Raw genomic sequence first — 115,343 nt, 5'->3', positions numbered from 1 at the left:
GAGTGTTAATTTGCTCCGTTAGGACAGCAATTTGAACCTCTGGAGAACCAGTATCAGTCTCATGAGTTCTAAATTGTGCAATGATTTCATTTTTACGCTCTTGTGTTAAAGCCATCCTATTTCACCTCCTATTAATTAAACCCCCAATTACCTAGCAAGCGTCGGTGAGTCGCAATGCCAAGCAATGGTTGTCATAAAGTACATAACATAGAATACTACTTTTCATTTGAAAAAGCAAGTATATTCTTTTCGTTCGCAAAATATTCTTGTGCTATTTTCTTATCTTTTGCAATTTGTTCAACTAACTCATCGATGCCATTGAATTTCTTTTCTTCTCTTATACGCATATGCCACTCTACTGTAACATTTTGATCATATATGTCTTTGTTAAATTCAAATAAGTGCACTTCAATAGATAATTGACGCTCATCTTCTTTAAAAGTTGGTTTATATCCAATATTACATACACCATCGTACCATTCATCGTGAACTTTTAATCTCACTGCATAAACACCTACAGGTGGTAATAGATACTCATCACTTAAACCTATATTAGCTGTGGGAAAACCAATTTGACGTCCACGCTTATCACCGTGTACAACTGTTCCCCCTACTGTATATGCTCTACCTAAAATAGATGGAATTTGTTCCATTTCGCCATTTCGAATTAACTTTCGTAATGCTGTAGAACTTACTTTCTCTTCTTGAAATTCAACTTTTTCAATCACAGTCTGTGTAAACTCCCCTCTTGCATGAAATGGTAAAGTCTCCATCTTTCCTTTTCCTAAACGTCCATATGAATAATCAAACCCTGCTACTACATGCTTTACATTCAAACCAATAATATAATCATCTACAAATTGTTGTGGCAATAAGCCTGCAAACGATTCATCAAATTTAATAACATATAATATATCGATCCCTAAGTTTTCGACTATTTTTTCTTTATCACACATTGGTGTAATATACTCCGCATGCGCTTCCTTTTTTCCTAAAACAACAGATGGGTGCGGATAAAATGTCATAACTGCACTTTTATATCCTCGTTCATCAGCTATTTGTTTCGCAGTTCGAATCACACATTGATGTCCTAAATGAATGCCATCAAAAAATCCTAATGCCATTACAGTAGGTGGTAATTCTAATTTATTTTGTTCATGTGGATGAGTTAAATGAATAAGTTTCACGCTTGAATTCACCTTTTTCTGTAATAATCCTTCCAATAATTCATTATAGCTTTAGTTCTTGATTATTCACAAGTACTTTCATCGGCTTTAGCATACCAGGGTGTTTTGGATGGTGCTCATAAATTGCAAGGCAACGATTATTTGTATCAAACACTGTTATAAATGGCGCCGTTATTTGCAATTCATTTTTTAAGAACATACCATTCTTTATTTTCTCTGCTTGCTTTTCATCTACAACCATTTTCGGAAACTTACTTAATGCTTCATCAATTGAAATGAAGATAGACTCTACTGTTCCATTTTGCACGTTTTCTTCAATTTCTTCAAATGATATGCAATCTTCTAATAAAAACTCACCAGAAGCTGTTCTTACAAGGTGAGACATATGTGATGGGAAACCAAGTTTTTCACCAATCATTACTGCTAACGTTCTTACATATGTCCCTTTACTACACGTTACACGGAAACGGAATGAAATATTTTCTCCCTCAAACACTTCACGGTCATCTAGTAATACAAATTCATGAATTGTAATTGTACGAACTGGACGTTCAACTTCTTGTCCTGCTCTTGCATATTCATATAATTTTTTTCCGTTAACTTTTACAGCTGAAAACATCGGAGGCATTTGTTCAATCGTACCTGTTAATGCAGCAAGAGCCCCTTCTACTTCCTTACGAGTAATAACACGATCTACATTTTTCCTTTCAACAACTTCACCAGAAGCATCTTCAGTTGTCGTTGAAAATCCAAGTGTTACTTCACCTTCATATGTTTTCGTCTCACTTGTTAAAAATTGTGCAATCTTCGTTGCTCGTCCTACACAAATAGGTAATACTCCTGTTACATCTGGATCTAATGTTCCTGTATGACCAATTCGTTTCTCACGCAATATCTTTCTTAATTTAAATACACAATCATGTGATGTCATGCCTTTTGGCTTATGTAATAATACTACACCTTCCATTTATGTTCACCTCATCATAATTCTTTCATATTAATTATCCAAAATTAATTTTGCATTGAAAAAATGGATAGACAAATGTCTATCCATTATTCTTCACGTTTACCGTCTTTATTAATTTGATGTAAAAGTGTATCAATTCGATGACCATATCCGATAGACTCATCAAACTCAAAGGAAATTTCCGGTGTTTTACGAAGACGAATACGCTGGCCAATTTCTGAACGAATGAAACCTTTTGCCTTCGCTAAACCTTTTAATGTACTTTCTTTCTGTTCCTCATCACCTAAAACAGAAATATATACTGTAGCAATTTGTAAATCTCCACTCACTTGTACATCTGTTACTGTAACAAATCCAACACGTGGATCTTTAATTTTACGACTGATGATGTCGCCTAATTCTTTTTTCATTTGCTCGCCTACACGGTTTGCACGTAATTTCATAACTCTTCACCTCATTCAATACCATTCCAATTGTGTTATTGTACGTTCAATTTCAGGAAATGAATCGATGTACTCGAGTACACGATTCATTTCTTTTTCACAAATAACACGATTAGAGGATACAGAAACAATTGCAATTTCTGTACGTTGCCATACATCTTGATGCCCTACTTCTGAAACAGCTACATTATAACGCTGCTTCACACGAGTTAGCACCCGTTGCAAAATTGCTCGTTTCTCTTTTAAAGAATGCACATCGTAAATCATACACTCGAATGAGAGTGAAGCGATAATCATCGCTTCACTTCTTCCATAATGTACGCTTCAATGATGTCCCCTTCTTTAAGATCATTATATCTCTCAATTGTAATACCACACTCATAGTTTTGTGCAACTTCTTTTACGTCATCTTTGAAACGTTTTAACGTATCAAGTTGTCCTTCGAAAATTACTACGCCATCACGGATAATACGCACGCCACTATCACGTGTAATTTTACCGTCAATTACGTAACAACCTGCGATTGTTCCAACTTTTGTTACTTTGAATGTTTGGCGTACTTCCGCTTGACCGATTACTTTTTCTTCGAATTCTGGATCCAGCATACCTTGCATTGCTGATTCGATTTCTTCGATTACTTTATAGATAATACGGTGTAAACGAACATCAACATTCTCTAATTCAGCTGTACGCTTCGCATTCACATCAGGGCGTACGTTAAATCCAATTACAATTGCATTAGATGCAGAAGCTAAAATAACATCAGATTCTGTAATCGCACCTACGCCTGTATGGATAATTTTAACTTTAACACCTTCAACATCAATTTTACGAAGTGACGCTGCCATTGCTTCTACAGAACCTTGTACGTCTGCTTTCACAATTAAGTTAATTTCTTTTACATCGCCTTCTTGGATTTGTTGGAATAAATCTTCAAGGCTTAATTTAGATTTTTCACCACGCTGAGCAAGTAACGCTTCTTGTGCACGTGATTCACCGATTTGACGAGCTTTCTTCTCATCAGCGAATGCCATGAAACGATCTCCCGCTTGTGGTACTTCGTTTAAACCTGTAATTTCAACAGGAGTTGATGGACCAGCAACTTTTACACGACGACCAATATCACTTACCATTGCACGAACACGTCCGAATGAAGTACCAACAACGATTGGATCTCCAACTCGAAGTGTACCGTTTTGAACAAGTAATGTCGCGATAGTTCCTTTACCTTTATCAAGCTGTGCTTCGATTACAGTACCAGTTGCATAGCGGTTTGGATTTGCTTTATATTCTTCTACTTCACTTACAAGAAGAATCATTTCTAATAAGTTGTCAATTCCTTCACCTTGAATTGCAGAAATTGGTACGAAAATTGTATCTCCGCCCCAAGCTTCTGGAACTAATTCATATTCTGTTAATTCTTGCATTACACGATCAGGATTTGCCGCTGGTTTATCCATTTTATTCACAGCTACAATAATTGGTACTCCAGCTGCTTTCGCATGGCTAATTGCTTCAACTGTTTGTGGCATAACACCGTCATCAGCTGCAACAACAAGGATTGTAATATCCGTTACTTGCGCACCACGAGCACGCATCGTTGTAAATGCCGCGTGACCAGGCGTATCTAAGAATGTAATCTTCTTGTCATTTACTTCAACTTGGTATGCACCAATATGCTGAGTAATTCCACCTGCTTCGCCTGCAGTTACTTTTGAATTACGGATAGAGTCAAGTAAAGTTGTTTTACCATGGTCAACATGCCCCATAATTGTAACTACAGCTGGACGCTCTTTTAAGTTCTCTTCATCATCTTGCTCATCGATGAATGTTTCAAATTCAGTTTCACTTACAACTACTTCTTCTTCTACTTCAATACCATAATCTGTAGCAATTAACTCAATTGTATCTTTATCTAAGTCTTGGTTAATTGTTGCCATAATTCCAAGCATAAAGAGCTTCTTAATAATTTCAGATGGCTCTTTGCTTAATTTTTTAGCAAGCTCACCTACTGTAAGACTTCCAGAGAAAGTAACTTTATCTGGTGTTTCTACAGTTTGTGTTTGTTGTCTTCCAGCAAAGTTATCTTGACGTTTGTCTTCATTTCCTTTGCCTTTTTTCTTTTTCTTATTGCTGTTCTTTTTACTACGAACAACTTTTTCTTCTACTTCAAACTCATCTGCAACAGAAGGTTTTTCAGTTTGATACGCATTATCTAATTTATTTACTACTTCATCTTCTAACATTGTCATATGATTCGAAACCTCGATATTCATTTCTTTTAGTTTTGTCATAAGATCTTTACTTGAGATATTATGTTGTTTTGCATATTCATGCACTCGAATTTTACTCATACCTTCACCCCCGGTAATTTGTATCGAGCATGCTACGCAGCTTTTTCGCAAAGCCCTCATCTAACACAGCTACAACGACTCGCTCGTCTCTCCCAATCGCATGCCCTAATTGTTGTCGATTTTCGACCTTTCTCATTGGTACGTTGTAATACGTCGCTTTATCCGTGATGCGTTTTGTAGTATTTGCTGACGCATCTTCAGATAGCAATACAAGTTTTGCTTTGCCACTTCGTACTTCTTTTAAAACAAGTTCTTCACCCGAAATAATTTTCCGAGCCCGGTTTGCTAGTCCTAAAAACGATTTCCAATCGGACACTTATTTCGACTCCTTCTCAACAAGCTCAAGAAGCTCTTCGTATAGAGAACCGTCGATTTTCGCTTTTAGATGATGTTCCAAAACATTTTTCTTTTGGGCTTGAAGAATACTTTCTTTATCTTTTGATAAATAAGCACCTCGTCCTGATTTCTTTCCAGTTAAATCAATGGACACTTCTCCCTCTTTGGAACGAACAATGCGAACGAGCTCTCGTTTTGATTTCATTTCTTGCGTTGCAACACATTTTCGTAACGGAACTTTTCGATTGCTCATACTCATCACCTCTATTCGATTTCGTCTTCAACTGAATCGAATCCGAATGCGATTACGCTATCTTCTTCTGTTACAATACCAAGTTGTTTCGCATCAGACTCACTCTTAATATCAATTTTCCAACCTGTTAATTTAGCTGCAAGACGTGCATTTTGTCCACGCTTACCAATAGCTAATGACAGTTGGTGGTCTGGAACAACAACTGTTGTTGCTTTTTCTTCTTCATCTACAAGCACTTTAACAACTTGTGATGGGCTTAAAGCATTTGCAACATATTCTACTGGATCATTTGACCAGCGAACGATGTCAATCTTTTCGCCTTTTAGTTCGTCTACAATGCGTTGTACACGTTGTCCTTTCGGTCCTACACAAGAACCTACTGGATCAACATCAATGTTCTCTGCATGTACAGAAATTTTAGAGCGATCGCCTGCTTCGCGTGCTACAGAACGAATTTCAACAGTTCCATCATAAATTTCAGGAACTTCCATTTCGAATAAACGTTTTAAAAGACCAGGATGTGTACGTGATACGTAAATTTGTGGTCCTTTCGTTGTTTTTTCTACTTTCGTAATGAATACGCGAATACGATCATGTGGTTTGTACTGTTCGTTTGGCATTTGCTCACTTACAGGTAATAAAGCTTCTACTTTCCCTAAGCTTACATAGATGAAACGAGCATCTTGACGTTGTACGATACCCACCATGATATCTTCTTCACGGTCACTAAACTCAGAGTAAATAACACCACGCTCTGCTTCGCGCACTCGTTGTGTTACAACCTGTTTTGCAGTTTGTGCTGCAATACGACCGAAATCTTTTGGTGTTACTTCAATCTCTAGTACGTCACCATCTTGATAGTTTGGATTAATTTGTCTTGCTTCTTCAACAGAAATTTCAAGACGTGGATCAAACACATTATCAACAACGTCTTTACGTGCTAAAACTTGAATTGTTCCCACTTCTGGGTTAAAGCTCACACGAACGTTTTGTGCTTGGTTAAAATTGCGTTTATAAGCAGAGATTAACGCTGCTTCAATCGCATCAATAATAATATCTTTGCTAATTCCTTTTTCTGACTCTAATACGAGCAAGGCATCTAACAACTCAGTGCTCATGAAGATCCCCCTTCTAACTAAAACGTAACAGCAAGTCGCGCATTTGCAACTTTATCCATTGAAATTTGGATTTCTTTTTTACGTGTTTTAATTGTTAATAATAATGTAATTGTAGTACCATCGTAGGAAAGTAGCTTTCCTTCAAACATTTTTTCACCATCAATCGGCTCATATGTTTTAATTGCCACTTGTTTTCCTACCGCTTGCTGGAAGTCTTTCTCTTTCTTTAATGGGCGTTCCGCTCCAGGAGATGATACATCCAAAAAGTAAAGATGAGGAATTGGATCCTCTTTATCTAAAGCTTCGCTTAAACGTTCACTTACCGCACCGCATTCTTCAATGTCGACTCCCTTTTCAGAATCGATGAATACGCGTAAGAACCAGTCTTGTCCTTCTTGCACATACTCTACATCTACAAGTTCAAGATTTAACTCTTCAACGATTGGCTGCGCAAATGCTTCTACAACTTCTGTGACTTTCTTATCCATAAACAGCCTCCTTCCTGCCGCCATGTACCATTTACAAGAAAAGACCCCGTCCATAAAAACGGTCCATCTTATTCTTTCTCGTTAGCTAACAAAAGCCCCTGCCGTTAAGCAGGGAATATCTGTCTTAGTATTACCAAATTTAAGAAGTAAAACTTGTAACAAAATATGTATATACGACAGAAATTTCTTACCTCTCCACATCAATAAAACGTAGATAGTAACACGAAAGAGTGGGTTTCCCCACTCTTTTTTTTACACAATATACATGACATGGTTATCTCGGTTAATAGTATACCATAGCAAATGTTGATTTGCAAAGAATTTTCCTACCTATTAGAACAGTGATAACTGGTTTTGATCAGGTAGATCGCCTAAGCAACCTTGACTATCTAAATACTCAATAATTGTTTTCGAAACCTTACTGCGCTGCTGTAAATCTTCTTTTGATAAGAAATCTCCATTTTTGCGTGCTTCTACAATACTTAAAGCTGCATTTGTACCAAGTCCAGGCACTGCATTAAATGGAGGAATTAAAGTATCCCCATCAATAATAAATTCTGTTGCATGTGAACGGTATAAATCAACCTTTTGGAATGAGTATCCACGCTCACACATTTCAAGTGTCATTTCTAGTACTGTTAATAAACTTTTCTCTTTCGGCGCTGCATCCAAACCTTTTTGCGCAATTTCATCAATTCTTACACGTATAGATGCTGAACCTTTCGCCATCGCCTCTACATCAAAGTCATCTGCACGAACTGTAAAGTATGCCGCATAGAATAGAAGCGCGAAATGTACTTTAAAGTATGCAATACGTACAGCCATAAGTACGTAAGCAGCCGCATGGGCTTTAGGGAACATGTACTTTATTTTCTTACATGAATCAATATACCAACCTGGTACATTATTACTTTTCATGTCATCTTCCCATTCTTCCGGTACACCTTTACCTTTACGAACTGACTCCATGATTTTGAAGGCTAATGATGGGTCTAAACCTTGATAGATTAAATATACCATGATGTCATCACGACAACCGATAACTTCACTCAGCGTACATGTACCGTTATAAATTAACTCGTTTGCATTACCAAGCCATACGTCTGTACCATGTGATAGTCCAGAGATTTGGACTAACTCAGAGAATGTCGTAGGTTTCGTCTCTTCTAACATCTGCCTTACGAATTTCGTACCAAACTCTGGTATACCAAGTGTACCTGTTTTACAGTTAATTTGTTCTTCCGTTACCCCTAACGATTCCGGGCCTGAGAAAATTTTCATTACTTCCGGATCGTCTGTTGGGATTGTTTTCGGATCAATACCACTTAAATCTTGTAACATACGAATAACAGTAGGATCATCGTGTCCTAGTATATCAAGTTTCAATAAATTATCATGAATGGAGTGAAAATCAAAGTGTGTCGTTCTCCACTCAGCCCCTATTGAATCTGCCGGAAACTGAATTGGTGAGAAATCAAAGATATCCATGTAATCTGGCACAACGATAATACCACCTGGATGCTGTCCGGTTGTACGTTTTACGCCCGTACATCCTGCTACTAAGCGGTCAATCTCTGCATTTCGAATCGTTAAATTATGATCATTTGCATAACCTTTTACATATCCATAAGCCGTTTTTTCCGCAACTGTACCTATTGTACCCGCACGGTATACATAATCTTCACCGAACAGTACTTTCGTATAGTTATGGGCACGTGGTTGGTATTCCCCGGAGAAGTTCAGATCGATATCGGGTACCTTATCTCCTTTAAATCCAAGGAACGTTTCGAACGGAATATCATGTCCATCTTTCACGTATGGAACATTACATGCAGGACATTCTTTATCCGGCAAGTCAAAACCAGAACCTACAGAACCATCATTAAAGAATTCTGATTGCTTACACTTCGGACATACATAGTGTGGTGGTAATGGGTTTACTTCTGTAATTTCCATCATCGTTGCAACGAATGATGAACCTACCGATCCACGCGAACCTACTAAATATCCGTCTACTAACGATTTTTTCACAAGCTTATGTGAAATTAAATAAATTACGGCAAATCCATGCCCAATAATACTTTTTAATTCTTTTTCTAAACGCGCTTCTACAATTTCAGGTAACTCTTCACCATAAATGCTACGCGCCATTTTATAACTCATATCACGCGTCTCATCATCTGCACCTTCAATTTTCGGTGTATATAGATCATCTTTCACTGGATGAACATCACCAATTAATGATGCAATCTTTTGTGTATTCGTTACAACAATTTCTTTCGCTACGTCTTCACCTAAGAATGAAAAACACTCTAACATTTCATCCGTTGTACGGAAATGTACAGGTGGTAATGAATGTCGGTTTAACGGATTGGCTCCGCCCTGCGAACTGACTAAAATCTTGCGATACATTGCATCCTCTGGATCTATATAATGCACGTTTCCTGTAGCAACAACTGGTTTATCTAACGTCTCACCTAGTTTTACTAAGTTAGAAATAATTGTTTTTAATTGTCCCTCATCTCGAACAAGTTCACGCTCTACTAAATGACGTAACACCTCTGGAGGCATTACTTCAATGTAATCATAGAACTGCGCAATTTCTTCTACCTCTTCAGGAGCTTTTTGCATCATCGCCTCAAACACTTCACCTTTATCACAAGCCGTTCCTACTAAAATTCCTTCACGATATTTTTTTAATAGTGACCTTGGTACTCGTGGTACACGGTAAAAGTAATTTAGGTGAGAATAGGAAACAAGTTTATATAAATTTTTCAACCCTACATCTGATGTCGCAAGTAACGTCATATGACTTGGACGTCCACGCTTATACGCATCCCCTTGCCCCATGCTATCATTTAATTGATCGTGATATTCAAATCCCTTTTCAATCACATCTTTTAACATTTTCACAAGTAAGTACCCTGTTGCTTCTGTATCATAAATCGCACGGTGATGTTGCGTTAATTCAATATCAAGCTTTTTACACATCGTATTTAATCGATGGTTTTTCATTTCCGGGAATAAGAATCTTGCAAGTTCTAACGTATCAATAACAGGATTATTCGTTTTTTCTAGTCCAGCCTTTTTAAAACCTACGTTAATAAAGCCCATATCAAAACTTGCGTTATGAGCAACAAGTGTATGGTCGCCCATCCATTCTTCAAACTTTTTAAACACTTCGTCCACTTCTGGTGCATCCGTTAACATATCATCTGTAATACCTGTTAATTCAATAATCGTCGCAGATAATGGTTGATGTGGATTTGCGAAAGATTCAAAGCGGTCAATAATTTCGCCACCTTTTACTTTTACAGCCGCTAACTCGATAACAGTATCATATACAGCTGATAAACCTGTCGTCTCAACGTCGAAAACAACATAAGTTTCCTCTGCAAGTAAACGATGCGCTTCGTTATATGCAATCGGTACACCATCATTAACTAAATTCGCCTCTACACCATATATAACTTTAACCCCAGCCTTTTTACCCGCAGAATATGCCTCTGGGAAAGACTGCGCAACAGCATGGTCTGTAACAGCGATTGCCTCATGTCCCCATTTACCTGCTTGGGCAACAAGTCTAGAAACAGGAGTAACAGCGTCCATTTGGCTCATCGGTGTGTGAAGATGCAGCTCTACACGTTTTTCACCTTCTGGCGCTTTATCTTTACGAGACGGTCCTGTTATTTCATTTATATCATTTGCAATCATTACTAAATCTCGAACGAATGTATCATTTTGAACAGAACCACGCGCTTTCACCCACATTCCTTTTTTCAAGGATTGCAGCATTGGAATATCTTCTTTGTCACGCGAGAACATTTTGATCATAATTGAATCCGTATAGTCTGTTATTTTTAAAGTTAATAACGTACGGCCACTACGTAGCTCTTTCGTTTCTACATGGAAGACATACCCTTGAACTGTTTTTCTTCTTTCTTCATCTTGAATTTCTCGCATCGGTGTAATCTCTTCATCCGGCTTAATAAGATATCCGAGTACAACCGGCCCTTCATGCACAACGCTACTTTCTTCAGCTTGCTTCTTTGCCATTTCTTCCATAGCTTGTATAACACGTTCACGATCTTCTTGCTGCGTTTGCTCACGAAACTTTTGCATTTCTTCTGTATTTTGCTGTATATGTGTGTCTAACTGAAAACGCGGGAATCCAAAAGTTTCGTATTGATCCCCTACTGGTTTCGCAACGTTTTTCTTTAAAGCAGTAGATTCCAGCTCATTATTCACATTTATTAGCAACTTCACTCCATTCACCTGCGGAAGCTGCTTTTTTAAGTAAGCAAACATAGGTGAAAATGTAATTCGTTCCGTACAAAGTGGCCAATACGCCCTCACTTCTTCTTCTGTAAATTGTTTATTCTCTGTTTCTAATGCAAATGTTGTTCTTGCAATATGAGAAAATGATTGCTTAAGCTTTGTTTCTAGCAATTCATATAATTCTGTAGGCAAAATTCGTGGCACTTGTAAATCAAAATGCCAACTTTTATTCGTTTTATCAATAACGAGCCTTTCAATGCCACCACCTTGTAAATATTGATTTATAAGGTCGTCTGGTATTTGCAACTGCTGGAGCAAAATTTGAAATCGCTCTTGTTGTTCATTTGTTAAAGACATAAGCACTCTCCTTCCATTTGCTATTATAAATTGAAACGTACTACAAAGAAAGATTTCTCCCTTCTTCTTTTACAAAATACGTTTACAAAGAAAGAGAAGGTACCTCATTACGAGGTACCTCTTCTTATTTTAAAATATTTGCAATATATGTTTGAAGTTCTTCTACTTTCACTTCTTCAGACTCGCCTGTAGCACGTACTTTCACTTCTACAATACCTTCGTCTGCTTTTTTACCAACTGTCACGCGAACTGGAAGGCCGAATAAATCTGCATCTGCAAATTTAACACCTGCACGTTCTGCACGATCATCTAGTAATACTTCGTACCCTTGCTCTTGTAATGAGTTGTAGATGTTTTCACCCATTTCACGTTGCGCATCAGATTTCATATTTACTGGAATTACATGCACATGGAACGGTGCAACAGCTTTTGGCCAAACTAAACCGTTCTCATCATTAAACTGCTCTGCGATTGCTGCCACTGTACGAGATACACCGATACCGTAACAACCCATAATAAGTGGTTGTGTTTTTCCGTTTTCATCTAGGAATGTTGCGTTCATTGCTTCACTATAACGAGTTCCTAATTTGAATACATGGCCAACTTCAATTCCGCGTGCGAAAAGAATTGTTCCATTTCCATCTGGAGACTGGTCTCCTTCTTGAATAAAGCGTAAATCTGTATATTGACTTACTTTAAAGTCACGTTCTGGATTTACATTTACATAATGGAACCCTTCTTCGTTCGCTCCTGAACATCCGTTAACAATTGATGCTACAGCATGGTCTGCGATAATTTCGATATCACCTGTTACACCAATCGGTCCTAAAGAACCAACTTCACAGTTTAATAACTCTTTCACTTCTTCATGAGAAGCAAGCTCAACAACTGAAGCGCCGTATACATTTTTCACTTTTACATCGTTTACTTCATGATCACCACGAACAAGTACAACTACTAATTTCTCATCTACTTTAAATACCATAGACTTAATGCACTTGTCAGCTTCAATGTTTAAGAATGCAGATACTTCTTCAATTGCTTTTTGATCTGGTGTTGCTACTTTTTCAAGTGCCTTTTCTGCTTCATCACTCTTCGTATACGTAGCTACCACAGGAGCCATTTCGATGTTTGCTGCATAATTAGATGTATCAGAGTATGCAATTGTATCTTCACCAACTTCAGATAATACCATAAATTCATGCGTATCTTTTCCGCCCATTGCTCCAGAGTCAGCAATAACTGCACGGAAATTCAAGCCACAACGAGCAAAAATGTTAGAGTATGCTTTGTATAAGCGATCGTATACTTCATCTAAACTCTCTTGTGTAGCATGGAAAGAGTATGCATCTTTCATTAGAAACTCTCTTCCACGTAATAAACCGAAACGAGGTCTTTGTTCATCACGGAATTTCGTTTGAATTTGGTACAATGTTAACGGTAATTTTTTATATGATTTCACTTCATCACGTACAAGATCCGTAATTACTTCTTCATGTGTCGCTCCTAATGCGAATTCACGAGCGTTACGATCTTTCATACGCATTAATTCAGATCCGTAAGAATACCAACGGCCTGATTCTTGCCATAATTCTGCAGCTTGCATCGCTGGCATTAATAATTCTACAGCTCCTGCGCGCTCCATTTCTTCTCGAACGATACGTTCTACTTTGTGTAGTACTTTTAATCCAAATGGTAGAAAACTATAAATACCAGAAGCATTTTGACGCATAAAACCTGCACGAAGTAATAACTGATGACTCTTAATCTCCGCATCAGCTGGAACTTCACGTAATGTAGGACTGAATACCATACTTTGTTTCATTTATTCGCACCTCTTCATTTTACTCTTACACGCAGTAAAACCCCTCACCTCGAGTTAGGTGAGGGATTTTATTCTACGAGCTCTATTTCATTATAAGTTTCACTTTATTTTACAAGAAAAACTTACGAATGTCATTCCAAGTTACAACTAACATAAGTAACATTAATAATGCAAAACCAATAAAGTGAACCATTCCTTCTTTTTGGCGGTCAATTGGTTTCCCTCGTAACGCTTCAATTAAGAAGAAGAACAAACGTCCACCGTCTAAAGCAGGGACTGGTAGTAAATTAAATAAACCAAGGTTAATACTTAAAACTGCTGCTAAACTTAATACACGCGTAAATCCATAATCTACGACTTGATCTGTTAGATTATAAATTCCTACTGGACCTGACAACTCATTAATAGAGAATTGACCAGTTACTAATTTCACAAGTGAATCAAAAATTAGTTTTGTCCATTGGTATGTTTGTTCAAATCCTGATTTAATAGAACCCATTACTGTTTTCTCTACTGGAGAGTAAACACCAATTCTACCTACTTCGTCTTTTCCTTCTTTATCGAGTGTTGGCGTTACTTTTACATTAAACTGTTCATTATCACGCTTTACTTGTAACGTAATTTCTTTATTTGGGTTTCCACGTACAATGGTAACAACATCTTTCCATGTACTTGTGTTTTTCCCATCGATTGCTTGAATTGTATCATTTTCTTTTAATCCGGCTTGCTCGGCGGCACTATTCTCCATTACTTTTCCGACCATTGGCTTGTCAACAGGAACACCTTGTACAAATCCAAGAATCACAAAAATAACAAATGCTAAAATGAAGTTCATTGCAGGACCTGCAAAGATTGTTAAGGCACGTTGACCCAATTTCTTGGAGCCGAATTGCCTATTATACGGAGCAATTTGTATTTCTTCACCAGCAGTAATAATACGAGCCTTTTCATTCACTCGGAATGTTTGAAGCTCTTCCTCGTACTCTTCATAGCCCGAAATTGTTAAATTATGCTCTAAATCAGCTTGTTCGACTTCAATGACACGAACATTTGGATACTTTTCATATCCATCAAAAACTAATTTCGCAACTTCGTCTTTTTCATTTAATACAAGGCCAACCTTTTTTCCAGGCTTTAACTCAACTGTGTCTGCATCCTCGCCAGCCATTCTTACATAGCCACCAAGGGGCAGTAATCGAATCGTATACACCGTTTCATTCTTTTCAAATGAGAATATTTTCGGACCAAAACCAATCGCAAACTCACGGCATAAAATACCTGCTCTTTTTGCGAAATATAGATGCCCTAGCTCATGGAAAAATACGAGTGCACCGAAAATTAATATAAAGGCAATCGCTGTATTCAATTCCATACCACCTTTGCTAAATTTGTTCCATCACAAACCGTCTTGTGGTTGCATCAATTTCCAGAATTTCCTCTAAGCTCGGACGTGCAATGACATTGTGATGGTTCATTGCTTTTTCAATGAGGTCTTCCACTGTTAAGAAACCAATTCTCTTTTGTAAAAACGCTTCAACAGCTACTTCATTCGCTGCATTCATTACAGCTGGCATACTTCCACCTGTTTTTCCAGCTTCATACGCAAAACGCAAACAACGGAAACGTTCTTGGTTCATTTTCTCAAAATGCAATGTTCCCATTTCCCATAAATTTAACTGCTTTGTGTCTGAAAGAGGTAATCGATCAGGATATGTAAGTGCGTATTGAATTGGTACTCGCATATCAGGTGAACCAAGCTGTGCCATCACACTACGATCTTCAAATTCAACCATAGAATGAATAATACTTTCTTTATGTAAAACAACATCGATTTGCTCATAAGGGATACCAAAAAGCCAATGTGCTTCAATTACTTCTAGCCCCTTATTCATCATTGTAGCAGAATCAATTGTAATTTTCGAACCCATTGACCAGTTTGGATGTCGAAGCGCATCTTCTACGGTCACATGATGCAATTCATCTCTCGTTTTATCACGGAAACTTCCACCAGAAGCCGTAATAATTAGTCGAGAAATTCTTTTTTCATTTTCACCATTCAAGCATTGAAAAATAGCTGAATGTTCACTGTCTACTGGAAGTAACGAAACATTATGTTTTCGTGCTGCTTCCATTACAAGATGCCCTGCGGTTACTAACGTTTCTTTGTTTGCAATTCCGATTGTTTTTTTCGCCTCAATTGCACGAAGTGTTGGTAACAACCCTACGCTACCTACAACAGCATTTACTACAATCTCTGCATCTGGATGTAATGCTACTTCTAAAAGCCCTTCACTACCATATACAATTTTTGTATTACCAGAGACAGCTTGTAATTTTAAAACATCTTCCTCTCTTTGCACAGAGACAATTTGCGGAGAAAATTCTTGAATTACCTTTACTGCGTAGTCAATATTTTTCCCTACAGAAAAAGCAACGAGACGGAATTGGTCTGGGTGCGAGCGTAATACATCTAAAGTTTGTGTACCAATTGATCCGCTTGCACCTAATAAACTAATGTTTTTCATGACTCCAACCCCTCGTTCATTTATTAATTGTATTGTAATAAGAAGTAGAGAATTGGTAAAACAAATAACCAACTATCTGTTCGATCTAATATACCACCATGTCCAGGTAAAATTGTACCTGAATCTTTTACGCCATAATGACGTTTAAATGCAGATTGTACTAAATCACCAATTTGTCCAAAAATAGAAATGATAATTGTCAACACAATTAAAATCCCTACATTAGCCTCAACTGGGAAGAACATATTGTAAACAAGTGCCACAACAATCCCACAAACGATGCCGCCTAATGAACCTTCAATCGTTTTATTCGGACTAATTTCTGGCCATAATTTTCTTTTTCCTAATGCTTTCCCTACGAAATATGCGCCTGAATCGGTAGCCCATATAACAAATAATGCGCAAAACACATATTTAATTCCTAAAATTCTCGTTTCATTCAAATATAAGAATCCCATTGCAACATATGTTGTTGCCATTAGTAAAAAGGAAGCATGGTCAAAAGTAAATGTATTCTTAGAAAGGACTGTATATGATAAAAGTAATAAAACAATCACAAATGTGATTTCTAATTTACCTAATCCAATCCAAGTAAACAGTTCTGATGCACTGCTTGGAATTAAAATAACCCATAATAATACTGCAGCTAAAACTGTTGGTATTGAAATAAGCGTAAGCTTATTCATACGAATTAATTCATATAAACCTATAGAAGCAAGTGCATACACTAAAACCGTAAAAGGCACGCCACCGTAAATTACGATGGGAATGAATAGCGCGGCAGCAACCACTCCAGTAATAATTCTCTGTTTCACTACCAAACCCTCTCTTTCTACACGCCTCCGAATCTGCGCCCTCTATGTTGAAAGTCTGTAATCGCATTTAGCAAATGTTCCTCGGTAAAATCTGGCCAATACACATCTGTAAACCAAAACTCCGAATATGCAATTTGCCATAACATGAAATTACTAATACGTAGCTCTCCGCTCGTACGAATTAACAACTCTGGATCAGGTAAAGAACTCGTCATTAAGTAGGAAGAAAGCATTTCTTCACTTACATCTTCAACACGAATTTTTCCTTCCTCACTATCTTTCACCATATGTTGCACAGCAGAAACGATCTCATCTCGACTTCCATAGTTTAACGCGAAATTAAGAATTAATCCCGTATTCTCTTTCGTATCTTCCATGGCCTTTTCCATCGCTCTGCGTGTATGCGTAGGAAGACGATCTTGTTGTCCTATCACTCGGACTTGTACGTTCTCTTCAATCAATTCTGGTAAAAATGTACCTAGAAATTCTTCTGGAAGCCTCATTAAATAGTCAACTTCCTTTTTCGGTCTTTTCCAGTTCTCAGTTGAAAAAGCATAAAGAGTTAACACTTTCACATTAAGTTTGCTTGCAAATTTTGTGATTTTCTTTACAACTTGCATGCCTTCATGATGTCCCGCAATACGAGGCATCGCTCTCCTCTTTGCCCATCTTCCATTACCATCCATAATGATGGCAATATGTTCTGGGATGTATCCTTTTTTCACTTTTTCAACGAGATGATCAAACGATGCGACCTTTTTACTTTTAAAAAAAGGAAAGTTTTTAAACATCATTCATACCCTCCAGCAAGCAGACGTATGCCTAAAAGTGTAAAAAGACCCCCTTAAGAAGAGGGTCATATTTGCGAAGGTATCGCTATTACACTTCCATGATTTCTTTTTCTTTGTTTTTTGCGATTTCGTCAACTTTTGCAATATATTTATCTGTTTCTTTTTGGATATCTTCAGTATATCCTCTTAAATCATCTTCTGTAATATCGCCAGCTTTTTCAAGCTTCTTAAGATCATCGTTACTGTCACGACGTACGTTACGAACAGCAACTTTTGCTTCTTCAGCATATTTTTTCACAACTTTTACAAGATCGCGACGACGCTCTTCTGTTAATGCAGGGAATGCAATACGAATTACAGTTCCATCATTAGAAGGATTTAAGCCTAAATCTGCTTTTAAGATTGCTTTTTCAATATCACCGATAGAAGTTTTATCATAAGGTTGAATTACAAGTAAACGTGCTTCTGGAACTGTAATGTTCGCTAATTGCACAACAGGTGTTGGTGCACCATAGTAATCAACTTGTACCTTATCTAATACAGACGAGCTTGCACGACCTGCGCGAACTGTTGCCAATTCACGAGAGTAAGCAGCAACTGCTTTTTCCATTTTTTCATTTGAAGACTTCAATACTTGTTGTCCCATATTTATTTCCCCCTTACAACTGTTCCGATATTTTCGCCTAAAACGGCACGTTTAATGTTACCTTTTTCCATAACCGAGAATACAATTAATGGAATATCATTGTCCATACATAAAGAAGAAGCTGTTGAATCCATTACACCTAAACCTTCTTTTAATACATCTAAGTAAGTAAGTGTTTCGTATTTCGTAGCTGTTGGGTCAAGAGATGGATCTGCATTATATACGCCATCTACATTGTTTTTCGCCATTAAGATAACGTCTGCTTCGATTTCCGCTGCACGTAGTGCTGCCGTTGTATCTGTAGAGAAATATGGGTTACCTGTACCTGCTGCAAAGATCACAACACGTTTTTTCTCTAGATGACGAATTGCTTTACGACGAATGTAAGGCTCTGCTACTTGACGCATTTCGATTGAAGTTTGAACACGAGTTTGAATTCCAATGTTCTCTAGGCTATCTTGAAGAGCTAATGAGTTCATAACTGTTGCTAACATACCCATGTAATCTGCTCCAGCACGATCCATTCCCATTTCACTTCCGATTTTTCCACGCCAAATGTTTCCGCCACCAACAACAACAGCAACCTCTACATCAAGTTCTGCAATTTCTTTCACTTGTTCCGCAACTGATTTAATAACAGACGGGTTAATTCCAAATCCTTGTTCGCCAGCTAACGCTTCTCCGCTTAGCTTTAATACGACACGATTATATTTCGGTTTACTCATAATGAACCTCCAATTGCTTACATCTTTATTTTAAAAAAGGGAACACAATGTGTTCCCTAATCTTTATTAGTTGCTACCTTTTACTTGGTTCATTACTTCTTCAGCAAAGTTGTCTTCGCGTTTTTCGATACCTTCACCAACAGCGTAGCGAACGAATCCTTTTAATGTTCCGCCTTTAGACTCAACGAACTGGCGAACTTTCATATCAGGGTTTTTAACGAATGCTTGGTCAAGTAAGCAAATTTCTTCGAAGAATTTGCCTAGACGGCCTTCAACCATTTTTGCAACGATTTTTTCAGGCTTGCCTTCGTTTAAAGCTTGTTGTGTCAATACTTGACGCTCATGCTCAACTTCTTCAGCTGTTACAGCATCGCGGTCGATGTATTTAGGGTTAACTGCTGCGATGTGCATTGCTACATCTTTAGCAGCAGCTTCGTCAGTAGAACCTTCAAGAACTGTTAATACACCAATACGTCCACCCATGTGTAGGTAAGCGCCGAATGCATCAGCATCAGTTTTTGATACGATTTCGAAACGACGAAGTGTAAGTTTTTCACCAATTTTAGCGATTGCTTCGTTGATGTGCTCTTCTACTGTTTTGCCGCCTTCGATTGTTTGAGCCATAGCTTCTTCAATGTTAGCTGGTTTGTTAGTTAATAAGTGTGCAGCTAATTCTTTAATTAATGCTTGGAAACCTTCGTTTTTCGCAACGAAATCAGTTTCAGAGTTTAATTCTAAGATTAAACCTTCGTTACCGTTTGTTTCGATGAAAGTTAAGCCTTCAGCAGCGATGCGGTCTGCTTTTTTAGCAGCTTTTGCAATACCTTTTTCACGTAAGAAGTCAATTGCTTTCTCCATGTCGCCATTAGTCTCAGTTAAAGCTTTTTTGCAGTCCATCATACCTGCGCCTGTTTTTTCACGAAGTTCTTTTACCATTTGTGCAGTGATTGCCATATTTTTCATCCTCCTAAAATATGTATTTATACCTTTTATAAAGGTGTTTATACCTTAAAAAAGGTGATAAAAGGCCGAACCCCTTATCACCTTTCCAAATTTGTTACGCAGTAACAGTTTCTTCACCTTGTTTTGCTTCAAGGATCGCGTCTGCCATTTTAGATGTAAGAAGTTTTACAGCACGAATTGCATCATCGTTTGCTGGGATAACGTGATCGATTTCGTCTGGATCACAGTTTGTATCAACGATACCGATGATTGGAATGTGTAATTTGCGTGCTTCAGCAACTGCAATACGCTCTTTACGAGGGTCTACTATGAATAATGCACTTGGAAGACCTTTCATATCTTTAATACCGCCTAAGAATTTCTCAAGACGCTCTAACTCTTTTTTAAGTTGAACAACTTCTTTCTTAGGAAGTACTTCGAAAGTACCATCTTCTTGCATTCTTTCGATGTCTTTAAGACGCTTGATACGCTTTTGGATTGTTTGGAAGTTTGTTAAAGTTCCACCTAACCAACGTTGGTTAACGAAGTACATACCAGCACGAGTTGCTTCTTCTTTAATAGCTTCTTGTGCTTGTTTTTTAGTACCTACGAATAAAATGTCTCCACCTTCAGCAGCGATGTCGCGCATCGTTCTGTAAGCTTCCTCAACTTTTTTCACAGTTTTTTGTAAGTCGATGATGTAGATACCGTTACGCTCTGTGAAAATGTAACGCTTCATTTTTGGGTTCCAACGACGAGTTTGATGTCCGAAATGAACACCAGCTTCAAGCAATTGCTTCATAGAAATTACTGACATAATATAGTTCCTCCTAAATGGTTTTTGATATCCTCCGTTTACTTCATCTCTAAGCGAAACTACAAACGTAGCACCAACACTTAAATCAGCAAACGTGTGTACTTTGTACTGACACCACTGCTTACTATATCATACTGAAATATTACAATCAAGTCGAAAATGCGAACAATGTAAAACTTTCTTTGTTCACACTCGAATTCTAGTATTACCAACCTGCATTTCTTTTAAGCAAAAAAGTGAAATTCAACTCATAGCTTTTCCAAAGAACACGATTATGACGCTTTTTACAGACACCATTAATCTTTTACACACAAAAAACTCTCCTCAAAAAACGAGGAGAGTTTTATAAATTAGTTTGTTTTTAATTTAGCAAGTTCCTGTAGAAACTTGTCGTTTAGCACTTTAATGTATGTTCCTTTCATACCTAAAGAGCGAGACTCAATAACACCAGCACTTTCTAATTTACGTAGTGCATTTACGATTACAGAGCGAGTAATTCCTACGCGATCAGCAATTTTACTTGCAACAAGTAAACCTTCTGTTCCATTTAATTCTTCGAAGATATGCTCGATTGCTTCTAACTCACTGTAAGATAATGAGCTAATCGCCATTTGAACAACAGCTTTACTACGTGCTTCCTCTTCGATTTCTTCTGCTTTTTCACGTAAGATTTCCATACCTACTACAGTTGAACTGTATTCAGCAAGGATTAAATCATCGTCTAAGAACTCTTGACCAAGACGAGCTAACACTAATGTGCCTAGACGCTCACCACCACCAACGATTGGTACGATTGTAGTTAAACCTTGACCGAATAATTCTCTATTTTCTACTGGGAATGCTGTGTAAGCACTGTTTACATCTAAGTTTGAAGACGTTTCTGTAATGTTGAATAAGCTTTGCGTGTACTCTTCCGGGAATTGACGCTCTGCAAGCATTTGTTTCATACGCTCATTCTCAATTTGTTGGTGAATTGCATAACCTAGTAATTTACCACGACGACTTACTACGAATACGTTCGCTTCAATTACTTCACACATTGTGTCAGACATTTCTCTAAAGTTTACAGGCTTTCCTGCTGCGCTCTGTAATAACGCATTTAATTTTCTTGTTTTTGCTAATAATTCCATTTCAAAAGTTCCTCCTACATGTTACTTACATATTTTTTCATCACTTGGAAACTAGGGCGAGTCACCTGATGACACTATTACAAAATAAACTGGCTCACATCTTTATTTTTAGCAATCGTTGCTAATTTCTCCTCAACGTATTGAGGTGTTATCGTTATTTTCTCTAACGTAATTTCAGATGCTTCAAACGATAAATCTTCAAGGAGTTTCTCCATAATCGTATGAAGTCTTCTTGCTCCAATATTATCTGTATCCTGATTAACTTGATAAGCAATCTCAGCAATCTTACGAATAGCTTCGTCTGAAAATTCAATTTCTATACCTTCAGTCGCTAATAAAGCCATATATTGTTTAATTAACGCATTGTCAGGCTCGATTAATATTTTAACAAAATCATCTGTCGATAATTTTGTTAATTCTACTCGAATCGGAAATCTCCCTTGCAGTTCCGGAATTAAATCCGACGGTTTAGACATATGAAACGCTCCAGCTGCAACGAATAAAATATAATCCGTTTTTACTGATCCGTATTTTGTCGCAACATTCGATCCTTCTACAATTGGTAAAATGTCACGTTGCACACCTTCACGTGATACATCTACGCTATTCGACTGCTTACCAGCAATTTTGTCAATTTCATCGATAAAAATAATCCCGAGCTGTTCAGCACGATAAACAGCCTCTTGTGTAACTTCATCCATATCAATTAAGCGCTGTGCTTCCTCATTTGTCAAGAGTTTTCTTGCTTCTTTCACAGAAAGTTTACGTTTTTTTGTTTTTTTCGGCATAAAACTTCCTAATGCATCCTGGAAATTCATTCCCATTTGTTCCATACCAGTTCCTTGTAACATATCGAACATGGAAGACTGTTGCTCAGTCACTTCAATCGATACAATTTCATCTTCAAGAAGTCCTGCAGCAAGCTTTCTTTCCACATCTTGACGTTTCTTTTCGATTTCACCATCTTCCTGTGCATCAGATGTTTGATTCGAATTTTGAGCACCGCCAAATAGCATTTCTAATGGGTTTTTAAATCCAGATTGTTTCTCCGGACTCGGCACTAAAATTTCAACAAGACGTTGGTTCGCTTGTTCTTCTGCTTTGTCTTGTACTTTAATTACCATTTCTTCTTTCACGATACGAACTGACGTTTCCACAAGGTCACGTACCATCGATTCTACATCTCTACCTACATATCCAACTTCTGTAAATTTGGTAGCTTCAACCTTAATAAAAGGTGCTCCAACGAGTTTCGCCATTCGTCGTGCTACCTCTGTTTTACCAACACCTGTCGGTCCAATCATTAAAATATTTTTAGGCGCAATTTCATCACGTAGATTTTCAGCTAATTTACTTCGACGATATCGATTTCTTAAAGCTACAGCAACCGCTTTCTTCGCATCTTTTTGACCGATAATGTATTGATCTAATTTTTCCACAATTTGACGCGGAGTAAAATGTAAATGCATATAAAATGCCTCCCTTACGATTCTACAATTCTTCCACAATTATATTGTGGTTTGTATAAACACAAATATCGCCAGCAATGTCTAAACTCGCTTTCGCAATTTGCTTCGCTGTTAAATGTTCACTTGCATATTGCTTTAAAGCACGACCTGCAGAAAGCGCATAATTCCCACCAGATCCAATCGCTAAAATCCCATCATCTGGTTCAATCACTTCTCCTGTACCTGAAACAAGAAGCATAGTTGTTTTATCCATGACAATGAGCATCGCTTCTAGCTGACGTAACATTTTGTCGCCACGCCATTGTTTTGCCATCTCAACTGCAGCACGCTGCAAGTTCCCATTGTACTCTTCTAATTTCCCTTCAAACATTTCAAAAAGAGTAAATGCGTCAGCAACGGAACCTGCAAAGCCAGCTAAAACTTTCCCTTGGAAAAGTTTACGGACTTTACGAGCTGTATGTTTCATTACAACTGCATTTCCCATTGTCACCTGACCATCTCCAGCCATTGCACATTCTCCATTATGATGAACTGCAAATATCGTTGTAGCGTGGAAATTTCCCATAGAAAAAACTCCTTTATATGTTTTTATAGCTTTAAAAGCAATTTATGCCCGCGGGTGATGCTTCATGTAGACCGAACGCAATCTTTCTTTAGAGACATGCGTATAAATTTGTGTCGTCGACAAATTCTCATGACCGAGTAGCTCCTGTACAGTACGTAAATCTGCCCCTTCATCTAACATATGTGTAGCAAATGTATGCCTTAACATATGGGGACTTATCCGCATTGTCAGTGAAGCCTTCTTAATGAGTTCGTTTAATACATAGCGTACCCCTCGACTTGTTAGCGGCGTGCCTTTCGCATTTAAAAATACCATATGAGAGTGTTCTTCAGTTTTGTGAGCCAACTGTTTTCTCCCGTTCTCTATATAAGTAATTAAAGCATCTTGCGCATAGCTTCCGAACGGAATATACCTTTGTTTTTTTCCTTTTCCCATTACTAAAATTGTTCCCACCGCGAAGTCAATATCGGTAAGTTGTAAATTGACACATTCACTCACACGGATTCCAGTCGCATACATCAACTCTAATAAAGCTTGATTCCTTTGACCTAGCGGTGTTTCCGTATCAGCAACTTCAAATAATTCCTCTAATTCTTCAGCATATAAAAACTTTGGGATTGACAATTCTTTTTTGGGGAGTGACGCAAGTGCAAACGGATTATCTTTCCGATAACCTTCACGCATCAAAAAACGATATAAACTTCGTAAGCTTGATACTTTTCTTGCGACAGATTTACGGGCTAACTTTTCATCGTGCAACGTCGTTAAGTACAAACGAACATCCGCGTATGTAACATCTAAAAAAGAGGATATGCCTTCTCGCTCCATAAATTGCACAAAATGTTCTAAATCATTTTGATAACTTGCAATTGTATATTTTGAATAATTTCTTTCAATTTGTAAATATCCAACGAATAATTGTAACAATTTCTTCACATTCACACAATTCACCTCAATAAAGGCTACTAAATCGTATCACAACTTAGTAGCCTTTGCAAGAAATTTAACTAAATATTTACAAAATTTTGAATTGTTTCTAAAGCGCGTGTTGCATATGCTTCATTTCGTTCTGCTTTCCTCTTAATTTTCTTCTCTAACGGTGCAAACAAACCGAAGTTTGCATTCATTGGCTGGAAGTTTTTCGCGTTTGTCGCAGTAATATAATTCGCCATACTTCCCATTGCAGTTACAGGCGGTAATACAACCGGCTCTTCACCTTTCACAAGTCGAGCAGCGTTAATACCCGCTAGTAATCCTGATGCCGCCGATTCAACATATCCCTCTACTCCAGTCATTTGGCCAGCGAAGAATAAATCATCACGTTGTTTATATTGATATGTTGGACGAAGCAAGTTAGGTGAATTAATAAACGTATTACGATGCATTACACCATAACGTACAATCTCTGCATTTTCCAGTCCTGGAATCAACTGTAACACTTCTTTTTGTGGTCCCCACTTTAAATGCGTTTGGAAACCTACGATATTGTATAACGTTCCTGCTGCATCATCTTGACGTAACTGAACAACAGCATATGGCGTTTTTCCTGTTTTCGGATCTTCTAATCCAACAGGTTTCATCGGTCCAAATACTAGCGTCTGTCTTCCTCTACTTGCCATAACTTCTACCGGCATACAACCTTCAAAGAAAATTTCTTTTTCAAATTCTTTTAAAGGTACTGTTTCAGCAGCAATTAATGCCTCGTAAAAACGGTCAAATTCCTCTTCCGTCATTGGGCAGTTTAAATATGCAGCTTCCCCTTTATCGTAACGAGACTTTAAATATACTTTATTCATATCAATGCTATCTTTCTCAACAATCGGTGCTGCAGCATCATAGAAATAAAAATAATCTTCACCTGTTAATTCTTTTAATTGTGCAGCAAGATCAGGAGACGTAAGTGGACCTGTCGCGATAACAGTAGGCCCTTCTGGAATTTCAGTAATTTCTTCATTCATCACAGTTACGTTCGGATGTTTTTTCACATACTCTGTTACCTTTGCCGCAAATTCATGACGATCTACAGCTAAAGCTCCTCCTGCTGGTACAGAGCACTCATCAGCTGCACGAATAATAACAGAGTCCATTAAACGCATTTCTTCTTTAATAACACCAACAGCGTTTGTTAATGTGTTTGCGCGAAGCGAGTTACTGCATACTAACTCTGCAAATTTATCTGTGTGATGAGCTGGCGTTTGCCTTACTGGTCTCATTTCATATAATTTCACTTGGACACCACGTTTTGCAATTTGGTAAGCTGCTTCACTTCCTGCAAGACCTGCGCCAATGACGTTTACTACTTGTGTTGTCATATTTATCACCTTTCCTTTTCTTCCCGAAAAAAATGTGAGCAGTTACGCTCACATTTGTTGTTCTTCTTCATAATCACACGAAATACATTGTACTTGCACGCCTTTTTTCAACTTCTTCTCTACAAGCATACCTTCGCACTTCGGACATTTACGACCAATTGGTTTATCCCAAGATACAAAGTCACACTCTGGATACGTACCGCATCCATAGAAAAGACGTTTCTTTTTATTACTACGGCGTTCAATAATTTGACCTTTATCACACTTCGGACAAGTAACACCGATTTCTTTCACAATCGGTTTTGTATTACGACAATCTGGGAAATTCGAACAAGCCATAAATTTCCCGTATTTACCCATTTTAAAGACCATTGGGTGATCACACAATTCACAGTCTTCCCCAGCTGGTTCATCTTTAATTTCCACTTCACGCATTTCTTTTTCCGCTTTTTCTAAACGCGGTTCAAAGCCTACGTAGAAATCATCAACAATTTTTACCCAATTCGCATTTCCTTCTTCTACTTCATCAAGACTTTGCTCCATGTTAGCAGTAAATTCAATGTTAATAATTTCTGGGAAAAACTCTAAAATAAGTTCAATTACTATTTCACCAAGTTCAGTTGGAACGAAGCGTTTATTATCCAAACCTACGTATCCACGTTTTTGAATCGTTTCAAGTGTCGGTACGTAAGTCGACGGTCTTCCAATTCCAAGCTCTTCAAGTGTTCTTACTAGACGAGCCTCTGTATAGCGCGGCGGAGGTTGTGTAAAGTGTTGCTTCGGTTCTAAATCCTTCGAAAATACCGTTTCCCCTACTTCTAAAGGTGGCAACATTTTATCCTTTTCTTCAGCCCCGTCATCTTTCGACTCTACATACACTTTCATAAATCCTGGAAACTTTACAACCGATCCACTTGCACGGAACTGAACATTGTTATTAATGAGTCTAGCTGTCACAGTATCCATTATAGCAGACGCCATTTGACTTGCAACAAATCGCTCCCAAATCAGTTTATACAACCGAAGTTGATCACGACTTAAGAAACTCTTTAGTTCCTCTGGCCTTCTCATTACCGAAGTAGGACGAATTGCCTCATGCGCATCTTGCGCGTTCGACTTTTTCGTTTCTTTCTTCTTTTCTGTCCCTATGTATTCCGCACCAAACGCCTCAGTAATGTAAGTACGCGCCTCTGTTTGAGCTGTTTCTGAGATACGTGTTGAGTCAGTTCTCATATACGTAATAAGACCTACAGTCCCTTGCTTTCCAAGATCTATCCCTTCATACAATTGCTGCGCGAGCATCATTGTTTTCTTTGCTCGCATGTTTAACTTACGAGCTGCCTCTTGTTGCAAGGAAGATGTTGTAAACGGTAATGCAGGATTACGTTTTCGCTCTTTTCGCGTTACATTTTCAACTGAAAACGCATTATCTTTCATCTGTTCAATTATTTCATTCACTTGCGTTTCATTCGTTAATTGAACTTTTTCACCATCTACACCGTAAAAACTTGCTTCAAATGTGTCTTTCCCTTTCACAAATTCTGTCTTAATTGTCCAGAATTCTTCAGGCTCAAAGATTTGAATTTCTTTTTCACGTTCGATAATTAAACGAACTGCTACAGATTGTACGCGTCCTGCACTTAATCCTTTTTTTACTTTCTTCCATAATAAAGGACTAATATTGTAACCAACAAGACGATCTAGTATACGCCTTGCTTGCTGTGCATCTACTAAATCCATATTAATCGCACGAGGATGTTTAAATGATTCTTTTATTGCATCTTTTGTAATCTCATTAAACACAACTCGGCAATCTGATTCAACGTCCACATTTAACGTATTGGCTAAATGCCAAGCAATCGCTTCCCCTTCGCGGTCTGGATCGGCCGCGAGATAGACTTTCTTTGCTTTTTTGGCCGCTGATTTTAAATCTTTTAAGACGGGACCTTTACCACGAATGGTAATATACTTCGGGGTGAAGTTGTTCTTTACTTCTATCCCCATTTGGCTTTTAGGTAAATCGCGAACGTGTCCCATAGACGCGACAACTTTGTATTTTTTCCCTAAATATTTCTCAATGGTCTTCGCCTTAGAAGGCGACTCCACGATTACGAGGTAATCTGACATGCTAGTGCCTCCTTAAGAGGTGGATTCAAGTCTTCATCAATCTTATTGATTTCTCTTGTTTTTGTCAATCAAGAATGAATATACCATACAGTGCCTATCTACCATTTGTCAATAATTGTTTAATAAAAACATAAAAATATAAAGTTAATTTAAAACTTCTTCCAAGATATCTTCTGCATTTCTTACTAGTTTTGCTCCTTGTTGAATCAGATGATTCGTTCCTGATGCACTATCTATAAATATAGGTCCAGGAAGTGCAAATACCTCTCTATTTTGCTCTAAAGCAAGGTCCGCAGTAATAAGTGTTCCACTTCTTGATTTCGCTTCTACAACTAAAACACCCTTACTTATACCACTAATAATCCGGTTCCTTTTTGGAAAATACCATTTTTTCGGTGCATAGTGCGGCGGATACTCTGTTAATAACAATATATATTCATTCCACGTTTCATATAAATGTCTATTCTCTTTTGGATACATATACGATAATCCATGTCCTAGTATTGCAATAGTCGGGCAATGCCGTCTTACTGTAATTTCATGAGACATTGTATCTATCCCTCTTGCAAACCCACTGACAATAAGCCATTCCCTTTCTAATAATGGGTGTAAAATAAATTTTAAACTCTCATGTCCATATAAAGTCGGTTCTCTCGTTCCAATAACCGCCAATTTATTCGATTTATTGAGAAAATACTTCTCTCCTTTTCCATATAATACAAATGGGGGATCTTGTATTTCACGTAATAATTGTGGATAATCTTCATCCCATATAGTCATATAAAAAATTCGATTTTTCTCTAAATAAGATATATATTGCGAGAGATTTGAACTTTGAAGAAAATTTACTAATTCTGAAGATTTTTTCGAGGATATTCCAGTGTAGTATTCCATTTGTTTCGTATTAAAAGTGTATATTCCCTTCAATTCAGGATCGACATATAGTAGTCTTTCCATCGCCTTCCAATGATCTGCTAAAAAATAATGAAGATGTAATAATCGTTCTCTTTTCATCTTAATTCTCCTTACCCATAATTTTTATTATGTAAACAAGAATTGCGTAAAAAGACACCTTCAAGCAAGAAGGTGTCTTTCAACAGATTAGTAGTTTTTACAAGTCTCAAATAGCCCTTTTTCTTTTAAGACAGAGATTAGCGTTTCGCCCATAACCGCTGGAGTTTCCGCTACTTTAATACCACAAGCTTCCATCGTTTTAATCTTTTCTGCAGCAGTTCCTTTACCACCAGAAATGATTGCACCAGCATGGCCCATACGTTTGCCAGCAGGCGCTGTTTGGCCACCAATGAAGCCTACAACAGGTTTTGTCATATTAGCTTTCACCCATTCAGCCGCCTCTTCTTCCGCTGTACCACCAATTTCACCAATCATAATTACAGCATGTGTTTCTTCATCTTCATTAAATGCTTTTAACGCATCTATAAAGTCCGTACCGTTAACTGGGTCCCCGCCGATACCTACAGCAGTAGATTGGCCAATACCTTCTTGTGTTAACTGATGTACAGCCTCATACGTTAATGTACCAGAGCGAGATACGATACCTACATGGCCTTTTTTATGAATGTACCCTGGCATAATACCAATTTTACATTCATCAGGCGTAATAACACCAGGACAGTTTGGTCCAAGTAAACGTGTATGTTTACCTGCCATATATCTCTTTACATTTACCATATCTAATACAGGAATACCTTCAGTAATACATACTACTAAATCGATTTCTGCATCAACTGCTTCCATAATTGCATCAGCCGCAAAAGCGGGTGGAACGTATACAACTGAAGCGTTTGCGCCTGTTGCTTTCACTGCATCTTCTACAGTATCAAATACTGGTACACCTTCAATATCAGTGCCACCTTTACCTGGCGTTACACCACCGACAATTTTCGTACCGTATTCAATCATTTGTTTTGTGTGGAATAAACCTTGAGAACCTGTAATACCTTGAACAATAACTTTTGTATCTTTATTAACTAATACGCTCATTTTTCTCCCCCGCTTTCTATTAGCCCACTAGTGAAACAATTTTTTGTGCACCGTCTGCCATAGATTCTGCTGCAACAATATTTAAGCCAGACTCATTTAAAATTTTCTTACCTAACTCTACGTTTGTACCTTCAAGACGTACAACTAAAGGCAATTCAAGACCTACTTGTTTCGTCGCTTCAATAACACCTTCTGCGATAACATCACACTTCATAATGCCACCAAAAATGTTAACGAAGATACCTTTTACATTTTTGTCAGAAAGGATAATTTTGAATGCTTCTGTAACTTTTTCAGCTGTTGCACCGCCACCAACATCTAAGAAGTTAGCTGGATCGCCATGGTAATGTTTAATGATATCCATTGTAGCCATCGCTAAACCTGCACCATTAACCATACAACCGATATTTCCATCTAAAGGAATGTAGTTTAGGTCATATTTAGAAGCTTCAATTTCTTTTGAATCTTCTTCATCAAGATCACGAAGTTCTAAAATGTCTTTATTGCGATATAAAGCATTAGAATCAAAGTTTAATTTCGCATCTAATGCCATAACTTTACCGTCACCTGTTGTAACAAGTGGATTGATCTCCGCGATAGAGCAATCTTTTTCGATAAACGCACGGTATAAGCCCATCATAAACTTCACAGCCTGTCCTACAAGCTCTTTTGGAATATTGATGTTAAACGCGATTCGGCGCGCTTGGAAGCCTTGTAAGCCTACTGCTGGATCAATATATTCTTTAAAGATCTTTTCAGGTGTTTGCTCTGCTACTTCTTCAATTTCTGTTCCACCTTCTTCAGATGCCATTAAAACAACTTGAGAAGTTGCACGATCTAAAACTAGACCAACATAATATTCTTTTTTAATATCGCAACCTTCTTCGATAAGTAAGCGTTTTACTTCCTTACCTTCAGGACCTGTTTGATGTGTCACAAGTGTAGTTCCTAAAATGCTCTCTGCATATGTACGAACTTCATCTAAATTTTTTGCAACTTTTACTCCGCCAGCTTTGCCGCGTCCACCAGCGTGAATTTGTGCTTTTACTACACATACATCCGTTCCTAATTCTTTCGCTGCTTCTACAGCTTCTTCTACTGTAAATGCAACCTTCCCGTTCGGAACGCTAACCCCATAGCTTTTAAGGACTGCCTTACCTTGGTACTCATGGATATTCATGGTCCCATCCTCCCCTGTTTTCCTGTTTTACTCGAAAAGTTTTTAAATGTTTAAAAAACATTACATTGCCATTGTATAAGATGATTGGCACGCTGTCTACAATAAAGTGTCAGAAAACTGAAATCGCTTTATTCTTTTTTAAAAATAATAATGTTCATATACCAAAATAAAAAAATAAGCTGCATATTCGCAGCTTATTTGTGAATCGTATCTTTAATTGGTGCAAACGATTTGCGATGTTCTTCTAATACTCCATGCGCTTCAATCGCTTCTAAATGTTGTTTTGTGCCATATCCCATATGTTGTTCAAATCCATATGCAGGATACTTTTCTCCAAGCTCTTTCATCATACGATCTCTCGTTACTTTCGCAATAATGGATGCAGCTGAAATAGAAATACTTTTCGCATCACCTTTAATAATGGATGTTTGCGGAATTGGTGTAGGAAGTTTCATCGCATCAATTAATAAATGTTCTGGTGCACAAGATAAATTCGCAACAGCATCTAACATCGCTTGTTTCGTCGCTTGATAAATATTTATCTCATCAATAACTTGTGGTGATACAATTCCAACTCCAATTGCAATTGCTTGTGCTTTAATTTCATCATAAAAACGCTCTCGCTTCGCCTCACTCAGCTTTTTCGAGTCATTTAACCCTGGAATATAAAAATCTTCCGGAAGGACAACAGCTGCCGTCACGACAGGCCCAGCTAGCGGCCCACGCCCTACTTCATCTATACCTGCAATAAATGTGAGCCCTTTTTCACGTAATGCAATCTCATACTTGGACATTTCGAAAAACTTTTCTTTTTCTTTCTGCGCTAACTCTTTTTGTTTATGCCACTTCAAAATGAGCTTTTGTACCCCTTTTCGCTCATCTTTCATTAATATTTGAAAGCGGTCGTCCTCTTCACTCATAATTTTTTGCAGTAAATGTTCCGCTTCTTGAATAGTCACTTTTTGCATTCACGCACACTCCTTTTGTATACAAAAAAGAAAAGACGTACAAACGCACGTCTTATACTTCTTCTACTTTTTCAACACCTTCTACTTGCTCCGCAAACTCTTCTGGTGTTTCAAACGTCATTTTCCCAAGTTTCCCACCACGAAGCTCACGAAGTATAAGCTCAGATGTTTTATCATAATCAATCATTCCGCCGCCCATTAAACAGCCTCTATTTTTTCCAATTGCATCGAATAACTCCACAATATCTTCTGGAATTTCATTTAAATTATATCGATCTTTCAAACGTTCTGGATAATGTTTTTCCATAAAACGTAAAGCGTAAACAGCAACATCTTGTAAATTTAAAATTGAATCTTTAATTGCGCCTGTTGTCGCTAAACGAAGACCCACTAATTGATCTTCAAATTTAGGCCATAAAATACCCGGTGTATCTAACAGTTCCATTTCCTTCCCAACTTTAATCCATTGTTGAGCTGTTGTTACACCAGGACGATCTCCTGTTTTAGCAATATTTTTCTTCGCCAACTTATTAATTAACGTAGATTTACCAACATTCGGTATACCTACAATTAATGCACGAATTGCTCTCGGTCTAATACCTTTTGCAACCATTTTATCAAATTTTTCTTTCACCAACACTTTACAAGCCGCTGCAATTTCCTTCATACCTTGTCCAGCTTGTGCGTTAATTGAAATTGCCATTTGGCCTTTTTCTTTAAAATATGCAATCCACTGCTTTGTTAAACGATCATCTGCCATATCCGCTTTATTTAAAACAACAAGCCTCGGCTTATGTGTAATAATCTCATCGATCATTGGATTTCGAGAAGATAAAGGTAATCGAGCATCTACAAGCTCAATTACAACATCAATTAACTTTAATTTTTCTGTTACTTGGCGTCTAGCCTTTGCCATATGTCCCGGGAACCATTGAATTACCATGTTGCCACCTTCTTTTTCTTTTATTTCACAATACGAGCATCTTTTAACGGCCAATATAGTATATTTGCTTTTCCAATCACTTGGTCCATTGCAATTGTACCAATCGAACGGCTATCTTTACTAAAACGACGATTATCGCCTAAAACAAATAATTGACCTTCTGGAACAGTTTTCTTCCCTGTCATTTCTTCAAGAGTAAAATCATATGTAAGCGGTCCGTCAGCAATTTGTTTTTTTTGCTTGTCTAAATACGGCTCCTCATAAGCCTTTCCGTTAACATATAGTTTATCATTACGATACTCTATTTCATCGCCTGGCAGGCCGATAATGCGCTTAATATAATCTTTATCTTCCGTTGCTCGGAATACGATAATATCAAATCGTTTCGGATCTCCTATGTGATAACCAATTTTATTGACAATCATTCGATCGCGATCATGTAAAGTAGACGCCATCGATACTCCATCTACGAGAATTGGAGCAAAGAAAAACTGTCTAATAACACCCGCTAATACAACAGCAATCAAAATTGCTTTGATCCATTCCCAAAGTGAACTCTTTTCTTTTTTCATGCATTTCCCCTCCACGATTATGTAAGCTGCTCGTATTATATCAAAATTTTATATAGATTGGAAAAAGGGAGCTTGTGTATTTACAAGCTCCCATACATGTCTTATCGAATTTCTTTAATACGTGCTTTTTTACCGCGAAGGTTACGTAAGTAGTATAACTTAGCACGACGTACTTTACCACGACGAAGTACTTCAAGTTTCGCGATTCTTGGCGTGTGAACTGGGAATGTACGCTCAACACCTACACCGTAAGAAATCTTACGAACTGTGAATGTTTCACTGATTCCGCCACCACGACGTTTAATTACAACACCTTCGAAAAGCTGAATTCTTTCACGAGTTCCCTCAACTACTTTTACGTGTACACGTAAAGTGTCTCCAGGACGGAATGAAGGAAGGTCAGTTTTTAATTGGCCTTGAGTAATTTCTGCGATTAATTGTTGCATATTAAATTCTCTCCTTTAAACAGATGCTCTTATAAAGTCTTAATAAATTACAGCGGAACATCGTTAATATGGCCACTGATTTCAGTAGCACAAGTGTTATAATAGCATATTGCTAGGACTGTTGCAATAGAAAATATATCAAGCCCTTACTTGTCTTCTTTAATTTGTTCTAGCCATTTCGCTTCTTGCTTAGATAATTTTCGTTCTTCCAGTAAATCCGGTCTACGCGTGTACGTACGACGTAGTGATTCTTTGTGTCGCCATTCATCAATATTTTTATGATTTCCTGACATTAGTACATCCGGTACCTTCATACCACGAAAATCAGCTGGACGTGTATAATGAGGATGTTCTAATAAACCTGTACTAAACGAATCCTCGACTTGTGAAGCATGATTTCCTAGCACTCCCGGGAGGAGACGCACGACACTATCCGTAATAACCATAGAGGCTAACTCTCCGCCGGTTAATACGTAGTCACCGATAGAAATTTCATCCGTTACGAGATGCTCACGAATTCGTTCATCGTACCCTTCATAATGACCACACACAAAAATAACATGCTCTTCTTCAGCAAGTTCTTCTGCCTTCTTCTGCGTAAAACGCTCTCCTTGTGGACACATTAGGACAACTCTCGGTTTACGGTCTGTTTCCTTCGTTAACTCTTCCACTGCATCAAAGATAGGCTGGGGGGTTAATACCATCCCAGCGCCACCACCATACGGATAATCATCTACGCTATTATGCTTACTCGTTGTATAATCGCGGAAATTGACAACACGAAGCTCTACCGCTTCTTTTTCTTGCGCTTTCTTTAAAATTGAAGATCCAAACACACCCGTAAACATATCTGGAAACAATGTTAAAATGTCAATTTTCATTATAATAGCCCTTCCATTACATGAATGGTTACTAATTTATTCTCAATGTTAACTTGAAGTACAACATCATCAATATAAGGAATTAATAGATCTTGACCTTTTGGACGTTTAATTACCCAAACATCATTTGCACCAGGAGATAAAATTTCTTTTATTGTTCCTAACGCTTCTCCTTCTTCCGTTACAACACTGCAACCAATAATTTCATGGTAGTAGTATTCGCCTTCAGCTAGTTCACCTAACTGCTCTTCTGGTACTTTTATTAAAGAACCTTTAAACTTCTCTGCTTCATCTACATTGTTGTATCCTTCAAATGTTAATAGATCAAATGTCTTATGTTGACGATGAGAAGTTACTTTCACTGGAAGGTAGTCTGTACTTTTCTCATTACTTATGTATAACGTGTTTCCTACTTTATATCGCTCTTCTGGAAAATCAGTACGAGAAATAACACGTATTTCTCCTCTTACGCCATGAGTATTTACAATTTTCCCTACGTTAAACCATTTTGTCATAAATAGTATGTCACCCCTGGTTTCTATATAAATTAAGCATCTCCATTTCACATATGGAACATGCAACTTCTCTTTAAATGTTAAAAAAGGGAGAGGAAATAACTCCTCGCCCTTTTTACGTTTATTGAATTTCCAGTGTTACTTTTTCATCATTATGATGTCCCACTGAATACAAGAGCATTCGAATTGCTTTCGCAACTTTCCCTTGCTTTCCAATGACTTTTCCAACATCCTCAGGATGTACAGTTAATCGATACTTTATCTCTCCGTTGTAAAGTTCCTGTGTAACTTTTACATCTTCAGGATGATCGACAAGAGGCTTGACAATCGTCTCGACTAACTTCTTCATAGTCATTGCCTCAATTACTTACCTTGTTTAGATAAGTGGAATTTCTCCATGATACCTTGGTTAGAGAATAAGTTACGAACTGTATCAGATGGTTTAGCACCATTTCCTAACCATTTTAATGCTGCTTCTTCGTTGATCTTAACTTCAGCTGGTTGAGCAACCGGATTGTAAGTACCGATTTCCTCAATGAAACGTCCGTCACGAGGAGAACGAGAATCTGCAACAACTACACGATAGAAAGGAGTTTTTTTAGCTCCCATACGTTTTAAACGAATTTTAACTGCCATTTATAAAGCACCTCCGAATTTATTTCACACAGATAATTATATTAGCAAAAAGACTATTGCTTTGTAAAGTATTTTTTCTTAACAGAGCCATCTTTTTTCCTTACATGAATGGAAACTTCAATCCACCTAGTCCTTTTTTCTTACCTTTTTGCATTCCCGTCATCGTTTTCATCATCTTTTTCATATCATCAAATTGCTTGATTAAACGATTGATTTCTTGTACCGTTGTACCGCTACCTTTGGCAATGCGCTTTTTGCGACTAGCATTGATTATTTCCGGTTGTTCTCGCTCTAATTTAGTCATAGAACGAATAATTGCCTCAATATGCCCAATTTGTTTTTCATCAACTTGCGCATTTTTCAGCCCTTTAATTTTATTTGCACCAGGAAGCATTCCTAACAATTCATCAAGCGGTCCAAGTTGACGCACTTGTCCAAGTTGTTCTAGGAAATCGTCAAGCGTAAACGAAAGCGTACGCATTTTTTGCTCAAGTTCTTTTGCTTTCTCTTCATCAACTGTAGCTTGCGCTTTTTCAATTAATGTTAAGACGTCTCCCATCCCTAAAATACGGGATGCCATACGCTCTGGATGGAACGCTTCAATCGCATCTAGTTTTTCACCCATACCAGCAAATTTAATCGGTGTATTTGTTACCGCCTTAATAGATAATGCCGCACCACCGCGCGTATCACCATCTAATTTCGTTAATACAACACCTGTTAAACCTAACTGTTCATGGAAACTTTGTGCAACATTTACCGCGTCTTGTCCCGTCATCGCATCGACAACAAGGAAAATTTCATCCGGTTTCGCAACTTCTTTCACTTTCGCTAATTCATCCATTAGTTCTTCATCAATATGCAGGCGACCTGCTGTATCAATTAAAACATAATCGTGATGATCTTCTTTTGCTTTTGCAATCGCTTGTTTCGCAATTTCAACAGGACTTACTTGATCTCCTAAAGAGAATACAGGCATGTCCAATTGCTTCCCTAATGTTTCAAGCTGTTTAATCGCTGCTGGACGGTAAATATCCGCTGCAACAAGCATTGGTTTACGATTATGCTTTTTACGAAGCAAATTCGCAAGCTTACCTGTCGTCGTTGTTTTACCCGCACCTTGCAGACCAACCATCATTATAACAGTCGGTGGCCTATTAGCAACAGCAATTTTGCTTTGCTCTCCGCCCATAAGTTCTGTAAGTTCTTCCTGTACGACTTTAATTACTTGTTGTCCAGGTGTCAAACTTGTCATTACATCTTGTCCGACAGCACGTTCAGACACACGCTTTACAAAATCTTTTACTACTTTAAAGTTAACGTCCGCTTCTAAAAGAGCTAGACGAACTTCTCTCATCATTTCTTTCACATCGGCTTCAGAAACTTTTCCTTTGCCGCGGATTTTTTGCATTGTCTGTTGAAGTCGGTCGGCTAATCCTTCAAATGCCATATTGCCGCCCTCCTAATCTAATTTTTCGATAGCTTCAACAACTTGTTTCATTTCTTCATTCACATGCTCTTCTTCGCTGATTAGCTGTTTTAGCTTTGCAACAAGTCGCTGTCGCTCTTGAAACTTTTGAAGTAATACTAATTTATCTTCATATTCTTCAAGCATCGCTTCAGTCCGTTTAATGTTATCATACACGGCTTGGCGACTTACATCAAATTCTTCCGCAATTTCACCAAGAGATAAATCATCTAGATAATAAAGCGACATATAACTTCTTTGTTTTTGCGTTAACAACGATTGATAAAAATCAAATAAATAGTTCATTCTCGTTGTTTTCTCGAGCATGTTGGATCATCCTTTGTTAAGTGATTTCCCTTTACATGAATTAGTTTACATGGAGTACAAAAGAGTGTCAAGTTTTTTTCTTAACATCACATATTTTTATAGAAAAAGAAGCGGAAAATACCGCTTCTTTCACTTACACTTCTTCTGTTTCTACTAAGTTCGCAAATAAACCATACACATATTGTTCTGGATCAAACTGCTGCAAGTCATCCATTTGCTCTCCTAATCCAACGAATTTCACCGGTACATCCATTTCGTTACGAATCGCTAATACAATACCACCTTTAGCAGTTCCATCTAACTTCGTTAAAACAATACCAGTAACATTCGTTGCTTCACGGAATGTCTTCGCTTGACTTAAACCGTTTTGTCCTGTTGTTGCATCAATAACAAGTAATACTTCGTGAGGAGCCCCCGGTACTTCACGCTCAATTACACGCTTCACTTTCTCTAACTCTTTCATTAAGTTTACTTTATTTTGTAAGCGTCCTGCTGTGTCACATAGTAATACGTCTACTTTACGTGCTTTCGCGGCTTGTACAGCGTCATACATAACCGCCGCTGGATCAGATCCTGACCCTTGTTTAATCACTTCTACACCAACGCGATCGCCCCATACTTCTAATTGTTCAATCGCTCCTGCGCGGAATGTATCTCCTGCCGCCAATAGGACAGACTTACCTTCTGATTTGAATTTATGTGCTAGTTTACCAATCGTCGTCGTTTTCCCTACGCCGTTAACACCGACAAATAAAACAACTGTTAATTGATCCTCTTGCATATTAATTTCGTTACTAAACTCACTGTCGCCTTTGTAAATTCCTACTAACTTTTCTGAAATAACAGCTTGTACTTCTTTTGGATCTTGGATGTTACGACGTTGCACTTCTTCTTTCAATTGATCAATTAATTCCATTACCGTCGAAACTCCGACATCTGCACCAATTAAAATTTCTTCTAATTCCTCAAAGAAATCTTCATCTACTTTACGATAACGATAAACTAAATCATTTACTTTATCTGCAAACGAATTTCTCGTTTTTTCTAATCCATGTTTAAATTTCTCTGTTACCGTATCTGTTTGTTTTGAAATTTTTTCTTTTAATTTTTTAAAAAAACTCATACTGTCCCATCCTTCCTAATTACTTGCAACTAGTTCTTCTCCATCATCCAAACGAACCGAAACAAGTTTAGATACCCCTGACTCTTGCATTGTTACACCGTACAATACGTCAGACTCTTCCATTGTACCTTTTCTATGTGTAATAACAATAAACTGTGTCTCATCACTAAATCTCTTTAAATACTGCGCAAAACGGGCAACATTCGCCTCATCAAGAGCCGCCTCTACCTCATCTAATACACAGAATGGGACTGGGCGCACTTTTAAAATACCGAATAACAGCGCAATTGCTGTTAAAGCACGCTCCCCACCAGAAAGTAAACCTAAGTTTTGCAGTTTCTTCCCTGGCGGTTGCGCTACAATATCAATACCAGTATTTAATAAGTCCTCTGGATTCGTCATGACTAAATCCGCTCTACCGCCTCCAAATAATTCAGAGAATACCGATTGAAACTCCATTCGAATTCCTTCAAACGTAGTAGAAAAACGTTTTTTCATTTCTTCATCCATTTCGGTAATAAGTTGGTGCAATGTCGCTTTCGCTTCTTCTAGGTCATCTTTTTGCTCTAGTAAGAATGTATGACGCTCTGCTACACGCTCATACTCTTCAATTGCCCCTAAGTTCACTGTGCCTAGCTCTTCGATGGATAATTTAATTAGTTTCACCTTTTTACGTGCATCCTCTGCAGGCATCATCATTGTATACTTCAGTTTTGCTGCTTCAAATGAAATCGTATATGTTTCACGTAAATGTTGTAATCTATTTTCTAACTCTACATCAAGTCGGTTTATTTTTACTTCTTGATTTTTCAGCATCTCAAGAATGTATTTATGTTTACCTGTTGTTTCTTTCAGATTACGTTCTAAATGTTCTACTCTCTCTTGTAACGATACGCGTTGTTCACGACGAGAGCGAATTAACTCTGAAGTTTGATTACGATCATATGCTTTCTTCTCAATCATATTCGTAATCTGTTCTTCACCACTTGAATTAGATGTCATTTCTTGTTTTAAGAATGCTAAATCCTCTTTCGTTTTGACAAGCGTTGCATCCGTTTCTTCTTTTTCCTTCGTCAATCGTTCAACTTTTTCTTTTTGATTAGATAAGCGTTGTTGCTTTTCAGCCGCCAACACTTTTAACTCAGTCATTTCTTTTTGCACTTTTTCCTTCGAAGAATGCTGCTCACTTTTTTGTTTTGTTAAAGCGACAATTTTGCTATCTAATTCCGTAATCTCCGCTTGAAGCGTTGCTAAAATCTTTTCTAGCTCTTCTTTACGTCCTTGTATTTTCACTTGATCTTGTAAGAATCCTTCAATCTCTAAATCGTAAATAGATAAACGATCATTAATACGATGTTCTTCTAATTCTAAGCGACTAATTTCTTCTCTTAATTTCTGTTCATCTACACGCTCTGCTTCTACACTTTGCCTTAGTTCCCGTATTTTCACTTCTTTTTCTTGAATCTCTTGCTTTACTGCTTTAACAAAGTTTTCTAACTTTGTCGTTTTTTCTTCCATATCAGTTAACTTGTTCGTCCACTCTTCTAGCTCACGTTGACGTCCTAATAAAGAAGATTTCGCCTGTTTTACCGCTCCACCAGTCATAGAACCACCAGGGTTCACTACATCACCTTCGATTGTTACAATGCGATAACGGTATTGCAATTGTTTCGCCAACTCATTCGCCCCACGTAAATCTTTCGCAACAATAACAGTACCTAATAAATTTGAAACTACATTTTCATATTTATTGTTATATTGCACAAGTTCTGCCGCCACACCTACAAACGATGGGTGTTGATTTACAATACGTAATTGTTCAAATGATAACGATCTACTTTTAATAACAGCTTGTGGTAAAAACGTTGCTCGTCCATGTTTATTTTGTTTTAAAAACGTAATTGCATTACGAGCATGTTCTTCTTCTTGTACGACAATATGCTGCATCGCTGCACCTAGAGCAATTTCCATTGCAATTTCATATTCTTTCGGTACCGTTAGCAGTTCTGCAACAGCACCCTCGATACCTTGCAACCTATCTTCTCTAGCTTTTAATACTTCACGTACCCCTTGATAGAAACCAGAGTAATCCTCTTGCATCTCTTCTAGCATTTCTTTTCGAGAACGTGCCTGTTGTACAAATTGATACGCTTGATACAGTTTTGTTTCATTTTCACTATACTGCGTCTTGCATTTCCCAAGTGCCGCTTCTGTCTTTTGTATATTCGAAAGGATACCAGCTACTTTTTCTTTTACTTGTTCATAACTTTCCACAAGTTTCGTCTTTTTCGCTGTAATTTCCATGCGTATTTCTACATATTTCGCATTTTCTTCATCGAGGCGTTCATTTTTTGAGTTTTGTTGTTTAGATTGTTCTTCAATCATAGATAACTCATTACGATGACTAGCTTGTTGATTTAAAAGTTCAATATAGTCACCTTTTAAATTCTCAATTTGTTCCTCTAAATTGTCAGCAAAAGTTGCAAGCAGTAGCTCATTATCATGCAATTTCGTCTCCAACTCTTTTACTTGATTTACAAATTGCATCAACACTTCTGTACTGGATTCAATTTCACCATCATAACTTGTAGCTTTCTCTGTTAATTCAACAATTAACTGTTCGAGTTGTGCACAATGCGTCGTTGCATTTTGTTTTCTCTCTTTTAATAACTCACGCTGTCCTTCTAACTTTTCTAGCTCTTTACTAGAAAGAAGCAGCACTTCTTGTAAGGAATCTACAGACTCATCTACTGCTTGTAATTGTCCTCGTAATTCCTCAAGCTCTTCTTCACCTTTTTGTAAATGCGTTGACATTTTAGCTTCTTCGTTTTTATTATGCCCAAACTGATTTCGAAGCGCTTCCCATTTCTCATGTAATTCTTCAATTTCATGTACAATAAGCGCCGCTTCTACTTTCTCTAATTCTTCTTTTTTCTCGAGATAATCTTTCGCAATAGAAGCTTGTCTTTCTAAAGGTTCTACTTGACTACTTAATTCGTGAATGATATCTTGTACACGATTTAAGTTTTCTTGTGTGTCTGCTAATTTCACTTCAGCTTTCTTTTTACGAAGTTTGTATTTCAGCACTCCCGCAGCTTCTTCAAATACACCACGACGTTCTTCTGATTTACTACTTAAAATCTCTTCAACTTTCCCCTGGCTAATAATCGAAAAAGCTTCTCTTCCCATACCAGAGTCCATAAATAAATCGATAATATCTTTCAATCTACATGATTGTTTATTAATATAAAAATCACTATCACCAGAACGAGATACACGACGCGTTACACACACCTCATTATATTCAATCGGTAAACGTTGATCTTCATTATTTAAAGTTATTGTTACTTCAGCAACATTAACTGCTCTTCTCGTATCACTGCCTGCAAAAATAATATCCTCCATCTTTGCACCACGTAATGATTTTGCAGATTGTTCACCAAGTACCCAGCGAATCGCATCAGTAATATTACTTTTCCCACTTCCATTAGGTCCTACTACGGAAGTTACACCTGGGACAAAATCAACAGATACACGCTCAGCAAAAGACTTAAACCCTGCTATTTCTAATCTTTTTAAAAACACGAAAGGCCTTCCTCCTATTCTCCGTTGTTATAACTGTTGTCTATACAAAAACAAGCTATTATACGGATTTCCCTTCCCTTTATTCACAAACAAAAAGAAAGTTTCATTCTATGCATAAGGAATCCCCCTCATTCAAAGGGGGATTCCTTATAGTTGTTCTTTTAATTTTTTCAATGCTTCTGCAGCAGCTTGTTGCTCTGCTTCTTTTTTCGACTTGCCACTACCAAGACCTAAAGCCACGTTATTTAACGTAACACGTGACACAAATTCTCGATTGTGGGCCGGTCCTTTTTCCTGCAAAATTTGATACTCAATATTGCCACTACCATCACGCTGAATCAACTCTTGTAATTGACTCTTATAATCCATCACATGAGAAAAAGCACCTTCATTAATTTTAGGGTATACAATTTCTTTTAAGAAGCCCCATACTGTTTCTAACCCTTGATCAAGATAAAGGGCACCAATAAACGCTTCAAAGACATCCGCTAATAAAGCTGGTCGTTCACGTCCACCTGTCATTTCCTCACCTTTTCCTAATAAAACAAGGCTACCAAATGACAACTCGTTTGCAAAACGAACAAGAGATGGTTCACATACAATAGCTGCACGTAGTTTCGTTAACTCTCCTTCGCTCATTGTCGGATATTTTTGAAACAGATACTGTGACACAGTAAGTTCCAATACTGCATCTCCAAGGAATTCGAGACGCTCATTGTCTTCATGCGGTTTTTTTCGATGCTCATTCACATACGATGAATGCGTAAATGCTTGAATCAATAATTTTTCATCTGAAAACGTAATACCTATCTCTTCTTGAAATACTTTAAACGCTTCACGATATTTTGTTTCGTATTTTTTTTCTCTATGTTTTCGGTACGGCATAAGTCCCTCCAGATATAAGCCGAGAAGCCCCGCTAAAAAAACGGGACTTCACTTAAGCATTATAGATGACTCTCTATGTAAGTCACAGCATCGCCAACAGTAGCAATCTTTTCAGCATCTTCATCAGAAATTTCCATTTCGAATTCATCTTCCAATTGCATTACAAGTTCTACTACATCTAGGGAGTCTGCGCCTAAATCTTCTTTAAAGCTCGCAGCTGGTACTACTTCAGTTTCTTCTACACCTAAACGATCAACGATGATTTTTGTTACACGCTCTAAAACATCTGCCATTCCATTCACCTCCCCTCAAATATTATATTAAATATTGGCCAAAAAAACTAGTTGAAATCAATTCTTTTATTACATTACCATTCCGCCATCAACATTTAACGTTTGCCCTGTAATATATTTGCTTTGATCAGAAGCAAAAAACGTTACAGTATTTGCGATATCTTGCGCTTCACCAAACTGAGCTGCAGGAATTAACTTTAACATTTCGGCTTTTATATTTTCATCTAATATATCCGTCATATCAGTCGCAATAAAACCTGGAGCAATTGCATTTACAGTAATATTACGGCTCGCTAATTCTTTTGCTGATGTTTTTGTTAATCCAATTACACCCGCTTTAGCAGCAACATAGTTTGCTTGTCCTGGATTACCTGTCACTCCAACAACAGAAGCGATATTAATAATACGTCCATGACGCTGGCGCATCATGTATCGAGATACTGCCTTCGTACATAAGAATACACCTTTTAGGTTTGTATTAATAACTGTATCCCATTCTTCTTCTTTCATACGCATTAATAAATTATCTTTTGTTACACCTGCATTATTTACAAGAATATCAACTTGTCCAAATGTATCTACAGTTTGTTTCACCATATTTGTAACGTCTTCAGCATTTGCAACATCTGCTCTTACTGCAATTGCATCCGAACCTAATTTCTTTATTTCATCAACTACTTCATTCGCCTTTTGCTCATTACCAGCATAATTTACTACAACATTTGCCCCTTGTTTCGCTAAATCAATCGCAATCGCACGACCAATTCCACGTGAAGCGCCAGTTACTAATGCTACTTTCCCTTTTAACATCAGTTTTCTCCTCTCAAATTTGAAATGGTATCTTTTAATGTCTCTTCATCGTATATCGCATATGCTTTCACTGATGAATCAATTGACTTCATAAGCCCAGCAAGTACTTTCCCAGGTCCAATCTCAATAAATGTATCTACCCCTTGATTCACCATGTTTTCAATGGACGGGTACCATAAGACAGGCGAATAGAGCTGTTCAATTAGCTTTTCTTGAATAAGTGCACCACTTGTAATAACGTCTGCTGTTACATTTGCGATAACAGGAATATTCGTATCTTGAATTGTAATTTCTTTTAAGACACTTTGGAACTTCTCCGCTGCTGGCTTCATAAGCGAAGAGTGGAACGGTCCACTTACCTTAAGCGGAATTGCTCTCTTTGCACCATTTTCTTTCGCTCTTTGAGAAGCAATCTCAACTCCTTGCTTTGTTCCAGAAATCACAATTTGCTTCGTACTATTCATATTAGCGATTTGCACTGCATATCCTTCACTTGTTACTTCTTCTGTAACTTGTTTCAGCATATGTGGATCAGCACCTAAAATAGCCGCCATTGCACCTTCTCCACCAGGAACAGCTTCTTCCATATATTCCCCACGTTTTCTTACAGCATATACAGCGTCTTCAAAAGTTATTGCACCCGCTGCTACAAGAGCGCTATATTCACCTAAACTATGCCCTGCAACAAAGTCTGGTGTAATATAATACTCTTTCAAAGCTGTCAAAATAGCAAAACTCGTTGTTAATAAGGCCGGCTGCGCATTTGTCGTTAACGTAAGCTTTTCCTGCGGCCCTTCAAAAATCACTTCTGAAAGTGAATCTTGCAACACCTCATCTGCTTTCGCAAACACATTTGCAACCTCTTTATTATTCTCCGCTAACTGTTTACCCATTCCAACTGCCTGTGAACCTTGGCCCGGAAAAAGAAATGCTAGTTTTCCCATTTCAAATCCTCCTCTTATTGGAGTGGCTCTTTCTCCATTACGCTTGAAATAGTAGGAATAACTTCTTTCGCTACCATTTCTCTCGTTTGACGAATCGCACTAAATATTGATTGGTCATTGGAAGAACCGTGAGCCTTAATGACTGGAGCTTTCAATCCAAATAATGCCGCTCCTCCATACTCCGAATAATCCATTTTATCTTTTAATACCATAAGTTTTGGCTTTAATACCGCTGCTGCTAATTTGCTCGTAAACGAACTCATTAACTGCTCTTTTAACATAGAAAATAACGCAAGTGCTGTTCCTTCTAATGATTTTAGCGCTACATTCCCTGTAAAACCATCACATACAACAACATCTGCTACACCTTGCAATAAATCTCTTGATTCAACGTTCCCAACGAAATTAATTGGGGCATCCTTAAGCATTGCAAAGACTTGTTTTGAAAGCTCGTTCCCTTTGCCATCCTCTGTTCCAACGTTCAAAAGTCCAACGCGAGGATTTTTAATTCCTCTTACTTTCTCAGCGTATACAGATCCCATTACTGCATATTGATATAAATGAATTGGTTTTGCATCAACGTTCGCTCCAACATCTAACATAACAAAACCTTCTCCATCAACCGTCGGCATTGTAGGGGATAAAGCTGGTCGCTCAATTCCTTCCATACGACCTACAACGAACAATCCAGCCGCCATTAAAGCTCCTGTACTACCAGCTGATATACAAGCATCCGCTACGCCGTCTTTCACTTGCTGCGCTGCTAGTACCATTGAGGCTTGTTTTTTTCGACGAACGGCTCTTACTGGTTCATCTGTCGATTCTATTTTTTCATCTGTATGAAGTATAGTAATTCGTTCTTCACTCGTTAAGTATTGACGAATTTCCTCTTCTTTCCCTACTAACGTAATATGTAAATCAGAATATTCCTTAATAGCTTTCATTGCTCCTAATACGACAGCCTTTGGAGCATGATCGCCGCCCATTGCATCTATTGCGATTTTCATAAGTTGTTACCTTCCTCACTATAATTACTAGATCGATACATTTCAAAAGTGCCTGTAAAAACAAGTTCTTCTCCAACAAAGCTACGCACTTTGACAACGGTCCGTCCTTTATCATTCTCTACATCTTCAACGCGCGCTTTTGCAACAACACGCTCTCCTAATTTTACAGGACGAATGTATCGAATGGTAGACTTTGCAGTTAAAGCTAATTCTTCATCAATAACCGCAACAGCTAGTGAGTTTGCTTGTGCAAACAAATGATGCCCACGGGCAATCTGATTTCTTTTAAATACGTGTTCTACCTTCACTTCAAAGATAGAAATCGCATGTCTATCTAATTCTATATCGATAATTTCTCCGACAACCTCTTCTAACGGTAAAGATTTCACATCTTCTTCATGTTGCTTTGTAGCTACATGTTTAATTCTTTCTCTTAATTCAGGAATAGATAATTCCATACGGTCAAGACGTACGGTTTGTATACTCACTTGAAATTTTTCTGCTAAATCTTCATCCGTAATAAAAGGATTCGTTTCTATTGTTTGTTGTAATAATTGTTGTCTTTCTTTTTTACTTCTTCTTTTTTTCATACCGCACCATCCATTTTTATGACTAGGTACTAACAGTAGTATATAATCATTAAAAGTAGAATGCAACAAAAACTTTCGTTGCCTCCCTTTAATCGAGCTTCTCTCCTTGGAACACACCTGTCCCGTCAAGATAAGTACGCAGCGAAGCATACTGATCATTATGCCAAAACGCTTCTGATTCTACTAGTAACGCCGCATCTTGTCTAGCTGTTTCTAACGCTCGATAATCATGTACCATATCAGCAACCTTGAATTCTGGTAAACCACTTTGCTTACTTCCAAAGAAATCTCCAGGACCTCTTAACTCTAAATCTTTTTCTGACAATACAAATCCATCATTCGTTTCGGTCATAATACGCATTCGCTCTTTTCCCGTTTCCGATTTTGGATCCGCGATTAATAAACAATATGATTGTTCACTACCACGCCCAACACGTCCCCTGAGCTGATGGAGCTGCGATAAACCGAAACGCTCTGCATCATAAATAACCATTACAGTCGCATTCGGTACGTTCACACCTACTTCAACAACTGTTGTCGACACAAGAATTTGCACTTTATTTTCACTAAATTGTCCCATTATCTCTTCTTTTTCTTGAGATGAGAGTCTGCCATGCATTAATCCGACTTGACATTTCCCTTGATAATGATGAGTCAGCATACTATGTAAGTCAATCGCATTTTGTACATCAAGTTTCTCAGATTCTTCAATAAGGGGACAAATAACATATGCTTGTCTTCCTTTTTTTATCTCCTTCTCCACAAAACCGAGAACTCGATCTAACATATCATGTTTTGCCCAGTATGTTTCAATTACCTTTCTACCAGCTGGCATCTCATCGATTATAGAAACATCCATCTCTCCAAATGCAGTAATTGCTAACGTACGCGGAATTGGCGTCGCCGTCATAAATAAAACATCCGGACTTTCACCTTTCTCCCTTAAAACTCGTCGCTGCGCTACACCAAATCGATGTTGTTCATCAGTAATAACGAGACCTAACCTATGAAAGATAACTTCATCTTGAATTAAAGCATGTGTTCCAACAAGGATATCTATTTCTCCTTGTTCTAATTTTGCCAAAATCTCTCGACGCCTTACACCTTTAACAGAACTGGTTAACAATTCAACATTCATACCAAAGTGCGAGAACGTCTCTGCAAGCGATTGATAATGTTGCTCTGCTAAAATTTCTGTAGGAACCATTAAAGCACCTTGATAATGTGCTAACTTCGCTGCATAAAGGCCAATCGCTGCAACGACTGTTTTCCCAGAACCTACATCACCTTGCAACAGACGATTCATCCGATAAGGAGATGTCATATCTTTCATAATTTCATCTACTACCCGACGCTGTGCACCAGTTAATGGAAACGGAAGTGCATCAATAAACTCTTGCAATTCTGCTGAAGGAATTTCTTTTTTCGTCCCTTTCGAATTTTCCCTCTCCATTTTCCGTAATGTTTGCATTTTTAGCTGAAATAAGAAAAACTCCTCATATACAAAACGGCGACGTGCTTGTTTTAAATCTTCCTGTCCTGCTGGAAAATGCAACGACCGAAGCGCTTCATAACGCGGCAATAATTTATATCGACTTAGCAATCCATCAGGTAACACTTCAACTATAGATTCTCCATACTCCTTGAACGCTTGGGCAATAAAACGGCGCATCTGTTTTACTGTAAGTTTCCCTTTCACTGAGTATACAGGCTCTACTTCTTGTTGACGTACAACTGGTCCAAAATGAAGCTCTGATACCGCAATCGTTTGACGGTGCTGATCCCATTTACCAGTAATCGTTACTGTTTCATTTAAATTTAACTTCTGCTTATAGTACGGCCTATTAAAGCATACAGCTGTAATTAAATAACGACCGACGAGGACACGAACCGTAAGACGCGACTTCTTCTTCCCATAATATTGCAGTAAAGGAGCACTATGAACCTTTCCCTCAACTGTTACACGTTCATCGTGCTTTACTTCAGCAAGATCTTTCATCGCATAATCTTCATAACGGTACGGAAAATGTTCTAATAGATGAGAAACTGTATAAATCCCCATCTCGTGTAGTAATTCAGATGTTTCTCCTCCGATTCCCTTTACATCCGTAACAGGAACTTGTACAACTTCATTCAAGATTCTCACGCTCCGTCACATTATTTTCTTTGATTCATTCATACTATTGACATCTGTAATCGCTCTCTTTCACCCTATATATTCTATCATAGGCATTCTTAGAGAAACTACTCAAATCCCTCATAAACAATACGAAAGAAAAGAGCCTCACTATTAGCAGCAAGGCTCTTTTTTATCTTCAATATGCTAGCCTTTTGAATAAAAACTAGTAATAAACTTCATATTACTACTTCTTATCCATTAGCAAGTAAGTAATCCATTTATTTTCAAAACGAATTTTTTCTTATTCTACAGAGAAGATGAACGAATACACCGGTTGGTTTCCAGCATGTACTTCTACTTCTGCATCTTCAAAATTCTCTTCTACAAATGCAACTAACTCAGCTACTTCTTCGTCGGTTGCATCTTCACCTTGTAGAATCGTTACAATTTCAGAATCTTCATCAATAAGTGCTTCTAGTAATTGCTTTGCAGCTCCTACTTTTGCAGCATTTGTTGATACAATTTTTCCATCTGCAATACACATGAAATCATCTTTTTGAATCGCTACACCATCAATTTCCGTATCACGTACAGCATACGTAATTTGACCGGTTTTCACATGAGATAAAGCTTCTTTCATGTTTTCTTCGTTCTCTTCTAACGTTCCAACTGGATTAAATGCTAACATTGCAGCCATACCTTGAGGAACTGTTTTTGAACGAATTACAATCACTTCTTGATCCACAACTGACGCTGCTTGTTCTGCTGCCATCACGATATTTCCGTTGTTCGGTAAAATAATGATTTTTTCAGCATTCGCTTCTTCAATCGCCTTCACAATATCCTCCGTACTTGGATTCATCGTTTGGCCACCTTCGATAACTTTCGTCGCGCCAATGCTCTCAAATAAAGTTTTGATACCAGATCCCATAGCAACAGTTACGATACCGTACGGTTGTTTCTCTTTAGACTGGCTAGTTGGCTCAGGCATCATAGTAGGCTCATCTAATAAAGCAGTATGCTGTTCACGCATATTTTCTACTTTAATCTTAATTAAACTACCATAGCGTTGTCCATAATTCATAGGATCTCCAGGATGTTCCGCATGAATATGAACCTTAACAACCTCATCATCTGATACAACAAGTAGTGAATCTCCGTACACACTAATATCTTCACGGAATTTTTGTTCAGAGAAATTATGTTCTTTCATTTTTTCAGGCTCTAATTTCACCATGAATTCCGTACAATATCCATACTTAATATCTTCTGTACTCAATTGGCTTTGTACACTACGGTGATGTTCTGCGCGTACCATGTCATTCATAGATGGTTGGGCAGACACATTAGAAGAAATCGTTTCTCCTTTTAAGTCAGCTAAAAATCCTTCGTATACAACAACAAGACCTTTACCACCGCTATCTACAACGCCAACTTGTTTTAATACAGGTAATAAATCCGGCGTACGATTTAACGATGCATTCGCTTCTTTCACAACGTCTTCCATAAACAAAACAAAGTCGCGCTGTTTTTTCGCAACTGTCACTGCATATTTACCCGTTTCTCTTGCAACCGTTAAAATCGTTCCTTCAATCGGTTTCATAACCGCTTTGTAAGCCGCTTCTACCCCAGCATCTAAAGCTGCAGCAAAATCAACTGTTGTTAATTCTTCTTTTTGTTCAATGGATTTAGAGAAACCACGGAACAACTGAGATAAAATAACTCCAGAGTTACCACGTGCTCCCATTAATAATCCTTTGGCTAAACTTACGCCGACTTTACCAGCATGCTGTGAAGGATTTGCTTTCACTTCACGTGCGCCTGAAGTCATTGATAAGTTCATGTTTGTACCGGTATCGCCATCTGGAACCGGAAATACGTTTAATGCATCAACAAGCTGAACATTATTTGTTAAATTATTCGCTCCTTGCATGATCATTTGTGATAAACGTTTCCCATCAATTTTTTGAATTGACACAGATTTTCCTCCTTAATGCACATTACAAGTTTATTACTTTAACTCCTTGTACGTAGATGTTTACAGAATCTACTGCTAGTCCTACAGTTTGATCTAATGTATATTTCACTTTCGTCTGCACGTTATGTGCTACTTCTGAAATTTTCGTACCATAGCTCACAATAATATACATATCAATATGTACTTCATCTTCATCTTTACGAACAATAACACCTCTAGTGAAGTTTTCTTTTCGTAAAATGTCTGTTAAACCATCTTTTAACTGATTTTTTGATGCCATACCTACGATACCGTAGCAATCTACTGCGGCACCTCCAGCAATTGTTGCAATTACATCTGTACTAATATCAATTTGACCATACTTCGTTTTAATTTCAATTGACATCTCGTTTCCCCCTTCATAAATGGTGAAAGTGAGCTAGACTACTTTAGTTACTATCATATAATCTTTTTAAAGAAAATTCCATCGTTCTTTCTTTTCACTCTCATATTTTATGTTTTAAATCACATTTTTTATGATGAGCAAAATAGTCCATTGTTATTATACAACATGTACCACTATAATATGTCAAGCAATTTTTCTTGATTTCAACTTTTCATCATCGACATATGGTGTCAAGTAATTTTTCTTGATTTCTTTTTTCTACGGTGTTGCATTCTCTTTTTAGTTGTGTTAAATTATAGTAGTGTTTTTAGCATCGCAAAAAAGACTAACATTGAAAAATTACGTATGGTAAGGTATCAAGGGAGGGAAATATAAATGGCTCGTGTTTGTGCTATCACTGGAAGAAAAGCTCGTTCTGGTAACTCTCGTTCTCACGCAATGAACGCTACAAAACGTAAATGGGGCGCTAACCTTCAAAAAGTTCGCGTACGCATCGACGGAAAAGTTCAACGTGTTTACGTTTCTGCTAGAGCATTAAAATCTGGCAAAATCGAACGTGTTTAATAATAAAAAAAAGAGCCGCTAGGCTCTTTTTTTACTATGACAATGGAAAAAGCACCGGTAATAGGTGCTTTTTTTAATCTTTTTTGAAGGTATTTAACATGGCACGAACAATTCCACCAAGAAATTTAGGTAACTTAATTGTATAAAATCTCATGGTTTCCCTCCTAATCCCCATTACTCCACTTGTTCACTATATGATGTAAGGAGCAAAATTGTTTCTTTAATCAGTGCTTCTTATCACCATTAATATGCCAGAAGTAAATGAAAAAGTACCTTTTTCCTCAACGAGTTCATTACTAATACAAAGTGTTGATCCCCATTCTATTGTTTTATTAGTTAGAGGATACTTAAAACCAAGTAATGTAATCCCTTCTACTATTTCAGTAACCGGCACAAAAGATACATAAGGGAAATTTTTATTTTCTTCAATTATATGTGTACCCACTTTTTTCACGCTTATTTCATTTTTATTGTCTACAATACACATTTCTATCCCTACTTCTAACCCTCTTAAAAGCATCTGTATATTTGCTAAACCGTGATCCAGCCTTCCACCGGTGGCACCAAAAATACGAATCAATGTCGGATTTTGTTCTAACGCCCAGTTAATCGCAATTTCTAAATCTGTTTGATCTTTTTCACGAGGAACAATATGTAAGTCATTTGTTTGCTGGCCCATCCATACTAATTCCTCTTCAGTAACTGAATCGTAATCTCCAAATGCAACAGCTGGAGTAATCCCTCCTTTTAATAGACGATATACTCCTCTATCAACTGCCGCCCACACTACTTTCTCATTTTCATATCGAGAAAAATCTGCACAATATTCCGCAGGTCCACCCGCTAAAATATGAATAATCATGTTTCCTTCCCCTTCTATTGTAAAAAGGCAATCTGCCATTCGGTAGATTGCCTTTTTACATATTTTTTCTCTATCCTTTATAAATAGTGAAAACTTACTACACTAGCAGTTTCACTAGGATAAAGACTCGTTCATTCATTATCCACGAATGACACGAATTGCTTCACCACGGTCTTTTTGATTGTATACTGCTGATCCAGCTACAAGTACATTTGCTCCTGCTTCAACACAAAGTCGTGCTGTTTCAGTGTTTACACCACCATCAACTTCAATTTCTACTTCTAGATTGCGCTCTTTAACCATTTCTGCCACTTGTTTAATTTTCGGTAATACAGAATGGATAAATTTCTGTCCACCAAATCCAGGGTTTACTGTCATAAGCAATACCATATCGATATCTTCTAATACATGCTCAATCGTCGAAACTGGCGTATGCGGATTTAATACAACTCCCGCTTTAATGCCATGAGACTTAATTAGCTGAATTGTACGATGCAAATGAGGGCACGCCTCTACATGAACAGTAATAATATCTGCTCCCGCTTTTGCGAAAGTCGGGATATAGTTATCAGGATTTTCAATCATTAAATGTACATCTAATGGTAAAGATGTAATTGGACGGATAGCTTCTACAATTAATGGTCCAATCGTAATATTTGGTACGAAATGTCCATCCATTACATCGACGTGAATGTAATCCGCTCCACCTTTTTCTACATCTTTAATCTCTTCCCCTAATTTTGAAAAATCTGCTGATAAGATCGATGGTGCAATTTTAATCATAACTAATACCTCGGCTTTCTCTCTCTAATTTCTTCTACGAATTGTTTGTAATTTTTATAACGATATTCTGTAATCTTCCCTTCTTCAACTGCTGTCTTCACAGCACATTTCGGTTCAGAAAGATGTGTACACCCTCTAAATTTACAGTATTGGCTCGCTTCTTTCAACTCTGGAAAACAATATGTAAGATCTTCTACCTCTATATCTATGAAATCCAGTGAACTAAAACCAGGTGTATCTGCAACTAGTCCGCTTCCAACCGCAATTAATTCCACGTGTCTTGTCGTATGTTTCCCACGTCCTAAATGCGAGGAAATATCATTCGTTTTCAGTTCTAACTCTGGACGTAAAACGTTAAGCATAGAAGATTTCCCAACACCAGATTGCCCTGCAACGACAGAAATACACCCTTCTAAGAATGGTTTTAAAATATCAATACTTTCCGATGTATTTATAGAAGTAAATAATACATCATATCCCATCTCACGATAGTCATTTGCATAAGATTCAACAGTCTCTCTCATTTTTTCATCCACTAAATCCATCTTACTAATGCAAATAATCGGCTTAATGTTATGATATTCAATCAGCACTAAAAATCGATCTAATAGTCCCGGATTAAAATCTGGTTCTACTGCAGAGAAAACGAGAATCGCTTGATCAACATTAGCAATAGGAGGCCTAACAAGTTCATTTTTCCGATCAAATACTTCAAGCACATATCCTTCAGTTGGATTATCTGCTTGAAAGACAACTTGGTCTCCTACCAATGGCGTAATTTTATTTTTTCTGAACACACCACGCCCACGGCATTGTGTAATCCCTTCTTCATGCTGCACATAATAAAATCCACTTAGAGCTTTTACAATTTTTCCTTCTGGCATATAATTCTCCTTTATTTTGTATAAAGTGAAGCTGTCATTAATATTAAATGGTTTAAAATTCTTTAAATACTTATTTCAAAACCCGTCATATATACAAGTTAATATATTTAATCTACCATCAAATTTAAAATATTATTTATAACAGTATCACTTTTATAGCTTTTTGAATCATATATTTTTGCCTGTTATACAGTCCACTATATGTAGACAGCATAACAGGCAAGAGTAATACATTCCATCCCCTCTAGAAAGAAAATGGAAGTCATTATTATTGAGTTGGGTATGGTACTTCTTTGTCGATAATTGTTACACCATCTCGTACAATTTTATAGTGTCCTTTTGTACCTTCTTGAATTACAAATTCTAAAGAAATAGTTGCCGACTCTGAAATTGTTCTAGTTTCAATTGGTCTATCCATTTTTTGTTGCATATCTTCTTTATAAATTTCTATTGTTTGCGGTTTTTTCTCACCAATTATAGAAGACTCATACGGAATAGAAATATTATCCACTTTCACTGTTTTCGTTACTTTCGGCTTAGGCCCCTCTGAGATGATAATCGTCACTTTATCTCCTTCTTTTAACGGCGTTCCTGGTTTTGGAGATTGCGAAATTACAAGTCCTTTATCAACAGTATCGGAATACTCTCGTTTTATATCTGGAGTTAGTTTTCTCTCATTCAAATAACCATTTACGCTATTTTCAGTCCATCCTGAAAAATCACCTGGTCTAATTTGATAAGGACCTTTACTTACCCAAATTTTCAGTTCTTGTTCCGCCTCTACTACCATTTGATCAGGCGTCGGAATTTGCTCTACGATTTCACCTTTTGGCCTATCATTTTCAATATAATTTATTGTAACTTGCTTATATTTTTCTTCTAATTCATTCCTTATACTCTCAAAATCTTTTCCTGTGAGATCACTCATCTTACTTTTCTTTTTTCCACCTGATTGATAGATAGTAATTTTAGAGTTTTCTTTCACGACTCTACCTGCCACAGGGTCTGTTTTTATCACATCACCAGTTTCAACATCATCTGTATATACAATATTAGGTTCCGTAACCTCAAAACCCTTTTCAACTAATGTATTTACTGCTGTCGTATACTTCATACCAGCCACATCAGGGACTTTTACATCTTTTGGAATAAAGAATCCCGGAATAACAGTAAGCGCTAACGTTATTCCAATTGCTAAAAGTAAAAATGTCGTAATTAAAACTTTAATCCATTTATTACTTCGTTTTTTCTTCTTATATAATTCCGTTTCTTCTTTTCTTTTCTGTTCATCCACTTTACTTCCTTTTAAAACAATTGTTTCATCAGTTACATTTTCGAATAATTGTTCTTGTTGAATAATCGGAATCGCTTTTGTCGCTTCCATATCTTCCGGTATGTAAAATGGCTGCTCATTTATCCTCTCTGGATATAGCGCAGTTTCAATATCTCGTTTCATCGCATTGGCAGATTGATATCGGTGAAACGGATCTTTCGCAGTTGCCTTTAATATAATATTTTCAACACTTTGCGGAATATTTTCATTCCATCTCTTTGGAGACGGAATTTCACTTTGTAAATGTTTTAAAGCTATAGCAACAGCAGATTCGCCAGAAAACGGTTGTCTTCCTGTTAACAACTCAAACATAACGATTCCTAGGGAATAAATATCTGATTGTTTATTTGCTATCCCGCCGCGTGCTTGTTCTGGTGATAAGTAATGTACCGAACCGAGTACCGAATTTGTATGTGTAATTGTTGTTGCACTTGTAGCTGTCGCAATTCCAAAATCTGTTACTTTTATTACTCCATCAGCTCGAATTAAAATATTGTGCGGTTTAATATCACGGTGCACAATTTCAAAATGATGGGCATGTGCCATGGCGGATGTTAACTGCTCCATAATATCAAGAGCTTCTCCTATAGGTAACATCCCTCGCTCAATTATGTATTGCTTCAATGTTTGTCCTGGTACATACTCCATTACAAGATAATATATACCATCTTCTTCTCCGACATCATACATATTCACAATATTTGGATGCGACAACGTTGTAACAGACTGCGCTTCTCGATGGAAACGTTTAATAAACTCTTCATTATTTGAATAGTCGAGTCTTAATATTTTTACCGCTACATCTCGGCCAAGTATATCATCATGAGCTAAATACACATTGGCCATTCCACCACCACCAATCATTTTCAGCAGCTTATAACGGTCATTTAAGCGTTTTCCAATCAGCACGTTGCACTTCACCTACTTTCGTTTGTCGAACCCGCATAATCAATAAGAACAAGGGTGATATTATCTTCCCCGCCACGATCATTCGCCAATTGAATGAGACGTTGTCCCTTAGTTTCAAGCTGTTCATTTAACTGTAAAATTTGTTGCATATCAGCAATAGAAACTTTGTTAGATAACCCATCCGAGCAAAGAAGTAACTGATCATCTTCCTCAAGCACCAATGTTTTAACATCTAATCCGACTTTTTCTTCTGTTCCTAATGCCCTTAACAAAACATTCTTTTTCGGGTGATATTCTGCGTCTTCTTTTGAAATTTCACCATGTCTTACAAGTTCATTTACAAGTGAGTGATCTTCCGTTACAAGCGAGATTTCTCCCTCTGATACCATATAACAACGACTATCTCCTATATGACCTATTGTCACAAAGTTTGGCGTACAAATCGCTATTATAAGTGTTGTTCCCATACCATTACATTCTACATGTTGCTTAGAGTACTCATATATACGCTCATTAATAATCCCAACACTCGTATGTAACCACTCTTCTACTTTTTTTGGTTCATTCATATTATGCGTTTGCTTCCAATAATCATGAAATAATTGAATGGTCATCGAGCTAGCTACATCACCAGCTCGATGACCTCCCATTCCATCTGCTACTACCGCTAAAATATTTCCATCTAAATTGTGAAAAACTCCCGCACTATCTTCATTATGTTGACGAACTTTTCCTTTATCTGATAGAAACACGGCTTTCATCTCGTCACCTCGTCTCTTCTTTACGCTCCTTCGCACGTAACTGACCGCAGGCTGCATCAATATCATGACCTTGTTCACGGCGAATTGTTACATTCACTCCACGATCTTTTAACGTTTTTTCAAATAAGAAAATTTGTTCACGTGGCGTACGTACATAATCACGTTCAGGTACGTAGTTTACCGGAATTAAGTTTACATGACATTTTACACCTTTTAAAAGCGCAGCAAGTTCTTCAGCTTGCTCAACTTGGTCATTTTCTCCTCCAAATAAGCCATATTCAAACGTAATACGACGCCCTGTTCTATTTACATAGTATTTAACAGCTTCCATTAAGTCTGGTAGCTTATAAGCACGGTTAATCGGCATTAATTTTGAACGTAACTCTGTATTTGCAGAATGCAATGAAATCGCAAAATTAATTTGCATATCTTCTTCAGCGAACTTATAAATTTTTGGAACAATTCCACTTGTTGAAACTGTCATATGTCTTGCGCCAATATGAATTCCTTTTTCATGGTTTACAATGCGTAAGAATGACATTAAGTTATCGTAATTATCAAACGGCTCTCCAATTCCCATAACAACAAGCGAACTTACACGTTCTTCTGTTTCATCAAGTGCACGTTGCACTTCTACTACTTGCGCTACAATCTCTCCAGCCTCTAAGTTTCGTTTTAACCCACCAAGTGTAGATGCACAGAACGTACAACCAATACGGCATCCAACCTGTGTTGTTACACAAATAGAATTTCCATATTCGTGTCGCATTAACACTGTTTCAATAGAATAACCATCATATAATTGGAATAAAAATTTAATTGTTCCATCAGAAGATGTTTGTTTTACTAATGTATTTAAAGTAGTAATATCAAAGGAATTCGACAATTTATCGCGTAATCCTTTAGAAAGATTCGACATGTCGTCATAATTTTTTACACGTTTTTTATATAGCCAATCAAAGATTTGTCCTGCACGGAATTTAGGTTCTCCTTGTTCCTTTAACCAATCTTGCATTTCATGAAGTTGTAAAGAATAAATTGATGGTTTCTTCGTTTCTAGATTTTTCTTTTGTTTTCTCACAGTCGTTTCCACGATGCTACACCTTCTTCCTTAAACAAGCAATATAAAAGCCATCTGTTGCAAAATAATGCGGTAAAATTCGCACTTGACCTTCATCAATATACGGATTTAACTTTTCTGGCATGCGATCTTTTATCGTAGTATCCCATTCAAATTCAGGATGCTCTTGTAAAAATTGCTTTATTACTTGTTCATTTTCTATTTTTTCTATTGTGCACGTACTATAAACAAGGCGACCACCTTGTTTTAATAACGGTGCTATTTTTTCTAGTATTGCAAGTTGAATCGTCGATAATCTTTCACTATCGCCTTTATTTTTACCTAACTTAATATCAGGTTTACGTCTAATCACACCAAATCCAGAACATGGTGCATCTACTAATATTTTATCAAATGTTTCATTCGCAAAGTGTTCTTGCACTTTTCTAGCATCTAGTGCTTTTGTTTCGACATTTTCTAGACCAAGTCTCTCCGCTTGTTGTTTAATTAAACGTACTTTGTGTGCATGTAAATCAAGAGACATAACTTGACCTGTTCCTTTTAATCGCTCTGCAATGTGCGTTGTCTTTCCGCCCGGAGCAGCACAACTATCAAGAACTTCATCTCCCTCATTCGGTTCTAAAGCGCGTGCTACAAGCATAGAACTTTCATCTTGAATAGAAAGAAAACCTTTTTTGAACGCATCTGTATGCGCTACATTCCCTCTTTCAATTTGAATTGCATCCTCTGATAAATCGCCGCGCTTCGCTTCTATACCTTCACCAGCCAACAACTCTATTGCTTCTTCTACTGTTATTTTATCAACATTTACACGCGCTGTTGGTACCGGGGGTAACATGTTCACTTCACACATTTTCTCTGCTGTCTCTAAACCATATTCAGAAGCCCAGTCTTGCACAAGCCACATTGGATGACTTGTTGCAATTGCCAAACGTTCTATTGGATCCTTGATTTCATCTACAGAAGGTACCCCTTCTCTCTGAATCGAACGTAATACCCCGTTTACCATACCAGCAATCCCTTTATGCCCGCGACGCTTTGCAATTTCAACTGCTTCATGAATAGCCGCTCTTTCTGGCACTCGGTCTAAATAAATCATTTGATATAAAGATAAGCGAAGTAATACTCTTACCCACGCCTCAACCTTCTTTTTTAAAAAAGGCTGTAAATAATAATCTAATGTGTCACGACGTTGAATCGTTCCATATACAATTTCAGTTAACAAACCAATATCTTTTCTATCAATTGCATTTTTTTCAATTAGATTATTTAAAAGTAAGTTACTGTATGCACCACTTTTTTCTACTTGAATTAAGCCATCAAGAGCTAACTCACGAACATTTTGTCTCATGCATTTTCTCCTAACTTCGTTCCAATTTCAGGTTTTGTGCCACGTAAAAATTGCGAACAACTCATACGTTTTTTACCAGAAGGTTGCAATTCAGTGATTTTAACACCTGTCTCATTCCCTGTTGCAACAACAAATCCATCTTCTTCAAGAGCTACTATTGTACCTGGTTCAGCTTTCTCTGTAATAGAGACCTTCTCTCCCCACCATACTTTAATAACTTGTCCTGCCAAAGTCGTATAAGCGACTGGCCATGGATTCAATCCGCGAATGTGATTGTATACTTCTTCACCTGTTTTTGTCCAATCAATTTTCTCTTGCTCACGTTTTATATTATATGCAAACGTTACTTCTTCTTCGTTTTGTTTAATTGGTTCTAACTTACCTTGAATTAATAAAGGTACTGTTTTAGATAGAAGGTGTGCCCCTGCTTCACTTAACTTATCGAATAAAGAGCCTGTCGATTCACGCTCTTCAATCTCGACTTCTACTTGTGTTAAGATATCACCAGCATCCAATTTCTCTACCATATACATAATTGTAATACCCGTTTTTTCTTTACCTTCCATAATTGCATAATGGATTGGTGCACCACCACGAAGTTCAGGTAGTAAAGACGCGTGGACGTTAATACATCCATACTTCGGTGCTTCTAAAATTTCATTTGGTACAATCTGACCGAAAGCAGCTGTTACAATTAAATCAGGCTCTAATGCCAAGACTTGTTCATATTCGTCTTTTTCACGAATTCTTAACGGTTGTAACACCGGAATACCATGTTTTTCTGCTTCAACTTTAACAGGCGTAGGTGTTAATACTTTTTTTCTACCTACCGGACGATCAGGCTGCGTCACAACACCTATTACATCATAGCCATCTTCGATAAGACGACGAAGCACCGGCACTGAAAAGTCCGGTGTTCCCATAAATACTACTTTTATCATTCAAAAACCGCTCCTTTTAATACCTATTCTAATTCGTTTTCCTCATAATATCTTGTCACTTTCGATGTAAATAACACACCGTGTAAATGATCGATTTCATGTTGAATTGCACGTGCTAAAAATCCTTCTGCTTCTAGTAAAAATACTTTACCTCGGCGATTTTGAGCACGTACTTTAATATAATCCGCACGTTCCACTTCACCATAAAGTCCCGGGAAGCTTAGACAGCCTTCGGGACCTACTTGTTCACCACGTTTTTCTAGTATCGATGGATTGATTAACTCGATTTTCCCCGTATCATCACCGATATCAACTACCGCAACTTGCAAGCTTACACCTACTTGAGGCGCAGCTAAACCGACTCCGTCCGCAATTAACATTGTTTCATGCATATCTTTCAACAATTTCACTAACTTTTTATCAAAGTTAATTACTCTTTCGCATGGTGTTTCTAACACTTCATTTGGATGCTTTACTATTTCTAAAACTGCCATATTTCCCTCCGCTACATTAACATTGTTGGATTAAAATCAATTGAGATTTGTAGCTCTTTTTGCATTTCTGCTTGATAATGTTCATTTACCATTTTGAGCACGTTCTTTAAGTTTGGTTCCCGTTTGTATTTTATCATGCATTGATAACGATATCTATCTTTTATCCTTGGAATTGCTGAAGCAACCGGTCCTAACACCATCGTTTGTTCTGTGCAGTGCGCCCGTAAATGACCGACAATTTTTTCCGTCACTTGCACCGCCTTTAATAATTCCGGATGAGATACTGTTACAAGTACAACATAGTAATAAGGTGGATATTGTCTTGTTCGTCTCATTTGCATTTCTTGGTCAAAAAACACATCATATTGTTGGTTCTTTGCTAACTCTATACTATAATGTTCTGGCGTATACGTTTGAATTATAACTTCCCCTGGCAATTCATGTCTGCCTGCTCGTCCACTTACTTGCGTCAATAACTGATACGTCTTTTCACTCGCTCGAAAATCAGGCAAGTGAAGCATCGTATCTGCAGTTAAAACCCCGACAAGCGTTACTTTAGGAAAATCTAATCCTTTCGCAATCATTTGTGTTCCAAGTAGTATATCCGCTTTTTCTTCCCCGAACGCCTTTAATAATTTTTCATGCATTCCTTTGCGACTTGTCGTATCTACATCCATTCGAATGACTCGTGCCTCTGGAAATAGTTTTGTAATTTCTTCTTCTACCTTTTGTGTACCTGTACCAAAGAAACGAATATATGTACTTTGACAAGCAGGACACTCAGTCGGCATATTCTCTTCGTGACTGCAGTAATGACATTTTAAACGATGGTTCATTTTATGATATGTCAGCGAGATATCACAATGCGGACATTGTACAACATACCCACAATCACGGCACATAACAAATGTAGAATGACCTCTTCTATTTAAAAAGAGCACCATCTGTTCTTTCTTTTCTAATCGATCTGCTATTTTTTCATGCAATGCCTTCGAAAACATGGAACGATTCCCGTCACGAAGTTCCTCACGCATATCAACAATCTCTACTGTTGGTAACGCTTGTTTATTCATACGTTTTTCCATCGTTAGTAATTCATACACACCTTTTTTCGCTCTTGCAAACGATTCAAGTGTCGGTGTTGCACTACCAAGAACGATAGGACATTTATGATATTGCCCCCTCCAGACAGCTACATCCCTTGCATGATACCTCGGATTATCTTCTTGCTTATAGCTCGATTCATGCTCCTCATCAATAATAATAATCCCTAAATTTTCAAAAGGAGCAAATACAGCTGAACGTGCACCAACTACAACTTTCACTTCTTTTCTTAAAATCTTACGCCATTCATCATATTTTTCTCCAACAGACAGCGCACTATGAAGAACCGCAACTTGCGAGCCAAATCTGCCTTTAAAACGATCTACCATTTGAGGCGTTAGTGCAATTTCAGGAACAAGTACAATAGCTTCTTTCCCTTTCGCGAGCACCGCTGCTATAGATTGTAAATATACTTCTGTTTTTCCGCTTCCTGTAACACCATATAGTAAAAATGGATTGTAAGTTTCATTTGTAATTGATGATAAAATCGGTGCAATAACTTGCTTTTGTTCCTCCGTAAGTGGGAATGGTTTCGTTTGTTCAAAATCATCATCGTCATACGGATTTCGGTACACTTCCACATACTTTTCTGAAATTAGCCCCTTTTTAACAAGTGCTTTAATCGGAGCGTCTGTTATTTGCAACTCTTCTGTTATCACTTTCAACGGCACACTTTTATAATTTTCCACAAAATAATAGAGTACATCTTGTTGTTTTTTACTTTTCAGTTCAAATGCTGCTAACTCCAATTTATCTTCTGACAACTCCGGTTGAACGACTCTTTGTTTCTTCTTTTGCACTTTATCTTTTACCTGATAAACAACTTCAATCGTGCCATTTTTAATTTCTTGTTGAATCGTGCGGTATAGATGCGGCTGCGTCTCAATAGCTTCCCAATCTATCGCTTCTTTGTCCTGAAATAAAAACAGTAGTTCAGGTGCTACTACTTCTTGTTTACGAAGTTGTAGACGCTTTTTATACGTAGCTTTTATCGCCGTTGGAAGCATGACTTGAAAGGCTGAAATCATATAACATAACGTTTCGCTTGTAAGCCAATATCCAAGCTTTAATAATTCCTCGTTTAAAACTGGTGTTACATCTAATATTTCATGGATTGTCTTTAGCTTCTTACTTTCTACTTCAGCCGAATCTTTGATCCCAATAATAAAGCCTTGCAATTTCCTTGGGCCAAATGGAACTACTACACGCATGCCTGTCTGGACAATATCTTCCCACTTTTTAGGGATAATATAATCAAATGGTCGATCTGTCTGACGTGCAGGTACATCAACAATTACACTTGCAAATTTCATAGACGATCATCTTCTAACATCATTTCAATTTGCTTTAATATTTCACGAGCAACCTCTTTCTTCGTTAAAAGTGGTAACTCGATGACTTCTCCATCTTTTCTATACATTGTTACAATGTTTGTATCTGTACCAAATCCAGCTCCTTGTGCCTTTACATCGTTCGCAACAATCATATTCGCATTTTTCTCACGTAATTTTTTTGTTGCGTATTCTTCTACCTTTGTCGTTTCAGCCGCAAAACCGATAAGTAACTGTTGATCCTTCATCTCACCTAACGTTTTTAAAATATCTACTGTTCTCTCGAGTTCGATTACAGCATCTCCATTTTTCTTTTTCATTTTATTATCATGAACATATTTCGGGCGATAATCTGCAACTGCTGCTGTTTTAATGACAACATCTACGTTTTGATACTGTTGCAGAACTACTTCTAACATATCTTGTGCAGATTCCACTTGTACCGTATTTACATGTAATGGTGGGTTTAATGCTGTCGGTCCCGAAACAAGTATGACATCAGCACCTAAGTTCGCTGCCACTTCCGCAATTGCATATCCCATTTTCCCAGAAGAAAAATTGGTCATAAAACGCACTGGATCAATCTTTTCACGAGTTGGGCCAGCAGTTATTAATATTTTTTTTCCTTGCAACGGTTTTTGTTCGGAAAAAGCCTCTTCTAACCGTGCAATAATTGCTTCCGGTTCTTCTAGTCTTCCCTTCGCAACATAACCACACGCTAAAAAACCTTCTCCAGGCTCAATAAATGTATATCCTAACGTTTTCAACGTCATCATATTTTTTTGTACAATTTTGTTTTCATACATATGCACATTCATAGCAGGTGCAATCCACACTGGGGCTGTAGTAGCTAACAAAGTAGTTGTAATCATATCGTCTGCAATACCACCAGCTAACTTCCCAATACAATTGGCAGTAGCAGGTGCAACAAGTACTACATCTGCCCAATCTGCTAAATCGATATGTGCAATAACAGCCGAGTCTTTCTCATCGAATGTATCTGTATATACATCATGGCGAGAAAGTGCTTGAAATGTAAGAGGCGTAACAAACTTCATTGCCGACCCACTCATCATTACTTTTACAATAGCACCAGCTTGTGTCAATTTACTAGTTAACGCAGCCGCTTTAAAGACCGCAATGCCTCCTGTTACACATAGAAGTATCTTTTTCCCTTTTAGCATATGGCTCGTCCTCTTTCTTTTTCAAACTTATAATACTGAAACAGAATTCCCAGCTCATCAGTACCAATATTTCTTCCCTATCGTAAAAAAATAACAACCTACTTGTAAATAGGTTGTTACCGTTACATAGAAAATTATAAAGTCTATGTTTTAATTTGTCGAAAAGAATGTCTTAATCGATGATTTTGCCTTCGCTTGGTACATATTTTAATACTTCTGCATCGATTTCTTCTAATGATTTACCTACACATTTATGAGAAACAGGTTGCTCGATAACACAGTTATCAGCAAGTTGCATTTCACGCGCACGTTTTGCAGCTACTGTTACAAGTGTATATTTAGAATCGATTTTTGTTAATAATGAATCAATTGATGGATTTAACATAATTATAGACCCTCCGTCATTTCTTTATAATATTTTGCTACTCTTTCGCGGCGGCAATGTTCACCAACCACAATTGCTTTAATTCTTTCACAAGCTAATTCAACTTGATCGTTTTCTACAACATAGTCGTAAGCGTCCATCATTTCGATTTCTTCTTTCGCTACCGTTAAACGATTTTCAATAACATCTTCAGTTTCTGTACCACGGCCGACAATACGGTTCTTTAGTTCAGATAAACTTGGAGGTGCTAAGAAAATAAATACACCTTCTGGGAAAGCTTTCTTAACTTGAATTGCTCCTTGCACTTCAATTTCTAAGAATACATCTTTTCCTTCTTGTAATGTTTTTTCAACATAGTCAATCGGTGTTCCGTAATAATTACCTACAAACTCAGCCCACTCAAGTAATTTTTCATTACGAATCATTTCCTCAAATTCTTCTCTCTCTTTAAAGAAATAATCCACACCATCTACTTCACCTTCACGTGGCTTACGTGTCGTTACTGAAATGGAGTACTGAAAACGTGTATCCTCATGACTAAACAGCTCTTTTCGAACCGTTCCTTTACCAACCCCAGAAGGTCCTGAAAGAACGATGAGCAATCCTCTTCTACTTCTCATAAATATGTAAAACCTACCCTTCCTCACTTAAATCTTCTTTATTATTCAAACGATGTGCAATCGTCTCTGGCTGAATTGGACTTAATACCACATGCCCATCATCCATAACAATAACCGCCCTTGTTTTTCTCCCATACGTAGCATCAAGCAAAGCATTATGTTCGCGTGCTTCCTGTACTGTTCGTTTAATAGGAGCTGACTCCGGACTTACAATAGCAATAATTCGATGAGCAGATACAATATTTCCGTATCCAATATTTAAAAACCGCATGGCCATAGTTTGCGCCTCCTAGTAAGTCTATCCGATTTCTCCACCACGTATAACTTTATATATTTTTTGAAAGCTACTCAATATTTTGTACTTGTTCACGAATTTTTTCAAGGTTATTTTTCATTTCTACAACATATTTTGAAATTGTTAAGTCATTTGCCTTAGAACCAATCGTATTAATTTCTCTATGCATCTCTTGCACGATGAAATCCATTTTCCTTCCAACAGGCTCTTCAATCTGCAGTGTTTCACGAAATTGCTCTAAATGACTTTGCAAACGAACTAACTCTTCGTGAATATCACAACGCTCTGCAAAGATTGCGACTTCTGTTAACAATCTTTGTTCATCTAGATCTTGATTATGTAATTCTTTTAAGCGATTTTCTAATCGTTCACGATATTTTTGTGTAACAATCGGTACATGCGGAATAATTGCATTTACACAATTGTGAATCTCTTGTAAACGATACGCTATATCTTTATGTAATCGTTCTCCTTCGCCATCTCTCATCGTTTTTAACATATGAGCAGCTTGGCGAACAGCCTCATATAAACCGTTCTCAAATTGTTCATTTACATTTTCTACTTCTTCAATCGCTGTTACTTCTGGCATTTCCATTAATTGCTGAAGTGTAATAGAATCTTGTAATTGAAATTTTCCTTTTATATCTTCCATAATCGATTGGTACTGCTCAAGAAGCGACCAATTCACACTTAATTTTCTTTCAACAAGCCCTTCACCCGTTATACTAATAGACACTTCAATGCGTCCACGCCGAACTTGTTCTGCAATTATTTTACGAATTTTTTCTTCAAATATCATCATTTGCTTCGGAAGTCGAATACTCATCTCTAGGAAACGGTGGTTCACCGATTTCATTTCTACTGTAATTTGAAAAGTATCATTTTCTACTTTCGATCTTCCAAATCCTGTCATACTACAAATCATTTTTATCACATCCAAGCCATGAAATAACTCAATGAAAAAGGTAATAGAGACAAGGCTCTACTACCTTCTGTAAATTATATCACATTTTCATATCATTGACTATTTCAAGTTTAATCCCTTCTTATATAATACTGGCTTTTCCTTCTTCCCCTTTTTCCCTGTTAATAAAGAACCTACTAACAAGAAGGTCGGAATTGATGACAAACCTCCAATTAACAACCAATCTCTCGCTTGTATTGGCATTGTACTAAAGATCGGTTGTAGCGGTGGGTAATATATAACCACTAACATTAACAGTAAAGAAATAATAACCGCTCCTACTAAATACACGTTCCCAAACGGATTACGGTGGAAGATAGAATGTTCACTCCGGCAATCAAATACATGAATAAGTTGTGCAAGTACCAACGTCGCAAACGCCACAGTTTGTGCATATTTCAGTTCATTTGGATGTTGATTATATGCAATAATAAACGCCACTAACGTCACTGCTCCAATTAGAAAGCCACGGCTTATAATTTTCCAGGCAAGCCCTCTAGCAAATACCCCTTCTTTCGGATGACGCGGCGTTCTCTTCATAACGTCTCCTTCCGCCTTATCCAATCCTAATGCCATCGCCGGTAATCCGTCAGTCACTAAGTTCACCCATAAAATTTGAATGGGAACCATCGGCAGCGGTAATGCAAGTAACATTGCAAATAACATGACTAAAATTTCTCCTACGTTCGATGCTAATAAATAACGAATAAACTTACGTATATTCTCGTATATATTTCTACCTTCTTTAATTGCTGATTTAATCGTAGCAAAATTATCATCTAGCAAAACAAGAGAAGAAGCTTCTTTCGCAACATCTGTCCCTGTAATTCCCATCGCTATCCCAATATCCGCTGTTTTTATAGCCGGAGCATCGTTTACTCCATCACCTGTCATCGCTACTATATGCCCTTTATTTTGCAACGCCTTAACAATCTTCAATTTATGTTCAGGTGATACTCGAGCAAATACATACGTATCTTCTACAACACTTTCTAGTTCCTCTACATCCATATTCGCGAGTTCTACTCCTTCAACAACACGTCCACCAGGTGGTAAAACCCCTAATTGTTCCGCAATTGCCATTGCTGTCACTTTATGATCTCCTGTAATCATCACTGTTCGAATACCAGCTTCTCTGCACTCTTTTACAGCCTGTTCTACCTCTGGTCTTGGCGGATCAATCATTCCCTGTATCCCGACCAACATAAAATCTTTTTCAACGTCTCTTTCATGTTCAATAGAATCTGTTACTTTTAATGGCTTAAATGCAACTGCAATTGTTCGGAGCGCTTGACTACCTAAACTATGAATAGCCGCCTGTACTTCTTTTCTATACAACTCACTTAACGGTTGTTGCTTATCCCCCCATAAAATCGTTTGACTCATTTGCAGGAGGACATCTGGTGCTCCCTTCGTAACAAGAAACTTTTTCCCCTCTCTATCTCGCACAATAACACTCATCATTTTTCGAGTTGAATCGAATGGAAATTCACGAATAATTTCAAATTTCCCTTTCAGTGCCTCACGTGTTATCCCCGCTTTCATTGCTGCAGCTACAAGTGCTCCCTCAGTTGGATCTCCATCTAATACATACGCCTTTTTCTTTTGAATAATATTTGCGTTATTACAAAGTGAACCAAATGTTAGTAGTTGATACAGTGCTTTTGTTTTAGCTGGATCGCATTCTTTTTCACCTTTCAAAAAAGAGCCATTAGGTTCATATCCTTGACCCGTAACTTTCCATAATTCCCCACCTGACCACATATGTGTTACCATCATTTTGTTTTGCGTCATTGTTCCTGTTTTATCAGAGCATATAACAGAAGCGCATCCTAACGTTTCTACCGCTGGTAACTTCCTTACAATTGCTCTCTTTTTAATCATACGCTGTACACCAAGCGATAAAGCTACTGTAACAATTGCTGGTAATCCTTCAGGAATAGCAGCAACAGCTAGCGACACGCCTGCTAAAAACATATGATACACTTCATTCCCTTGATACACACCGGCTAATACGACAAGCGCTGTCAAAATAAGAGCCACAATAATTAATATTTTCCCGAGTTGCTCTAATCTTCTTTGCAGTGGTGTTTCCATTTGCTCTGCATTTTGTAACATATTTGCAATTTGGCCCATCGCTGTATTCATACCAGTTGCTACAACGACCCCTGTTCCAGCTCCTCGTGTAATCATCGTACCCATAAAAGCCATATTTTTTTGATCACCAATTGAAACATCTTGCCCCTGCAGAGCTTCTACCTTCTTCTGCACCGGTACTGACTCTCCTGTCAAAGCTGATTCTTCGATATATAAACTTGATGCCTCAACAAGACGTACATCCGCCCCAATACGATCACCACTAGAAAATTTAATGATATCACCTAAAACAAGTGCTTTAGACGGTGCTTTTACCCAATTTCCATTCCGCATTACAGTAACTTGCGGGGCGGCTAGCTCTTTTAAAGCTTCCAGTGACTTTTCAGCCTTTCTTTCTTGAAAAAAGCCAAGAATACCATTGATAATAACAATCGCAACAATCGCAATAGAATCAATGTATTCACCTAAAAAAGCTGAAACTATTGTTGCACCAAATAAAACAAGTACCATAAAATCTTTAAACTGCGCCAAAAATACCATCAGTGCAGAAGGCCTTTTGGCTTCATCTAATTCATTTGTACCAAATTTTTTTATTCGCCCTTCTGCTTCCTTCTCTGTAAGCCCAACCTTCACATTCGTATTCGTTCTTTCTTCCACTTCGTGTGCGCGCATTCCATACCAGTTCATCCCGCTATCGACCTCCTGATTCCAGACATACTCTATTGAAAGCTTATTCAGCCTCGTCCAAAAAAATGCTATAATTAACTTTTAGTTAGAAAGGAGTGTTCATTTATGGCATTCGATGGATTATTTACAAGAGCAATTACACATGAAATTGCAAATTCTCTTTACACAGGAAGAATTTCCAAAATATATCAACCTTCAAAATACGAGATTTTATTACATATTCGAGCAAACGGAAAAAATCAAAAACTAATTCTTTCCGCTCATCCGACATATGCACGTTTACACTTAACAAATCAAAATTACGATTCACCTGCACTTCCGCCAATGTTTTGTATGCTTCTTCGTAAGCATTTAGAAGGTGGGTTCATTGAAAAAATTGAACAAATTGATTTAGAGCGCATTATTCAAATTACCGTTCGTAGCAGAAATGAAATTGGTGACGAATCGCTAAAAACATTAGTAATTGAAATAATGGGACGACATAGTAACATCATTTTAGTAGACACAAAAACAAACAATATTTTAGATAGCTTAAAACACGTTTCTTTAGCGGTAAACAGACATCGAACTGTATATGCTGGAGCGGAGTACATTGCACCACCAGCACAACATAAAATTAACCCACTCCAGATTGAAACAAATGATGAATTTATTAGACCGCTAGACTTTCTATCTGGAAATATGGATAAACAGCTTGTCGGCACCTTCACGGGAATTTCGCCGTTATTCGCAAAAGAAGTAGTGAAAAAAGCAGGTATGGTAAATGAAAAAGCATTAGCGGACGCATTTTTCTCCATACAAAAACCATTACTAACTCATACATATTCACCAACAATGACTACTTCAAATGGGAAAGAATTCTTTTATCTTTTCCCTCTTGCACACTTGCAAGGAGAAGACAAGACATTCTCATCTGTTAGTGAATTGCTAGACCGTTTCTTTTTCGGAAAAGCAGAGCGCGACCGTGTAAAACAACAAGCTTATGATTTAGAGCGCTTTATGCAAAACGAAAAAAATAAAAATGAGAAGAAACTCATTAAACTAGAAAAAACATTACAAGATGCCGGAAAAGCAGATAAATATCAACTATTCGGAGAACTACTTACAGCCAATATGTACGCTTTGAAAAAAGGTGATAAAGATATTGAAGTCGTTAACTATTACGACGAAAATGGCGGAACTGTAAAAATTACATTAGATCCTTTAAAAACACCATCTGACAATGCGCAACGCTATTTCCAAAAGTACCAAAAAGCGAAAAATTCAGTTGTTGTTGTAGAAGAACAAATCGAAAAAACAAATGAAGAAATTATTTATTTTGATAGCTTACTTCAACAAATGGAAGCTGCTTCTTCAAAAGATATTGAAGAAATTCGCGAGGAATTAGCTGAAGAAGGTTATATGCGCAATCGTAAAGCAAAAAATGCTAAGAAGAAACCAACTAAACCGGTATTAGACAAATATTTAGCTAGTGACGGAACAGAAATTTTCGTCGGTAAAAACAACAAGCAAAATGATTATTTAACAACGAAGTTTGCCCGTCGTGATGAAATTTGGTTACATACGAAAGATATCCCTGGGTCTCATGTTGTCATTCGTTCTCTTGAACCTACCGAAGAAACCGTGTTAGAAGCTGCTAAAATCGCTGCCTATTTCAGTAAAGCAAAAGATTCTAGTTCTGTTCCTGTAGATTTCACCAAAATACGCCATGTCAAAAAACCGAGTGGTGCAAAACTTGGTTTTGTTACGTACGACAATCAGCAAACCGTATATGTAACACCTGATGCTGATACTGTAATGAAATTAAAAGCGTAAATAAAAAATGCGTTGCTTATAAGCAACGCATTTTTTACATTCGTTCACACTAGTTCATATACCCATTCACTAATTCATAACATCTTTCTTTTGTCATCTTGTATTTTTCATCTGCTGCTTCAATATATTTCATCGTTCCATTATTTTCATCCATAGCAATTGCTTTAACCTTACTTTCCTTTTCTTTAACCCATGCAACTTGTTTCTTTTTCAACGACTGAAACGCATCAGCTGACATCGTATTTTTTAATGTGCTGTAAATTTCATTTAGTTTATTATCCCACAGTTGATAATTTCCTTCTATTTCATTTACTATGTCATTTGTTGACATAACATTTGTATGTTTTTCTTGGTTTTCTAGAGCTGCTAACTCATTTAAAACCTTAGTTTTCCCCACCGCTGACGAAGTTTCTTTTTTTGAACTAGTAGACGTACTAGAATCATTCCCCTTAACTGTTTCTTGCTCTTGAACAAAATCTTTTTTCGTTACCTTTTCTTGCTCTTCATCATCTACATTGTGAGTAATAACCGAGTTTTTTGCGTCGACAGCAACTACTCCGTTACTTTCTTTAAAAATATATTTTTTATTTCCACTATTCTCTTCTCTAACGAAAGAGACATTCTTGAAACCTTGTACTCTAAGAAGTTCTTTAGCTTCTTCTTTAGTTAACTTTAAATCTACTGACGTATTTGATGACCATCTATCCATTAACCATTTTCCATCGGTATACACTAAGACAAATTCCCACATCTCCGCTTCATTACCCATATCATTTGCAAGAGTAAGCGTCTCAATCTTTAAGACATCATTTTTCTGTGAATAAGTTGTCCTCACGTCCGGCTCAATATGAATCGGAAATGGTAACATATCTGTTTCCCTTGATCTATTAAATGTATCAAGCAATCCTGGAAGCTCCTTCTCCACAAACTTATCTGAAACTAGCCCCTCAACGCCTTTTTTAGCTGTAGCTAAATCTCCAGGATTATTTCGGCTCCATCCATTTTCTTTTTCCATCTCACTAAATGCATTTGCTATTGCATCTACACTCTTTCTTACAATCTTTTTCGCTTCTTTTTCTTTCACTTCTGGCGCTTCATCAAGCTGTTCAATCGTTTCATTTACTTGAACTTTGTTTTCACCTTTTTCACAACCTGTTACAACTAGCATACTAGCAGCCAAGCAAAATGATATTACTTTACTTAATTTCTTCATGTACTCACAATCCTTATTCCTTCATATTCGTTACGTTTCCCTATTTCCGAGAGAAATCCAACAATTACCTATTATATCAATAACAGTTGTTTATTTATATATTAAATTTTATATCAGAACGAAACAAAGGACATACTTTCAAAATATATACTAAAAACCTCTTATCCTTTTCTTCCATATTGTCAAAAAAATTGACAGCGCTCTTTCGAATTTGTATAAAATTTTTGACACCTTGTAAAGAAACTGAAATTGTGATCGATATTTTTCTCATTCTCCCACTGATAATTGAAATAATCTGTATTTCACGAGCAGCCCACCACCCATAAATAGCGGGATAAAGTGAAACTTTAATCAGTGGGGGTTTTCTTCATCCCCCACCTAACTCCTTTGCTTTCGCTGAATTTTGAGGTGTGGGTCTTACTGCCCATTAAAGCGGGATAAATTCCCTACCTAAAAGATATGCAATTTCTGTTATCTTTTCTCTAACAATATTTTTTGGCACGCTATTTGCTTTATTCAATACTGTGAATAGGGGGAATTAACATGACTTTAAAAATTAATAAAATCCAAAATCAACTACAAAATTATGAAATTGACGGATTGCTTATTACAAAAAAAGAAAATCGCCAATATGCAACAGGCTTTACAGGTAGTGCTGGCGTCGTCTTAATCTCTGCGGATAAAGCTGTTTTTATAACTGATTTTCGCTATGTAGATCAAGCAAAATCACAAATAAAAGATGCTGAAATTATTATGCATAAAGGAAATTTAGAAAAAGAAATTGCAAATCAAGTATCAAAATTAAACATTCAAAAACTCGGAATTGAAGAGAACAACATGACATTGCAACAATATAAAAACTTACAAAAATACGTACATGTAGAAATGGTTCAAGTGTGCGAAATCATCGAAAATATTCGTATTATTAAAGACATGCCTGAAATAGAAACAATGAAAATCGCAGCTAATATTGCTGACGAAGCATTTCACCACATCCTTACGTTTCTAAAACCAGGAATAAGTGAAAATGATGTACGAGATGAGTTAGAATTTTTCATGAGAAAAAAAGGAGCTACATCCTCTTCATTCCAAATCATTGTAGCTTCTGGCGTTCGTTCTTCACTTCCTCATGGAGTTGCATCAAATAAAATAATCGAACGAGGCGACGTTGTTACATTAGATTTCGGTGCACTTTACGATGGATATTGTTCCGATATAACTCGTACTGTAGCAATCGGAGAACCATCCGAAGAATTCAAAAAGATATACAATGTTGTACGAGAAGCGTTAAAACGTGGGACTGAAGCAATTAAGCCTGGAGAAACTGCGAAAAGTATCGATGATATAACGAGAGATTACATTACAGAACATGGATACGGTCAATATTTTGGACACTCTACTGGTCATGGTCTTGGATTAGAAATACATGAACCTCTTCGTCTATCCCAAGAAAGTAAGGCTACTTTAGAAGAAGGTATGGTTGTTACCGTTGAACCTGGTATTTACATACCAAACTGGGGCGGTTGTAGAATTGAAGATGATATTGTCATCACAAAAGACGGATATGAAGTTATTACAAAATCAAATCGGGAACTAATTGTTATCCCTTGTTGAAATCATAGAAAAAAATGCCACCGAATAAGGTGGCATTTTCTTTTATTCATTAGCGAATAGCTTTTCATTTACTTTTTTAGCGACTACCGCTACCAACATTAAAATGCATATTAAATATATCGATTTCGCAATAAATAACCAGCCTTGAAACATTACAATTCCATCTATTATCTCATTTCCTTTCAATAACAAAAATGGAATCGTGCTTATTACAATGACAAACTCGATGCTGAAAACAATTTTCTTTTTTCGGCTATATGCCTTCCATTCTTTCCAGCGATACATAGGTGCAAAAATCAATACTCCTATACATATGCCCTGAAACAACTGATAATAGTAAACAAACGAGCACACCATAATAACCTATTTTCTCTCTCATTCGTACTCCCCCATTCTACTTCTCCTTTAATATGTAACTTACTACGCTTATAACAATTCTTAGAAAAACAACAACGACAATTACAAGATAAAGACCTTTTGCAGAAGACATCCATTCTTGAAAAATAGACATTTTCTCCATTTGCTTCTGCCCTTCTATTAAAATAAACCCTACGAAAAATGAGCAAATAACAATGATACCTATCATCATTCCGATACTTTTCTTACTATATTGTTTCATATCTTCCCAGTTATATAAAAGTATAAATACAAACCCGAAAACAGGTATAATACTGATCCATTCATTACTTGTAAACAGATTCAAAATGATTAATAGACTACAAGAAAGGATGAATCCCCAAAACCCAATTTTTTTGCGCATAAACCCTCCTTAAATTCCATTTTTAGGATTAATTGTATTGTAACATCCATTTCTACTTCTTACCATTACAGTACATGAAATTTCACTTTTTTCTTTTTCCTATACTCACATACTTTTACTGCTTTCATACAATAAACTACACGAATGCCTAAAGGATGTGAATGTTATGGGAGTTGAATTAACGCTGTTGCATGCTCTCTATATTCTTTGTTTACTCACTATTATTACTTTTTTTATTCTCCGGAAAGATACGACGATTATTTGTATCGTTTTTATCTTTTTATTAGCATTAACCGCTACAAGTTCTATCCCTCTTGCCGTTAGCGGTATTTTTCAAAGTTTCATTTACGCTATTACTGAACTATTACCAACTATATTAATCATCTCCATTATCGTATCAATGAGCAATCTACTCGTTCATACTGGCATAAATGATACGATGATTTCACCATTTACAAAGATGATTCGTACCCCTACCCTCGCCTACTGGATTATCGGCCTTTTAATGATGACAATTTCTTTCTTCTTTTGGCCTTCTCCAGCTGTCGCTTTAATGGGAGCTATTTTATTACCCGTCGCTGTACGCGTCGGCCTTCCACCAATTGGAGTTGCCATTGCTATGAACTTGTTCGGACACGGCATCGCCTTATCTGGTGACTTCGTTATTCAAGGTGCACCGAAATTAACAGCGGATGCTGCTGGTTTTCCTGTTTCCAGCGTTGTTTCTGCCAGTGTTCCCCTCGTTATCGTTATGGGTATTGTGACAACTTCCGTCGCATTTTTCTTCTTACGAAAAGAATTCCATACAGGCTTATCTATACAAGAATCTATCCCATCAACTGAGTCTTCTAAAACGCTCACTTCATTATCTCCTCGGACAAAAAAATGGCTCGCTATTTGTATTCCGATCGTATATGCCATCGATATCCTTTGCATGATTCAATTTAAACTACAAGGAAGCGACGCAACTGCACTTATCGGCGGGACGACTGTTATTATGATTATCATTATTTCCCTCATCGCTTACAAAGGAAATGGACTGAATAAAACGACCGATTATTTTATAGAAGGGCTCCAATTTGGATTTAAAATTTTCGGCCCAGTTATTCCAATTGCTGCACTCTTTTATTTAGGAGATAGCGGTTTTGTAAAAATTATCGGAGACTATTTACCGAAAGGTTCACATGGAATCATTAACGACTTAGGGATCGCCTTATCTCAAACTGTTCCTTTAAACCAATATGTATCGGCGGGAACATTAACTATCGTTGGTGTCATAACAGGCTTAGATGGGTCTGGTTTTTCCGGTATATCACTTGCTGGTTCAATTGCCAATCTTTTCGGAACAGCACTTGGGCATGGAACAGCTACATTAACAGCACTCGGGCAAATTGCTGCAATCTGGACCGGAGGCGGGACTTTAATTCCTTGGGCGCTTATTCCTGCCGCTGCCATTTGTAAAGTGGATCCATTTGAACTTGCAAGACGAAATTTTTTACCGGTTGTGATTGGCTTAATTGTCACCACAATCGTTGCGATGTTTATCCTATAACATAAGCAAGTGTTCTCTTGCTTATGTTTTTTTATTGTAAAATTCATCATGAATTACTGGCTTTCAAAAGGAGTTATGTATATGTTAGCGAAATTATATTAAGAGAGTATTTATTCCAAAACGTTTACGAGAAACAGATTACTTCCATTAGAAAAGGGGACATAACTATGAATGAATTGATTTTCGTCTTATTAATTTGTCCATTACTTATCTTTATCGTTTCTGTTATTGGAACGCGCAAGACGAAAACGTATTACGTAATGCCGATTGTAACGTTTGCTAGTTTTTTAATAATAGGTGTTATCGCCTTTACTCCAAAATTTTTCTTTTGGGTTGGCATGTATAGCATTTTCTCATTTATTGTTTCTTATATGACGCTATTGTTTGTAAGAGGATATGAAGTTGCGGAAAATGCTAAATAGTTGTTAGCAAGGAGACAGGAATATGGTTTTCTTTGATATTGATGGAACTTTACTTGATTATGAGGCCGCTGAAAGAAATGGTATTATAGATTTTTTTCAAATATATAATACTATTTTTTCAGGCAATGAATTAGAGGCAATGAATTAGAGGCAACGAAAGTCTGGCATGAATTATCAGAAGAATATTTCAACAAATTTTTATCCAAAGAATTATCTTTTCAAGAACAACAAAGTATGCGAATGTATCATTTATTTAAAGCATATGGAGTAAACTTATCTCCCGAGGAATCTCAGCATAAATTCAATCAATATATAGAACTATATAAGAACAACTGGACCGCGTTTGAAGATGTAAACTATACATTACAGACCTTGCAGGAAAAAGGGCACTCATTAGGTATCATTAGTAATGGTGAATATGAGCAACAAGTCGAAAAGTTAACTACTCTAAACATTCTACAATATTTCAAATACATATTTACTTCTAGTGAAATTGGGATATCGAAACCAGACCCTAAAATTTTTCAAAGAACTGTATTACAATCAAATCTTGAAATGAAAGATTGCTATTATATTGGCGATCGATTAGAAACAGATGCAATTAGTAGTACAGCAGCTGGAATGCATGGGATATGGTTAAATCGGGATAACTTGCAACTCAAGTTTGATGTTCCTACTATCTGTTCTTTACATGAAGTTTTAACAATAATATAAAAAGACGACCGCGTTCCCCCGCGGTCGTCTTTTTTCGTGTTACGCTGTGATCCAAGCTTCATTAGCTGGATTTTTACGCCACTCTTGTAATTTTTTCGTTTCAGCTTGTCCGATCATACCTTTTTCTGCTGCAACTTCAGTTAATGCACTGTAATCACTTAAAGAATATGATGCTACGTTTGCTACTTCTAGTTTCTCTTTTCCTGACTCAAGCTCGTATGTGAAGATTGATACGATTCCTAATACTTCACAGCCAGCTTCGCGAAGTGCTTCTACACATGTAATTGCACTACCGCCAGTTGAAATTAAGTCTTCTACTACTACTACTTTTTGACCTTTTTCAGCTTTTCCTTCGATTTGGTTCCCTTTACCGTGAACTTTTGCTTTACTACGCACGTAGCACATTGGTAAATCCATACGATCGCTTACCCATGCAGCGTGCGCAATACCAGCAGTTGCTGTTCCTGCAATAACTTCTACAGTTGGGAAGTGCTCTTTAATTAACTCTTCTAATCCAGCTGCAATCGCTTGACGTACTTTTGGATAAGATAAAGTTAAACGATTATCACAATAAATTGGTGATTTCATACCTGAAGACCAAGTGAATGGATCATTCGGTTGTAAAAATACTGCTCCAATTTCTAATAAATGCGATGCGATTTCTTTTTTCATACTGTTACACCTTCCCACTGTTGTTTTACTGTTTTATACGCTTCAAGCGGATTTCCCGCTTTTGTAATACTACGTCCAACTACGATGTAGCTTGAGCCAAGTTCCCTCGCACGTTTCGGTGTTGCTACGCGCACCTGGTCATTTACATCATCGCTTGCAAGACGAATCCCCGGTGTTACTGTTACAAATTCATTTCCGCATACTTCACGTAATTTCGGAACTTCAAGTGTTGAACAAACAACACCATCAAGTCCACTTTCTTTCGTTAGTTTTGCATAATGAGCAACCGCTTCTTCTAACGTTTTCTCAATGCCAATCTCTTTTTTCATCATAGCTTCCGAAGTGCTTGTTAGTTGTGTAACTGCAATACAAATCGGTCTCTCTTTTCCTTCTTGCTTACCTTCCTCTAATCCCTCAATCGCAGCTTTCATCATACTGCTTCCCCCAGCAGCATGAACATTTACCATATCAACATCTAGACTAGCTAGGCTACGCATAGCGCTTTTTACTGTATTCGGAATATCATGAAGTTTTAAATCTAGGAAGATCTTATGCCCTTTTTCTTTTAAGTACGTAATAATCGCAGGGCCTTCTTTGTAAAATAACTCCATACCCACTTTGACAAATAACTCTTCCCCTTCAAAGTGGTGTAAGAATTGTTCTACATCTTGTTTCCCTGGAAAATCTAGTGCAACGATTAACGACTGTGACATGTTTGTTTCCAGCCCCTTCCTTGACATTCCGAAATATGATCAAATCCTAATTCATCTAGTAATGCTGGTAATTCTTCAATAATTGTCGGACATACGAACGGATCGATAAAGTTCGCTGTTCCAACTGCAACCGCGCTTGCGCCAGCATAGAAGAATTCAATTACATCTTCCGCAGTTTCAATACCACCCATTCCGATAATCGGAATGTTAACCGCTTGACTTACTTCATGTACCATACGAATTGCTACTGGCTTAATCGCAGGACCTGATAATCCGCCTGTACGGTTTGCTAAAATTGGTTTAGCTGTTTTTAAATCTAGACGCATACCAAGCAATGTATTAATCATCGTTAAACCGTCCGCACCCGCATTTTCAATTGCTTTTGCAATCTCCACAATGTTTGCCACGTTCGGTGACAATTTCACATATACCGGTACTTCAGAAACCTCTTTTACTCGCTTCGTTAAATCAGCAGCAATTTCAGGATTCGTACCAAAAGCGATACCACCCGTTTTTACGTTTGGACAAGAAATATTTAATTCTAGCGCATGAACATTAGGTGCCTTTGAAATTTCTTTCGCAACTGCTACATAATCCTCAGCTTGTGAGCCAGCAACATTCGCAATAATCGGAAGATCAAATTGCTCGAGAAAAGGTAATTCAGAATTCATTACCTTTTCTAATCCAGGATTTTGAAGCCCGATTGCATTTAGCATTCCGCCTGGTGTTTCCGCAACACGAGGCGTTGGGTTTCCGTAACGAGGCTGTTCTGTTGTCGCTTTAATCATAATTGATCCAAGTACACTTAAATCATAGAACTGTGCATACTCACGACCAAATCCGAAGCAACCAGATGCTGGGATGATTGGATTTTTTAATGATAACCCTGGTAATTCAACTTGCAATCTGTTCATAGTACAACCTCCCCGATTGGAAATACTGGTCCGTCGCTACACACCTTCTTGTAAGAATGTCCACTCGGATCTGCTTGTAAATGGCATACACATGCAAAACATGCTCCAATGCCACAGCCCATACGCTCTTCTAATGAAATGTAGGCTTTTCTCTCTTTATAGCGTCCTTCTAATGCACGAAGCATCGCTAAAGGTCCACATGAGTATAGAATGTCAAAGTCGATTCCATAGCTATCAATTACATCTGTTACAAAGCCTTCTGTACCATGCGTACCATCAACTGTTGCAACATACGTATCACCAAGCTCTGCGAATTTCTCTTCATAGAAGACAACATCTTTCGTTTGGAAACCTAAGATGTGAATAACGCGTACTCCCTTTGCTACAAGACGCTGTGACAATTCATATAGTGGTGGTACACCAATTCCCCCTCCAACTAATAGAGCCGTTTGTCCAGCTTCCGCTTCTTCTACAGGAAAACCATGTCCAAGTGGTCCTAACACATCTACAAGTTCGCCTTGTTTTCTTTTCGCTAATGTTTTTGTTCCTTGTCCTTCCGCACGATATAGCATTGTAAATTCGTTCTTGTCTTGATCGACATTACAAATACTAATTGGGCGGCGCAGAAGGGGCGTAATGCCCTCTGCTACCTTAATGTGTACAAACTGCCCTGGATCGTTCATTTGCTGCACTAGATCCCCTTGAAGCACTAATTCGTAAATGTTTTTTGCGATTTCTTTTTGGTTAACGACGATCATATTTTGCTTTTGCATCATGCATGTACCACCTCGTGACGCTTCGTTTGCGTAATTTCTTTCATTGAATGAGCTGAGAATGTCATAGATTCTAGTACTCGTAAGATTGCTCTCGTTGTATCAAGTGATGTTAAGCAAGCCACACCATTTTCTACTGATTCACGGCGAATGCGGAAACCATCACGCGCTGGTTGTTTGCCTTTTGTTAATGTATTGATTACAAACTGTGCTTTTCCTTGACGGATAATATCAAGTAAGTTGTATTCTTCAGAATCAATTTTATTTACAACTTGCACTGGAATGTTTTGCTCTGCTAACGATTGTGCTGTTCCAGCTGTTGCTAATAAGTTATAGCCGATTTCGTGGAAACGTTTTGCAATTTCCATTGCTTCTTCTTTATCTTTATCCGCTACAGTGATGATTACTGATCCGTGCGTTGGGATGTTAATTCCTGAAGCAACTAACCCTTTGTATAATGCTTTTTCAAGTGTTAAGTCTTTACCCATTACTTCCCCTGTTGATTTCATTTCAGGTCCTAATGTTGTATCAACTGAACGTAGCTTCGCAAATGAGAATACCGGTGCTTTTACATACACTTCTTTCTCTTCTGGGTGATAACCAGTTCCATATCCTTGTTCTACAAGATCTTGACCTAAAATAACTTTCGTTGCAACATTCGCCATCGGTACGCCTGTAATTTTACTTAAGAATGGTACTGTACGACTCGCACGTGGATTTACTTCAATTACATACACTTCATCTTTGAATACTACAAACTGAATGTTTAGTAATCCAACAATGTTTAAACCTTTTCCAAGTGCAATTGTATGTTCAATAATTTGTTCTTTCAGTTTTGCAGATAAGCTTTGCGGTGGATATACTCCGATTGAGTCACCAGAGTGAACTCCAGCGCGTTCAATATGTTCCATAATACCTGGAATGAATACATTCTCACCGTCTGAAATTGCATCTACTTCAATTTCTTTACCAACCATGTAACGATCGATTAATACTGGGTGATCTGCGTGAACTTTAACCGCATTTTTCATGTAGTGCAGCAGTTCTTCTTGACGATATACGATTTCCATCGCGCGTCCACCTAGTACGTAAGATGGTCTTACTAATACTGGGTAACCAATTTTGTCAGCGATTGCTACCGCTTGCTCTACAGTCGTTGCTGTTTTACCAACTGGTTGCGGAATACCAAGTTGTGTTAGAGCTGCTTCAAACTTATCACGATCTTCTGCACGGTCTAAATCTTCAAGTGATGTTCCTAAGATTTTCACACCGTGAGCCTCTAATTTAGCAGCTAAGTTAATTGCCGTTTGTCCACCGAATTGGACGATAACACCTTCTGGTTTTTCTAAATCGATAATGTGCATTACATCTTCGATTGTTAATGGTTCAAAGTATAATTTGTCAGAAATACTGAAGTCTGTTGAAACTGTTTCTGGATTGTTATTAACAATGATTGCCTCATATCCCGCTTCTTTAATTGCCCATACAGAGTGAACTGTTGCATAGTCAAACTCAACACCTTGACCGATACGGATTGGACCAGATCCTAGAACTACTACACTCTTACGATCTGTTCTAACTGATTCATTCTCGTCACCATATGTGCTGTAGTAGTATGGTGTTGCAGATTCAAACTCTGCCGCACAAGTATCTACCATTTTATAAACAGGAGTTATGTTGCTTTCTTTACGCATATCGTAAATTTCACGCTCTGTTTTGTTCCAAGCATTGGCGATGTAATGGTCACTGAAGCCCATTTCCTTCGCTGATTGTAATACTTCCATATTTCCTACATTTGCTTTTACTTCGCGTTCCATGTTTACGATATTTTCAACTTTTTGTAAGAAGAAGAAGTCCATTTCACACCAATTGTTGATTTCTTCTTTCGTTACACCTTGACGAATTGCTTCTGCTACAATAAACAGTCGCTCATCATCAGCTTTTATAATGCGTTTTTTCATTGTCTCTTTATCAAGCTCTTTTAAATGCTCTAACTCTAAGTGATAAACACCAAGTTCTAAAGAACGAATCGCTTTTAATAATGATTGCTCTAAGTTACGTCCGATTGACATAACTTCACCAGTTGCCTTCATTTGTGTACCCAGTGTTCTGTTTGCTGATTCAAACTTATCAAATGGCCAGCGTGGAATTTTTGACACAACATAGTCTAATGCTGGTTCGAAACAAGCATATGTTTTTTGTGTTACTGGATTTATAATTTCATCTAATGTTAAACCGACTGCAATTTTTGCCGCTAGCTTCGCAATTGGATATCCAGTTGCTTTAGATGCTAGTGCAGATGAACGACTTACACGCGGGTTTACTTCGATTACATAATATTGGAAGCTATGTGGATCAAGTGCAAGCTGAACGTTACATCCACCTTCAATTCCTAATGCACGAATAATTCGTAATGAAGTGTTTCGTAACATTTGATATTCACGGTCACTTAATGTTTGGCTCGGTGCTACAACGATAGAATCACCTGTGTGAACCCCAACTGGATCGATATTTTCCATGTTACATACTACAATCGCGTTATCATTTGAATCACGCATTACTTCATATTCAATTTCCTTACAACCAGCAATGCTCTTTTCTAATAAACATTGTGTTACCGGACTATGTTTTAATCCACCTGATACGATTTCAATTAGTTCTTCTTCATTACTACAGATTCCGCCACCTGTTCCCCCCATTGTAAATGCTGGACGAACAATAACTGGATATCCAATTTCTTTTACAAATTCATGTGCTTCTTCTAGCGTATGAATAATGGTACTAGATGGAATTGGTTCATTTAATTCCTGCATTAAGGTACGGAATAAATCACGATCCTCCGCTTGCTCGATTGCTGATAATTTTGTTCCTAAAATTTCAACTCCGCACTCTTCAAGTATGCCTGATTTCGCAAGTTCAACAGCCATATTCAGGCCTGTTTGACCACCTAATGTTGGTAAGATTGCATCTGGACGTTCTTTACGAATGATACGGCTTACGAATTCTAGTGTTAATGGTTCTATATATACTTTATCTGCCGTTGCAGTATCTGTCATAATTGTTGCTGGGTTAGAGTTAACAAGGATTACTTTGTAACCTTCTTCTCTAAGAGATTGACAAGCTTGTGTACCAGAGTAGTCAAACTCTGCTGCTTGCCCAATTACAATTGGTCCTGATCCGATTACTAAAATTGTGTTAATGTCTAGGCGTTTTGGCATAACTCTTCCCCTTCTTTCTTGAAGTTTTCAATCATTGCTAAGAAATCTTCGAACAAATCGTTTGCATCTTCTGGTCCTGCAGAAGCTTCTGGATGGTATTGTACTGTAAATGCTGGGAACTTCGTATGACGAAGACCTTCTACTGTTCCATCATTTAAAGCAACATGTGTAATTTCAAGTTCTGTATTTTTAACTGATTCATCTTCTACTGCGTAACCATGATTTTGAGATGTAATTGCTACTTTTCCAGTTGCAAGATGTTTTACCGGATGGTTTAAACCACGGTGACCGAATTTTAACTTACTTGTATTCGCACCAGATGCTAGAGCGAATAGTTGATGTCCTAAGCAAATTCCGAATAAAGGAACTTTACCGATAATGTCTTTTAACATTTCAATTGCTTCTGGTACATCTTTTGGATCTCCAGGTCCGTTACTTAACATAATTCCATCTGGGCTAAGACGTAAAATTTCTTCTGCTGTTGTATTGTAAGGTACTACAATTACATCACAGTCACGTTTATTTAATTCTCGTAAAATACCATGTTTCATTCCGAAGTCTACAAGTACAACTCGGTGTCCACGGCCTGGGCTTGGGTATGGATCTTTCGTTGATACGCGTTTCACGTGATCTGTAAAGACTGTCGCTTTTAATTGGCTCACGATGTATTCCACATCTGCATCCATGTTACATAGACGTCCACGTAATGTACCGTATTGACGAATTTTTCTCGTTAATTTTCTTGTATCAATTCCTGCTAACCCTGGGATATTTCTTTCTTTTAAGTAATCATTTAACGAAATTTCATTACGGAAGTTTGATGGATGATCACAAATTTCGTTTACGATTAAACCATTTACAGATGGGTGAATTGATTCAAAATCGTCACGGTTGATGCCGTAGTTTCCGATTAATGGGTACGTGAATGTTACGATTTGACCGCAATATGATGGATCAGATAATGTTTCTTGATATCCAGTCATTCCTGTTGTAAATACAACCTCACCTGACTTTTCGATTTCTCCTCCGAAACCTTTTCCAATTAATACTGTTCCATCTTCTAAGATAAGTTGTCTTTTCATACTAATGCACTCTCCTTTTGCCATGCGATCTTACCACCAACGATTGTCATTACCGGCCATCCTTGGCATTTCCAACCTGCGAATGGTGTATTTTTTCCTTTTGATAAGAATGTTGTTGGGTCAATCTCTTCTTCTTGTTCTAAATCAATGATTGTAATATCAGCTGTTCTACCTTCTTTCAGGCGACCTGCTTCTAAGCCGAATGTATCAGCTGGTTTTTCTGTTAAGAATTGAATTAACTGCTCTAATGTAATAATTCCTTTTTTCACAAGGTTTGTGTATAGAAGTGGGAATGCTGTTTCAAAACCAGTAATTCCAAATGGTGCTCTTTCAATTCCTTGCGCTTTCTCTTCCGCTGTATGCGGTGCATGATCAGTTGCGATCATATCAATTGTTCCATCTAATAAACCTTCAATTAGTGCTGCGTGATCTTCTTTTCCACGAAGCGGCGGGTTCATTTTAAAGTTAGGATCAGCTGATGGGATATCATCTTCACATAACACTAAGTGATGAGGTGTTACTTCTGCTGTTACTTTAATTCCAGCGCGTTTCGCATCTCGAATTACGCGTACAGAACCTTTCGTACTTACGTGACATACGTGATAGTGACAATCTGCCGCTTCAGCAAGCAGTATATCCCTTGCAATATGTACAGATTCACATACTGATGGGATACCGTTTAATCCGTGTTTCTCAGAAAACTTCCCTTCATGTACACAACCTTTATTAATAAGAGTATTCTCTTCACAATGCGCAACTACTGCCATATTTAATTTCGCTGCACGCTTCATAGCAGCTAACATCATGCTAGCATCTTGTACGCCTACACCGTCATCAGTGAAAGCAAATGCTCCAAGTTCTTTTAATGTTTCGAAATCTGTCATTTCAGAACCAGCTTGGCGTACTGTAATTGCTCCGTATGGTAGTACGTTGACATGCGCTTTTTCTTTAATACGATTTTGCAAGTCTTCCATATGTTCTCTGCAATCTGGTACTGGGCGTGTATTTGGCATTGCACAAATTGTAGTGAATCCACCTTTTGCCGCTGCTAGTGTACCTGTTTCAATTGTTTCTTTATGTTCACCACCTGGTTCACGAAGGTGTACGTGTACATCTACTAATCCAGGTGCGATTAACTTTCCGTTCACATCGATTACTTCAGCATTATCTGCCGTAATATTTTCTGCTACCTTAGCGATTTTACCGTCTTGTACGAGAAGATCTGTTGCTACGATTTTTCCTTCTTCATTCATATAACGACCATTTTTAAACAAGTAATTCATGTTTCATTCCTCCTAATACATTTGGTAAGGCGCGTTTTAGTACAGCCATTCTTACGTAAACTCCATTTTCCATTTGTTTAAATATGCGTGAACGCTCACACTCAACAAGTTCACTTGCAATTTCAACATCACGGTTTACAGGAGCTGGATGCATAATAATGCTTCCTTCTTTCATACGCTTTTCTCTTTCCACTGTTAATCCGTGTTTCTCATGATACTCTTTCATAATGTCTGTTTCATAATGATCATGACGCTCATGTTGTACACGAAGTAACATCATTACATCCACTTCTGGAACAAGTTCATCTAATGGTTTGTATGTTCCAAACGTGCTGTCTTCATCTTTCCACTCTTCTGGACTTGCAAAGTAAATTGTTGCACCCAGTTTCGTTAATGCTTCTGCATTAGAACGTGCTACTCGGCTATGACGAATATCTCCTACTATCGCAATCTTTAATCCTTCAAATCTTCCAAACTCTTGTTTAATTGTAAGAAGATCGAGTAGGCACTGCGTTGGATGGTTTCCACATCCATCTCCAGCGTTTAAGATTGGGATATTTACCTGTTCTTTTAGTTCATCGAAGTAGCGATCTTGCTCATGGCGGACGATCACCGCTTTTGTTCCGATTGATTCCAGTGTTCTTATCGTATCGTATAAAGTTTCTCCTTTTTGTACGCTTGATGCATCCGCTGAAAAGTTTAAAACTTCAAGTCCTAATCTCTTCTCAGCAACTTCAAAGCTAAATCTCGTTCTCGTACTATTCTCAAAGAACAAGTTCGCAACAAAAGTTTGCTCTGTCGTTTTGCTCTCTTTTCCATTCGCGAAATCTTCTGCGTCTTTTAGGATTTCTGAAATTTCTACTTCCGATAATTCACTCATCGTTAACAAATGGCTCATCGTCATCCCTCATCTTTCTGATTTTTATGTTACCACTTTTGTATTTTTATAACAACTTTTGCATAAAAATACCCTAGTCATTTGAGGCTAGGGTGCAAGGAAGAAGCCACCCTTTCCGGTCTCACAGGACTGAATTAAAAGGTTATTATTATGAAGCAATCTGCTTAGATTGTTTTATTTGTTTCGTTTCTGGTAGTAGTAGATTTAATAGTACACCCACAATTGCTGCTAGTGCCATTCCTTCTACTTGGAACGATTCTCCTACGTGGAGTACCGCTCCACCAATACCGATTACTAGTATTACTGATGCAATCATTAAGTTTCGTTTGTCACTTAGGTCTGTTTTATCATCTACCATCATGCGTAATCCGCTTGATGCAATTACACCGAATAGTAAGATTGATACACCACCCATAACTGGTGTTGGGATCGAATGAATCAGTGCAGAAATCTTACCGATAAATCCGAACATGATTGCAAACACTGCTGAGCCGATGAATAAGTATACACTGTATGCTCTCGTAATTGCTAACACACCGATGTTTTCACCATACGTTGTATTCGGTGGTCCACCTATTAGTGATGCAATCAATGTTGCTATTCCATCACCGAAGATTGAGCGATGTAAACCTGGTTTTTCAATTAAATCTCTTTTAATAACATTTCCTAGTACAATTTGATGTCCGATATGTTCTGAAATTGTTACTAATGCTACTGGTACCATCAAGAGTACAATCTTCCACGAAAACTCCGGAGTATATGTTACAAATGGTACTGTGAAATCTGGTACAACAAACCATTTTGCCTCAGCTACCGGCTTTAAGTTTACTAGCCCTTGGAAGTAAGCAAAGATATATCCGCCGATAATGCCCAGTAACACTGGTATGATACTGAAAAACCCTCTTCCGAATATAGAGCAGATAATTGTAATTGCTAATGTTACTAATGCTACTGAAAAGTGTGTAAAGCTATATTTGCCATCCGCACCGTTCATCGCCATGTTAACTGCTGTATGTGCTAAAGCTAGACCGATTACCATTACGACTGGACCAACTACGATTGGCGGAAGTAATTTCATAATCCACTCTGATCCTGACTTCTTAATTCCGAGTGAGATTAAGATGTACACAAGTCCTGCAAACAAACCACCAAGCATTGCTGCTCCAGGTCCACCTGCTGTTTTCGCTGTTATAATCGGTGCGATAAAGGCGAATGATGATCCTAGATAGGCAGGTACTTGACCTTTCGTTATAAGAAGAAACGCTAGCGTTCCTAATCCACTTGATATTAATGCTACTGACGGATTCAATCCTGTTAAAAACGGAACAAGCACTGTTGATCCAAACATCGCGAACAAATGTTGTATACTTAAAAATAACCATTTTCCCGGTTTCGGTACTTCATTAACGTCTAACACTGGCTTTTGTTCCATTGTTACATCCTCCTTCAGTTTAAATCTTTGCAATAAAAAAACTCTTTGTGCCTGTGCACAAAGAGTCCTACACTTTCGTATGCCAAATTTGACATATGAAAGCCAAGACCCTTTGGCAGCCTCACAGGACTACATTTAAAAGGGCTTTACTTATCGTATATGCTTACTCGATCTTGTTGATCTGTCTCTTGCAAATCAACTTCGATACGCTCTTCACTTGATGTTGGAATGTTCTTTCCTACATAATCAGCGCGAATTGGTAGTTCACGATGACCTCTATCAACAAGAACCGCCAGTTGGATTTGTGATGGTCTACCTAAATCCATAAGAGCATCCATTGCTGCTCGAACTGTTCTTCCTGTATATAATACATCATCCACAAGGATAACTTTTTTCTTCGTAATATCTACAGGGATATCAGAACCTTTTACAAGTGGTTCTTCATTTTTCGATTGTAGTGTTAGATCATCACGATATAACGTAATATCTAGCTCTCCAACTTCCATTTCTTTTCCTTCAATTTGACCAATTCGTTCTGCCAAACGTTGTGCAATAAAAATTCCACGAGTTTTAATTCCGACAAGAACACAATTATCGACACCTTTATTTCGTTCCACGATTTCATGACTAATTCGTGTTAAAGCGCGGCGAATCATTTGGTCATCTAAAACGACAGCTTTCTCTTGCATGCTCTACACCTCCAAGCTTTTTTCTTGCGTGAGAGTAATGGTATAAAAAAAGTCCTCTCAGCGTGTGCGAGAGGACTTTTGAAAAAAGGGTACAGCATACCCTATATATTTCAAACCGTTACCTTCTCAACCTCACGGGGCTGTGTTAAAGGATCATTATTTAACTGTTGTCAGTATCTCAGTTTTCTTATGATTTGTCAATACTATTTCCGTAAAATATTTAATGCGTCTTCAAACACTTCTGGAATCGGTGCCTCAAACTGAATATATTCACCAGTACGAGGATGGTCAAACCCTAAAATACCTGCGTGAAGTGCTTGTCCATTCATGTCTAATGTTTTCTTCGGACCATACTTCGGATCTCCTGCAAGTGGATAGCCAATATATTTCATATGAACACGAATTTGGTGCGTACGTCCCGTTTCTAAGCGACATTCTACAAGTGTAAAATCTTTAAAGCGTTCTAACACCTGGAAGTGTGTAACAGCATTCTTACCATTTTCATCAACTGTCATGCTTTGACGTTCTTTCTTATCGCGACCAATTGGCGCATCGATCGTTCCTTTATCATGCGGAATCACACCGTGTACAATCGCTTTGTAACGTCTTGTTACTGTTTTTGCTACAAGTTGATTTACAAGTGACTCATGCGCCACATCATTTTTAGCAACCATTAATAGTCCAGATGTATCTTTATCAATACGATGCACAATACCAGGACGCATTACACCGTTAATACCTGACAGGTCTGTACAATGGTGCATAAGTCCGTTTACAAGCGTACCGCTTGTATGCCCTGGAGCTGGATGTACAACCATACCACGTGGCTTATTTACAACGAGTACATCTGCATCTTCATAATAAATTTCTAAGCCCATATCTTCTGCTTGGATATCTAACTCTTCTGGATCAGGAATCGTTACTGTAATTTCATCGTTTTCTTTAACTTTATAATTCACTTTTACCGATTTTCCATTAACTGTAACGACATCATCTTTAATCCATTGTTGTACTTGTGAACGTGACCATTCACTGTTTATTTCTGCAACGAATTTATCAATTCGCTCACTTTTTTGTTCTTCTGCAACTGTTACTTGTACTACTTCACTCATTCAATTACTCCTTCGTTTTCTTGCCTTCTAATAATGTTTGAATAATAATTAATACAACACCAATACATAATGCTGAATCAGCTATATTGAATACTGGATAGTTGTACGAGAAAATATACACGTGAATGAAATCCACTACTTCTTGTCTAAATACACGATCAATGAAATTACCAATTGCTCCGCCTAATATTAGACCTAATGAAATCCCTAGAAGTTTGTCTGTTTTCGCATATTTTTGCATATAAATTACGATAAATACTACAAAAACGACTGTAATAATGTAGAAAAACCACATTTTATTTTCTAAAATCCCCCAGGCAGCTCCTCTATTTCGATGTGATGTTATGTATAATACATTATCGATAATCGGAATGCTCGTACCCAATTCCATGTTCTTTACAATTAGCCATTTCGATATTTGATCGATGGCAATGACAAATAACGCTATTACATAATATATCATTTTCATTTCCCCCACAAAGACAGTGTACCTCAAAATTTTAGCATAGCTGCAACCTTTTCACAATGAACCTTTATAGAAGAATAAAATAAATTAAAAAAAGGTAATATAATATCGTTGTGCGCATTCATACATTTACTTTTTCATAGAAAAATTCATGAATGGTACGGGCAGTCGGCATCGTCTTCATTTGTTTTACCGAAATGGCTCTCCCCGTTTCTTCACAAATACCATACATATCTATTTCCATTTTAAATAATGCACGTTCTACATCTTTTAAGTCCTCTTTTATATCATGTAATAGGAGTTTTTTCTTTATCTCTTCCTTAATTTCATATCCAAGCTCTTCGCTAAACTCTGTATCATATTTGTGCATGACCTCTTTAGCTAGCCTCTCTTGTAACTCTTTTCGCATCAATTGCAATTCTTCTTTGATTTCCATATACATTTCATTCACGTGTACATTCCTCCCAGCTGCAATGTACGATTAGTGTGTCCGAAATTTCTATGCTTACCTCACACACATTTTTCCTTCATAGGAAAGAGAGTGAAAGTTATTTTAATATATCATCAACAAAAAAACTGACTGTACTTACGCACAGTCAGTTTTTTTATTATTTTACATAGTTTTCTTTAACAACTGTTGCACAACGCTCACATAACGTATCATGTTCAGCGTCTTTACCAATTGTTTCTGAAACTACCCAACAACGTTCACATGTTTCACCAGTTGCTTGAGCAACAACAACCGCTGTATGCTCATACTTCGGCGCATCTGCTGGCGCTTCTTCCATCATACCACCAAGTTTATACTCAGAAACGATGAATAATTGCTTTAAGTCTTCGCTAATAGACTCTAACATAGTTTTCATTTCTACAGTCGGATATAGCGTAATACTTGCATTTAATGACTTACCGATTACTTTCTCATTACGAGCTACTTCTAACGCTTTTAATACGTCATCACGCAGCGTCATAAATGCATCCCATTTTGTTTTTAATGCTTCCGCACCATCTAATTGTACAGCTTCTGGCATATTAGTTAATTGTACACTTTCTTCTGTTACACCCGGAATGTATGGCCATACTTCATCAGCTGTATGCGGTAAGATTGGTGTTACAAGTTTCGTCAATGCAACAAGAACATCATATAATACAGTTTGAATTGCACGACGATCTTCATGGTTTGCACCTTCAATGTATAAAATGTCTTTTGCAAAGTCTAAGTAGAATGAACTTAAATCAATTGTACAGAAGTTATGAATTGCATGATACACAGCAGCGAAGTCGTATGTTTCATATGCTTCTTTTACTTTTGTAATTAAGTCATTTAATTTCACTAACATGTAACGATCTACTTCACGAAGTTCAGCTACAGCTACTGTATTTTCACTTGGCTTAAAGTCATCTAAGTTTCCTAATAAGAAACGGAATGTGTTACGGATTTTACGATACACTTCTGCTACTTGTTTTAAAATATCATCTGAAATACGTACATCAGATTGATAGTCAACAGAAGATACCCATAAGCGTAAAATATCTCCACCTAATTGATCCATAATTTTCTTCGGTACGACGATGTTTCCAATCGACTTACTCATTTTACGACCTTCACCATCTAATACGAAACCATGGCTTAGTACGCCTTTATATGGAGCTTTACCTGTTACAGCAACTGCTGTTGATAATGAAGAGTTAAACCAACCACGATACTGGTCAGATCCTTCTAAATATAAATCAGCTGGACGTTGTAAGTCTTCGCGCTCTTCTAATACTGCTTGGTGAGAAGAACCTGAATCGAACCATACATCCATGATGTCTGTTTCTTTACGGAATTCACCATTTGGGCTACCTGTATGTGTAAATCCTTCTGGTAATAGATCTTTCGCTTCACGCTCAAACCATACGTTAGAACCGTGCTCACGGAATAAATCTGCTACATGGTTAATTGTTTCATCTGTAATAATTGGATCACCATTCTCTGCATAGAATACAGGGATTGGCACACCCCATGCACGCTGACGAGAAATACACCAGTCACCACGGTCACGAACCATATTATGAAGACGAGTTTCTCCCCATGCTGGTACCCATTTTGTTTCCGCAACAGCTTCTAATAATTCTTTACGGAACGCTTCAATAGATGCAAACCACTGTGCTGTCGCACGGAAAATAATTGGTTTTTTCGTTCTCCAATCATGTGGGTATGAATGCGTAATGAATGTTAGCTTCAGTAACGCGCCTACTTCTTCTAATTTTTCTGTAATTGGCTTGTTAGCTTTATCATAGAATAAGCCTTCAAATCCAGGTGCTTCATTTGTTAATACACCTTTATCATCAACTGGGCAAAGTACTTCTAATCCATACTTTTTACCAACAACGAAGTCATCTTCCCCGTGTCCTGGTGCTGTATGAACACAACCTGTACCTGCATCTGTTGTTACGTGATCTCCTAGCATAACTAATGAATCACGATCGTAGAATGGATGTTTTGCAACTGTATACTCAAGTTCGCTACCTTTTACCGTTTTCACAACTTCAGCATTTTCCCACTCTAACGTTTTTGCAACTGTCTCAAATAGTTCAGAAGCAATAATATATTTTTCAGCATTTACTTTTACAATAGCGTATTCAAGTTCTGGGTGAACAGAAATACCTAAGTTTGCAGGTAACGTCCAAGGTGTTGTTGTCCAGATAATGAATTTCTCATCACCTTCTAATACGTTCTTTCCGTCTTTTACAGGGAATGCTACGTAAATAGATGCTGATTTTTTATCTTGGTATTCAATTTCAGCTTCTGCTAAAGCTGATTCACTCGTTGGAGACCAGTAAACTGGTTTCTGCCCTTTATAGATATAACCTTTTTTCGCCATATCACCGAACACTTTAATTTGTTGCGCTTCATAAGCCGGCTCTAAAGTAATATATGGGTTATCCCAATCTGCACGTACACCTAAACGCTTAAATTGTTCACGTTGACGTTCTACTTGTTCATATGCATACTCTGCACATAACTTACGGAACTCAGCAACTGTCATTTCTTTACGCTTTACACCTTTATTTGTTAAAGCTTGCTCAATTGGTAAACCGTGTGTATCCCAACCCGGTACATATGGTGCGCAGTAACCAGTCATTGATTTATAACGAACAATAAAGTCTTTTAACACTTTATTTAATGCATGTCCCATATGAATGTCACCATTCGCATATGGAGGTCCATCATGCAGTACAAATAAAGGACGACCTTTCGTATGTTCTTGTACCTTTTCATAAATATTCATTTCAGCCCACTGTTCTTGCATTGCAGGCTCACGTTTTGGTAAATTCCCACGCATTGGGAACTCTGTTTTTGGCATTAGTAATGTATTTTTGTACTCCATGCTCAATTCCTCCTTACATGTATAAAAGAAACACTTAAAAAACGGAATAAAAAAGAGACCTTCTCATCCCAAAAAGGGACGAGAAAGTCTCCCGCGGTACCACCCTAGTAGATCCTATACGTATGTATACAATCCTCTTTATATTCTTAACGCGAATATACGCCTACGCTTACTCTATTTGTTCAGCGCGGAACTCCAGGGTGATATTCCCATTATCTCCTTATCCTGAGCTTACACCATCCTCAGTTCGCTATATAAGGTATGAAAAAGGTACTTATCCCTATCTTCGTTTTTCTTAATAAATATGTTGTTTAAAATTATATGTAATAATGAGAAAAACGTCAAGCTTACACTGTTTCTTCTTTTTTCAACAGTTCATCTACTTCGTCTTCTAACTCAATTAGTTTATCCCAATCATCGTTGTTTAACATTTCAAGCTGTGTTTCTAATAACATACGGAAACGAGTGCGGAATACTTTCGCTTGTTTCTTTAGCTCTTCAATATCAAAGGCAACTTTTCTTGATTTTACTAACGCTTCGTTAATAATACGGTCTGCATTCTTTTCAGCTTCACGTACGATTAATTTTGCTTCTTTTTGCGCATTACGTTTTACTTCTTCCGCTGCTTCTTGTGCAACGATGATAGATTTGTTTAACGTATCTTCAATATTAGAGAAATGATCTAACTTCCCTTCTAATTGCGCAACTTTTTCTTCTAGAGCTTTTTTCTCACGAATGACTAATTCATAATCTTTGATAATTTGATCAAGAAACTCATTTACTTGATCTTCATCATAGCCACGGAATCCGCGACCAAATTCTTTGTTATGAATATCTAATGGTGTTAACGGCACAACGCCACCTCCAAGTAGTTATCTAAATTTCCTATTTCAATTATATCTTTTCTTCGACAAAATAGGAGGATTTCCTTCTAAAAAACCAATCATTTTAGTATACCATACAAAATTCTCCATTTGTCGCGCTTTGTTCTACCTTCTACAGAAAACAATTTACTTCGTCCATATCCTCTCACTGAAAAAACATCTCCTGGATAACATTCATAAGAAGTTTGCTCCACTGTTTTCCAATTAACTTTTACTAAACCATTTTTTATGAAAGGTTGTACTTTTTGTCTGGATATATGTAACATTTCAGCTAACATAACATCTAAACGAAGTGAAGAAACCGTTCCAGATTTCTCTCCCCACGTTTCTTGCATCTGTAGAATTTTTTCTCCTTGCACTGGTGATAAGGAGACTTTCACTTTCCCTATAGATTGTAAGTTCATCTCAATATAAGATACAACTTCTTTCGCGACTACAATTTGGGCACGATCTTCTTGAAGCAAAATATCACCACATTTTTCTCTCGTTAGACCAAGAGACATAAATGTACCTAATATTTGCCTATGTTCTAGCGTATAAAACTTGGAAGGATAGTCAATTTCCAATACTTCTACTTGAAATTCCTCTTCATTCACTACTAGATAGTCCGGATAAATGAGTGCTCTCTTACGCTCTGCATGAGGCGTTGCACCATCAAACTGTACAGCAACATCCCCTTGTCCTATTACCATAGTGACAATTTGTTGTTGTCTTGGATCAAGGAAGTCTGTTAACTTCACTTGATGGTACTCCGCTGCTCGCTTCCACTCTAACACCTTATCCACAAAGACCTCTTCATCGGGTCTGAAATGTTCATAGATGCTCATGTATTTAACCTCTTACTATAAGAAATAGTTGAATATACTTATTAAACCATTCGTAGCAAGCTTTAACGTGAAAATCGCAACGAGTGGAGAGATATCAATCATACCAAGCGGCGGAATAAATCTGCGAAATGGTTCTAAATACGGTTCACAAATACGCGCAAGAATTTCTCCAAAAGTTGATTCCTTTGCACCAGGGAACCATGATAGAAGAATGTAAATAATAAGTGCCCACGAGTAGATCTCGATAGCAGTAATTAAAACGTTTAAAACTGTTACCATGGCGTATTACCACCTCTTTATATTTGTGTCTTCTTCTTCACCGAATAACTCTGAAATTGCACCAACAATATCTACATTTTCAGGGGTACACATAAATGTTTTCGGTCCTATTTTTTGAATGTCCCCGCCTATAGCGTATACAGTACCACTTAAAAAGTCAACGATACGTACAGCTTGATCAGTAGACATTCGTTGTAAATTAATCACAACAGCTCGTCTACCTTTTAAATGGTCCGAAATCCCTTGTGCTTCCGAATATGTGCGTGGTTCTAATAAAACAACTTTTGAAGATTGCTTTGCCGTTTCAATGCTCACAACATTTTGTTTCGGTTGCGCTTTTGGAAACGCAACATCTTGTTGTTCTGGCGGATCTTGCTGCTTCTTCATGTCTGTTTGCTCCTTTTCATAACTATATTGAGCTGCTTCTTTTTCTTCCGGTGTATCAAAAAAGAAGTATTTTACTTTTGACCAACTCATAATAAGATTCTCCTTCCTTTTACGCTTTTCCTACTAAAATCGTCCCCAAACGAATATATGTAGCACCTTCTTCAATTGCAATCGTGTAATCATTAGACATTCCCATTGATAATTCTTTACATGGCGCATGTAATAATTCTAGCTCCTGCACCTCTGTTTGTAGCATACACAACTCCTTAAAACAGCGTCTGATTTCTTCCTCTTCTTCTGTAAACGGAGCCATTGTCATTAGTCCCACCACTTCAATCTTATCCAATTCTTGCAAACTTTGAATAAAAGAAACGGTTTCTTCTATTGCCAATCCTTGCTTTGATTCTTCAGATGATGTTTTCACTTGAATAAAACATTTCACTTTCTTATCAGCACGTTTTTGAATTTCTTTTGCAAGTGAAAGACGATCTAACGAATGTAAATAATCAATTTCATTAATGATTTCTTTTACTTTTCTCGTTTGTAATGATCCAATAAAATGCCAATTCACTTTTGAACCGAAATGTTCGTACTTCTGTAAGAAACTTTCATTTCTATTTTCACCTAAATCGATAATTCCAGCTTCAATTACTTCGTTTGTTTTTTCAATTCCTACCGTTTTTGTAACCGCAACGAGTTTAATATCTTGCAACGAACGTCCCGCTCGTACGCAAGATTGTTTAATTGCTTCATTTACAGTTGTTAAATTTTTTTGTACTGTCACTTGCTTTCTTCCTCCTTAAAACCTATGAAACTCAACATTCTTCCTGTCTTACCTTGATCACGACGATGAGAGAAAAATAGTTGTTCTTCACAGCTTGTACAAAGAGATGACATTACAATATTCTCTTCTTTTATGCCTGATTGTACACATAATATACGATTAATTTCTTTTAAATTAATTGCGTACTGCCCATCAGAAATTTTTTTATAAGGGACAGAGCCGTTTACTACTTGCTCTGCTGCTGTTAACACTCGATCATCAACAACGTAACAACAAGATCCAATTGCTGGTCCAATTGCAACATGAATTTCATCACTTGAAATCCCTTCTGCATTCCATTTTTGAATCATTTCCTTTGCAATCTCTTTTACAGTCCCTTTCCATCCAGCATGCGCAAGTCCTATCATACCATGTGATGGTGCATAAAAATAGAGTGGAACACAATCCGCGTAACATGATGTTAGAAGAACATCATTATTAGTCGTATAAATGCCATCTGTTTTTGAAATGCCGTCTTCATATGAATAGACGCCACTTCCTTTTTCCTGTTGTCCTACTTTTTCAACATGATGATCATGAACTTGTTCAGAGCAAATCCAGTTTTCTAATGGTTTTTGTAACTTATTTGCTAAAATGCGTCTGTTTTCATGAACGTTCTCCACGATATCATTCACATGTAATCCTAAATTCATCGCATGAAAGGAGCCCGTACTTACCCCACCATCTTTTGTCGTAAATCCAGCAGTAATGTTTCCAAGTTCTTTCCACGCTTGTAAATACAGTATACCGTCCACATATTTAAATGGTTGTCTCATAAAGTGACTCCTTTTAATTAAAATAACATAAAAAAGCATGGTACTTCCTGTCTATTTTACCATACTTTTATTTTTTCATAATGCCAACAGAAAAAAAAGAGGAATTTGTAATATTCTTTATGAAATTGTCGGTGTTTGTATTGATTCTGTTACAGAATTAACAGGATTTACTCTAACAAGTATGACATCTTCCCCAATTTTCATAATTTCCTCCCAAGGAATTACAATTTCTACATCCTTCCCAAAGATCCCTAACATACGTGCCTGTTTGGAAATAATAATAGACCCGATCTTCCCTGTGTTCATATCAATTTCAATATCTCCAATATTCCCAAGCCTTTTTCCATCTGAAACATTTATTATCTCTTTCATCTGCAACTCCGAAATTCTTATCATTTTCATCCTCTCCCTTATATATGACGAATTGAAAAAACACTGTTTCTCAAATTAACAGGAAGCACCCTCTACTAATCCCATATTATTTTCATTATATGAACACAGCTTCCCTACTATGAGCGAAGACAAACTATATTACATATAAAAAGGTTTCACCATAAATGGTGAAACCTTATCCTTGAATCGTCTTATTCATTTGTTTAATAGCTGATTTCTCTAAACGTGACACTTGTGCTTGAGAAATCCCAATTTCTTCTGCAACTTCCATTTGTGTCTTTCCTTGAAAGAAACGTTTTCGAATAATCATTTTCTCACGATCATTTAAACGCTTCATCCCTTCTTTTAGTGCTAACTCTTCAACCCACTGCTCGTCCTTTTGTTTTTCATCACTTAACTGATCCATAACAAAGATAGGATCTCCCCCATCGTTATAAATCGGTTCAAATAATGAAACTGGATCTTGAATCGCATCTAATGCAAAAACAATTTCTTCATGAGTCACTTCAAGCACTTTTGCAATATCCATTGCTGTTGGTTCTTTTGAATTTTCTGCAATCAATTTCTCTCTTACTTGTAACGCTTTATACGCAATATCTCGTAATGATCGAGATACGCGAATCGGATTATTATCACGCAAATATCTGCGTATTTCCCCAATAATCATCGGCACAGCATACGTTGAAAATTTTACATTTTGGCCTAAATCAAAGTTATCAATGGATTTCATAAGTCCGATGCAACCAACTTGAAATAAATCGTCAACATATTCTCCTCTGTTATTAAATCTTTGGATGACGCTCAGTACAAGACGTAAGTTTCCATTCACTAATTTCTCTCTTGCGCTTATCTCTCCACTTTGCATTTCACGAAATAATTTACGCATTTCATCATTTTTTAGTACGGGAAGTTTAGCTGTATCAACACCGCAAATTTCTACTTTGTTTCTCGTCAAAGTGTTCCCTCCTATCGGGAGTTGCTGTACAGTGTAAAGTATTTCCTTTGAAGGGGATTTTATGCATGCGGTTTTCTCTTCATTTTTCATTTTCGTTGTCTCTTCTCATACAACGAAAGAGAATAAGACCAGCCTAGATAACGGCTGGTCTTATTCTTTACACCATTTTATTAAATTCTTTTCGTAATCTTTTTATGATTCTTTTTTCTAAACGCGAAATGTATGACTGTGAAATCCCAAGCATATCCGCCACATCTTTTTGCGTCTTTTCCTCTTCTCCAGCAAGCCCAAACCGAAGTTCCATAATTTGTTTTTCACGATCATTTAATTGATGCAATGCTTTCATTAGAAGATGACGATCTACAGTAGCTTCTAAATCTTTTGTAATAATATCATCATCTGTACCTAATACATCTGATAACAAAAGTTCATTCCCATCCCAATCGATGTTAAGCGGTTCGTCAAAAGAAACTTCTGAACGATTTTTATTATTCCGACGCAAATGCATTAAAATTTCATTTTCTATACAACGTGAGGCATATGTCGCTAATTTTATTTTCTTTTCCGGATTAAATGTATTCACTGCTTTAATAAGGCCGATTGTTCCTATACTAATCAAATCTTCAATATTTATCCCTGTATTTTCAAACTTTCTTGCTATATATACAACTAACCGTAAGTTGCGTTCAATCAGTAACGATCTTGCTGCCTGATCTCCTTTTGGCAATTTATTCAAAAGAACTTCCTCTTCTTCTTTCGTTAACGGTGGTGGCAACGCTTCACTTCCACCGATATAATAAATTTCATCGGTCTTAATTCCTAATTTCAACAATACTTTATACCAAAGGTATACTAAATAAAATTTTAATTTCATCATATTATCCCGCCTCCCATTATTAAGCAATTACCATTTTTTGCGAAATTAACATTTTCGGATGCACAATACATTGATACTCTCCATTGGTTGACAACTGTTGTGTATTTAATCCAATCAATACTTTGCTGACTACAATAGAACTACCTTCATGATAAATTTGCACACTGTCTGGCTTAATTGCCCATAAAAATTGATTCTCTACTCCTACTGCTCTGAAAGGAATTAAGCGTAATTTTGTCGCCCAGCCAGAATCATTTTCTGGTATTTGAGGAATCTCTGTTTTGGAATAAATTTGTTCTGTTAACCAAGCTGGCAAGCAATGCTCTAATGATGAAATATGCATAATCATAACGGGTGTTTTTGTTAACGGGTCGTAAAGTTGGTTCCCACTATCAATTAAACCTGCGAGTTCTAGTTCCTCTTCAGCTAATTGAATTTTCAATTTCACAATTTGGTCATAGTGTATTTTTGTAACCTCTACGCTTTCAATACGCTTTTTAGAAAAATAATAAATTACTGGAAAACCAAAAACAACAAACAGCCAGCTAATTGGATCACCGTAAGAAATTGATTGAGATTGAACCAATCCATTTACCATTTCATTCGTTTGCAAAAAGAAATGAGTCCCAATTAACCCTCCGCCAACCATAAAGGTTACAAAGTAAAAAGTAAAAACAGTTTGTGCATAGTTTCTAAACGTTGTAAACCCAAATGCTGTATACACAATAAGTAACGAGTACAGTAGTTTCATAATTGGATGTGTCATCATAGAAGCAAAAGGAGTAAAGGCAAAAATAACAATGCTTGAACCTATAAATGCCCCTAACACAAGCCTCCATCTTTTGATCTTCTTTTTTAACACGGTTGCTGTTAATAAAAGTAAAAGAAAATCAATGCAGGCGTTTAACAACCAAACAACGTCGGCGTAAACAACCAAACAATTCACCTCTTTTTTTAAGTTGAGACTAGTATAATGCATATCCAATAGGAAAGTGTGTCAATTTGCGGAGGTGTTTTTTTGTTATTTTGTGCTTTCTAGACAAAATCTGTCGGTAAAAAATAAAAGTATATGTTTCATAGAATACTATATCTTTTTACTTATATATTAAGTGAAACTTTAATCACCCCACACCAATCAGGCTGCCCAGCAAATAGCGGGCTAAATCGAAATATATAAAATAAAAAAAGACCTGCTTAGCAGATCTTTTCCCTGTATAAAACAAAAAAGGAGCATAAAAGCTCCTTTTCTTTTATCGTCTACGACGGTTACGTAAGAATGCTGGAATATCGATGTCATCTGAATCTGTATGACGCTCATGCACAACCGGCTCTTCACGTTTCATTTCACGCTTAACTTCACGTTGTTTTGAAGGTTGAGCTACTTGCTGTTGCTGTTGTTGCGTGTGATTCGCAGTCGGACGGATAATTGGTTTTGGTGGCTGCGTCGAAGCACTATCATCAAAACCAGTTGCAATTACAGTTACAACGATATCATCTTTTAATCCTTCATTAATAACAGAACCGAAGATCATATTTACTTCTGGATCTGAAGCTGAAGCTACAATGTCTGCCGCTTCTTGTACTTCATATAAGCTTAAGTTAGCTCCACCCGTAATGTTCATGATAACACCTTGAGCTCCATCAATAGATGTTTCTAATAATGGACTAGAAATCGCTTTTTTCGCAGCTTCAGCAGCACGATTTTCTCCATTACCAGAACCAATACCCATTAAAGCAGAACCTCTATTAGACATAATTGTCTTTACGTCTGCGAAGTCTAAGTTAATTAAACCTGGTGTTGCAATTAAATCAGAAATACCTTGAACACCTTGACGTAATACGTTATCTGCTTCACGGAATGCTTCTAACATCGGCGTATTTTTATCAACAATCTCTAATAAGCGATCGTTTGGAATTACAATAAGTGTATCTACATTTTCTTTAAATGCCGCAATACCAGATGCTGCTTGCGTTGCACGTTTACGTCCTTCAAATGTAAATGGACGTGTCACAACACCAACTGTTAATGCCCCTAATTCTTTTGCAACTTGAGCAACAACTGGAGCTGCACCAGTTCCAGTTCCGCCGCCCATACCAGCAGTTACGAAGACCATATCCGCACCACGAAGTGCTTCTTGGATCTGTTCTTTACTTTCTTCTGCAGCTTTTTTCCCTACTTCAGGGTTTGCACCTGCACCAAGTCCACGTGTTAATTTTCCACCAATTTGCATTTTTGTTTCAGCTTTTGATAGATTTAATGCTTGTGCATCAGTATTCACAGCGATAAAGTCTACACCTTGTACACCGTGTTCAATCATACGGTTTACAGCATTGTTTCCGCCACCGCCGACACCGATAACTTTTATATTCGCTAATTGATCTTGAGTAGTATCAAACTCTAACATGTCGAAATCCCCCTAGAACCTCATTTTTCGTGTCCAATTTTAATCCCATAAATAACGGAATACACGTTTTACTTTTGACATCATACGTTCATCATTTTGATTATTATTGTTTTGATTACGAGTTTTTTGTTTCGCAGGTTGCTGTTGTACCGGCGTTGGTGCTGGTGCTGGTACTGGTTCAAAATGTTCTTGCTTTTCCTGCACATTTTTTCCACGTAATTTAGCTTTTTGATAAGAATGTTTAATTAATCCTACTCCACTTGTATATTGGGGCTCACGCACACCAATATAATCAGGAGTCGCTATACGAACATTTTCATGTAAAATATCATATGCAAGATCAAGAACACCCGGCATAGAAGCAATTCCACCAGTTAGTACATAGCCAGAAGCTACTTGCTTTACTCCTAACTTACGCACTTCATCTTGAACAAACATTAAAATTTCCTCTACACGAGCCTCTATTATATCCGATAATTCCAACTGAGAATATTGTTCTGTTTGATCGCTTCCCATAATAGGAACCGTAAACATCTCTTCTTCAGATGCTGTATCATAAAAAGCATGTCCATATTTCAACTTTATTTGATCTGCATTGTCTGTTGAAGTTTTCAACCCAATCGCAATATCCTTCGTTATATGGTCTCCACCTAACGGTAATACGCTCGTCGCTTGTAACTCTCCATCTTTAAAAATAGATAAAGTTGTAGATCCTCCCCCCATATCAACAAGGGCTACTCCTCTATTTTTTTCATCTGAAGATATAGCAACTGTTGCAGCCGCTAAAGGTTGAAGACAAATATCAACTATTTCAAGACCTGCTTTTTCTACACAACGAAGTAGGTTATGTAGTAAAGTTCTCGAGCCTGTTATAAGTGTACCTTCCATTTCTAATCTTACACCGATCATCCCGCGTGGATCGTTAATCTCGTCAAGACCGTCTACGATGAACTGTCGAGGTACCACATCAATAAACTCACGCTCTGGAGCAATTGACACAACTTGTGCTGCATCTAGAACGCGTAAGACATCTTCATTCCCGATTTCACGATCTTCATTTGAAACAGCGACTACTCCGTGACAAGGAAGTAGCTGTACCTGGTTTGCATTGACACCTACTACAACTTGCTCAATGTGGATTCCCACCATGCGCTCAGCTTGTTCAATTGCTTTTTTAATTGATCGAACAGTCTCGTCTATATCAACTATCGATCCCTTCTTTAAACCATTTGATTTTACATTTCCAACACCAATAATGTTTAAGCTGTCATTAACCATTTCACCAATGATGACTTTAACATTGGATGTACCGATGTCAAGACTAACATATATTTCATTGCTGTTCATTCTTTGGCACCTCCTTCTTTATTTATACCATACAACTCAATATATGGAACAACAATCGCAACTTTACTATTTATAAGAAAAATATTCAACGTCTTTATACGTTTCCCTTTTTTAACCCTATATTTTTCTTATTTTTATTTAACATTCATTTAAGAATATCGCAGTAAACTGTGAATAACTGCTTATCTTGAAATAATTCTATTTCAAGTGTAAAGATTACCGCCAAGTATAAGTCTACACTAAGATGTACTCATAGAAAAGTGAAACTTGTACCAATCCTAGTATGAATCTAAGAATTTTTACATCTTTTTCATCAAATGAACCATTCTTGTAAATTCAGATGCATTCAATAGAACGTTCGTTTCGTTTTTTCTACAGGAACGTAGTAAAAACTATCGTTCTATTCTTTTTTTTCTTCCGCTCCTAATTCTTTCGTATATGCCCCTACTTCTAAATCAATTAATACCTTTTTACCCGGCTCAATTGTTTTTAAGATAAGCGGATAAGCTTCCATACGCTTTGCGAAATTTTGAATCGTAGTGCTCACTTCGTACCCTTCGTTCATATATAAAGTAAGATGATCTTCATTCGCATTCGTCGGTGAATAACGAATTTCAGAAATAGACCTTAAAATAGTTGGTGTTAATTTTTCAAGCTCAGCAATTAACTCCTTCATTTTTTCCTCTTTAAAAGGTTCAAAAATTGGTGCTGCAACAGGAAGTTTTCCGTTCGGAAGTACATCAAGTGTTTTCCCGTTCTCTAGTAACGGTTGTAATTTCCCATCTTTGTTTATATAACCAATCGTTAAATATTCTTCAATATGAACATCAATTTTATTTGGAAAACGTTTTTTTACATTTACTGCTTTAATTTCTTTTCGTTTCGTTAGGTTTTCTTCTGCTTTATGTGCTGTCACTCGGAAATAACTTGTATCATACGTCACACCTGATTCCTTCATCACTTGTTCATCTGTCATATAATGATTTCCAAACACACTTATCTTTTTGATATTGCTTAGCGGAGACCGAAAATAAATTAAAAAGAGCACTAATAAAAATAAAATTGATATGTATAAAATCAACCGATGATTAACATTTTTCTTGTTTTTCTTCTGTTGATTTTTTAACTTTGGTACACGATCCTGTAGTTTAATCACTTTACTATTTTTCATGTACGATCCCCCTACGTAACATAAAAAACGGCATGTTCCTCATGCCGTTCTTATCTTCTTATTATAACATAAATGATAATGAGCGGAACGAATAACCGTTATCTTCCAATGATTTCTACTTCTGTATGCATTTCTACGCCAAATTTATCCTCGATTGTTTGTTTTATTAATGCAATTAAAGATAAGACATCTTGCGCACTGGCCCCCCCAGTGTTAATAATAAAATTCCCATGCATTTCAGAAATTTGAGCTCCGCCTATTTGATAACCACGAAGCCCCGCCTTTTCTATTAAGTCTCCTGCAAAGTATGGGATTGGATTCCGAAATATGCTTCCTGCACAAGGATGATTCCACGGCTGTGTTTCACGACGGTAGTCTTTATTCTTTTGCATGACGCTTACGATTCCCTCACGCTCCCCTACCTGCAATTGAAACTCAGCTTCCAAAACAATACCAGGACGTTTCGTTTGCAATACAGAAGTACGATAGGAAAACTCCATTTCTTCATGTGTTAACCAATCAATTGTTCCGTTTTCAAACAAAATAAGAGCTTTTGATAATATGTTTGATATATCCGATTTATGTGCTCCTGCATTCATATACACTGCACCACCAACACTTCCTGGAATACCACTGGCAAATTCCAGGCCAGATAACCCTTGGCGACTAAGTAAAGTTGATAATTTAATAAGGGGATACCCACCACCAACTCTTACTCTATGTTTTTCGACTTCTAAGTGGTCTAATCCTTCTCCTAAACGAATAACGACACCTTCTATACCTAGATCAGATACAAGAAGGTTCGAACCTCGACCAATTACAGTCCACTTTGTTTTATATTTTTTTACTAACTGCAACGTTTTTTCAATACTGACAACATGCTTTGGCACAATTAAAATATCAGCTGGTCCACCTATTTTCATAGTGGTATAACGCGCTAACGCTTCATTCACTAACACGCGACCAACATTTGCTTCTATAAGCTCATTTACTAATTGCTCCATAAACAATCTCCCCCATACTAAGTATCCTTATTACAGTAGTATGCAGGGCGTTCACCTAACGTTATTTTTTTACAAGCTTATTCATTACTTCATACAGCTTATTTGCTGCATCTGGAATACCTAATTGCCCCGCAGCCAGCTTCATATTTTGTAATGTTTGTGCATCCAATAAAATCTCATCAATATCACGAATAAGCGTTTCTGCTGTTAAATCTTTTTCAAGCAACATTTTTGCTGCTCCTTTATCGACAACGGAACGTGCATTCTTTTCCTGATGGTTATTTGTTACGTAAGGACTCGGTATTAACACACTTGGCTTACCTAACGCGGTTAATTCTGCAAGTGTTGTTGCCCCCGCTCTTGAAACAACAAGATCTACACCTGTAAGTACCTCTGGCATATTATGAATGAAAGGTTTAATAATAACATTATTCGGATTCCCTTTTTGCTTCACTGCTTCCATCACTTTGTCATAATGAACTTCACCTGTTACATACAATATTTCGTAACTTTTATTTCCAAACTGTTCAATTGCCTCTACGAAAGCATCGTTAATCGGTCTAGCCCCACGACTTCCACCAAAAATAAGTACCGATTTTTTAGGAAGAGATAAACCTACTGAACGTTTTCCTTTCATTCCATTCTGATCCATTACTTCTGATGCTCTTGGATTTCCTGTCATCACTACTTTTGACTGTGGAAAATGTTCTGCAGCCGCTTCAAAACAAACCGCAACTTTATCAACATAGCGGCTTAAAAATTTATTCGTTACACCAGGTACACTATTTTGTTCATGTACAATGGTTGGAATACCTAATTTTGCTGCAGCATATACAACTGGTCCACATACATATCCACCCGTTCCAATCACAATATCTGGATTAAAACGACGAATATATCGTTTACTATCTTGTACACCCTTTAGGAAACGCATCACCGTTTTCACGTTATCTAACGATATTTTACGCTTAAATCCACTTATAACAATAGATTGAAACGGTATGCCTGCTTTTGGAACGATCGTGCTCTCTAATCCACTCTCCGTACCAATATATAAAAACCTTGCTTCCGGATTTAATTTTTTTATTTCTCTTATTAGAGCAAGAGCCGGATAAATATGACCTCCAGTGCCCCCACCACTTACTAATACACGCACTACTAACTCCTCCGCTTCTCTTTTCTTATTTCAGTCGTATTTATTTCTATATACATCATGTTTCTTCGCGCACATACGAAAAACCCTGTCTTATAAAACAGGGTTTAGTAGCGAGAATGGCGACTTATATTTAATAATACACCTACTGCCATTAACATTAATGTCAAACTTGATCCACCATAACTTAAAAACGGCAAAGTAATACCTGTTACAGGCATCAATCCTGTTACAACACCAACATTAATCATTACTTGAATCGCAATCATCGCCACAATACCTACTGCTAAAAACGTACCATATAAATCTGGCGCTCCTAAAGCTATACGAATCCCACGCCATAATAATAGACTAAATAATAATAACACAAATGAACCACCAATAAAACCTAATTCCTCCGATAAGATCGCAAATATAAAGTCTGTTTGCGGTTCAGGTAAATAAAGAAACTTTTGTCTACTTTGTCCAAGTCCAAGCCCGAATAATCCACCAGGTCCAATTGCGAGTAACGATTGAATAATTTGAAATCCACTTCCAAGCGGATCTGACCACGGATCTAAATATGATGTAATACGTTTCATTCGATACGGTGCTGATGCAATTAGCCCTACAAATCCTGCTACACCAAGCAAACCAAACATTGCAAAGTGAAAGACCCTTGCCCCCGAGATAAATATCATAATAATACATGTCCCAACCATTACGGTTCCTGTGCCAAGATCTGGCTGTAACATAATCATCCCAAAAGCAAGAAATACAAAACTAAGAGCTGGTAGTAAACCACGTTTAAAAGAGGTAATTAATTTTTGTCGTTCCGCTAAAAATTTTGCTAAGAAAATAATCATCGCAAACTTCATAAATTCTGACGGTTGAATGGAAAATGCCCCGATTCCAATCCAACTTCGCGCCCCTCCTCGAACAAGTCCTACCCCAGGAATAAGAACAAGAATAAGAAGAATGAAGCAAACTAGCAAAATTACTTTTGAATACGTACGCCACACCCAATAATCAATTTTCATAATTAAAAACATAGCCACTACACCAATACTTGCAAATAGCAATTGCCTTTTTGCAAAAAAGAATGAGTCCCCCATTTTATAAGAGGCCCAAACCGCACTCGCACTATACACCATAACCATTCCGATTGTTAACAACGCAAGTGTAACGATGATGAGAATAAAATCAGGCGTTTTCTTCATTACCCATAAACACCACCTCTTTAGGCAGAAACTTTTGCCCTATGTAACAAAACATCAGTAGGTGTTAGCCTACTGATGTTTTGATTTACTTTATATAAGTTTATGCACAGCTTGTATAAAAATGTCTCCTCTTTCTTCAAATGTTTTAAATTGATCCCAGCTTGCACATGCTGGAGAAAGAAGAATTACATCGCCATCTGTAGAATGAGCATAAGCTTTCACTACCGCTTCATCTAAAGTATCGACACTTTCAATTGTATCTAATCCCGCTTTTTCTGCAGCTCTTACTAGTTTTGGAGCTGTTTGTCCAAATGTTACAATTGCTTTTACATTTTTGAAATATGGAATTAAATCATCGAATTCATTTCCACGATCAAGCCCACCTGCTAATAACACAATCGGTTGTGTAAACGCAGATAAAGCTTTCTCAGTCGCTAACATATTCGTTGCTTTTGAGTCATTATAAACCTTACGATTGTTAATAGTTGTTACATATTCTAAACGATGTTTTACACCTGTAAAACGTTTTAATACCACCGTAATCGCTTCATTAGAAACACCCAATAATTTTGCGATACTCATCGCTGCTAAAATATTTTCTAAATTATGTTGACCAGGTAAAACGATATCGCCTACTTCAACAACTTTTTCACCTTTAAAACAAAGAGCATTCTCTTTTATACACGCACCATCTTCAATTTCTTTCTTTGTCGAGAATAGTACTTTTTGCCCTTTACTATAAGCAGATAAAGCCATCACATCTGCATCATCTGCATTTATTACACTATAATCATTTTCTGTTTGGTTTTTAAAAATATTTGCTTTTGCTAAACCATATTCCTTCTTCGTCCCGTGATAATCTAAGTGGGCCTCAAATAAATTTAAAAACGCAGCAATTTTAGGTTGGAACAATTCTACTCCCATCAGTTGGAACGATGAAAGCTCTGTAACTACAACTTCATTTTCTTTTGCACCCTGTGCTACTTCACACGCTACAGTTCCTATGTTCCCTGCAATTATAGGATGCTTTTGTCCTTCTTTTAGCATTTCAAATGCAAGCATTGTCGTCGTCGTTTTACCGTTAGACCCCGTAATCCCAACAAATGGCGCTTCTGAAATACGATATGCTAATTCAACTTCCGTAACAATTGGGATTTGCTTTTCTTTCGCAGCAACTAATATTGGATTAGAATACGGGATTCCTGGATTTTTTACTACAAGAGAAATATTTCTCTCTAACAATTCTAAAGGATGACCACCGCATACAACGTCCATTCCTTTTGCTTGTAATTCTGCAGCAAGTACATTATCTGCTAAAGGCTTTCCGTCATTTACAATAACATTTGCCCCTAATTTTTGTAACAACGTAGCTGCTGCATAACCACTTTTTGCAATGCCTAATACAAGAATATTTTTATTTTGAAATTCAGTTACAGTTTTCAATTACATCCACACCCCGATATAAATTCCTAACACAGCTAATAAAAATCCTACAGACCAAAATGTCACAACAACACGCCACTCTGACCAACCACATAATTCATAATGATGGTGTAATGGACTCATTTTAAAGACACGTTTTCCTGTTGTTTTAAAAGAAATGACCTGAATAATAACAGATAAAGTTTCCATTACGAATACTCCACCAATGATTACAAGTAGTAATTCTTGTTTTAATAAAATCGCTACAGCTGCAATGGCTCCACCTAAAGCTAAGGAACCTGTATCTCCCATAAACACTTTGGCTGGATTTGCATTGAATACTAAAAATCCAAGTACAGCTCCTACAACTGCCATACAGAATATCGCTACTCCAAATTGCTCTTGCGCTACTGCAATAATACTAAAAGCTCCAAATGCAATAGCAGCTGTTCCTGATAATAAACCATCTAAACCGTCAGTTAAGTTAACTGCATTTGATCCACCAATAAGCATAAATAATACAAGTACAAAATACGCCCAACCTAGTTCAAACTTAACATCTGTTCCCGGAATCATGATGTATGTGTGGAGCGCTTGCCCTTTTCCAATTAAAAAGAACGCAATAGCAATAACAAGCTGACCTACTAATTTTTGTTTTGATGTTAAACCAAGATTTCTCTTCTTAACTACCTTTATGTAGTCATCTAAAAATCCAATTAATCCGTAGCCAAATGTCACTAATAATAATAACGAAACCTCTGCACCTAAATGATTAAACTTAATCGCCATAATAAGTGAAGTTACCATCATAGATACATATATGACAATACCACCCATTGTAGGTGTCCCTGATTTTTTTTGATGTGACTTTGGTCCCTCATCACGAATACTCTGTCCGAACTTTAATTTCCTTAAAAATGGAATAAACAATGGCGAAAGGGCAACAGAAATTAAGAATGCTACCCCAGCCGTTACTAATAAACCTTGCTCAAGCACATGTAGTCCTCCTCTCACGTTGTTACTCTTCGTTGTTTAAACGCTCTGTAATTGCTTCTTTAGCGACTTCACGATCGTCAAAATGATGAACGTCTTTACCAATAATTTGATACGTTTCATGACCCTTACCAGCAATAATGATGATATCTTCAGCTTTCGCGTTAGCAATTGCATGGTATATCGCTTCTTTTCTATCAATAATTACTTCATAATTATTCCCATTTGCACCCTGCACCATATCATCTAAAATAGCCCCTGGCTCTTCACTTCTTGGATTATCTGAAGTGTAAATTGCATGAGTTGCATATTTTGTTGCAACACTTGCCATGATTGGTCTCTTTGTTCGATCTCTATCTCCACCACAACCGACGATGCAATATACATCGCCTTTTGCAAACTGTTTTGCTGTTTTTAATACATTCTCTAAGCTATCTGGTGTATGTGCATAATCAACAATAACTGTATAATTTTGTCCACCATCAACTACTTCAAAACGTCCTGGAACTCCAGCTAGTTGCTTTATTACATCAATAACCGTTTCTAAACTTACACCAGAAACAAGTCCTGCCGCTGTTGCCGCTAGTACGTTATATACATTAAATTTCCCAATCAATTTCATCGTAACATTTACACTTTCATACGGTGTTACAAGCGTAAATGTAGTTCCAGCACTCGTCATAACGATATCTTTGGCCATAATATCACTTGTTGTATCAATTCCATACGTTACAACAGTTGCCGCAGTACTTCTCATATATTCCGCAGTTACAGCATCATCGTTATTCAGTACCGCGTACTTTTCACGACCATGGTTATAACTATTGCCAAGTTGTGCAAATAGCAACCCTTTTGCATGTTTATATTCTTCCATCGTTTTATGATAGTCTAAATGATCTTGTGTTAAATTTGTAAACACTGCTACATCGTAATCACATCCGTGTACACGACCAAGATCTAAAGCATGTGACGAAACTTCCATTACTGTACTATCTACACCGTGCTCAACCATTTTTAAAAATGTCTGTTGAAGTGTTAGTGCATCTGGTGTTGTATTTTTCACCTCAAATGTTTCATCACCGATTTTCATATTAATCGTTCCAATTAGCCCCGTTTTATGACCATGTGCGCGCATAATCTCATCCATAATATGCGATGTTGTTGTCTTTCCATTTGTACCTGTAATTCCGATTAAATGTAACTTGTGTGTTGGTTGACCATAAAAATAATCAGCTAAAACCGCTAACGAACGAAAAGTGTTTTTCACAAGTACAACTGGAACGTCAACATCAATTGGTCTTTCCGCAACAATAGCAGCCGCTCCTTGTGCCGCTGCTTGCTTAGCAAAATCATGGCTATCAACCGTATATCCTTTCATACATACAAATAAGCTTCCCTCTTTCACTTTACGTGAATCAGCTTCTATAGATGTGATTTCTGGATTTTCTTTTGGAACAACTGGAAAATCATGCAAACATGATAAAAGTGTATGCAACTTCATTTCACTAAACCCTCTCTACATTGTGTATTTATCTCTTTTTTAATAAGCAACACGTTACCTCCTAAATATGTAAAATAGGAGGTAAGTGCTACTGTGTCTAATAAATAGACTTATTTATAATTGGGGCTCTTACAGCCTCAAATTAAGTAACTCTTCTATAAAGAACTCACTTCCACCAATTGTACCATAAAACGTACTAGGTTACCTTTAATTCCCGAAGTAAATTCTAATTTTTGAGCCTTCTTTCACTTTAGCTCCTGCTTCTGGGGATTGTTTAATTACTTTCTCTCCGTCTCCACTTATATCAAGCTTCAAATCGACGAGTTGTGTCTGTAAGTCTTTCTTTTTCATACCAATTAAATTCGGAACTTCCACAGTTGGTGTATCGCCCCATTTATATTCTCTCTCAACTTGTTCTTTTCTCGGTTTCACTCCCATAACAGGAAGTGCATCCCGAAGAATATTCCCAACAATTGGAGCTGCTACTACTCCACCAAATTGCGTTACACCTTTCGGATTATCAACAGCAACATAGACAACAATTTCCGGATCATCCGCTGGAGCAAAACCGATAAAAGATACTATATAATTATTCTCTAAATATTTACCATCTTTCACCTTTTGAGCCGTACCTGTTTTTCCACCTACACGATACCCATCAATGAAAGCACCTTTACCAGATCCCTTTGCTACAACATTCTCTAATGCATACCGAACTTTTTCTGAAGTTTCCTTGGAAATAACTTTTCTTTTTTCCACAGGTGTCTTTTTACTTACAACTTGATTATTTTTCGGATCAATAAATTCCTTAGCTATATACGGTTGATACAATGTCCCACCATTTACAGCCGCTGCTACTGCTGCTACTTGTTGAATTGGTGTTACAGAAACTCCTTGACCAAATGAAGTAGTTGCTTGCTCGACTGGACCGACTTTATCTAAATTAAATAAAATCCCACTACCTTCACCTTGCAAATCAATTCCGGTTTTCTGTCCAAAGCCAAAATTACGAATGTATTTAAACAATCGGTCTTTACCAAGACGATCACCAAGTTCAATAAATCCTGGGTTACATGAGTTTTGAACTACTTCTAAAAACGTTTGGCTACCATGGCCTCCCGCTTTCCAGCATTTCAATCTAGCTCCACCCACTTCAGCTGCTCCATCATCATAAAACGTATCTTTCTCTAAGTCTACTAAATTTTCATTCAAGGCTGCTGCTAACGTAATGATCTTAAATGTTGAACCAGGCTCATACGTACTCCATACTGGTAAATTTCTATTATACACTTCTGGAGAAACACTTTGAAAATCTGCTGGATCAAAACTCGGCCGACTCGACATACCTAAAATTTCACCATTTTTCGGATTCATTGCAATCGCAATCATACCATCTGGATTATATGTCGACTCTGCAATATTCATTTCTCTTTCCATAATTCTATTAATACGTGCATCAATTGTTAAACCTA

At 37.3% G+C, this 115,343-nt stretch carries 108 protein-coding genes, 2 pseudogenes and 1 other annotated feature (2 of these 111 only partly in view); of the genes and pseudogenes, 6 read left to right on the top strand and 104 right to left on the bottom strand.

Annotated elements, in window-relative coordinates; genetic code table 11:
• The 50 genes from rpsO to DT250_RS12520 all read right to left on the bottom strand — a co-directional run.
• Window positions 1-115, bottom strand: the 5' portion of a protein-coding gene (rpsO, locus tag DT250_RS12765) for a 30S ribosomal protein S15 (protein WP_001229392.1). It extends 155 nt beyond the left edge of the window; the window shows 115 of its 270 coding nt (coding positions 1-115); its start codon is at window positions 113-115; its stop codon lies beyond the left edge, outside the window.
• 100 nt (window positions 116-215) lie between these two features.
• Window positions 216-1,187 carry a bifunctional riboflavin kinase/FAD synthetase gene (ribF, locus tag DT250_RS12760; RefSeq protein ID WP_088123292.1) on the bottom strand — a complete coding sequence of 324 codons (972 nt, stop codon included), beginning with the start codon at window positions 1,185-1,187 and terminating at the stop codon, window positions 216-218.
• A 43-nt stretch (window positions 1,188-1,230) separates the two neighbouring features.
• The gene (gene truB / locus DT250_RS12755) at window positions 1,231-2,154 is read right to left on the bottom strand and encodes a tRNA pseudouridine(55) synthase TruB (RefSeq protein WP_046957399.1); all 924 of its coding nucleotides are present in this window, start codon (window positions 2,152-2,154) and stop codon (window positions 1,231-1,233) included.
• 86 nt (window positions 2,155-2,240) lie between these two features.
• A complete protein-coding gene (gene rbfA, locus DT250_RS12750; protein ID WP_000776445.1) occupies window positions 2,241-2,597 on the bottom strand; it encodes a 30S ribosome-binding factor RbfA in 357 nt (118 codons plus the stop codon).
• Between the two features lie 15 nt (window positions 2,598-2,612).
• Complete coding sequence (locus DT250_RS12745; RefSeq protein ID WP_000582364.1) at window positions 2,613-2,894, bottom strand: DUF503 domain-containing protein; 282 nt, start codon at window positions 2,892-2,894, stop codon at window positions 2,613-2,615.
• Window positions 2,891-4,951: a translation initiation factor IF-2 gene (gene infB / locus DT250_RS12740; protein WP_000036353.1), complete on the bottom strand. Its 2,061-nt coding sequence runs from the start codon at window positions 4,949-4,951 to the stop codon at window positions 2,891-2,893. The genes DT250_RS12745 and infB overlap by 4 nt, the downstream gene beginning before the upstream one ends.
• 4 nt (window positions 4,952-4,955) lie before the next feature.
• Window positions 4,956-5,267, bottom strand: coding sequence for a YlxQ family RNA-binding protein (locus tag DT250_RS12735; RefSeq protein WP_001286521.1), 312 nt, complete (start codon window positions 5,265-5,267; stop codon window positions 4,956-4,958).
• A complete protein-coding gene (gene rnpM, locus DT250_RS12730) occupies window positions 5,268-5,540 on the bottom strand; it encodes an RNase P modulator RnpM (RefSeq protein ID WP_000071127.1) in 273 nt (90 codons plus the stop codon).
• Between the two features lie 11 nt (window positions 5,541-5,551).
• Window positions 5,552-6,658 (bottom strand): transcription termination factor NusA, encoded by a 1,107-nt coding sequence (gene nusA / locus DT250_RS12725; RefSeq protein WP_000102596.1) that lies wholly within the window; start codon window positions 6,656-6,658, stop codon window positions 5,552-5,554.
• Between the two features lie 17 nt (window positions 6,659-6,675).
• Window positions 6,676-7,146 (bottom strand): ribosome maturation factor RimP, encoded by a 471-nt coding sequence (gene rimP, locus DT250_RS12720; RefSeq protein ID WP_000359099.1) that lies wholly within the window; start codon window positions 7,144-7,146, stop codon window positions 6,676-6,678.
• Window positions 7,147-7,479: 333 nt separating this feature from the next.
• On the bottom strand, window positions 7,480-11,781 hold the full coding sequence (locus tag DT250_RS12715; protein ID WP_048545990.1) for a PolC-type DNA polymerase III: 4,302 nt from the start codon (window positions 11,779-11,781) through the stop codon (window positions 7,480-7,482).
• A gap of 124 nt (window positions 11,782-11,905) precedes the next feature.
• Entirely contained in the window at window positions 11,906-13,606 is a 1,701-nt protein-coding gene (locus tag DT250_RS12710) for a proline--tRNA ligase (RefSeq protein WP_046956487.1), read from the bottom strand.
• A 109-nt stretch (window positions 13,607-13,715) separates the two neighbouring features.
• Window positions 13,716-14,972 (bottom strand): RIP metalloprotease RseP, encoded by a 1,257-nt coding sequence (gene rseP / locus DT250_RS12705; RefSeq protein WP_060488431.1) that lies wholly within the window; start codon window positions 14,970-14,972, stop codon window positions 13,716-13,718.
• Window positions 14,973-14,988: 16 nt separating this feature from the next.
• Window positions 14,989-16,131: a 1-deoxy-D-xylulose-5-phosphate reductoisomerase gene (gene dxr / locus DT250_RS12700; RefSeq protein ID WP_000790363.1), complete on the bottom strand. Its 1,143-nt coding sequence runs from the start codon at window positions 16,129-16,131 to the stop codon at window positions 14,989-14,991.
• Between the two features lie 23 nt (window positions 16,132-16,154).
• Window positions 16,155-16,946, bottom strand: a complete 792-nt coding sequence (cdsA, locus tag DT250_RS12695) for a phosphatidate cytidylyltransferase (protein ID WP_048545995.1) — start codon at window positions 16,944-16,946, stop codon at window positions 16,155-16,157.
• Between the two features lie 17 nt (window positions 16,947-16,963).
• Entirely contained in the window at window positions 16,964-17,740 is a 777-nt protein-coding gene (gene uppS, locus DT250_RS12690; protein WP_000971311.1) for an isoprenyl transferase, read from the bottom strand.
• 85 nt (window positions 17,741-17,825) lie between these two features.
• Window positions 17,826-18,383, bottom strand: a complete 558-nt coding sequence (gene frr, locus DT250_RS12685) for a ribosome recycling factor (RefSeq protein WP_000531506.1) — start codon at window positions 18,381-18,383, stop codon at window positions 17,826-17,828.
• A gap of 2 nt (window positions 18,384-18,385) precedes the next feature.
• On the bottom strand, window positions 18,386-19,108 hold the full coding sequence (pyrH, locus tag DT250_RS12680) for a UMP kinase (RefSeq protein WP_000042666.1): 723 nt from the start codon (window positions 19,106-19,108) through the stop codon (window positions 18,386-18,388).
• A 66-nt stretch (window positions 19,109-19,174) separates the two neighbouring features.
• Window positions 19,175-20,062, bottom strand: a complete 888-nt coding sequence (gene tsf, locus DT250_RS12675; protein ID WP_048545999.1) for a translation elongation factor Ts — start codon at window positions 20,060-20,062, stop codon at window positions 19,175-19,177.
• Window positions 20,063-20,165: 103 nt separating this feature from the next.
• Window positions 20,166-20,867: a 30S ribosomal protein S2 gene (gene rpsB / locus DT250_RS12670; RefSeq protein ID WP_048546000.1), complete on the bottom strand. Its 702-nt coding sequence runs from the start codon at window positions 20,865-20,867 to the stop codon at window positions 20,166-20,168.
• Between the two features lie 350 nt (window positions 20,868-21,217).
• Window positions 21,218-21,997, bottom strand: coding sequence for a GTP-sensing pleiotropic transcriptional regulator CodY (codY, locus tag DT250_RS12665; protein ID WP_000421290.1), 780 nt, complete (start codon window positions 21,995-21,997; stop codon window positions 21,218-21,220).
• Window positions 21,998-22,074: 77 nt separating this feature from the next.
• Window positions 22,075-23,466 carry an ATP-dependent protease ATPase subunit HslU gene (hslU, locus tag DT250_RS12660; protein WP_060488429.1) on the bottom strand — a complete coding sequence of 464 codons (1,392 nt, stop codon included), beginning with the start codon at window positions 23,464-23,466 and terminating at the stop codon, window positions 22,075-22,077.
• Window positions 23,467-23,488: 22 nt separating this feature from the next.
• Window positions 23,489-24,031, bottom strand: a complete 543-nt coding sequence (hslV, locus tag DT250_RS12655) for an ATP-dependent protease proteolytic subunit HslV (protein WP_000526271.1) — start codon at window positions 24,029-24,031, stop codon at window positions 23,489-23,491.
• Window positions 24,032-24,073: 42 nt separating this feature from the next.
• Entirely contained in the window at window positions 24,074-24,973 is a 900-nt protein-coding gene (gene xerC, locus DT250_RS12650) for a tyrosine recombinase XerC (RefSeq protein ID WP_001101235.1), read from the bottom strand.
• A 65-nt stretch (window positions 24,974-25,038) separates the two neighbouring features.
• The gene (gene trmFO / locus DT250_RS12645) at window positions 25,039-26,343 is read right to left on the bottom strand and encodes an FADH(2)-oxidizing methylenetetrahydrofolate--tRNA-(uracil(54)-C(5))-methyltransferase TrmFO (protein WP_060488428.1); all 1,305 of its coding nucleotides are present in this window, start codon (window positions 26,341-26,343) and stop codon (window positions 25,039-25,041) included.
• A gap of 48 nt (window positions 26,344-26,391) precedes the next feature.
• Window positions 26,392-28,470: a type I DNA topoisomerase gene (gene topA, locus DT250_RS12640; protein ID WP_001286953.1), complete on the bottom strand. Its 2,079-nt coding sequence runs from the start codon at window positions 28,468-28,470 to the stop codon at window positions 26,392-26,394.
• A 144-nt stretch (window positions 28,471-28,614) separates the two neighbouring features.
• The gene (gene dprA / locus DT250_RS12635; protein ID WP_088064286.1) at window positions 28,615-29,484 is read right to left on the bottom strand and encodes a DNA-processing protein DprA; all 870 of its coding nucleotides are present in this window, start codon (window positions 29,482-29,484) and stop codon (window positions 28,615-28,617) included.
• An 87-nt stretch (window positions 29,485-29,571) separates the two neighbouring features.
• Window positions 29,572-30,474: a succinate--CoA ligase subunit alpha gene (sucD, locus tag DT250_RS12630; RefSeq protein WP_000115178.1), complete on the bottom strand. Its 903-nt coding sequence runs from the start codon at window positions 30,472-30,474 to the stop codon at window positions 29,572-29,574.
• A 19-nt stretch (window positions 30,475-30,493) separates the two neighbouring features.
• Window positions 30,494-31,654, bottom strand: coding sequence for an ADP-forming succinate--CoA ligase subunit beta (sucC, locus tag DT250_RS12625; RefSeq protein ID WP_001020778.1), 1,161 nt, complete (start codon window positions 31,652-31,654; stop codon window positions 30,494-30,496).
• 194 nt (window positions 31,655-31,848) lie between these two features.
• Window positions 31,849-32,622, bottom strand: coding sequence for a ribonuclease HII (locus tag DT250_RS12620; RefSeq protein WP_088064287.1), 774 nt, complete (start codon window positions 32,620-32,622; stop codon window positions 31,849-31,851).
• A gap of 52 nt (window positions 32,623-32,674) precedes the next feature.
• A complete protein-coding gene (gene ylqF / locus DT250_RS12615; protein WP_048546006.1) occupies window positions 32,675-33,565 on the bottom strand; it encodes a ribosome biogenesis GTPase YlqF in 891 nt (296 codons plus the stop codon).
• Window positions 33,566-33,585: 20 nt separating this feature from the next.
• The gene (lepB, locus tag DT250_RS12610; RefSeq protein WP_087981660.1) at window positions 33,586-34,137 is read right to left on the bottom strand and encodes a signal peptidase I; all 552 of its coding nucleotides are present in this window, start codon (window positions 34,135-34,137) and stop codon (window positions 33,586-33,588) included.
• Window positions 34,138-34,238: 101 nt separating this feature from the next.
• Window positions 34,239-34,583, bottom strand: coding sequence for a 50S ribosomal protein L19 (gene rplS, locus DT250_RS12605; RefSeq protein WP_001186518.1), 345 nt, complete (start codon window positions 34,581-34,583; stop codon window positions 34,239-34,241).
• Between the two features lie 146 nt (window positions 34,584-34,729).
• A complete protein-coding gene (gene trmD / locus DT250_RS12600) occupies window positions 34,730-35,464 on the bottom strand; it encodes a tRNA (guanosine(37)-N1)-methyltransferase TrmD (RefSeq protein ID WP_097889673.1) in 735 nt (244 codons plus the stop codon).
• Window positions 35,464-35,979, bottom strand: coding sequence for a ribosome maturation factor RimM (rimM, locus tag DT250_RS12595; protein WP_000170282.1), 516 nt, complete (start codon window positions 35,977-35,979; stop codon window positions 35,464-35,466). The genes trmD and rimM overlap by 1 nt, the downstream gene beginning before the upstream one ends.
• A 121-nt stretch (window positions 35,980-36,100) precedes the next feature.
• Window positions 36,101-36,328 carry a KH domain-containing protein gene (locus DT250_RS12590; RefSeq protein WP_000737397.1) on the bottom strand — a complete coding sequence of 76 codons (228 nt, stop codon included), beginning with the start codon at window positions 36,326-36,328 and terminating at the stop codon, window positions 36,101-36,103.
• Between the two features lie 14 nt (window positions 36,329-36,342).
• A complete protein-coding gene (gene rpsP, locus DT250_RS12585) occupies window positions 36,343-36,615 on the bottom strand; it encodes a 30S ribosomal protein S16 (RefSeq protein WP_000268750.1) in 273 nt (90 codons plus the stop codon).
• A gap of 100 nt (window positions 36,616-36,715) precedes the next feature.
• Window positions 36,716-38,065 (bottom strand): signal recognition particle protein, encoded by a 1,350-nt coding sequence (ffh, locus tag DT250_RS12580; RefSeq protein ID WP_000863466.1) that lies wholly within the window; start codon window positions 38,063-38,065, stop codon window positions 36,716-36,718.
• A 12-nt stretch (window positions 38,066-38,077) separates the two neighbouring features.
• On the bottom strand, window positions 38,078-38,410 hold the full coding sequence (locus DT250_RS12575; RefSeq protein WP_000891061.1) for a putative DNA-binding protein: 333 nt from the start codon (window positions 38,408-38,410) through the stop codon (window positions 38,078-38,080).
• A 133-nt stretch (window positions 38,411-38,543) separates the two neighbouring features.
• Window positions 38,544-39,533, bottom strand: coding sequence for a signal recognition particle-docking protein FtsY (ftsY, locus tag DT250_RS12570; protein WP_000007644.1), 990 nt, complete (start codon window positions 39,531-39,533; stop codon window positions 38,544-38,546).
• Between the two features lie 15 nt (window positions 39,534-39,548).
• Complete coding sequence (smc, locus tag DT250_RS12565; RefSeq protein ID WP_149213091.1) at window positions 39,549-43,118, bottom strand: chromosome segregation protein SMC; 3,570 nt, start codon at window positions 43,116-43,118, stop codon at window positions 39,549-39,551.
• A 147-nt stretch (window positions 43,119-43,265) separates the two neighbouring features.
• The gene (gene rncS, locus DT250_RS12560; protein ID WP_001146867.1) at window positions 43,266-44,003 is read right to left on the bottom strand and encodes a ribonuclease III; all 738 of its coding nucleotides are present in this window, start codon (window positions 44,001-44,003) and stop codon (window positions 43,266-43,268) included.
• A gap of 59 nt (window positions 44,004-44,062) precedes the next feature.
• Window positions 44,063-44,296: an acyl carrier protein gene (gene acpP / locus DT250_RS12555; RefSeq protein ID WP_000786062.1), complete on the bottom strand. Its 234-nt coding sequence runs from the start codon at window positions 44,294-44,296 to the stop codon at window positions 44,063-44,065.
• A gap of 69 nt (window positions 44,297-44,365) precedes the next feature.
• Window positions 44,366-45,106 (bottom strand): 3-oxoacyl-[acyl-carrier-protein] reductase, encoded by a 741-nt coding sequence (fabG, locus tag DT250_RS12550; RefSeq protein WP_000911777.1) that lies wholly within the window; start codon window positions 45,104-45,106, stop codon window positions 44,366-44,368.
• The gene (gene fabD / locus DT250_RS12545; RefSeq protein ID WP_098133899.1) at window positions 45,106-46,050 is read right to left on the bottom strand and encodes an ACP S-malonyltransferase; all 945 of its coding nucleotides are present in this window, start codon (window positions 46,048-46,050) and stop codon (window positions 45,106-45,108) included. Before fabD ends, fabG begins: the two co-directional genes overlap by 1 nt.
• 14 nt (window positions 46,051-46,064) lie before the next feature.
• A complete protein-coding gene (gene plsX, locus DT250_RS12540) occupies window positions 46,065-47,057 on the bottom strand; it encodes a phosphate acyltransferase PlsX (protein WP_000684108.1) in 993 nt (330 codons plus the stop codon).
• Entirely contained in the window at window positions 47,054-47,647 is a 594-nt protein-coding gene (gene fapR / locus DT250_RS12535; protein ID WP_048546022.1) for a transcription factor FapR, read from the bottom strand. The genes plsX and fapR overlap by 4 nt, the downstream gene beginning before the upstream one ends.
• Window positions 47,648-47,735: 88 nt before the next feature.
• A complete protein-coding gene (gene recG / locus DT250_RS12530) occupies window positions 47,736-49,784 on the bottom strand; it encodes an ATP-dependent DNA helicase RecG (protein WP_088064290.1) in 2,049 nt (682 codons plus the stop codon).
• Window positions 49,785-50,067: 283 nt separating this feature from the next.
• The gene (locus DT250_RS12525) at window positions 50,068-51,744 is read right to left on the bottom strand and encodes a DAK2 domain-containing protein (protein WP_000027123.1); all 1,677 of its coding nucleotides are present in this window, start codon (window positions 51,742-51,744) and stop codon (window positions 50,068-50,070) included.
• A gap of 22 nt (window positions 51,745-51,766) precedes the next feature.
• Window positions 51,767-52,129: an Asp23/Gls24 family envelope stress response protein gene (locus DT250_RS12520; protein WP_000021109.1), complete on the bottom strand. Its 363-nt coding sequence runs from the start codon at window positions 52,127-52,129 to the stop codon at window positions 51,767-51,769.
• A 375-nt stretch (window positions 52,130-52,504) separates the two neighbouring features.
• Between DT250_RS12520 and rpmB the strand changes: the two genes are divergently transcribed.
• Window positions 52,505-52,693, top strand: coding sequence for a 50S ribosomal protein L28 (rpmB, locus tag DT250_RS12515; RefSeq protein WP_000124776.1), 189 nt, complete (start codon window positions 52,505-52,507; stop codon window positions 52,691-52,693).
• 73 nt (window positions 52,694-52,766) lie between these two features.
• On the opposite strand, the gene spoVM is transcribed toward rpmB, so the two are convergent.
• From spoVM to DT250_RS12430, 17 genes are all read right to left on the bottom strand, one after another.
• Window positions 52,767-52,847: a stage V sporulation protein SpoVM gene (gene spoVM, locus DT250_RS12510; RefSeq protein WP_001213599.1), complete on the bottom strand. Its 81-nt coding sequence runs from the start codon at window positions 52,845-52,847 to the stop codon at window positions 52,767-52,769.
• A gap of 66 nt (window positions 52,848-52,913) precedes the next feature.
• Entirely contained in the window at window positions 52,914-53,594 is a 681-nt protein-coding gene (locus tag DT250_RS12505) for a thiamine diphosphokinase (protein WP_060488423.1), read from the bottom strand.
• A 99-nt stretch (window positions 53,595-53,693) separates the two neighbouring features.
• The gene (rpe, locus tag DT250_RS12500; RefSeq protein WP_000589963.1) at window positions 53,694-54,338 is read right to left on the bottom strand and encodes a ribulose-phosphate 3-epimerase; all 645 of its coding nucleotides are present in this window, start codon (window positions 54,336-54,338) and stop codon (window positions 53,694-53,696) included.
• A gap of 2 nt (window positions 54,339-54,340) precedes the next feature.
• Window positions 54,341-55,222 carry a ribosome small subunit-dependent GTPase A gene (rsgA, locus tag DT250_RS12495; protein WP_001113945.1) on the bottom strand — a complete coding sequence of 294 codons (882 nt, stop codon included), beginning with the start codon at window positions 55,220-55,222 and terminating at the stop codon, window positions 54,341-54,343.
• 268 nt (window positions 55,223-55,490) lie between these two features.
• A complete protein-coding gene (gene prkC, locus DT250_RS12490; protein WP_088064291.1) occupies window positions 55,491-57,464 on the bottom strand; it encodes a serine/threonine protein kinase PrkC in 1,974 nt (657 codons plus the stop codon).
• Window positions 57,465-57,472: 8 nt separating this feature from the next.
• On the bottom strand, window positions 57,473-58,225 hold the full coding sequence (locus DT250_RS12485) for a Stp1/IreP family PP2C-type Ser/Thr phosphatase (RefSeq protein WP_000648694.1): 753 nt from the start codon (window positions 58,223-58,225) through the stop codon (window positions 57,473-57,475).
• Between the two features lie 4 nt (window positions 58,226-58,229).
• Complete coding sequence (rlmN, locus tag DT250_RS12480) at window positions 58,230-59,318, bottom strand: dual-specificity RNA methyltransferase RlmN (protein WP_000450539.1); 1,089 nt, start codon at window positions 59,316-59,318, stop codon at window positions 58,230-58,232.
• 4 nt (window positions 59,319-59,322) lie between these two features.
• Window positions 59,323-60,657 carry a 16S rRNA (cytosine(967)-C(5))-methyltransferase RsmB gene (rsmB, locus tag DT250_RS12475; RefSeq protein ID WP_001249653.1) on the bottom strand — a complete coding sequence of 445 codons (1,335 nt, stop codon included), beginning with the start codon at window positions 60,655-60,657 and terminating at the stop codon, window positions 59,323-59,325.
• Window positions 60,654-61,598: a methionyl-tRNA formyltransferase gene (fmt, locus tag DT250_RS12470; protein ID WP_088064292.1), complete on the bottom strand. Its 945-nt coding sequence runs from the start codon at window positions 61,596-61,598 to the stop codon at window positions 60,654-60,656. The genes rsmB and fmt overlap by 4 nt, the downstream gene beginning before the upstream one ends.
• A gap of 23 nt (window positions 61,599-61,621) precedes the next feature.
• Window positions 61,622-62,092 carry a peptide deformylase gene (def, locus tag DT250_RS12465; protein ID WP_000279468.1) on the bottom strand — a complete coding sequence of 157 codons (471 nt, stop codon included), beginning with the start codon at window positions 62,090-62,092 and terminating at the stop codon, window positions 61,622-61,624.
• An 11-nt stretch (window positions 62,093-62,103) separates the two neighbouring features.
• Window positions 62,104-64,509 carry a primosomal protein N' gene (priA, locus tag DT250_RS12460; RefSeq protein WP_149213090.1) on the bottom strand — a complete coding sequence of 802 codons (2,406 nt, stop codon included), beginning with the start codon at window positions 64,507-64,509 and terminating at the stop codon, window positions 62,104-62,106.
• Window positions 64,506-65,711: a bifunctional phosphopantothenoylcysteine decarboxylase/phosphopantothenate--cysteine ligase CoaBC gene (coaBC, locus tag DT250_RS12455; RefSeq protein ID WP_088064294.1), complete on the bottom strand. Its 1,206-nt coding sequence runs from the start codon at window positions 65,709-65,711 to the stop codon at window positions 64,506-64,508. Before coaBC ends, priA begins: the two co-directional genes overlap by 4 nt.
• 172 nt (window positions 65,712-65,883) lie before the next feature.
• Complete coding sequence (rpoZ, locus tag DT250_RS12450; protein ID WP_000933965.1) at window positions 65,884-66,096, bottom strand: DNA-directed RNA polymerase subunit omega; 213 nt, start codon at window positions 66,094-66,096, stop codon at window positions 65,884-65,886.
• Window positions 66,097-66,098: 2 nt separating this feature from the next.
• Window positions 66,099-66,716 carry a guanylate kinase gene (gene gmk, locus DT250_RS12445; RefSeq protein ID WP_001257740.1) on the bottom strand — a complete coding sequence of 206 codons (618 nt, stop codon included), beginning with the start codon at window positions 66,714-66,716 and terminating at the stop codon, window positions 66,099-66,101.
• Window positions 66,717-66,729: 13 nt separating this feature from the next.
• Window positions 66,730-66,993: an extracellular matrix/biofilm regulator RemA gene (gene remA, locus DT250_RS12440; RefSeq protein ID WP_001251456.1), complete on the bottom strand. Its 264-nt coding sequence runs from the start codon at window positions 66,991-66,993 to the stop codon at window positions 66,730-66,732.
• A 67-nt stretch (window positions 66,994-67,060) separates the two neighbouring features.
• A complete protein-coding gene (locus tag DT250_RS12435; protein ID WP_000563111.1) occupies window positions 67,061-67,936 on the bottom strand; it encodes a YicC/YloC family endoribonuclease in 876 nt (291 codons plus the stop codon).
• 99 nt (window positions 67,937-68,035) lie between these two features.
• On the bottom strand, window positions 68,036-70,759 hold the full coding sequence (locus DT250_RS12430; RefSeq protein ID WP_048546043.1) for a calcium-translocating P-type ATPase, SERCA-type: 2,724 nt from the start codon (window positions 70,757-70,759) through the stop codon (window positions 68,036-68,038).
• A 105-nt stretch (window positions 70,760-70,864) separates the two neighbouring features.
• On the opposite strand from DT250_RS12430, the gene DT250_RS12425 reads away from it, so the two are divergent.
• Window positions 70,865-72,574, top strand: coding sequence for an Rqc2 family fibronectin-binding protein (locus DT250_RS12425; protein ID WP_087985060.1), 1,710 nt, complete (start codon window positions 70,865-70,867; stop codon window positions 72,572-72,574).
• A 49-nt stretch (window positions 72,575-72,623) separates the two neighbouring features.
• On the opposite strand, the gene DT250_RS12420 is transcribed toward DT250_RS12425, so the two are convergent.
• Window positions 72,624-73,787 (bottom strand): lysozyme inhibitor LprI family protein, encoded by a 1,164-nt coding sequence (locus DT250_RS12420; protein WP_097889665.1) that lies wholly within the window; start codon window positions 73,785-73,787, stop codon window positions 72,624-72,626.
• Window positions 73,788-74,330: 543 nt separating this feature from the next.
• Here DT250_RS12420 and DT250_RS12415 point away from each other — a divergent pair.
• Window positions 74,331-75,401 carry a M24 family metallopeptidase gene (locus DT250_RS12415; RefSeq protein WP_088064298.1) on the top strand — a complete coding sequence of 357 codons (1,071 nt, stop codon included), beginning with the start codon at window positions 74,331-74,333 and terminating at the stop codon, window positions 75,399-75,401.
• Window positions 75,402-75,443: 42 nt separating this feature from the next.
• On the opposite strand, the pseudogene DT250_RS12410 reads toward DT250_RS12415, so the two are convergent.
• Window positions 75,444-75,780: pseudogene (locus DT250_RS12410) on the bottom strand (YoqO family protein).
• 15 nt (window positions 75,781-75,795) lie between these two features.
• A complete protein-coding gene (locus DT250_RS12405; RefSeq protein ID WP_088064299.1) occupies window positions 75,796-76,161 on the bottom strand; it encodes a YoqO family protein in 366 nt (121 codons plus the stop codon).
• Between the two features lie 166 nt (window positions 76,162-76,327).
• Here DT250_RS12405 and DT250_RS12400 point away from each other — a divergent pair, with 166 nt between their 5' ends.
• The 3 genes and pseudogenes from DT250_RS12400 to DT250_RS12390 all read left to right on the top strand — a co-directional run bounded on the left by DT250_RS12400 (window position 76,328) and on the right by DT250_RS12390 (window position 78,849).
• The gene (locus DT250_RS12400) at window positions 76,328-77,713 is read left to right on the top strand and encodes a hypothetical protein (RefSeq protein ID WP_088064300.1); all 1,386 of its coding nucleotides are present in this window, start codon (window positions 76,328-76,330) and stop codon (window positions 77,711-77,713) included.
• Window positions 77,714-77,880: 167 nt separating this feature from the next.
• A complete protein-coding gene (locus tag DT250_RS12395; protein WP_001003934.1) occupies window positions 77,881-78,135 on the top strand; it encodes a YbeF family protein in 255 nt (84 codons plus the stop codon).
• A gap of 22 nt (window positions 78,136-78,157) precedes the next feature.
• Window positions 78,158-78,849: pseudogene (locus tag DT250_RS12390) on the top strand (HAD family hydrolase).
• Window positions 78,850-78,888: 39 nt separating this feature from the next.
• Here the strand turns inward: DT250_RS12390 and pyrE are convergent.
• The 34 genes from pyrE to DT250_RS12220 form a co-directional block, all read right to left on the bottom strand.
• A complete protein-coding gene (gene pyrE / locus DT250_RS12385; protein ID WP_149213089.1) occupies window positions 78,889-79,521 on the bottom strand; it encodes an orotate phosphoribosyltransferase in 633 nt (210 codons plus the stop codon).
• Window positions 79,518-80,234: an orotidine-5'-phosphate decarboxylase gene (gene pyrF / locus DT250_RS12380; protein ID WP_097889662.1), complete on the bottom strand. Its 717-nt coding sequence runs from the start codon at window positions 80,232-80,234 to the stop codon at window positions 79,518-79,520. Before pyrF ends, pyrE begins: the two co-directional genes overlap by 4 nt.
• Entirely contained in the window at window positions 80,219-81,148 is a 930-nt protein-coding gene (gene pyrD / locus DT250_RS12375; RefSeq protein ID WP_149213088.1) for a dihydroorotate oxidase B catalytic subunit, read from the bottom strand. Before pyrD ends, pyrF begins: the two co-directional genes overlap by 16 nt.
• Window positions 81,145-81,924: a dihydroorotate oxidase B electron transfer subunit gene (gene pyrK, locus DT250_RS12370; protein ID WP_000983346.1), complete on the bottom strand. Its 780-nt coding sequence runs from the start codon at window positions 81,922-81,924 to the stop codon at window positions 81,145-81,147. Before pyrK ends, pyrD begins: the two co-directional genes overlap by 4 nt.
• Window positions 81,921-85,139, bottom strand: a complete 3,219-nt coding sequence (gene carB / locus DT250_RS12365) for a carbamoyl-phosphate synthase large subunit (RefSeq protein ID WP_046957415.1) — start codon at window positions 85,137-85,139, stop codon at window positions 81,921-81,923. The genes pyrK and carB overlap by 4 nt, the downstream gene beginning before the upstream one ends.
• Window positions 85,124-86,221 carry a carbamoyl phosphate synthase small subunit gene (locus DT250_RS12360; RefSeq protein WP_097889660.1) on the bottom strand — a complete coding sequence of 366 codons (1,098 nt, stop codon included), beginning with the start codon at window positions 86,219-86,221 and terminating at the stop codon, window positions 85,124-85,126. Before DT250_RS12360 ends, carB begins: the two co-directional genes overlap by 16 nt.
• Window positions 86,218-87,504: a dihydroorotase gene (gene pyrC, locus DT250_RS12355; protein WP_001108374.1), complete on the bottom strand. Its 1,287-nt coding sequence runs from the start codon at window positions 87,502-87,504 to the stop codon at window positions 86,218-86,220. Before pyrC ends, DT250_RS12360 begins: the two co-directional genes overlap by 4 nt.
• A complete protein-coding gene (gene pyrB, locus DT250_RS12350) occupies window positions 87,488-88,402 on the bottom strand; it encodes an aspartate carbamoyltransferase (RefSeq protein WP_048546070.1) in 915 nt (304 codons plus the stop codon). The genes pyrC and pyrB overlap by 17 nt, the downstream gene beginning before the upstream one ends.
• Window positions 88,403-88,550: 148 nt before the next feature.
• Window positions 88,551-89,834 carry a uracil permease gene (uraA, locus tag DT250_RS12345; protein WP_000435919.1) on the bottom strand — a complete coding sequence of 428 codons (1,284 nt, stop codon included), beginning with the start codon at window positions 89,832-89,834 and terminating at the stop codon, window positions 88,551-88,553.
• Between the two features lie 146 nt (window positions 89,835-89,980).
• A complete protein-coding gene (gene pyrR / locus DT250_RS12340; protein WP_001156490.1) occupies window positions 89,981-90,523 on the bottom strand; it encodes a bifunctional pyrimidine operon transcriptional regulator/uracil phosphoribosyltransferase in 543 nt (180 codons plus the stop codon).
• Between the two features lie 203 nt (window positions 90,524-90,726).
• On the bottom strand, window positions 90,727-91,635 hold the full coding sequence (locus DT250_RS12335) for an RluA family pseudouridine synthase (protein ID WP_000005846.1): 909 nt from the start codon (window positions 91,633-91,635) through the stop codon (window positions 90,727-90,729).
• A gap of 4 nt (window positions 91,636-91,639) precedes the next feature.
• Window positions 91,640-92,098 (bottom strand): lipoprotein signal peptidase LspA, encoded by a 459-nt coding sequence (gene lspA / locus DT250_RS12330; RefSeq protein WP_000642186.1) that lies wholly within the window; start codon window positions 92,096-92,098, stop codon window positions 91,640-91,642.
• Window positions 92,099-92,222: 124 nt separating this feature from the next.
• Window positions 92,223-92,552, bottom strand: coding sequence for a TraR/DksA C4-type zinc finger protein (locus tag DT250_RS12325; protein WP_001004658.1), 330 nt, complete (start codon window positions 92,550-92,552; stop codon window positions 92,223-92,225).
• Window positions 92,553-92,709: 157 nt separating this feature from the next.
• Complete coding sequence (gene ileS2, locus DT250_RS12320) at window positions 92,710-95,475, bottom strand: isoleucine--tRNA ligase (protein WP_149213087.1); 2,766 nt, start codon at window positions 95,473-95,475, stop codon at window positions 92,710-92,712.
• A 71-nt stretch (window positions 95,476-95,546) separates the two neighbouring features.
• Window positions 95,547-95,771: a binding site (T-box leader), on the bottom strand.
• A 51-nt stretch (window positions 95,772-95,822) separates the two neighbouring features.
• Entirely contained in the window at window positions 95,823-96,329 is a 507-nt protein-coding gene (gene divIVA / locus DT250_RS12315) for a septum site-determining protein DivIVA (protein ID WP_001131609.1), read from the bottom strand.
• A gap of 89 nt (window positions 96,330-96,418) precedes the next feature.
• Window positions 96,419-97,186, bottom strand: a complete 768-nt coding sequence (locus DT250_RS12310) for a YlmH family RNA-binding protein (RefSeq protein WP_000029706.1) — start codon at window positions 97,184-97,186, stop codon at window positions 96,419-96,421.
• Window positions 97,187-97,201: 15 nt separating this feature from the next.
• The gene (locus DT250_RS12305; protein WP_000259082.1) at window positions 97,202-97,465 is read right to left on the bottom strand and encodes a YggT family protein; all 264 of its coding nucleotides are present in this window, start codon (window positions 97,463-97,465) and stop codon (window positions 97,202-97,204) included.
• 6 nt (window positions 97,466-97,471) lie between these two features.
• Entirely contained in the window at window positions 97,472-97,942 is a 471-nt protein-coding gene (locus DT250_RS12300; RefSeq protein ID WP_000119131.1) for a cell division protein SepF, read from the bottom strand.
• A gap of 19 nt (window positions 97,943-97,961) precedes the next feature.
• Window positions 97,962-98,636 (bottom strand): YggS family pyridoxal phosphate-dependent enzyme, encoded by a 675-nt coding sequence (locus DT250_RS12295; RefSeq protein ID WP_000218035.1) that lies wholly within the window; start codon window positions 98,634-98,636, stop codon window positions 97,962-97,964.
• Window positions 98,633-99,451: a peptidoglycan editing factor PgeF gene (pgeF, locus tag DT250_RS12290; protein WP_046956465.1), complete on the bottom strand. Its 819-nt coding sequence runs from the start codon at window positions 99,449-99,451 to the stop codon at window positions 98,633-98,635. Before pgeF ends, DT250_RS12295 begins: the two co-directional genes overlap by 4 nt.
• A 117-nt stretch (window positions 99,452-99,568) precedes the next feature.
• Window positions 99,569-99,847, bottom strand: a complete 279-nt coding sequence (locus DT250_RS12285) for a YlmC/YmxH family sporulation protein (protein WP_000619414.1) — start codon at window positions 99,845-99,847, stop codon at window positions 99,569-99,571.
• Between the two features lie 172 nt (window positions 99,848-100,019).
• Window positions 100,020-100,799 carry an RNA polymerase sporulation sigma factor SigG gene (gene sigG, locus DT250_RS12280; RefSeq protein WP_000197753.1) on the bottom strand — a complete coding sequence of 260 codons (780 nt, stop codon included), beginning with the start codon at window positions 100,797-100,799 and terminating at the stop codon, window positions 100,020-100,022.
• Window positions 100,800-100,956: 157 nt separating this feature from the next.
• Complete coding sequence (sigE, locus tag DT250_RS12275; RefSeq protein ID WP_000976947.1) at window positions 100,957-101,676, bottom strand: RNA polymerase sporulation sigma factor SigE; 720 nt, start codon at window positions 101,674-101,676, stop codon at window positions 100,957-100,959.
• A gap of 19 nt (window positions 101,677-101,695) precedes the next feature.
• Window positions 101,696-102,613: a sigma-E processing peptidase SpoIIGA gene (gene spoIIGA / locus DT250_RS12270; RefSeq protein ID WP_149213086.1), complete on the bottom strand. Its 918-nt coding sequence runs from the start codon at window positions 102,611-102,613 to the stop codon at window positions 101,696-101,698.
• 313 nt (window positions 102,614-102,926) lie between these two features.
• The gene (gene ftsZ, locus DT250_RS12265) at window positions 102,927-104,081 is read right to left on the bottom strand and encodes a cell division protein FtsZ (RefSeq protein WP_000888983.1); all 1,155 of its coding nucleotides are present in this window, start codon (window positions 104,079-104,081) and stop codon (window positions 102,927-102,929) included.
• A gap of 39 nt (window positions 104,082-104,120) precedes the next feature.
• Complete coding sequence (gene ftsA, locus DT250_RS12260; protein WP_048546087.1) at window positions 104,121-105,428, bottom strand: cell division protein FtsA; 1,308 nt, start codon at window positions 105,426-105,428, stop codon at window positions 104,121-104,123.
• 400 nt (window positions 105,429-105,828) lie between these two features.
• Entirely contained in the window at window positions 105,829-106,599 is a 771-nt protein-coding gene (divIB, locus tag DT250_RS12255; RefSeq protein WP_000798232.1) for a cell division protein DivIB, read from the bottom strand.
• Window positions 106,600-106,697: 98 nt separating this feature from the next.
• A complete protein-coding gene (gene murB / locus DT250_RS12250) occupies window positions 106,698-107,603 on the bottom strand; it encodes a UDP-N-acetylmuramate dehydrogenase (RefSeq protein ID WP_149213085.1) in 906 nt (301 codons plus the stop codon).
• Window positions 107,604-107,664: 61 nt separating this feature from the next.
• A complete protein-coding gene (gene murG / locus DT250_RS12245) occupies window positions 107,665-108,759 on the bottom strand; it encodes an undecaprenyldiphospho-muramoylpentapeptide beta-N-acetylglucosaminyltransferase (RefSeq protein ID WP_001265424.1) in 1,095 nt (364 codons plus the stop codon).
• Window positions 108,760-108,863: 104 nt separating this feature from the next.
• Window positions 108,864-109,955, bottom strand: coding sequence for a stage V sporulation protein E (spoVE, locus tag DT250_RS12240; RefSeq protein ID WP_000753516.1), 1,092 nt, complete (start codon window positions 109,953-109,955; stop codon window positions 108,864-108,866).
• A 90-nt stretch (window positions 109,956-110,045) separates the two neighbouring features.
• Window positions 110,046-111,398, bottom strand: coding sequence for a UDP-N-acetylmuramoyl-L-alanine--D-glutamate ligase (gene murD, locus DT250_RS12235; protein ID WP_088064307.1), 1,353 nt, complete (start codon window positions 111,396-111,398; stop codon window positions 110,046-110,048).
• Window positions 111,399-112,373 (bottom strand): phospho-N-acetylmuramoyl-pentapeptide-transferase, encoded by a 975-nt coding sequence (gene mraY / locus DT250_RS12230; protein ID WP_088064308.1) that lies wholly within the window; start codon window positions 112,371-112,373, stop codon window positions 111,399-111,401. It abuts the gene before it with no gap.
• Window positions 112,374-112,395: 22 nt separating this feature from the next.
• The gene (gene murE / locus DT250_RS12225; protein ID WP_088123309.1) at window positions 112,396-113,871 is read right to left on the bottom strand and encodes a UDP-N-acetylmuramoyl-L-alanyl-D-glutamate--2,6-diaminopimelate ligase; all 1,476 of its coding nucleotides are present in this window, start codon (window positions 113,869-113,871) and stop codon (window positions 112,396-112,398) included.
• Between the two features lie 207 nt (window positions 113,872-114,078).
• On the bottom strand, window positions 114,079-115,343 hold the 3' portion of the coding sequence (locus DT250_RS12220) for a stage V sporulation protein D (RefSeq protein ID WP_001266227.1). It continues 652 nt past the right edge of the window; the window shows 1,265 of its 1,917 coding nt (coding positions 653-1,917); the start codon falls outside the window, past its right edge — the gene reads right to left on this strand; its stop codon occupies window positions 114,079-114,081.

This window comes from Bacillus sp. AR2-1, from assembly GCF_008368755.1.
In the GTDB taxonomy this organism is placed as follows: domain Bacteria; phylum Bacillota; class Bacilli; order Bacillales; family Bacillaceae_G; genus Bacillus_A; species Bacillus_A wiedmannii.
Note: the sequence above shows the minus strand (reverse complement) of the source record. Positions and strands in the feature narration are given on the sequence as shown.

Bases quoted from the DNA above. Each gene is read 5' to 3' on its own strand.
- truB (WP_046957399.1), bottom strand. From the start codon at position 2,154: ATGGAAGGTGTAGTATTATTACATAAGCCAAAAGGCATGACATCACAT.
- rbfA (WP_000776445.1), bottom strand. From the start codon at position 2,597: ATGAAATTACGTGCAAACCGTGTAGGCGAGCAAATGAAAAAAGAATTA.
- DT250_RS12745 (WP_000582364.1), bottom strand. From the start codon at position 2,894: ATGATTATCGCTTCACTCTCATTCGAGTGTATGATTTACGATGTGCAT.
- infB (WP_000036353.1), bottom strand. From the start codon at position 4,951: ATGAGTAAAATTCGAGTGCATGAATATGCAAAACAACATAATATCTCA.
- rnpM (WP_000071127.1), bottom strand. From the start codon at position 5,540: ATGAGCAATCGAAAAGTTCCGTTACGAAAATGTGTTGCAACGCAAGAA.
- nusA (WP_000102596.1), bottom strand. From the start codon at position 6,658: ATGAGCACTGAGTTGTTAGATGCCTTGCTCGTATTAGAGTCAGAAAAA.
- rimP (WP_000359099.1), bottom strand. From the start codon at position 7,146: ATGGATAAGAAAGTCACAGAAGTTGTAGAAGCATTTGCGCAGCCAATC.
- DT250_RS12715 (WP_048545990.1), bottom strand. From the start codon at position 11,781: ATGTCTTTAACAAATGAACAACAAGAGCGATTTCAAATTTTGCTCCAG.
- DT250_RS12710 (WP_046956487.1), bottom strand. From the start codon at position 13,606: ATGAAACAAAGTATGGTATTCAGTCCTACATTACGTGAAGTTCCAGCT.
- dxr (WP_000790363.1), bottom strand. From the start codon at position 16,131: ATGAAAAACATTAGTTTATTAGGTGCAAGCGGATCAATTGGTACACAA.
- uppS (WP_000971311.1), bottom strand. From the start codon at position 17,740: ATGATGTTTAAAAACTTTCCTTTTTTTAAAAGTAAAAAGGTCGCATCG.
- frr (WP_000531506.1), bottom strand. From the start codon at position 18,383: ATGGGACAACAAGTATTGAAGTCTTCAAATGAAAAAATGGAAAAAGCA.
- pyrH (WP_000042666.1), bottom strand. From the start codon at position 19,108: ATGAGTAAACCGAAATATAATCGTGTCGTATTAAAGCTAAGCGGAGAA.
- tsf (WP_048545999.1), bottom strand. From the start codon at position 20,062: ATGGCAATCACTGCACAAATGGTAAAAGAACTTCGTGAAAAAACAGGC.
- rpsB (WP_048546000.1), bottom strand. From the start codon at position 20,867: ATGTCAGTAATTTCTATGAAGCAATTGCTTGAAGCTGGTGTTCATTTC.
- codY (WP_000421290.1), bottom strand. From the start codon at position 21,997: ATGGAATTATTAGCAAAAACAAGAAAATTAAATGCGTTATTACAGAGC.
- hslU (WP_060488429.1), bottom strand. From the start codon at position 23,466: ATGCATTTACATTTTACTCCGCGTCAAATTGTGGAAAAATTAGATCAA.
- hslV (WP_000526271.1), bottom strand. From the start codon at position 24,031: ATGGGAAATTTCCACGCTACAACGATATTTGCAGTTCATCATAATGGA.
- trmFO (WP_060488428.1), bottom strand. From the start codon at position 26,343: ATGACAACACAAGTAGTAAACGTCATTGGCGCAGGTCTTGCAGGAAGT.
- topA (WP_001286953.1), bottom strand. From the start codon at position 28,470: ATGTCAGATTACCTCGTAATCGTGGAGTCGCCTTCTAAGGCGAAGACC.
- dprA (WP_088064286.1), bottom strand. From the start codon at position 29,484: ATGAAAAGAGAACGATTATTACATCTTCATTATTTTTTAGCAGATCAT.
- sucD (WP_000115178.1), bottom strand. From the start codon at position 30,474: ATGAGCGTATTAGTTAATAAAGATACAAAAGTTATTGTTCAAGGTATT.
- sucC (WP_001020778.1), bottom strand. From the start codon at position 31,654: ATGAATATCCATGAGTACCAAGGTAAGGCAGTCCTTAAAAGCTATGGG.
- DT250_RS12620 (WP_088064287.1), bottom strand. From the start codon at position 32,622: ATGCAAAAAGTGACTATTCAAGAAGCGGAACATTTACTGCAAAAAATT.
- ylqF (WP_048546006.1), bottom strand. From the start codon at position 33,565: ATGGTAATTCAATGGTTCCCGGGACATATGGCAAAGGCTAGACGCCAA.
- lepB (WP_087981660.1), bottom strand. From the start codon at position 34,137: ATGAAAAAAGAAAAGAGTTCACTTTGGGAATGGATCAAAGCAATTTTG.
- rplS (WP_001186518.1), bottom strand. From the start codon at position 34,583: ATGCAACAATTAATCGCAGAAATTACTCAAGGCCAATTAAAAACTGAC.
- trmD (WP_097889673.1), bottom strand. From the start codon at position 35,464: ATGAAAATTGACATTTTAACATTGTTTCCAGATATGTTTACGGGTGTG.
- rimM (WP_000170282.1), bottom strand. From the start codon at position 35,979: ATGACAAAATGGTTTAACGTAGGGAAAATTGTAAATACTCATGGCGTA.
- DT250_RS12590 (WP_000737397.1), bottom strand. From the start codon at position 36,328: ATGAAGAAGTTAGTCGAGACGATTGTCAAGCCTCTTGTCGATCATCCT.
- rpsP (WP_000268750.1), bottom strand. From the start codon at position 36,615: ATGGCAGTTAAAATTCGTTTAAAACGTATGGGAGCTAAAAAAACTCCT.
- ffh (WP_000863466.1), bottom strand. From the start codon at position 38,065: ATGGCATTTGAAGGATTAGCCGACCGACTTCAACAGACAATGCAAAAA.
- DT250_RS12575 (WP_000891061.1), bottom strand. From the start codon at position 38,410: ATGCTCGAGAAAACAACGAGAATGAACTATTTATTTGATTTTTATCAA.
- ftsY (WP_000007644.1), bottom strand. From the start codon at position 39,533: ATGAGTTTTTTTAAAAAATTAAAAGAAAAAATTTCAAAACAAACAGAT.
- rncS (WP_001146867.1), bottom strand. From the start codon at position 44,003: ATGCCGTACCGAAAACATAGAGAAAAAAAATACGAAACAAAATATCGT.
- acpP (WP_000786062.1), bottom strand. From the start codon at position 44,296: ATGGCAGATGTTTTAGAGCGTGTAACAAAAATCATCGTTGATCGTTTA.
- fabG (WP_000911777.1), bottom strand. From the start codon at position 45,106: ATGTTAAAAGGGAAAGTAGCATTAGTAACTGGCGCTTCACGTGGAATT.
- fabD (WP_098133899.1), bottom strand. From the start codon at position 46,050: ATGGGAAAACTAGCATTTCTTTTTCCGGGCCAAGGTTCACAGGCAGTT.
- plsX (WP_000684108.1), bottom strand. From the start codon at position 47,057: ATGAAAATCGCAATAGATGCAATGGGCGGCGATCATGCTCCAAAGGCT.
- fapR (WP_048546022.1), bottom strand. From the start codon at position 47,647: ATGAAAAAAAGAAGAAGTAAAAAAGAAAGACAACAATTATTACAACAA.
- DT250_RS12520 (WP_000021109.1), bottom strand. From the start codon at position 52,129: ATGTCAATTGAAATTAAAACGAAGTATGGTCAAATTGATATTAGTACA.
- rpmB (WP_000124776.1), top strand. From the start codon at position 52,505: ATGGCTCGTGTTTGTGCTATCACTGGAAGAAAAGCTCGTTCTGGTAAC.
- spoVM (WP_001213599.1), bottom strand. From the start codon at position 52,847: ATGAGATTTTATACAATTAAGTTACCTAAATTTCTTGGTGGAATTGTT.
- DT250_RS12505 (WP_060488423.1), bottom strand. From the start codon at position 53,594: ATGGCAGATTGCCTTTTTACAATAGAAGGGGAAGGAAACATGATTATT.
- rpe (WP_000589963.1), bottom strand. From the start codon at position 54,338: ATGATTAAAATTGCACCATCGATCTTATCAGCAGATTTTTCAAAATTA.
- rsgA (WP_001113945.1), bottom strand. From the start codon at position 55,222: ATGCCAGAAGGAAAAATTGTAAAAGCTCTAAGTGGATTTTATTATGTG.
- DT250_RS12485 (WP_000648694.1), bottom strand. From the start codon at position 58,225: ATGAAAGCCGTGTTTCTATCAGATAAAGGAAAAGTTCGTCAACATAAT.
- rsmB (WP_001249653.1), bottom strand. From the start codon at position 60,657: ATGAGACAAAATGTTCGTGAGTTAGCTCTTGATGGCTTAATTCAAGTA.
- fmt (WP_088064292.1), bottom strand. From the start codon at position 61,598: ATGATAAAAGTAGTATTTATGGGAACACCGGACTTTTCAGTGCCGGTG.
- def (WP_000279468.1), bottom strand. From the start codon at position 62,092: ATGGCAGTTTTAGAAATAGTAAAGCATCCAAATGAAGTGTTAGAAACA.
- priA (WP_149213090.1), bottom strand. From the start codon at position 64,509: ATGAAATTTGCAAGTGTAATTGTTGATGTACCTGCACGTCAGACAGAT.
- coaBC (WP_088064294.1), bottom strand. From the start codon at position 65,711: ATGCTAAAAGGGAAAAAGATACTTCTATGTGTAACAGGAGGCATTGCG.
- rpoZ (WP_000933965.1), bottom strand. From the start codon at position 66,096: ATGTTAAATCCATCAATTGATTCATTATTAACAAAAATCGATTCTAAA.
- gmk (WP_001257740.1), bottom strand. From the start codon at position 66,716: ATGAGAAGTAGAAGAGGATTGCTCATCGTTCTTTCAGGACCTTCTGGG.
- remA (WP_001251456.1), bottom strand. From the start codon at position 66,993: ATGGCCATGCGGTTTTTAAATATTGGATACGGAAATATTGTATCTGCT.
- DT250_RS12435 (WP_000563111.1), bottom strand. From the start codon at position 67,936: ATGATTTGTAGTATGACAGGATTTGGAAGATCGAAAGTAGAAAATGAT.
- DT250_RS12430 (WP_048546043.1), bottom strand. From the start codon at position 70,759: ATGAACTGGTATGGAATGCGCGCACACGAAGTGGAAGAAAGAACGAAT.
- DT250_RS12425 (WP_087985060.1), top strand. From the start codon at position 70,865: ATGGCATTCGATGGATTATTTACAAGAGCAATTACACATGAAATTGCA.
- DT250_RS12420 (WP_097889665.1), bottom strand. From the start codon at position 73,787: ATGAAGAAATTAAGTAAAGTAATATCATTTTGCTTGGCTGCTAGTATG.
- DT250_RS12415 (WP_088064298.1), top strand. From the start codon at position 74,331: ATGACTTTAAAAATTAATAAAATCCAAAATCAACTACAAAATTATGAA.
- DT250_RS12405 (WP_088064299.1), bottom strand. From the start codon at position 76,161: ATGCGCAAAAAAATTGGGTTTTGGGGATTCATCCTTTCTTGTAGTCTA.
- DT250_RS12400 (WP_088064300.1), top strand. From the start codon at position 76,328: ATGGGAGTTGAATTAACGCTGTTGCATGCTCTCTATATTCTTTGTTTA.
- DT250_RS12395 (WP_001003934.1), top strand. From the start codon at position 77,881: ATGAATGAATTGATTTTCGTCTTATTAATTTGTCCATTACTTATCTTT.
- pyrE (WP_149213089.1), bottom strand. From the start codon at position 79,521: ATGAAAAAAGAAATCGCATCGCATTTATTAGAAATTGGAGCAGTATTT.
- pyrF (WP_097889662.1), bottom strand. From the start codon at position 80,234: ATGTCACAGTCGTTAATCGTTGCACTAGATTTTCCAGGGAAACAAGAT.
- pyrD (WP_149213088.1), bottom strand. From the start codon at position 81,148: ATGAACAGATTGCAAGTTGAATTACCAGGGTTATCATTAAAAAATCCA.
- pyrK (WP_000983346.1), bottom strand. From the start codon at position 81,924: ATGATGCAAAAGCAAAATATGATCGTCGTTAACCAAAAAGAAATCGCA.
- carB (WP_046957415.1), bottom strand. From the start codon at position 85,139: ATGCCAAAACGCCTAGACATTAACACAATTTTAGTAATCGGATCAGGA.
- DT250_RS12360 (WP_097889660.1), bottom strand. From the start codon at position 86,221: ATGAAAAGACAACTTATCTTAGAAGATGGAACAGTATTAATTGGAAAA.
- pyrC (WP_001108374.1), bottom strand. From the start codon at position 87,504: ATGAATTACTTGTTTAAAAATGGTCGTTATATGAATGAAGAAGGAAAA.
- pyrB (WP_048546070.1), bottom strand. From the start codon at position 88,402: ATGAGCCATTTGTTAACGATGAGTGAATTATCGGAAGTAGAAATTTCA.
- uraA (WP_000435919.1), bottom strand. From the start codon at position 89,834: ATGGAACAAAAGCCAGTGTTAGACGTTAATGAAGTACCGAAACCGGGA.
- pyrR (WP_001156490.1), bottom strand. From the start codon at position 90,523: ATGCAAGAGAAAGCTGTCGTTTTAGATGACCAAATGATTCGCCGCGCT.
- DT250_RS12335 (WP_000005846.1), bottom strand. From the start codon at position 91,635: ATGAGTGAAGTAGTACAAGTAACAGTTGCAGAAGAACAAAAAAGTGAG.
- lspA (WP_000642186.1), bottom strand. From the start codon at position 92,098: ATGATATATTATGTAATAGCGTTATTTGTCATTGCCATCGATCAAATA.
- ileS2 (WP_149213087.1), bottom strand. From the start codon at position 95,475: ATGGAGTACAAAAATACATTACTAATGCCAAAAACAGAGTTCCCAATG.
- DT250_RS12310 (WP_000029706.1), bottom strand. From the start codon at position 97,186: ATGAGCATCTATGAACATTTCAGACCCGATGAAGAGGTCTTTGTGGAT.
- DT250_RS12305 (WP_000259082.1), bottom strand. From the start codon at position 97,465: ATGGTAACAGTTTTAAACGTTTTAATTACTGCTATCGAGATCTACTCG.
- DT250_RS12300 (WP_000119131.1), bottom strand. From the start codon at position 97,942: ATGAGTTGGTCAAAAGTAAAATACTTCTTTTTTGATACACCGGAAGAA.
- pgeF (WP_046956465.1), bottom strand. From the start codon at position 99,451: ATGAGACAACCATTTAAATATGTGGACGGTATACTGTATTTACAAGCG.
- DT250_RS12285 (WP_000619414.1), bottom strand. From the start codon at position 99,847: ATGATAAGAATTTCGGAGTTGCAGATGAAAGAGATAATAAATGTTTCA.
- sigE (WP_000976947.1), bottom strand. From the start codon at position 101,676: ATGATGAAATTAAAATTTTATTTAGTATACCTTTGGTATAAAGTATTG.
- ftsZ (WP_000888983.1), bottom strand. From the start codon at position 104,081: ATGTTAGAGTTTGATACTACTCAAGATCAATTAGCGAATATAAAAGTT.
- ftsA (WP_048546087.1), bottom strand. From the start codon at position 105,428: ATGAACAGCAATGAAATATATGTTAGTCTTGACATCGGTACATCCAAT.
- divIB (WP_000798232.1), bottom strand. From the start codon at position 106,599: ATGAAAAATAGTAAAGTGATTAAACTACAGGATCGTGTACCAAAGTTA.
- murB (WP_149213085.1), bottom strand. From the start codon at position 107,603: ATGGAGCAATTAGTAAATGAGCTTATAGAAGCAAATGTTGGTCGCGTG.
- spoVE (WP_000753516.1), bottom strand. From the start codon at position 109,955: ATGAAGAAAACGCCTGATTTTATTCTCATCATCGTTACACTTGCGTTG.
- murE (WP_088123309.1), bottom strand. From the start codon at position 113,871: ATGAAGTTGCATACACTTTTATCATGTTTGCATGATTTTCCAGTTGTT.